The organism is Neptuniibacter sp. QD37_11, assembly GCF_047778105.1.
GTDB lineage: Bacteria > Pseudomonadota > Gammaproteobacteria > Pseudomonadales > Balneatricaceae > Neptuniibacter.
Map to the genome: position 1 here is coordinate 2,882,200 of NZ_CP180552.1, position 115,343 is coordinate 2,997,542.

The 115,343-nt window shown below is 45.1% G+C and carries 109 protein-coding genes and 4 tRNA genes (2 of these 113 only partly in view); 47 read left to right on the forward strand and 66 right to left on the reverse strand.

Annotation, left to right across the window (positions count from 1 at the left end; genetic code table 11):
* On the reverse strand, positions 1–1,902 hold the 5' portion of the coding sequence (locus tag ACMXYT_RS13465) for an EAL domain-containing protein (RefSeq protein WP_415911548.1). It extends 1,389 nt beyond the left edge of the window; the window shows 1,902 of its 3,291 coding nt (coding positions 1–1,902); it begins with the start codon at positions 1,900–1,902; its stop codon lies off the left edge, out of view.
* A gap of 374 nt (positions 1,903–2,276) precedes the next feature.
* On the opposite strand from ACMXYT_RS13465, the gene ACMXYT_RS13470 reads away from it, so the two are divergent.
* The 3 genes from ACMXYT_RS13470 (at position 2,277) to ACMXYT_RS13480 (ending at position 4,179) form a co-directional block, all read left to right on the forward strand.
* Positions 2,277–3,074 (forward strand): tetratricopeptide repeat protein, encoded by a 798-nt coding sequence (locus tag ACMXYT_RS13470; RefSeq protein WP_415896884.1) that lies wholly within the window; start codon positions 2,277–2,279, stop codon positions 3,072–3,074.
* A 187-nt stretch (positions 3,075–3,261) separates the two neighbouring features.
* Complete coding sequence (locus ACMXYT_RS13475) at positions 3,262–3,729, forward strand: RDD family protein (protein ID WP_415896885.1); 468 nt, start codon at positions 3,262–3,264, stop codon at positions 3,727–3,729.
* 114 nt (positions 3,730–3,843) lie between these two features.
* Positions 3,844–4,179 carry a four helix bundle protein gene (locus ACMXYT_RS13480; protein ID WP_415889154.1) on the forward strand — a complete coding sequence of 112 codons (336 nt, stop codon included), beginning with the start codon at positions 3,844–3,846 and terminating at the stop codon, positions 4,177–4,179.
* Between the two features lie 79 nt (positions 4,180–4,258).
* On the opposite strand, the gene lptG is transcribed toward ACMXYT_RS13480, so the two are convergent.
* Positions 4,259–5,347, reverse strand: coding sequence for an LPS export ABC transporter permease LptG (gene lptG, locus ACMXYT_RS13485; protein WP_415911549.1), 1,089 nt, complete (start codon positions 5,345–5,347; stop codon positions 4,259–4,261).
* Positions 5,344–6,465 (reverse strand): LPS export ABC transporter permease LptF, encoded by a 1,122-nt coding sequence (gene lptF / locus ACMXYT_RS13490; protein ID WP_415911550.1) that lies wholly within the window; start codon positions 6,463–6,465, stop codon positions 5,344–5,346. Before lptF ends, lptG begins: the two co-directional genes overlap by 4 nt.
* 171 nt (positions 6,466–6,636) lie before the next feature.
* On the opposite strand from lptF, the gene ACMXYT_RS13495 reads away from it, so the two are divergent.
* Positions 6,637–8,133, forward strand: coding sequence for a leucyl aminopeptidase (locus ACMXYT_RS13495; protein WP_415882268.1), 1,497 nt, complete (start codon positions 6,637–6,639; stop codon positions 8,131–8,133).
* A gap of 19 nt (positions 8,134–8,152) precedes the next feature.
* A complete protein-coding gene (locus ACMXYT_RS13500) occupies positions 8,153–8,593 on the forward strand; it encodes a DNA polymerase III subunit chi (protein WP_415911551.1) in 441 nt (146 codons plus the stop codon).
* Positions 8,594–8,931: 338 nt separating this feature from the next.
* Here the strand turns inward: ACMXYT_RS13500 and ACMXYT_RS13505 are convergent, their stop codons facing one another.
* Positions 8,932–10,038 (reverse strand): hypothetical protein, encoded by a 1,107-nt coding sequence (locus tag ACMXYT_RS13505; RefSeq protein WP_415911552.1) that lies wholly within the window; start codon positions 10,036–10,038, stop codon positions 8,932–8,934.
* Between the two features lie 148 nt (positions 10,039–10,186).
* Positions 10,187–10,345, reverse strand: a complete 159-nt coding sequence (locus ACMXYT_RS13510; protein WP_415911553.1) for a hypothetical protein — start codon at positions 10,343–10,345, stop codon at positions 10,187–10,189.
* A gap of 198 nt (positions 10,346–10,543) precedes the next feature.
* Between ACMXYT_RS13510 and ACMXYT_RS13515 the strand changes: the two genes are divergently transcribed.
* Positions 10,544–13,402, forward strand: a complete 2,859-nt coding sequence (locus ACMXYT_RS13515; RefSeq protein ID WP_415911554.1) for a valine--tRNA ligase — start codon at positions 10,544–10,546, stop codon at positions 13,400–13,402.
* 199 nt (positions 13,403–13,601) lie between these two features.
* On the opposite strand, the gene ACMXYT_RS13520 is transcribed toward ACMXYT_RS13515, so the two are convergent.
* The 4 genes from ACMXYT_RS13520 to ACMXYT_RS13535 all read right to left on the reverse strand — a co-directional run bounded on the left by ACMXYT_RS13520 (position 13,602) and on the right by ACMXYT_RS13535 (position 16,474).
* Positions 13,602–14,336: a hypothetical protein gene (locus ACMXYT_RS13520; RefSeq protein ID WP_415911555.1), complete on the reverse strand. Its 735-nt coding sequence runs from the start codon at positions 14,334–14,336 to the stop codon at positions 13,602–13,604.
* Between the two features lie 191 nt (positions 14,337–14,527).
* Positions 14,528–14,995 (reverse strand): hypothetical protein, encoded by a 468-nt coding sequence (locus ACMXYT_RS13525; RefSeq protein ID WP_415911556.1) that lies wholly within the window; start codon positions 14,993–14,995, stop codon positions 14,528–14,530.
* 38 nt (positions 14,996–15,033) lie between these two features.
* On the reverse strand, positions 15,034–15,768 hold the full coding sequence (locus ACMXYT_RS13530) for a PIN domain-containing protein (RefSeq protein WP_415911557.1): 735 nt from the start codon (positions 15,766–15,768) through the stop codon (positions 15,034–15,036).
* Between the two features lie 49 nt (positions 15,769–15,817).
* Positions 15,818–16,474 (reverse strand): hypothetical protein, encoded by a 657-nt coding sequence (locus ACMXYT_RS13535; protein WP_415911558.1) that lies wholly within the window; start codon positions 16,472–16,474, stop codon positions 15,818–15,820.
* A 284-nt stretch (positions 16,475–16,758) separates the two neighbouring features.
* Between ACMXYT_RS13535 and ACMXYT_RS13540 the strand changes: the two genes are divergently transcribed.
* Both ACMXYT_RS13540 and ACMXYT_RS13545 read left to right on the forward strand, forming a co-directional pair.
* Positions 16,759–17,580 carry a hypothetical protein gene (locus ACMXYT_RS13540; protein WP_415911559.1) on the forward strand — a complete coding sequence of 274 codons (822 nt, stop codon included), beginning with the start codon at positions 16,759–16,761 and terminating at the stop codon, positions 17,578–17,580.
* A 140-nt stretch (positions 17,581–17,720) separates the two neighbouring features.
* Positions 17,721–17,966 carry a type II toxin-antitoxin system ParD family antitoxin gene (locus ACMXYT_RS13545; RefSeq protein ID WP_415911560.1) on the forward strand — a complete coding sequence of 82 codons (246 nt, stop codon included), beginning with the start codon at positions 17,721–17,723 and terminating at the stop codon, positions 17,964–17,966.
* 133 nt (positions 17,967–18,099) lie between these two features.
* Here the strand turns inward: ACMXYT_RS13545 and ACMXYT_RS13550 are convergent, their stop codons facing one another.
* Positions 18,100–20,928 (reverse strand): FAD-binding and (Fe-S)-binding domain-containing protein, encoded by a 2,829-nt coding sequence (locus ACMXYT_RS13550; RefSeq protein ID WP_415911561.1) that lies wholly within the window; start codon positions 20,926–20,928, stop codon positions 18,100–18,102.
* 125 nt (positions 20,929–21,053) lie between these two features.
* On the opposite strand from ACMXYT_RS13550, the gene ACMXYT_RS13555 reads away from it, so the two are divergent.
* The gene (locus ACMXYT_RS13555; protein WP_415911562.1) at positions 21,054–21,977 is read left to right on the forward strand and encodes a LysR family transcriptional regulator; all 924 of its coding nucleotides are present in this window, start codon (positions 21,054–21,056) and stop codon (positions 21,975–21,977) included.
* On the opposite strand, the gene ACMXYT_RS13560 is transcribed toward ACMXYT_RS13555, so the two are convergent.
* The 5 genes from ACMXYT_RS13560 to ACMXYT_RS13580 form a co-directional block, all read right to left on the reverse strand.
* Positions 21,907–22,848, reverse strand: a complete 942-nt coding sequence (locus ACMXYT_RS13560; protein WP_415885666.1) for a DMT family transporter — start codon at positions 22,846–22,848, stop codon at positions 21,907–21,909. The two genes, ACMXYT_RS13555 and ACMXYT_RS13560, sit on opposite strands and share 71 nt — an antisense overlap.
* 104 nt (positions 22,849–22,952) lie before the next feature.
* Positions 22,953–23,522, reverse strand: coding sequence for a TetR/AcrR family transcriptional regulator (locus ACMXYT_RS13565; protein ID WP_415911563.1), 570 nt, complete (start codon positions 23,520–23,522; stop codon positions 22,953–22,955).
* 252 nt (positions 23,523–23,774) lie between these two features.
* Positions 23,775–24,239, reverse strand: coding sequence for a DUF302 domain-containing protein (locus ACMXYT_RS13570; protein WP_415911564.1), 465 nt, complete (start codon positions 24,237–24,239; stop codon positions 23,775–23,777).
* Positions 24,240–24,387: 148 nt separating this feature from the next.
* A complete protein-coding gene (locus ACMXYT_RS13575) occupies positions 24,388–25,176 on the reverse strand; it encodes a substrate-binding periplasmic protein (protein WP_415911565.1) in 789 nt (262 codons plus the stop codon).
* Between the two features lie 79 nt (positions 25,177–25,255).
* Positions 25,256–26,926: a PAS domain S-box protein gene (locus ACMXYT_RS13580; protein ID WP_415911566.1), complete on the reverse strand. Its 1,671-nt coding sequence runs from the start codon at positions 26,924–26,926 to the stop codon at positions 25,256–25,258.
* A gap of 157 nt (positions 26,927–27,083) precedes the next feature.
* Between ACMXYT_RS13580 and cadR the strand changes: the two genes are divergently transcribed.
* The 3 genes from cadR to ACMXYT_RS13595 all read left to right on the forward strand — a co-directional run bounded on the left by cadR (position 27,084) and on the right by ACMXYT_RS13595 (position 29,452).
* Complete coding sequence (gene cadR / locus ACMXYT_RS13585) at positions 27,084–27,530, forward strand: Cd(II)/Pb(II)-responsive transcriptional regulator (protein WP_415911567.1); 447 nt, start codon at positions 27,084–27,086, stop codon at positions 27,528–27,530.
* 96 nt (positions 27,531–27,626) lie between these two features.
* Positions 27,627–28,262, forward strand: coding sequence for a cation transporter (locus ACMXYT_RS13590; RefSeq protein WP_415911568.1), 636 nt, complete (start codon positions 27,627–27,629; stop codon positions 28,260–28,262).
* 128 nt (positions 28,263–28,390) lie between these two features.
* Positions 28,391–29,452 (forward strand): DUF3137 domain-containing protein, encoded by a 1,062-nt coding sequence (locus ACMXYT_RS13595; RefSeq protein ID WP_415911569.1) that lies wholly within the window; start codon positions 28,391–28,393, stop codon positions 29,450–29,452.
* Between the two features lie 95 nt (positions 29,453–29,547).
* Here the strand turns inward: ACMXYT_RS13595 and ACMXYT_RS13600 are convergent, their stop codons facing one another.
* Positions 29,548–30,144 (reverse strand): hypothetical protein, encoded by a 597-nt coding sequence (locus ACMXYT_RS13600; RefSeq protein WP_415899114.1) that lies wholly within the window; start codon positions 30,142–30,144, stop codon positions 29,548–29,550.
* Positions 30,145–30,377: 233 nt separating this feature from the next.
* On the opposite strand from ACMXYT_RS13600, the gene ACMXYT_RS13605 reads away from it, so the two are divergent.
* From ACMXYT_RS13605 to ACMXYT_RS13620, 4 genes are all read left to right on the forward strand, one after another.
* Positions 30,378–31,175 carry a substrate-binding periplasmic protein gene (locus ACMXYT_RS13605; protein WP_415899115.1) on the forward strand — a complete coding sequence of 266 codons (798 nt, stop codon included), beginning with the start codon at positions 30,378–30,380 and terminating at the stop codon, positions 31,173–31,175.
* Positions 31,176–31,556: 381 nt separating this feature from the next.
* Positions 31,557–32,462, forward strand: coding sequence for a DoxX family protein (locus ACMXYT_RS13610; protein ID WP_415899116.1), 906 nt, complete (start codon positions 31,557–31,559; stop codon positions 32,460–32,462).
* Between the two features lie 125 nt (positions 32,463–32,587).
* The gene (locus ACMXYT_RS13615) at positions 32,588–33,085 is read left to right on the forward strand and encodes an RNA polymerase sigma factor (RefSeq protein ID WP_415899117.1); all 498 of its coding nucleotides are present in this window, start codon (positions 32,588–32,590) and stop codon (positions 33,083–33,085) included.
* Positions 33,082–33,726, forward strand: a complete 645-nt coding sequence (locus ACMXYT_RS13620) for a hypothetical protein (RefSeq protein ID WP_415899118.1) — start codon at positions 33,082–33,084, stop codon at positions 33,724–33,726. Before ACMXYT_RS13615 ends, ACMXYT_RS13620 begins: the two co-directional genes overlap by 4 nt.
* A gap of 31 nt (positions 33,727–33,757) precedes the next feature.
* Here ACMXYT_RS13620 and yegD read toward each other — a convergent pair whose 3' ends face one another.
* Positions 33,758–35,125 (reverse strand): molecular chaperone, encoded by a 1,368-nt coding sequence (yegD, locus tag ACMXYT_RS13625; protein ID WP_415899119.1) that lies wholly within the window; start codon positions 35,123–35,125, stop codon positions 33,758–33,760.
* Positions 35,126–35,796: 671 nt separating this feature from the next.
* On the opposite strand from yegD, the gene ACMXYT_RS13630 reads away from it, so the two are divergent.
* Entirely contained in the window at positions 35,797–36,420 is a 624-nt protein-coding gene (locus ACMXYT_RS13630) for a LysE family translocator (RefSeq protein WP_415911570.1), read from the forward strand.
* A gap of 131 nt (positions 36,421–36,551) precedes the next feature.
* On the opposite strand, the gene ACMXYT_RS13635 is transcribed toward ACMXYT_RS13630, so the two are convergent.
* From ACMXYT_RS13635 to ACMXYT_RS13645, 3 genes are all read right to left on the reverse strand, one after another.
* Positions 36,552–38,516, reverse strand: a complete 1,965-nt coding sequence (locus ACMXYT_RS13635) for a TonB-dependent receptor domain-containing protein (RefSeq protein ID WP_415899120.1) — start codon at positions 38,514–38,516, stop codon at positions 36,552–36,554.
* 557 nt (positions 38,517–39,073) lie between these two features.
* Positions 39,074–40,408, reverse strand: coding sequence for a histidine kinase sensor domain-containing protein (locus tag ACMXYT_RS13640; RefSeq protein ID WP_415911571.1), 1,335 nt, complete (start codon positions 40,406–40,408; stop codon positions 39,074–39,076).
* Entirely contained in the window at positions 40,405–41,109 is a 705-nt protein-coding gene (locus ACMXYT_RS13645; protein ID WP_415899122.1) for a response regulator transcription factor, read from the reverse strand. The genes ACMXYT_RS13640 and ACMXYT_RS13645 overlap by 4 nt, the downstream gene beginning before the upstream one ends.
* A gap of 141 nt (positions 41,110–41,250) precedes the next feature.
* Here ACMXYT_RS13645 and ACMXYT_RS13650 point away from each other — a divergent pair, with 141 nt between their 5' ends.
* Positions 41,251–41,748 (forward strand): aminoacyl-tRNA deacylase, encoded by a 498-nt coding sequence (locus ACMXYT_RS13650; protein ID WP_415899123.1) that lies wholly within the window; start codon positions 41,251–41,253, stop codon positions 41,746–41,748.
* Between the two features lie 172 nt (positions 41,749–41,920).
* Entirely contained in the window at positions 41,921–43,354 is a 1,434-nt protein-coding gene (locus ACMXYT_RS13655) for a hypothetical protein (protein ID WP_415911572.1), read from the forward strand.
* A gap of 70 nt (positions 43,355–43,424) precedes the next feature.
* On the opposite strand, the gene ACMXYT_RS13660 is transcribed toward ACMXYT_RS13655, so the two are convergent.
* The 6 genes from ACMXYT_RS13660 to ACMXYT_RS13685 all read right to left on the reverse strand — a co-directional run bounded on the left by ACMXYT_RS13660 (position 43,425) and on the right by ACMXYT_RS13685 (position 48,378).
* On the reverse strand, positions 43,425–45,020 hold the full coding sequence (locus ACMXYT_RS13660; RefSeq protein ID WP_415899125.1) for a S8 family serine peptidase: 1,596 nt from the start codon (positions 45,018–45,020) through the stop codon (positions 43,425–43,427).
* 260 nt (positions 45,021–45,280) lie between these two features.
* The gene (locus tag ACMXYT_RS13665) at positions 45,281–45,829 is read right to left on the reverse strand and encodes a DUF2726 domain-containing protein (protein ID WP_415899126.1); all 549 of its coding nucleotides are present in this window, start codon (positions 45,827–45,829) and stop codon (positions 45,281–45,283) included.
* 304 nt (positions 45,830–46,133) lie between these two features.
* Positions 46,134–46,625 carry a YgjP-like metallopeptidase domain-containing protein gene (locus ACMXYT_RS13670; protein ID WP_415899127.1) on the reverse strand — a complete coding sequence of 164 codons (492 nt, stop codon included), beginning with the start codon at positions 46,623–46,625 and terminating at the stop codon, positions 46,134–46,136.
* A gap of 41 nt (positions 46,626–46,666) precedes the next feature.
* The gene (locus ACMXYT_RS13675; protein ID WP_415899128.1) at positions 46,667–47,116 is read right to left on the reverse strand and encodes an NfeD family protein; all 450 of its coding nucleotides are present in this window, start codon (positions 47,114–47,116) and stop codon (positions 46,667–46,669) included.
* Positions 47,117–48,034 (reverse strand): SPFH domain-containing protein, encoded by a 918-nt coding sequence (locus ACMXYT_RS13680; protein ID WP_415882319.1) that lies wholly within the window; start codon positions 48,032–48,034, stop codon positions 47,117–47,119. It abuts the gene before it with no gap.
* Positions 48,035–48,195: 161 nt separating this feature from the next.
* The gene (locus tag ACMXYT_RS13685; protein ID WP_415884680.1) at positions 48,196–48,378 is read right to left on the reverse strand and encodes a hypothetical protein; all 183 of its coding nucleotides are present in this window, start codon (positions 48,376–48,378) and stop codon (positions 48,196–48,198) included.
* Between the two features lie 260 nt (positions 48,379–48,638).
* On the opposite strand from ACMXYT_RS13685, the gene ACMXYT_RS13690 reads away from it, so the two are divergent.
* The 3 genes from ACMXYT_RS13690 (at position 48,639) to ACMXYT_RS13700 (ending at position 50,983) form a co-directional block, all read left to right on the forward strand.
* The gene (locus ACMXYT_RS13690; RefSeq protein ID WP_415899129.1) at positions 48,639–49,211 is read left to right on the forward strand and encodes a YceI family protein; all 573 of its coding nucleotides are present in this window, start codon (positions 48,639–48,641) and stop codon (positions 49,209–49,211) included.
* Positions 49,212–49,348: 137 nt separating this feature from the next.
* Positions 49,349–50,482 carry a methyltransferase gene (locus ACMXYT_RS13695; RefSeq protein WP_415899130.1) on the forward strand — a complete coding sequence of 378 codons (1,134 nt, stop codon included), beginning with the start codon at positions 49,349–49,351 and terminating at the stop codon, positions 50,480–50,482.
* 45 nt (positions 50,483–50,527) lie between these two features.
* Positions 50,528–50,983 (forward strand): DUF4149 domain-containing protein, encoded by a 456-nt coding sequence (locus tag ACMXYT_RS13700; protein WP_415899131.1) that lies wholly within the window; start codon positions 50,528–50,530, stop codon positions 50,981–50,983.
* Between the two features lie 102 nt (positions 50,984–51,085).
* Here the strand turns inward: ACMXYT_RS13700 and ACMXYT_RS13705 are convergent, their stop codons facing one another.
* Positions 51,086–51,280, reverse strand: coding sequence for a hypothetical protein (locus ACMXYT_RS13705; RefSeq protein ID WP_415882323.1), 195 nt, complete (start codon positions 51,278–51,280; stop codon positions 51,086–51,088).
* Between the two features lie 419 nt (positions 51,281–51,699).
* Positions 51,700–51,825 (reverse strand): hypothetical protein, encoded by a 126-nt coding sequence (locus tag ACMXYT_RS13710; RefSeq protein ID WP_415899132.1) that lies wholly within the window; start codon positions 51,823–51,825, stop codon positions 51,700–51,702.
* 289 nt (positions 51,826–52,114) lie between these two features.
* Here ACMXYT_RS13710 and ACMXYT_RS13715 point away from each other — a divergent pair, with 289 nt between their 5' ends.
* Positions 52,115–52,294, forward strand: coding sequence for a hypothetical protein (locus tag ACMXYT_RS13715; RefSeq protein ID WP_415882325.1), 180 nt, complete (start codon positions 52,115–52,117; stop codon positions 52,292–52,294).
* Between the two features lie 413 nt (positions 52,295–52,707).
* Positions 52,708–52,968, forward strand: a complete 261-nt coding sequence (locus tag ACMXYT_RS13720) for a hypothetical protein (protein ID WP_415882326.1) — start codon at positions 52,708–52,710, stop codon at positions 52,966–52,968.
* A 58-nt stretch (positions 52,969–53,026) separates the two neighbouring features.
* Here the strand turns inward: ACMXYT_RS13720 and ACMXYT_RS13725 are convergent, their stop codons facing one another.
* The 5 genes from ACMXYT_RS13725 to ACMXYT_RS13745 form a co-directional block, all read right to left on the reverse strand.
* Positions 53,027–53,215 carry a YqaE/Pmp3 family membrane protein gene (locus ACMXYT_RS13725; RefSeq protein WP_415882327.1) on the reverse strand — a complete coding sequence of 63 codons (189 nt, stop codon included), beginning with the start codon at positions 53,213–53,215 and terminating at the stop codon, positions 53,027–53,029.
* 80 nt (positions 53,216–53,295) lie between these two features.
* On the reverse strand, positions 53,296–53,763 hold the full coding sequence (locus ACMXYT_RS13730; RefSeq protein WP_415899133.1) for an FKBP-type peptidyl-prolyl cis-trans isomerase: 468 nt from the start codon (positions 53,761–53,763) through the stop codon (positions 53,296–53,298).
* Between the two features lie 12 nt (positions 53,764–53,775).
* Positions 53,776–54,453, reverse strand: a complete 678-nt coding sequence (locus tag ACMXYT_RS13735; protein WP_415899134.1) for an alpha/beta hydrolase — start codon at positions 54,451–54,453, stop codon at positions 53,776–53,778.
* Positions 54,450–55,097, reverse strand: a complete 648-nt coding sequence (gene pdxH / locus ACMXYT_RS13740; RefSeq protein ID WP_415899135.1) for a pyridoxamine 5'-phosphate oxidase — start codon at positions 55,095–55,097, stop codon at positions 54,450–54,452. The genes ACMXYT_RS13735 and pdxH overlap by 4 nt, the downstream gene beginning before the upstream one ends.
* An 83-nt stretch (positions 55,098–55,180) precedes the next feature.
* Complete coding sequence (locus ACMXYT_RS13745; RefSeq protein WP_415899136.1) at positions 55,181–56,023, reverse strand: fructosamine kinase family protein; 843 nt, start codon at positions 56,021–56,023, stop codon at positions 55,181–55,183.
* Between the two features lie 82 nt (positions 56,024–56,105).
* Here ACMXYT_RS13745 and ACMXYT_RS13750 point away from each other — a divergent pair, with 82 nt between their 5' ends.
* Positions 56,106–56,792 carry a hypothetical protein gene (locus ACMXYT_RS13750; RefSeq protein ID WP_415899137.1) on the forward strand — a complete coding sequence of 229 codons (687 nt, stop codon included), beginning with the start codon at positions 56,106–56,108 and terminating at the stop codon, positions 56,790–56,792.
* 38 nt (positions 56,793–56,830) lie between these two features.
* Here the strand turns inward: ACMXYT_RS13750 and ACMXYT_RS13755 are convergent, their stop codons facing one another.
* Genes ACMXYT_RS13755 through ACMXYT_RS13765 form a run of 3 tightly spaced genes read right to left on the reverse strand, consistent with a single transcriptional unit; the run spans position 56,831 to position 59,360 of the window.
* Positions 56,831–57,481, reverse strand: a complete 651-nt coding sequence (locus tag ACMXYT_RS13755) for a DUF2959 domain-containing protein (protein ID WP_415899138.1) — start codon at positions 57,479–57,481, stop codon at positions 56,831–56,833.
* An 8-nt stretch (positions 57,482–57,489) separates the two neighbouring features.
* Positions 57,490–58,494, reverse strand: coding sequence for a hypothetical protein (locus tag ACMXYT_RS13760; RefSeq protein ID WP_415885706.1), 1,005 nt, complete (start codon positions 58,492–58,494; stop codon positions 57,490–57,492).
* 17 nt (positions 58,495–58,511) lie between these two features.
* The gene (locus tag ACMXYT_RS13765) at positions 58,512–59,360 is read right to left on the reverse strand and encodes an alpha/beta fold hydrolase (protein ID WP_415895125.1); all 849 of its coding nucleotides are present in this window, start codon (positions 59,358–59,360) and stop codon (positions 58,512–58,514) included.
* Between the two features lie 141 nt (positions 59,361–59,501).
* Between ACMXYT_RS13765 and ACMXYT_RS13770 the strand changes: the two genes are divergently transcribed.
* On the forward strand, positions 59,502–60,800 hold the full coding sequence (locus tag ACMXYT_RS13770; RefSeq protein ID WP_415904403.1) for an efflux RND transporter periplasmic adaptor subunit: 1,299 nt from the start codon (positions 59,502–59,504) through the stop codon (positions 60,798–60,800).
* Positions 60,793–63,966 carry an efflux RND transporter permease subunit gene (locus ACMXYT_RS13775; RefSeq protein WP_415911573.1) on the forward strand — a complete coding sequence of 1,058 codons (3,174 nt, stop codon included), beginning with the start codon at positions 60,793–60,795 and terminating at the stop codon, positions 63,964–63,966. The genes ACMXYT_RS13770 and ACMXYT_RS13775 overlap by 8 nt, the downstream gene beginning before the upstream one ends.
* Here ACMXYT_RS13775 and ACMXYT_RS13780 read toward each other — a convergent pair.
* Positions 63,959–64,306, reverse strand: coding sequence for a PilZ domain-containing protein (locus ACMXYT_RS13780; RefSeq protein WP_415911574.1), 348 nt, complete (start codon positions 64,304–64,306; stop codon positions 63,959–63,961). The genes ACMXYT_RS13775 and ACMXYT_RS13780 overlap by 8 nt on opposite strands.
* Before the next feature lie 229 nt (positions 64,307–64,535).
* On the opposite strand from ACMXYT_RS13780, the gene dapC reads away from it, so the two are divergent.
* The 7 genes from dapC (at position 64,536) to ACMXYT_RS13815 (ending at position 69,987) form a co-directional block, all read left to right on the forward strand.
* Positions 64,536–65,732 (forward strand): succinyldiaminopimelate transaminase, encoded by a 1,197-nt coding sequence (gene dapC / locus ACMXYT_RS13785; RefSeq protein WP_415911575.1) that lies wholly within the window; start codon positions 64,536–64,538, stop codon positions 65,730–65,732.
* 20 nt (positions 65,733–65,752) lie between these two features.
* The gene (locus ACMXYT_RS13790) at positions 65,753–66,097 is read left to right on the forward strand and encodes an ArsC family reductase (protein ID WP_415911576.1); all 345 of its coding nucleotides are present in this window, start codon (positions 65,753–65,755) and stop codon (positions 66,095–66,097) included.
* 52 nt (positions 66,098–66,149) lie between these two features.
* Positions 66,150–67,181, forward strand: a complete 1,032-nt coding sequence (gene dapD, locus ACMXYT_RS13795; protein WP_415911577.1) for a 2,3,4,5-tetrahydropyridine-2,6-dicarboxylate N-succinyltransferase — start codon at positions 66,150–66,152, stop codon at positions 67,179–67,181.
* 182 nt (positions 67,182–67,363) lie between these two features.
* Positions 67,364–68,509 carry a succinyl-diaminopimelate desuccinylase gene (gene dapE, locus ACMXYT_RS13800; protein WP_415901981.1) on the forward strand — a complete coding sequence of 382 codons (1,146 nt, stop codon included), beginning with the start codon at positions 67,364–67,366 and terminating at the stop codon, positions 68,507–68,509.
* Positions 68,510–68,511: 2 nt separating this feature from the next.
* On the forward strand, positions 68,512–69,342 hold the full coding sequence (locus tag ACMXYT_RS13805) for a putative RNA methyltransferase (RefSeq protein WP_415911578.1): 831 nt from the start codon (positions 68,512–68,514) through the stop codon (positions 69,340–69,342).
* Positions 69,339–69,611, forward strand: coding sequence for a hypothetical protein (locus tag ACMXYT_RS13810; RefSeq protein WP_415882345.1), 273 nt, complete (start codon positions 69,339–69,341; stop codon positions 69,609–69,611). The genes ACMXYT_RS13805 and ACMXYT_RS13810 overlap by 4 nt, the downstream gene beginning before the upstream one ends.
* Positions 69,604–69,987, forward strand: a complete 384-nt coding sequence (locus tag ACMXYT_RS13815) for a hypothetical protein (protein WP_415882346.1) — start codon at positions 69,604–69,606, stop codon at positions 69,985–69,987. Before ACMXYT_RS13810 ends, ACMXYT_RS13815 begins: the two co-directional genes overlap by 8 nt.
* 21 nt (positions 69,988–70,008) lie before the next feature.
* Here the strand turns inward: ACMXYT_RS13815 and ACMXYT_RS13820 are convergent, their stop codons facing one another.
* Positions 70,009–70,440: a hypothetical protein gene (locus ACMXYT_RS13820; protein WP_415904409.1), complete on the reverse strand. Its 432-nt coding sequence runs from the start codon at positions 70,438–70,440 to the stop codon at positions 70,009–70,011.
* Positions 70,441–70,555: 115 nt separating this feature from the next.
* On the opposite strand from ACMXYT_RS13820, the gene greB reads away from it, so the two are divergent.
* Entirely contained in the window at positions 70,556–71,068 is a 513-nt protein-coding gene (gene greB / locus ACMXYT_RS13825; protein WP_415911579.1) for a transcription elongation factor GreB, read from the forward strand.
* A gap of 8 nt (positions 71,069–71,076) precedes the next feature.
* Here greB and ACMXYT_RS13830 read toward each other — a convergent pair whose 3' ends face one another.
* From ACMXYT_RS13830 to ACMXYT_RS13880, 11 genes are all read right to left on the reverse strand, one after another.
* A complete protein-coding gene (locus ACMXYT_RS13830) occupies positions 71,077–71,631 on the reverse strand; it encodes a GNAT family N-acetyltransferase (protein ID WP_415911580.1) in 555 nt (184 codons plus the stop codon).
* A 69-nt stretch (positions 71,632–71,700) separates the two neighbouring features.
* Positions 71,701–72,147: a hypothetical protein gene (locus tag ACMXYT_RS13835; protein WP_415911581.1), complete on the reverse strand. Its 447-nt coding sequence runs from the start codon at positions 72,145–72,147 to the stop codon at positions 71,701–71,703.
* Between the two features lie 69 nt (positions 72,148–72,216).
* Complete coding sequence (locus ACMXYT_RS13840; RefSeq protein WP_415911582.1) at positions 72,217–72,642, reverse strand: hypothetical protein; 426 nt, start codon at positions 72,640–72,642, stop codon at positions 72,217–72,219.
* A 256-nt stretch (positions 72,643–72,898) separates the two neighbouring features.
* Entirely contained in the window at positions 72,899–73,831 is a 933-nt protein-coding gene (locus ACMXYT_RS13845; RefSeq protein WP_415911583.1) for a diguanylate cyclase, read from the reverse strand.
* 518 nt (positions 73,832–74,349) lie between these two features.
* A tRNA-Lys gene (locus ACMXYT_RS13850) sits at positions 74,350–74,425 on the reverse strand.
* A gap of 41 nt (positions 74,426–74,466) precedes the next feature.
* Positions 74,467–74,542, reverse strand: a tRNA-Lys gene (locus ACMXYT_RS13855).
* Positions 74,543–74,553: 11 nt separating this feature from the next.
* A tRNA-Asn gene (locus tag ACMXYT_RS13860) sits at positions 74,554–74,629 on the reverse strand.
* A gap of 17 nt (positions 74,630–74,646) precedes the next feature.
* Positions 74,647–74,734: transfer RNA gene (locus tag ACMXYT_RS13865), tRNA-Ser, on the reverse strand.
* Between the two features lie 177 nt (positions 74,735–74,911).
* Positions 74,912–76,561, reverse strand: a complete 1,650-nt coding sequence (locus ACMXYT_RS13870; RefSeq protein ID WP_415901129.1) for an electron transfer flavoprotein-ubiquinone oxidoreductase — start codon at positions 76,559–76,561, stop codon at positions 74,912–74,914.
* 40 nt (positions 76,562–76,601) lie between these two features.
* Positions 76,602–78,380, reverse strand: a complete 1,779-nt coding sequence (locus ACMXYT_RS13875; protein ID WP_415899148.1) for an acyl-CoA dehydrogenase — start codon at positions 78,378–78,380, stop codon at positions 76,602–76,604.
* 207 nt (positions 78,381–78,587) lie between these two features.
* Entirely contained in the window at positions 78,588–79,646 is a 1,059-nt protein-coding gene (locus ACMXYT_RS13880; RefSeq protein ID WP_415882356.1) for an AraC family transcriptional regulator, read from the reverse strand.
* Between the two features lie 282 nt (positions 79,647–79,928).
* Between ACMXYT_RS13880 and ACMXYT_RS13885 the strand changes: the two genes are divergently transcribed.
* From ACMXYT_RS13885 to ACMXYT_RS13895, 3 genes are all read left to right on the forward strand, one after another.
* On the forward strand, positions 79,929–81,800 hold the full coding sequence (locus ACMXYT_RS13885) for a DUF1302 domain-containing protein (protein WP_415899149.1): 1,872 nt from the start codon (positions 79,929–79,931) through the stop codon (positions 81,798–81,800).
* Between the two features lie 28 nt (positions 81,801–81,828).
* Positions 81,829–83,169, forward strand: a complete 1,341-nt coding sequence (locus ACMXYT_RS13890) for a DUF1329 domain-containing protein (RefSeq protein WP_415899150.1) — start codon at positions 81,829–81,831, stop codon at positions 83,167–83,169.
* A 183-nt stretch (positions 83,170–83,352) separates the two neighbouring features.
* Entirely contained in the window at positions 83,353–84,189 is an 837-nt protein-coding gene (locus ACMXYT_RS13895) for a S1 RNA-binding domain-containing protein (RefSeq protein WP_415899151.1), read from the forward strand.
* Positions 84,190–84,293: 104 nt separating this feature from the next.
* Here the strand turns inward: ACMXYT_RS13895 and ACMXYT_RS13900 are convergent, their stop codons facing one another.
* The 4 genes from ACMXYT_RS13900 to ACMXYT_RS13915 form a co-directional block, all read right to left on the reverse strand.
* Entirely contained in the window at positions 84,294–85,028 is a 735-nt protein-coding gene (locus tag ACMXYT_RS13900) for a glutathione peroxidase (RefSeq protein WP_415899152.1), read from the reverse strand.
* Positions 85,029–85,167: 139 nt separating this feature from the next.
* Positions 85,168–87,273, reverse strand: coding sequence for a putative bifunctional diguanylate cyclase/phosphodiesterase (locus tag ACMXYT_RS13905; protein WP_415911584.1), 2,106 nt, complete (start codon positions 87,271–87,273; stop codon positions 85,168–85,170).
* 272 nt (positions 87,274–87,545) lie between these two features.
* On the reverse strand, positions 87,546–88,574 hold the full coding sequence (locus ACMXYT_RS13910) for a succinylglutamate desuccinylase/aspartoacylase family protein (protein ID WP_415899154.1): 1,029 nt from the start codon (positions 88,572–88,574) through the stop codon (positions 87,546–87,548).
* A gap of 37 nt (positions 88,575–88,611) precedes the next feature.
* Positions 88,612–90,090, reverse strand: a complete 1,479-nt coding sequence (locus ACMXYT_RS13915; RefSeq protein ID WP_415899155.1) for a glutamate-cysteine ligase family protein — start codon at positions 90,088–90,090, stop codon at positions 88,612–88,614.
* Positions 90,091–90,259: 169 nt separating this feature from the next.
* Here ACMXYT_RS13915 and ACMXYT_RS13920 point away from each other — a divergent pair, with 169 nt between their 5' ends.
* The 4 genes from ACMXYT_RS13920 (at position 90,260) to ACMXYT_RS13935 (ending at position 94,488) form a co-directional block, all read left to right on the forward strand.
* Entirely contained in the window at positions 90,260–91,555 is a 1,296-nt protein-coding gene (locus ACMXYT_RS13920) for a PqiA/YebS family transporter subunit (RefSeq protein WP_415911585.1), read from the forward strand.
* A gap of 2 nt (positions 91,556–91,557) precedes the next feature.
* Positions 91,558–93,204, forward strand: coding sequence for an intermembrane transport protein PqiB (gene pqiB, locus ACMXYT_RS13925; protein ID WP_415899157.1), 1,647 nt, complete (start codon positions 91,558–91,560; stop codon positions 93,202–93,204).
* A complete protein-coding gene (locus tag ACMXYT_RS13930; protein ID WP_415911586.1) occupies positions 93,197–93,793 on the forward strand; it encodes a membrane integrity-associated transporter subunit PqiC in 597 nt (198 codons plus the stop codon). The genes pqiB and ACMXYT_RS13930 overlap by 8 nt, the downstream gene beginning before the upstream one ends.
* Positions 93,794–93,942: 149 nt before the next feature.
* A complete protein-coding gene (locus ACMXYT_RS13935) occupies positions 93,943–94,488 on the forward strand; it encodes a hypothetical protein (protein WP_415911587.1) in 546 nt (181 codons plus the stop codon).
* Positions 94,489–94,526: 38 nt separating this feature from the next.
* On the opposite strand, the gene ACMXYT_RS13940 is transcribed toward ACMXYT_RS13935, so the two are convergent.
* The 4 genes from ACMXYT_RS13940 to ACMXYT_RS13955 form a co-directional block, all read right to left on the reverse strand.
* Positions 94,527–94,892, reverse strand: a complete 366-nt coding sequence (locus tag ACMXYT_RS13940) for a hypothetical protein (RefSeq protein ID WP_415899160.1) — start codon at positions 94,890–94,892, stop codon at positions 94,527–94,529.
* 145 nt (positions 94,893–95,037) lie between these two features.
* A complete protein-coding gene (locus tag ACMXYT_RS13945; RefSeq protein ID WP_415911588.1) occupies positions 95,038–96,189 on the reverse strand; it encodes a diguanylate cyclase in 1,152 nt (383 codons plus the stop codon).
* 165 nt (positions 96,190–96,354) lie between these two features.
* Positions 96,355–98,379, reverse strand: a complete 2,025-nt coding sequence (locus tag ACMXYT_RS13950; protein WP_415911589.1) for an FAD-dependent oxidoreductase — start codon at positions 98,377–98,379, stop codon at positions 96,355–96,357.
* A 58-nt stretch (positions 98,380–98,437) separates the two neighbouring features.
* The gene (locus tag ACMXYT_RS13955) at positions 98,438–99,283 is read right to left on the reverse strand and encodes a crotonase/enoyl-CoA hydratase family protein (RefSeq protein ID WP_415899163.1); all 846 of its coding nucleotides are present in this window, start codon (positions 99,281–99,283) and stop codon (positions 98,438–98,440) included.
* A gap of 122 nt (positions 99,284–99,405) precedes the next feature.
* Between ACMXYT_RS13955 and ACMXYT_RS13960 the strand changes: the two genes are divergently transcribed.
* From ACMXYT_RS13960 to ACMXYT_RS13975, 4 genes are all read left to right on the forward strand, one after another.
* Positions 99,406–100,011 carry a TetR/AcrR family transcriptional regulator gene (locus ACMXYT_RS13960; RefSeq protein WP_415895144.1) on the forward strand — a complete coding sequence of 202 codons (606 nt, stop codon included), beginning with the start codon at positions 99,406–99,408 and terminating at the stop codon, positions 100,009–100,011.
* Between the two features lie 14 nt (positions 100,012–100,025).
* A complete protein-coding gene (locus ACMXYT_RS13965; RefSeq protein WP_415899164.1) occupies positions 100,026–100,793 on the forward strand; it encodes an alpha/beta fold hydrolase in 768 nt (255 codons plus the stop codon).
* Between the two features lie 222 nt (positions 100,794–101,015).
* Complete coding sequence (locus tag ACMXYT_RS13970) at positions 101,016–103,121, forward strand: TonB-dependent receptor (protein ID WP_415911590.1); 2,106 nt, start codon at positions 101,016–101,018, stop codon at positions 103,119–103,121.
* Positions 103,122–103,132: 11 nt separating this feature from the next.
* Positions 103,133–104,551, forward strand: coding sequence for a PepSY domain-containing protein (locus tag ACMXYT_RS13975; protein WP_415899166.1), 1,419 nt, complete (start codon positions 103,133–103,135; stop codon positions 104,549–104,551).
* 50 nt (positions 104,552–104,601) lie between these two features.
* On the opposite strand, the gene ACMXYT_RS13980 is transcribed toward ACMXYT_RS13975, so the two are convergent.
* The 4 genes from ACMXYT_RS13980 to ACMXYT_RS13995 all read right to left on the reverse strand — a co-directional run bounded on the left by ACMXYT_RS13980 (position 104,602) and on the right by ACMXYT_RS13995 (position 108,130).
* Entirely contained in the window at positions 104,602–105,372 is a 771-nt protein-coding gene (locus ACMXYT_RS13980; protein WP_415899167.1) for a metal ABC transporter permease, read from the reverse strand.
* Positions 105,372–106,271: a metal ABC transporter substrate-binding protein gene (locus ACMXYT_RS13985; RefSeq protein WP_415899168.1), complete on the reverse strand. Its 900-nt coding sequence runs from the start codon at positions 106,269–106,271 to the stop codon at positions 105,372–105,374. Before ACMXYT_RS13985 ends, ACMXYT_RS13980 begins: the two co-directional genes overlap by 1 nt.
* Positions 106,252–107,361, reverse strand: a complete 1,110-nt coding sequence (locus tag ACMXYT_RS13990) for a hypothetical protein (RefSeq protein ID WP_415889258.1) — start codon at positions 107,359–107,361, stop codon at positions 106,252–106,254. Before ACMXYT_RS13990 ends, ACMXYT_RS13985 begins: the two co-directional genes overlap by 20 nt.
* A 115-nt stretch (positions 107,362–107,476) precedes the next feature.
* Entirely contained in the window at positions 107,477–108,130 is a 654-nt protein-coding gene (locus ACMXYT_RS13995; RefSeq protein WP_415899169.1) for a DUF1826 domain-containing protein, read from the reverse strand.
* Positions 108,131–108,281: 151 nt separating this feature from the next.
* On the opposite strand from ACMXYT_RS13995, the gene ACMXYT_RS14000 reads away from it, so the two are divergent.
* The gene (locus tag ACMXYT_RS14000; RefSeq protein WP_415899170.1) at positions 108,282–109,454 is read left to right on the forward strand and encodes a PilT/PilU family type 4a pilus ATPase; all 1,173 of its coding nucleotides are present in this window, start codon (positions 108,282–108,284) and stop codon (positions 109,452–109,454) included.
* Positions 109,455–109,572: 118 nt separating this feature from the next.
* Here ACMXYT_RS14000 and ACMXYT_RS14005 read toward each other — a convergent pair whose 3' ends face one another.
* From ACMXYT_RS14005 to ACMXYT_RS14025, 5 genes are all read right to left on the reverse strand, one after another.
* Entirely contained in the window at positions 109,573–110,412 is an 840-nt protein-coding gene (locus ACMXYT_RS14005) for an SPFH domain-containing protein (protein ID WP_415899171.1), read from the reverse strand.
* A 186-nt stretch (positions 110,413–110,598) separates the two neighbouring features.
* On the reverse strand, positions 110,599–111,774 hold the full coding sequence (gene fadA, locus ACMXYT_RS14010; protein WP_415895155.1) for an acetyl-CoA C-acyltransferase FadA: 1,176 nt from the start codon (positions 111,772–111,774) through the stop codon (positions 110,599–110,601).
* 12 nt (positions 111,775–111,786) lie between these two features.
* The gene (gene fadB, locus ACMXYT_RS14015) at positions 111,787–113,949 is read right to left on the reverse strand and encodes a fatty acid oxidation complex subunit alpha FadB (protein WP_415911591.1); all 2,163 of its coding nucleotides are present in this window, start codon (positions 113,947–113,949) and stop codon (positions 111,787–111,789) included.
* A 67-nt stretch (positions 113,950–114,016) separates the two neighbouring features.
* Positions 114,017–114,946, reverse strand: coding sequence for an electron transfer flavoprotein subunit alpha/FixB family protein (locus ACMXYT_RS14020; protein WP_415911592.1), 930 nt, complete (start codon positions 114,944–114,946; stop codon positions 114,017–114,019).
* A 12-nt stretch (positions 114,947–114,958) separates the two neighbouring features.
* Positions 114,959–115,343, reverse strand: the 3' portion of a protein-coding gene (locus ACMXYT_RS14025; protein WP_415895160.1) for an electron transfer flavoprotein subunit beta/FixA family protein. It continues 365 nt past the right edge of the window; only the last 385 of its 750 coding nucleotides appear in the window; its start codon lies off the right edge, out of view; its stop codon occupies positions 114,959–114,961.

The window sequence follows — 115,343 nt, forward strand, 5'->3', positions numbered from 1 at the left end:
ACTCAGTAACTCGGGATAAACCGCACCATCCTTGCGACGATTCCATATCTCTCCCTGCCAACTGCCTTTTTCCCTCAAACTCTCCCACATCACTGCGTAAAACTGCTCATCATGTCGGCCCGATTGCAAAATTTTGGCAGGTTGCCCGATCACTTCTTCACTGTCATATCCCGTTAAACGGCAGAAGGCCTCATTTACACGCTGAATAACACCCGCAGCCGAGGTAATCATCACCCCCTCTGTGGTACTGCCAAACACGGCTGCTGCCTGTCGTAACCGATCTTCTTGGCTTTTGCGTTCGGTTACATCTTCCAAGATAGCCAAGAAACCACACTCAGTCGTAATACCCGAGGCGTTAATCAGTTTCTGCTTACCCTCCAAGCAAGTAATCTTATATTCACTTAAGGGAATTTTATGGTCGGTTATGCGCGCTCGCTCAATAGCTCCATACCAACGCTCACGCGCTTCTTTACGGTACTGCAGGTCTGGGTGGGCTAAGGTAAACCATGTATCTAAATCGGGCAGGTGTTTTGCTGTATAGCCCAATGTGGCAGTGAAAGCACGGTTCAGGCTAATTAAGCGCCCATCAAAACCAACATAAGCCATAGGAACAGGTGATTGCTCAAACAACACCCTAAAGCGTTGCTCACTATCGCGAATGGAATCTATCGCCTGGAACCGTTCAGTCAGATCACGCGCTATAGCAACAACATAATCTTTATGCCCAAAGCGAACTAAGCGCGATTTAATTTCTACAGGAAAAATAGTGCCATCTAAACGCCGGTGTTCGGTCGTTATTAACTGTTCCTCTTTTTCCTTGAGTTCGGAAATATGGTGTTCTAACCAATAATTAAGAGAATCATTTGCCGCCGTCAAATCAACGACCCGCAAACTTAGCAAGTCACTATGCGACATAGCTAAGTTTTCAGATGCACGCTCGTTCGCATCTAAAATTCGGCCATCATCCGCGTCGATAATGTAGATAGCATCACTGACCTGCTCAACCAAACTTTGATAAAAATCACGCTGTTCGATATCTCGCAAACGAGCTTCGGTATTTACTAGATCTCGGCTTTTACGCGCCAAAGTTTCTTGCAGGTACTCTATATAGGAACCTTGTAGAGATTTAGCGATATCGTGTCGTGTAAGAATGCCTTTTAGCGAACCATCATGTTCAACGACTACAAGGCGGCGAATATGATTGCTCTCCATCATACGACTAGCGATTTGTAGAGGCAGATCAGGTAGAACCGTCAGCAAAGGCGAAGCCATCACATCTCTAGCTTTTACCTGTTCTATATCAAGATGCTCTGTTGCTAACCGAACCATATCCCGCTCGGTCAAGATACCAACCGGACAACCCTTCTCTACAACGACCACACAACTTATGCGATCGGTATTCATAGTTGAGAGCACCGTCGCCAGAGATTCTTCAGGGTTGACCCCTTTAACCCGGCAACTCATGGAATTGGCAACGGTTTTTAGCTCAACTAAATACTCCATCCCCATGTGATGAAGAAAATCACCTTCACTAACTAGACCTAATAGCTTTCCATCACTATCGACAACAACAAGATGCCTGACGCTATTCTCAGACATCATTTGGTACGCCTTGGCATAACCAAGATTAGAGGAAACAGTGATAACAGGCTGACTCATAACTTCAGCCATGCTTAAAGATGAGATAGCCTGATCATCAAGCATTAAACGAATAGCATCTTTCTCGGTAAAGATACCTACAGGTTTAGCTGAATCGTCTATAGCGACAATGCTACTAATAGAATGCTTCTGCATGAGCGCCAGCACAGTTTTTAAGGGCGCATCCGGTGCGACAGTAATAACACTCGGCGTTAGAATCGCCTTTAACGGTGCTGCCTCTATTTCAATAGCATTCAAATTCATACATCAACCAATTCGAATAAGATCAAGCAATCAAGGGATGCTACCTAGATCAACTGACAAAAACATTGATATCAGTGCTTATATCAGTCAATCCAAATACAACTCAAATAATGTATTTTCAAAATATCTTTTATATAATCATCCTTTCCAATCTAGTGTAGGTACAAAAATTAGTATCTGACTAATAGCAAGCACTTCTTTTTTCAGAAAAAACAATACATTAGAGAGTTCTTAATAAAACTTTGTATACAGACAATTGTCATTTATAAGGTGCTGGTGAGGTAAATACGACTTGGAGCAAACAAATTTTTTCCAATATAGGTATAATCGTCGGCCTCTCTCGAACCCAAACTAATTTATGCGGGCAACACTCGATGAAGAAACAGATTCTTTTAGCTACAAGTCTAATGCTGAGCATTGGTACAACTAACCTGATGGCAGCCGATCTAGGCAAAGGCTCTTTAGCCTTTGACAAGCAAGACTACGCAACAGCACTTGAAGAGCTGAAGCCACTGGCAAAAGAAGGCGACCCAGATGCACTCAACATGCTTGGCCAAATGTATGAGAATGGCTGGGGCGTTGAGGTAGACGAAGCTAAAGCACGCCGATACTACAAGCGCGGTGCTTCTCAAGGCCATATGGCTAACGTAAACAGCCTGCGTGCTCTGAAAGACAAAGAATACAAAGTTGAACTTAAAACCGTTCAACCTGCTGCTGAATCTGGTGATGCTCAAGCACAAAACCGTTTGGGTGAAATGGCAGAGTTCGGTTACGGCATGTCACGTAACGCTGATATGGCGATCGAATGGTACCTAAAATCTGCCGATCAGGGCTATGTAGCTGCACAACACAATATTGGCCGCTGCTACAACTTCGGCACAGGTGTTGAGCAAAACTTCGAAGAAGCAGAACGTTGGTACCGTAAAGCGGCTAACCAAGGTCACACTGACGCGATGTTCTTCTTAGGTACGCTTTACTCTAACAACCACGGTTCTCAGAAAGATCAGGATACAAACATCCTAGCTTACGCTTGGATGCACAATGCTGCTGAATTGGGTAACAAGACTGCACAAGCTATCGAAAAACGTTTGGTGATGAAGCTTAACCCAAGCGAGCTTGAAGAAGCCAAAGCATTAGCTGCTGAATACCGTAAAACGTACATTGCAGAATAAGCGCTCTCAAATTTAAAAAAGGCGATCATCTGATCGCCTTTTTTATTGCCTAATCGCCCGCGGGTGGCGAAGCATAGCTCTTTCCATGTAAAATCCGCATCTAGAAAGATCACTTTTAGCGGGCATTTTTCGCGATCCAGCAAGTTAAGCCCAGTCTTGAACTCGACCCTACACGTGTATTGATAAAATGAGCCGAGCCTTTAAAGAAACTTATGCCGATATCAAAATCGCCAGCCCACTCAAACGCTTAGGCGCTTTTGTTTACGACTTGATGTTAGTCGCTGCCCTATTAATGGTCTCTACCGGCGTACTTATGACCATCAACGGCGGCGAAGCCCTTGATACCAGCCCTTACTTTGCCGTGTATCAGTCCGCTCTATTTATCATCGTTTACCTGTTCCTTTCCTTCTTCTGGATGCGCAACGGTCAAACCCTCGGCATGCTCGCTTGGCGTTTACGCGTACAAACCTCAGAAGGCTACCGCCTTAACTTCACTCAATCCCTAATACGTTACATCGTAGGCATCATCTCCCTATCCGCTTTCGGCGTAGGCTTTCTTTGGATGTTTATCAACAAACAGAAGATGACATGGCATGACCTAGCGTCAGGCACACACGTGGTAGAACTACCGAAGAATGCGAAGATTTTGGAATAAAGGCAGGACGCCAGAGTAAAAGAAGGACGCTGACGCTAGAGGACGGCTTCGCCTAGAGGACGCTGCTTCGCAGCTAGAGAAAAGGCTTAAAACATAAACAACACGGAGGTTGTTATGAGTTATGAAAACTTAGATGTTTGGAAACGCGCTTGTAGATTAAGCACCGATCTATACTTAGTTCTTACCAACTGTAAGGATTATGGCTTCAAAGACCAAATTACGCGCAGCGGTCTATCCATTCCCAGCAATATTGCCGAAGGTTATGAGCGAAGCTCTGTTAAAGAAAAAAGGCAATTTCTTTACTATGCAAAAGGCTCTTCTGCAGAGCTGAGAACTCAAATACTAATTGGTCAAAAAGTAGGCTTTATACCTAAGCTGAAAGCCCAAAGTTGGGCAGAAGAAATTTTGGAGATTAGAAAAATACTCAACACGTTAATAAAACAGTGTTGAGATCTTTTTCTCTAGGCAAAGCCGTCCTCTAGTCACGAAGTGACGTCCTAAAAGCGAAGCGACCTCTAGCGCCAGCGTCCTACTTCGCCCTATTAAGCAACCAGAACCCAAAACCTGCACAAATCAGAATCGGGATAATCACCGCAACAAACGGTGCGAACCCAAATACGGCGCTGGTAGGGCCGAGGATGTCTTGAGTGAGTTTAAAGGCGAGACCGACGATGATGCCGGTGATCAAGCGCTGTCCGAGGGTTACGCTTCGAAGTGGGCCAAAGATAAAAGAAACAGCAACCAACACTAAAGCGAATACAGCTAGCGGTAGGAGCAGCTTACTCCAGAAAGCCACGCGGTATTGTGAGGAAGCCAAGCCCTGCTCTTTGAGGTATTCACTGTAAGAAAGCAAACCGCTCATCGATAGGTTGGTCGGTTGAACCATTACGACTTTTAGTAGCTCAGGTGTTAAGCCACTTTCCCAAACTTCGGATTCTAAGGTGGTCGTAGTCACAGACGATGTCGCTGGTGTCGCTCGATCTTCTGCCGATGGGAAACGTGTCTCACGAACTTCAGTAAGTACCCACTTACCCTCTTCGTAACGCCCCACTTTGGCATAGCTAGAACGGGCAAGTGTCAGATCTTCGTTGAACTCGTAACGGCTTACGCCGCGAACAGAACCATCAGGAATTACCGCATTGATATGTAGGAATGTACGCTCATCTCTGTGCCATACACGACTGGCATCATTTATCGCGCGACTACCGGTTTGCGCCACTTGGCGATGACTCTGCGCCTGCTGCTCTGTATGGGGAACAACGAATTCACCAAGGCCCAATGCAAACGCAATAATCAGCAACACTGGCTTCATGACCGACAGAATAATCCCTAAAGTCGAGATACCTGCTGCGCGCATAACCGTAAGCTCAGAACTTGAAGCAAGGATACCCAAACCTAACAGACAGCCGATCAGACTAGATAGGGGAATAAACTCGTAGATACGACGCGGCAAGGTTAGCAGAGAATACTCAACCGCAGCAGCGAAGGTATAACTACCTTCAACATCTTTAAGTTCTTCCACTAGCGCAAACAACATATCTAGCCCTGCAACCACCAGCAGAACCACTAAGAAGCCACCTAAGACATGACGTGCGATATACAGATCTAATAGCTTCATGATGTTTTCTTACTCCATGGCATACGCAAAGTCGGCATAGGAATTTGGTTAAAGACCCGACTCCAGAAACGGCCAAAAACAATCATATTGAGCGCAAACAAAGCAAAGACAAAATGCACCATCCAGATTGCAATAGGCGCAGCTTCATCATCGCTTACCTTACTGGTTATATTGCTCAGAATCGTGAGGTATAAAAGATAGATAATAATCGACGGAACTAGCCGCGCAAAACGCCCCTGGCGCGGATTGACACGGCTTAAAGGAACCGCCAATAAGGCAACCACAATAGCCAATACCGGTAGAGAGAGACGCCAGTTCAACTGCGCTCGATGCTTAGGTTCATCCGATTCCCAAAGCACAGAGGTTGGAAGCGCCTCTACTTTGTCGTAGCGAATTTCTTGGTTTTTACGCTCAACCTCAGAGCCGTAACGTTTAAACCCAAGTTCTGTGTAATCGGCATTACCCGGTACGCCTTCGTAGCGGAAACCGTCTTCTAGCACTAAGAAACGCTGATCTCGCTCGGTATCCGTCACCATGCTGCCCGATTCAGCTAAGGTAATTTGTAGGCGATTAGTGCTCTTATTTCGATCAGCCATGAAAACCAAACCGAGTTCACCATCCTTACTCACAGAATCGGTATAGGTAACTCGAGCACTGTTCTGATTTTTCTGGAAACGCCCCGGCACAAGACTTTCGAGTTCACTGCGACTTTCTTGTTCATCAAAGATTTTATTTGTTTCAGAAGCACCATAAGGAGAAACAAAAACGGATAAAACGCCGACAACAACAGCCACCAGCAAAGCGGGCCCCATGGAATAAGCCACTAATCGTTTCTGGCTCATACCGCAGGCTTCTAAAACTGTCATCTCACTCTCAAGATAGAGTCGACCATAACCCAGCAAGAAACCTAGAAATAAACCTAAGGGCAGAATCAGTTCAAGAAATCCCGGTAATCGATACCCCATAATGGCAAACAACACACTCGGATCTAATTCACCAGCTGCGGCCTTGGAAAGGTATCTTACAAAACGTCCACTCATGATGATGACGAGTAAAACCGAACTCACCGCCAACATGCTGAGCAGCACTTCTCGAGATAAATAACGAAAAACGATCACTCTATGTCCCTACGAAACTGTTACCGACACAAAAATGGTTTATATTATGGGCCTTTACAGCGGAAATTATCTGTCAAAGCCTAGGTACTGAGTTTTAAGTATCGGCATTATCCTTTAATCCGCACCTAATGTCTTGTTTAGACGGCTGCTGGCCGTGAGTTTGGAGCTAACATGGATTTTGAAATTGTAAATGGTGAGATTCAGTCACTAGAAACAGAATGTCTAGTCATCGCAGTTGAAGCTGATGGCAACCTATCCCCTGCAGCGAAAGCAGTCGACAGCGCCAGCTCTGGATACATCAGCGAAATCATCAACCAAGGTGATATCAGCGGTAAAACAGCACAAACACTTCTACTTCATAAAGTACCGGGCGTAACTGCTAAGCGCGTATTGCTGGTTGGTTTCGGTAAAGAAGAAGACCGTAACAACCGTAATCTACGCAAAGCTGTAACCGCGGTTATGGGCATCGTCAAAGGCACAGGCGTAAGCAGCGTAACATTTGCGCTAGATTGCAAACTAAGCGACGACGCTGATCAATACCGTCAACTTCGCCATGTTGTTGAATGGGCAGGCGCTGAGCTTTACGTTTACGACGAAACTAAGAGCAAAAAAGCAGACCCTCTAAAACTGGAACAGATTGCGCTAGTTGTTAACGACGGTGATGCCGAAGTGGCAGAGACAGCGCTTTTAGACGGTACAGCGATCGTCAACGGTATGAGCATCGCACGTGACCTAGGTAACCTACCGGGCAACATCTGTACGCCGACCTACCTAGCTGAGCAAGCACTAGAACTAGACGACGAATTTGAAAGCCTAACAGCGACCATCGTTGATGAAGACGAGATGGCTGAACTGGGCATGCACTGCCTACTTTCTGTAGGTAATGGTTCTGAGCAACCTTCCAAACTGATCGTTATGGAATACAAAGGCGGCGAAGAAGGCGATAAGCCACACGTACTTGTTGGTAAAGGTATTACGTTTGATACCGGCGGCATCTCATTGAAGCCAGGCGCTGGCATGGACGAGATGAAGTACGATATGTGTGGCGCGGCAAGCGTATTCGGTGCAATGACTGCTCTTTGTGAAATGGAACTACCGATCAACGTTGTTGGTATCGTTGCTGCAGCTGAAAACATGCCAAGCGGCCATGCAACTAAACCAGGCGACATCGTAACGACTATGTCCGGCCAAACTGTTGAGATCCTAAACACTGACGCTGAAGGCCGTTTGGTTCTTTGCGATGCCCTAACTTACGCAGGCAAATTTGAGCCAGCATCGGTTGTAGATATCGCAACGCTAACTGGCGCGTGCATCATCGCACTAGGTCACCACGCTACTGGCGTACTATCTAACAATGACGATCTAGCACAAGAGCTAATGCAAGCAGGTAACCAAGCAGCAGATAAAGCTTGGCAACTACCGCTATGGGATGAGTTCCAAGAGCAGCTAGATTCTAACTTTGCAGATATCGCTAACATCGGTGGTCGCCCAGGCGGCACAATCACTGCTGCGTGCTTCCTATCTCGCTTCACTAAAGAGTACCGTTGGGCTCACTTGGATATCGCAGGTGTTGCTTGGCATAGCGGTGGTAAAAACAAAGGCGCTACAGGCCGCTGTGTTCCGCTACTAACTCAGTACCTGCTAAACCAATCAGCAGACGAGGAATAAGCCTCAGGCTTAGTAACCGATGACCAGTAAAGCTGATTTCTATGTACTACCTTCTAGCGACCCGGATGCCCGTGGTCGCTTCCTTTGCCGTTTAGTCGAAAAGATCCGTGCACTAGGGCACCAACTTTATATCCAAACAGCAAACGAAAGTGAAGCCAAGCATATTGATCAGCTTCTCTGGGAATACCGCCCCGAAGCGTTTATCCCACACCAACTGGTAGACGAAGATCTCCAAGCCGGCGTACAAATCGGCTGGGATCAACAACGCCCACAACATAAAGACGTATTCGTAAATCTGAATTTAGATATTCCAGAAGACGCACTCGGATTCGACCGCATCTTAGAAGTCGTTGTACAAACAGAAGACGTCCTTGCCTCAACTCGTAAGAACTACAAGCTATATCAATCCAATGGCATCCAGATTGATATGCATGATATGCGCCCTAAGCCGAAGGCGTAGAGGACGGCTTCGCCTAGAGGTCGCTTCGCTTGTAGGACGCAACTTCGTTGCTAGAGAAAAAACCTCTATAGGAATTAAGGGATTAGTTTTTAATATTTCTAAGTAATACGATCCTCAATGACCATACCCTCGAATCATTTCGAATCTTCACAATACTTATAATTTTTTTAATCTTTTTCTCTAGCTGCGTAGCAGCGCCCTTCTTTTCCTCTAGTGGCGAAGCCACGTCCTCTAGCCATGAAATGGCGTCCTAAAAGGCGAAGCCGCTCTCTAGCGTAAGCGTCCTTCTTTTCCTATAGGCGAAGCCGTCCTCTAGCAGCTTTGCTGCGTCCTGCCCTTCAAGCCACAACCGTCCCTTTCCCACCAGACTTTTTATGTCCGCGTGTTTCTTCAATCAGGAACTTAAGCCAGCGCATATACGGCGTACCACCTGTGCCTTGTTGATCATTACAGCGGCGTGCGATGTATTTAATCGCCCAGTGATAATGCACTTCGCGGAAGCAGGCCATCAGTTCTAACACAGCATCAAACTTATCGGAGTTTGCCAGGGTTTTAACATCAGGCATGGCGCGTACTTGCTCCAACATGACTCGATGATCGACAGGCATGTACTGACGCATATCGTACAAATGTCGGGTTAAGCGATTATCTTGGTGAGGGATTTTCATAAACTCTGTCAGTAACGGCATGATTGAGCTTTGTGCGCCGGTTTCACCGCGATAGCTTATCGGGTCAATATTCACACCTTCATACACCACCTCTTGGAATTGGCCGATATAAGGGCGGAATTTAGAGAAATACAGCTCATCCGACATACGCTCAGGTATCCGTTGCAACACCTGAATAATCGACGTCATTGCCATAGCGATCTTATCGAGTGCAGCATCAACATCTCTAGGCTGAACCTCACCTTGTAGACTTAAAACCGCATCCAAAACATCAGCAGCCAAAGCCTCTATTTCAATATGAACCAAGATAAACCAATGCTCATCATAGAGATGAACAAAGTTTTGAATCGTATCGATATTGCCAAGCTGAACAGGTTTACGAATATCAAAACGTCGCCAATTGAACAGCGCATAACCGTCGTAACTCAAGATGGGAGGTCGCTGCATCAGGTCAGCAATTTTGCATAAGGGGCGAGCTAGGTTCGCAGGTAAAGAGTGACAACTGGGTTGCCCTATTTGATTGATATAACCCGACGCGATAAAACCCAACCTGACATAATAAAGGCACGCTTGCGGCCAGAGATCTTCAGGGATATTGATATAGGGCCAATCGGGAACAAACACTCGACGCAGATAGTTTCGAGCATCCTTTTCTAGTAACAAACTCGGTAACGCATTACCCACCGTATCCAGTACTGCATAAGGCTCCCCCAAAACCAACTCAGTCGCCGGATCCTGACAAGGTAAAAAACCGCGTGTGGCATAACATTGTTTCATGTTCGTACCTCCGCAATAACTTTGATACTTATAAGTATAGAAGTATCAATACAGGACGCAGCAAAGCTGCTAGAGAACGCTTCGCGCTTAGGACGCTATCGCTAGAGGACGGCTTCGCCTAGAGAAAAACATAACCCTCAATGCACTTTTAACATACAGCTCGTTTTTTGCGTTTTGTCTCTAACTGCGTAGCGGTGTCCTCTAGTGGCGTAGCCACATCCTCTAGCCATGAAATGGCGTCCTCTAGGCGTAAGTCGTCCTTCTTTTTCTCTAGCTGCGTAGCAGCGCCCTCTAGTGGCGTAGCCACGTCCTCTAGCCATGAAATGGCGTCCTCTAGGCGCAGCCGTCCTTCTTTCTTAAGCTATTAGCAAAGTCGCGCCCTATCGTCTTCCTCGCCCTAGCTACTGCTCACTAATATCCTGTATAATGTTGGACTTTATGCGTGCTGCCCACGGCAACTCTCGGGCAGCCTAATTCGACAGATTTTCAGAAGACTCAGAGCGCAATGGATACGACTTACCAGCCGCACGAAATCGAGAAATCCTGGTACAAAACCTGGGAAGACAACAACTACTTCGCACCTCAAGGCGAAGGTGATTCTTACTGCATCATGATTCCGCCACCGAACGTCACCGGTAGCCTGCACATGGGTCACGCTTTCCAGCACACCATCATGGATGCTCTAACTCGTTACAAGCGTATGCAGGGTAAAAACACTCTGTGGCAGGTAGGTACAGACCACGCGGGTATCGCTACGCAGATGGTTGTTGAGCGCAAGCTTGCGGCTGAAGAGCAAAAATCTCGTCACGATCTAGGTCGTGATGCCTTTATCGAAAAGATCTGGGAATGGAAAGAAGAGTCCGGCGGTACCATTACTCGCCAGATGCGTCGCTTAGGTAACTCTGTAGATTGGGCGAACGAGCGCTTCACAATGGACTCTGGTTTCTACCACGCGGTTCAAGAAGTATTTATCCGTCTGTACGACGAAGGCTTAGTTTACCGTGGCAAGCGCCTAGTAAACTGGGACCCTAAACTGCACACGGCGATCTCTGATCTGGAAGTTGAGAACAAAGAAGTCAAAGGCAAGATGTGGTACCTACGTTACCCACTAGCTGATGGCGTAAAAACTGCGGCTGGCGAAGACCACATCGTTGTAGGTACGACTCGTCCAGAAACAATGCTAGGTGATACCGGTGTTGCGGTTAACCCTGAAGATGAGCGCTACAAAGACCTAATCGGTAAAGAGATCGTTCTTCCGCTTGTTGGCCGTCGTATTCCAATTGTTGGCGACGAACACGCTGACATGGAAAAAGGCACAGGTTGCGTAAAAATCACCCCTGCACACGACTTCAACGATAACGAAGTGGGTAAGCGTTGCAACCTACCGATGATCAACGTCCTAACCTACAACGCAGATATTCGCGAAGAAGGTGAAGGCTTTAACACTGACGGTACGCCAAACAACGATATCGACACTAACATCCCGGAGAAATACCGTGGTATGGAGCGCTTTGCAGCGCGTCGTGAAATCGTTGCTGATTTCGAAGCAGCAGGCTTGCTAGTTAAGATCGAAGAAAACGACATGACGGTTCCTTACGGCGACCGTGGTGGCGTAGTTATCGAGCCAATGCTAACTGACCAGTGGTTTGCTGATGCGAAGACGCTAGCAAAACCAGCGGTTGAAGCAGTAGAAAAAGGCGACATCAAATTTGTACCACAGCAGTACGAGAACATGTACAACGCTTGGATGCGCGACATTCAAGACTGGTGTATCTCTCGTCAGCTTTGGTGGGGCCACCGTATTCCAGCCTTCTACGATAACGAAGGCAACGTATACGTAGCGAACGACAAAGAAGCTGCGCGCGAAAAATACGGTCTAGATCCAGAAGTTGAACTACGTCAGGACGATGACGTTCTTGATACATGGTTCAGCTCGGCACTATGGACATTCGGCACACTAGGTTGGCCTGAAAACACTCAGCGCCTACAAACGTTCCACCCGACTGATGTGCTAGTAACAGGTTTCGACATCATCTTCTTCTGGGTGGCACGCATGATCATGATGACCATGCACTTCATGAAAGATGAAGACGGCAACCCACAAGTACCATTCAAAACTGTTTACGTTACCGGCCTTATCCGTGACGAAAACGGCGACAAGATGTCCAAGTCTAAAGGTAACGTACTAGACCCACTGGACATGATCGACGGCATCGAGCTAGATACGCTGCTAGAAAAGCGTTGCGGCAACATGATGCAGCCACAACTAGCTGAGAAGATCGGCAAACGTACGAAGAAAGAGTTCCCAGAAGGTATTCAGGCACACGGTACTGACGCACTTCGCTTCACCCTTGCTGCACTGGCTTCGACTGGCCGTGACATCAACTGGGATATGAAGCGCCTAGAAGGTTACCGTAACTTCTGTAACAAGATCTGGAACGCAGCACGTTACGTGCTAATGAACACTGAAGGTGAAGATTGCGGTCAGGATGCTAATGCTGACGTTGAGCTATCTCTAGCTGATCGCTGGATCGCTAGCCGCCTACAAGCGGTAGAAGCAGAAGTAGTTAAACACTTCGACGAGTACCGTTTTGATATGGCATCTAAGTCACTATACGACTTCATCTGGAACGACTACTGTGCATGGTACCTAGAGCTTTCTAAGCCAGTACTGTGGGACGAAGATGCATCCGAAGCAGCTAAACGTGGCACTCGCCGTACCCTAGTTCGCGTACTGGAATCTATCCTACGCCTTTCTCACCCAATCATGCCGTACATCACCGAAGAGATCTGGCAGCAGGTTAAAGGTCTAGCCGGTGTTGAAGGCGACACCATCATGACTCAGGCTTACCCTGTACCAAGCACTGACAAGATCGATAGCGATGCAGAAGCTGAGATCGAATGGCTACAAGGCGTTATCACTGGTGTACGTAACATCCGTGGTGAAATGGGCATCTCCCCTGCTAAAGAGCTAGACGTACTGTTCCAGAACGGTGGTGATCTAGACAAGCAACGTCTAGAAGCAAACCGTACCTTCCTATCTAAACTAGCGTCCCTAAGCAGCATCACATGGCTAAATGCCGGTGACGAAGCACCAATGGCAGCAACTCAGCTAGTGGGCGATATGGAAGTATTGGTACCAATGGCCGGCCTAATCAACAAAGATGCTGAACTTGCTCGTCTACAGAAAGAACTAGACAAGCTACAGAAAGAGATCAGCCGTGTTGAAGGTAAGCTAGGTAACGAGAAATTCGTATCCAATGCACCAGAAGCAGTTATCGCGAAAGAGCGTGAGAAGCTTGCAGGCTCTCAAGCAGCATTCGATAAACTGAAAGAGCAATACGGTAAGATCGAAGCGCTTTAAGCACAGATCGCTACGCTTCTAGCACGCTTCGCGCTTAGGACGCGGCTGCGCCGCTAGAGTTGCTAGAAAAAGCGCTAAAGACAAAAAAGCCCAAGCAGTTAATTCTGTTTGGGCTTTTTTATTTCGTCATTCCAGCGAAGGCTGGAATCCAAGGTTTTCAGCCGCAAGTATAAGAAAGCGAAACCACGAGCAATTATTTTTACCTTCCTTCGATCAGAATTCTTCGCCTTAGTGTACCTTCAGGGGCCAACTCACCCACCGCATCTAAGAAGCGCTGTCGTTCCTCAGAGGAAAGGTAGTGTTTACCTCCTGCCAACCAAACTTCTTCATTATCCACCACCTTACCGATAATAATTGGCTGTTCAGCATTGAACATACCCAAAAGTGACAGCCCTTCATTGCATGGGGTATACCAAGCAACATTTTTCCTTTTTGATAAAACTCGCTTAACCAAGCGCGGATCATCAAAAGGAATCAAGTTCGCAAAATCCAGCTCTACCAACTTTTGTAGATGAGAAGACCCACGCCAAACCATAATCCCTTCGGCGAGCTTTGCTTCCTCAAAGGAATTCATAGGCCGAGTCGAAGAGATAAAGCAGATCGGCACTTCCCATAGTTTCGCCAACCAGCTAAAGCGCTCTTCCCGCTCGGACGTACGGGTAAATGGGAAAAGAAGATATTTCTTAGATTTTTCCGTTTCTAACACAGCGCGGGACCACGGAACGATGCGGTAATCTATTGTTACTCCAGCTTTGCTCGCGGCTTGAGCAAAGAAATCCGGATAGATCCCCTCTATCACCCCCTCTCTTTTCTCCAAAAGGCCCGACATCAACTCCGTAGAGATGAGCGTCACTCCTGAATGATTATCCGCCCACACAGGGTTATTTACATTCAGTATCAAAAACAAAGAGAGACAGAGAGTTCTTATCTTCACTAGGGTTTCACCAATAGATCTACAAAAAGCTGTATGTAGTCTAGCAATGAAATGGGGGGCTCGCTTAAGGGCAGATCGCTTCGCTTGTAGAACGCTTCGCGCTAGGACGCGGCTTCGCCGCGAGAGTGGTTAGAAAAAGCCTTGAAAGAAAAAAACCAGACAAGGAGTTGTCTGGTTTTTTGTTGAATTGATCAAAGCCTATTTTGAAACGAGGCTAATTCTTTATTTTTTAATTCAATAGAAGCTTCGCAGATATACATCATTTTTTTAATCTGAGCTAACTTTAACCTTAATGCATTGATATTGCTCGATAATCCATCAACATGTATTCCATCAGATTCACCTCGTGACACCATATCAGTCTTCAAGTTACTTAAGTCTGCAATAGAGTTACTAATATAAGCATATTCACGATTAATACTTTCGAGCTTCAACGTTTCTTCTTCAATCTTACTTTTTAAGTTATCTAGATAAGTCCCATGTTCACCAGAATGCTCGGCTTCAATTAAATCATCACTAAATTCATCCCAGCTTTCATAACTTTTATTATGGATCACTGACGGCCTACTAACTTCGCGCACCTCTTCAAGAGACTCTTTACTTACTTCTTCGTTTTGAGCTTCCTTTGCAAGCTTAAGGAAAGTTGTTGGTTTATACATCAAAAAGTATCGATCGGCCTCAACTCTCATTTCTTCAACTAGTTCAGGCCTAGGCCCCACCGTCTTACCATTAACAATTTCCCACCAACTTCTTTGTTATCATCCGTAACAAATACAATATCCGTTTTATTATCTTTGGCATGCTCAAGGATAGATTTCCAAATAAGAAAATCCCCATAGGGCCTCAGGCGATCTGAAAAGCACGCATCTCCTGAGGCTTTACTAGCATCTTTGTAGCCTGGAGGTATTTTCTCTTTATACCTGCCCTCGCCTTCACTAATAATTTCTTCTAAATAATCTCTGCTTGGCTTACCCGATACTTTTCCATCAAAAATATCAAACACCTTTTCTTTAATTTCATCTTCAATAATACGATTAGTATTTATTTCCTGACTTTCTCGAAGTTCTTCTTGAATATCTATAAAAAGTTCGGATAGTGCCATAGATGATTTTTTGCTAATAAACGGATGGCTTCGAGAGCTATTGATTGTATTTATTAACTTTTTAATATCTTTAATAGTTTCATCATATGCTTTCTGTTGGTCTGAAATTACCTTAGTACGATTCTTTAGAAACTCCTCCGCACAGCGATAGGGCAACCATAAACGATCATCTAGTGCCAATATTGATTTAATAAAATCATCTCTTGTTTCATCTGAGTACCGATATAGATTCAGTAATACATTTGTATCGAAGACAAAAGTGCTCTGTCCCCAAATTTCCTTTTTTAGAACATCGTTTAGCTTACAATATCCTGGAAAAGCCTCTCTCATGAATCAAACCCTGCTCAATCGATATACATAGGTATTAAGACAGAAGGAATCAACACCCTTGATCTTCTTTGTTATTCGCATTCTGCTTTTCTTCATACCTTTTAAAAGCATCCCTCACATCGAGAGCACGAGTGAAGGTATTCATTGTACGAACAGGAAAAACGAGAACTGCTAAACCAAATAGAAATACAACTCCGCTTGATAACAACATGCTAGGTGTTACTTGATCGGCAAGCGCAAGGTTAGTAATAAGGGAACCAAGGAGATACAGAATAAATACAAATGTTATTAAATTCCAAATTGCCTCAACCCTATCGATTTTCCTAACTAAAACTCTTACTTCACCACCCTCATGTCTAACATAGGAACTTACCTTTCGCAGACCAAGGACAGTAATATCCCCTTCGGAATTTTTCAGAATTTCAGCTATCTTTTTACGACCCTTATAATCGGTACTAATACCAGTTGTGCGTAAAAATGAGATTTGATCTAAGGACTCTTCAAGTACATATTTTGTTTCATCAGAGATCCTTTCTAGATCTAACAACCCTGAAATTGAGCGTATTTTTCTATCTCTAATATAATCAAACGAGTCTATGATTCTTCTGGCCTGCGCTAAGCAAACAAAAACGATCAAGATGGCAATTGATGTCCAATCACCTGATGTGATTACTTCAAGAACTGTCGAAATGCTAGTTACGTCCACGAAGACCACCAGCTAACATTTGAACCCCTATACCGAACGGTTGAGGCTTTCATATTTTTCTGGCTACTAGCAAGCGGAGCGTCTGGCCACTCGCTACTGATTTTCCCTTCCATCGTCTTTCCTTTTGACGAAGATAATCCACGGCCTACTTGGCCTTAGTAAGGCTAACTAGTCTGCCTGCGCTCCGAAGTTATGACAACTACATGAATTGATAAGAATCAAAACGTTATAGGTTATCTATCAACTTTTTTTGATGTATCGTGCTTAAGTTAGAAATTATTAATATGGAGCTGGAAGCTAAGGACAGTATGAATAAGCCCGTAGAAGAACCTAAAACACTAACCGACGTAATTAAATCTAGTACTAAAATACTCCCGCTTGTCGCTGGAGTTATTGCCATCTTAGCCCCTCTAGGCTACCTCATAGGGCTCGGTTACCATTCAGGCTACCTAAATGAATTCGGAGTTCCTACGTCAGCGTTTCCTCTTTCCATTACAGATGGTTATGTAAATGCCTACTATGTAACTCTATTCTATGTAGTAGATATATTCGGATATATGTTCGCGAGTAATTTCTGGTCTGAATTATTTATTATTGCAGGAGTTATTTTTTTAATTTTCTACAGTTTCGTAAAAGCTATTCGATATGGTCACCCCGACTCCCAGGATCGAATTCAACTCCCTGATCAGATCAACCTTTTTTTCAAATATTTCCACCCATCACAGAATGATTTTACTGCCACATTCATGATTTTCTTTGGAGCCCTGACGTTCATAAGCACTATTGTATATTTAGCTATATTTTTTATGTTCTTATGGGTAATGATTTCATGGTTAAGCCTGGAAAAAGGAGAGGAACACGCCCAAGAATCAAAGAAGAAATTTGTATCGGATGGTTGTATATACCAACCTTCAACGAGTATCTCTTCCTGCATTAAAGTTATTGACGCTAAAGGAACTACTGTTCATGAAGGGTTGCTAATTGCTCTACATGGCAGACGCTTCGCTGTATTCACCAACAACGGACCTATAATCTCTGATCTTCCAGAAGGAGCTCAGTTGGTAAGGGCATTTAGTAAAGGCACATACTCAGATAATCAACAATAAGGTAATAGCTTTTTCTCTAGCCGCGAAGCGGCGTCCTAGCGACTAGAAGGCAAAGCCTGTTCTAACCACTAACTTCTGTATTTAAAATAACAATTTTTGCTAAACTTCGTCATATCTGATCAAAAAGCAGGCAATCAATAATGAATGTATCACTCACTCCAAAACTGGAAGCGTTTGTGAAATCAAAGGTGGAAAGTGGCAGTTATAACTCCTCTAGCGAGGTTGTACGGGAAGCTTTGCGTTTACTCGAACAAAGAGATGCCGAAGAGCAGCTAAAACTAGAAACCCTTAGAGCAGAGATCCAGAAAGGTTTGGATTCCGTCGCTGCAGGCAAGGTAAGAGACGGTAAAGAAGTGTTTGAAGATATTAAAAAAGCTGAAACCTGAGGGCGTCAGGTTTCAGCCAAAAACATCCCTGTAATAACTTGAACTGGCTTTTTCTCTAGCCACGCATTGGCGTCCTCTAGCGTAGCCGTCCTCTAGCCGCGAAGCGGCGTCCTAAAAGCGAAGCGTTCTGCCCCTAAACCTTCCTCTCAGTACACTGATCAACTAAGTAGACAATGGACTGGTAGTCGATGCCTGAATGGTGGCTTAGGCCAATTTCACAGGTACGGCTAGTTGAGTAGCCGCTGCTACAGCCTTCAACTTGATCCGCTAGTGTGCGTAGTGCTGATGCATTCAATTCTGGCGTAGTGAAGCCTTTATCACCGGCAAAACCACAGCAGGTAATCTGATCAGGAACCACGACATTGGTGCTGCAGGCGTTCATCACTTCGACGATTTTTTGGTCCAGACCTAAGCGACGTGCGGAGCAGGTTATGTGAAGGGCAACTTTGTCATCCACAGGGTTGAAGTCCAGTTTGTCCATCATAAAGGTGTGAATAAAGTCGACCGGCTCATACAGCTTGATACGAGAATCTAGATTCTCTTTTAGCTGCATCGTACATGGACTAGTGTCACAGTAGACAGGAATCTCTCCGCCATTACTCGCTTCTAGCAGCATATCGACTGTTTCAGCAGCTTTAGCTTCGGCCTGGTTAAACATGCCTTTACTCTTAAACGGCATACCGCAGCATTGTTCTTTAAGGTTTTGTGGATAGATAACCTCAAAGCCTGCTTTGCGTAGCAGCGCTTCTGTTTTGTCCACTAGCGAGGTTTGTTGTTCTGCTCCACGCGCTGGCCCCATAGTGCGGCTAGCACAGCTTGGCAGGTAAACCACCTTCAGTTTGTTACCTGAGGTATTTGTTGGCTGAGCTGGTTGGCGCTTTTCCGTCTCCAGTTTAGGTGCCGGTGTCGGCATCTCTGGGCTCCAGTAACCAATCTTATTGCCAGAGAGTTTGCGGGCAGTACGCGTTACCGCACCCATCGCTTTACTACCCAGCAAGCCGTGACTCATATCAGCTACACCAAAGGCGGTTTTCGCCGCTTTGGTAACCGTACCAAAGTTATTAGCGATCCATTCGGACATACCTTCACGGCTGGCGTGACGTTCGTGGCGAAGCTGTCGAACCAAATCACCGGTATTAATGCCTACAGGACAAACAGTTGAGCACAAGCCACAGCCCGCACAGGTATCTACTGCCATATAGTCATATTCATCAGCGAAAGCTTGCTGGTTTTCACCCTCTAACAACGCCAGTTCGCGCTTGCCGATAATACGCTGGCGCGGGCTGAGTGTTAGATTTTTCGATGGGCACATACGCTCACAGAAACCACACTCGATACACTGATCAACAATATCGCTAACGGCTTTCATCGGCTTCAGGTTACTGATATGCAGCTTTGGATTTTGCGTGATCATGACATCCGGGTTTAGGATGCCTTGTGGATCAAAGATACGCTTGATCTCCAACATGGCGCTGTAGGCTTCATCACCCCACTCTTTCTGGACGAAAGGAGCCATGTTACGACCGGTGCCATGTTCCGCTTTTAGAGAGCCATCGTATTTGTTAACAACGACATCGCAGACTTCATCGATAAAGCGTTCGTAACGATCGACCTCTTCTTTACTGCTAAAGCCTTGAGAGAAGATAAAGTGCAGGTTGCCATCTAAAGCGTGGCCGTAGATAACACCATCATCGTAACCAAACTTCTGCATCAACTGCTGAAGATCCACCAGCGCATCCGCTAGCGTTTCGATTGGGAAAGCGACGTCTTCGATCAGCGCTGTCGTGCCTTTCGGACGCGTTGCACCTACTGCAGGGAAGATCCCTTTACGCACATTCCAGTACGCCTGATATTCCGATGGCTTATCGGTAAAGCTGGCTGGTACAACCAATTCGAGATCGTCGATCTCAGTAAGAATCGTCGCGATATGGCTTTCTAGAATCTCTTGCTCATCGGCTTCAGCTTGAACCAAGATCGCTGTCGCACCTTCTGGTACGCCTTGGATATAACTTGGTACACCATCCATGTGCTGTACCGCTTTAAGTGCAAAGTAGTCGATCATCTCTGCCGCAGATACTGGCGTTTTATTTAGCTTAAAACGCGTTACCGCAATACTTGCTGTACGGATATCAGGGAAGACCAAAAACGCGGATGCTTTTAGCGGGTACTTACGAATCGTGTTGTGAGTGATCTCAGAGATAAAGCCTAGCGTGCCTTCAGACCCGATCATCAAACGCCCGATGATATCGATTGGATCATCCCATTCGATTAGGGAACGTAAACCATAACCGGTGGTATTTTTAACTTCGTATTTACGCAAGATACGTTTGCTTAACGCGGTGTTACTACGAAGCTTTTTCGATAGCGCTTCTACGTCGGCAATCATGCCTGCATGACTCACGCGAAACGCTTCACGGCTCTCTTCTGAGCCTGTATCCAGCACAGTGCCGTCTAAGAGTACAAAGCGAGCTGAATCCATCACACCGTATGTGTCCATAGAGTTCATGCCCGCCGCATTGTTAATAGCGATACCACCCACAGTAGCCGCATCGATCGACGCTGGCATCGGTGCGAGTTGACGCTCTAATGGCGCGAGATAGCGGTTGGCATCGCCACCTAGCACGCCACACTGCATGCGGATTTTTTTACCCGACTCTAGAATCTCATAGTCTTTCCAATCCGGTGTTAGGGAAAGCATGATCGAGTTGGTAATCGATTGGCCTGACAGGCTGGTGCCGGAAGCACGGAACGTAATCGGCAAGTTAAGTTTTGTCGCTAAAGCCATCAGATGGATCACTTCGGACTCTTCCGCTACTTGCACAATCACCTTAGGCAGCAAGCGGTAAAAGCTTGCATCTGTACCGTAAGCAAGGGTACGAAGGTAATCAGTAATAATCCGCTTTTCCGGAATAAACTTAGCGGCTTCAGCAATAAATTCTTGGTATTTATCCTGTTCCTGCATGATGCGATCCTGTCAGTTGAGCTTTAGTTATTATGATTTTGAGATAGGTTAGCTCAAACGCTATAATTAAATTAGCGTGCACAATCGAATTTAATTGATTCCAAATATTAAATAATAAAACCGATATGAATAATCTGGATGATATGCTGCTGTTCGCCCAAGTGGTGAAACTCAAGTCTTTCCGCGCCGTAGCGGAACAAAGAGGTGTAGCGAGCTCTGTGGTGAGCAAACATATTTCGCGGCTGGAGAAGCATTTAGGCGTGCAATTGCTGATCCGCACCACCCGAAAGCTGAACCTTACAGAAGCGGGTGAAGAGTTCTATCATCACTGTCAGCAGTTAGAAAGTGGTGTAGCGTTAGCCGAGCAAGCAGTGTCTCAACATGCTGAGCAGCCTCAAGGCCTTTTACGTATTGCTGCACCGATGATATCGGGTCAGTTCTTCCTTCCTGCCGTTGTTGATGAGTATCTAAAACGCTATCCAGAGATGAAGGTTGAAATGGTGATTAAGGATAGCTTTCAAGATCTAATCTCAAACGGTTTTGACCTCGCAATTCGTACCGGTACTTTATCCGATTCGACCCTGCGAGCCCGTCTTTTGGTGCAATCCCGTTGGTACGCTTATGCTTCACCAGAGTATTTAAAAGAGCACGGCACGCCTAAAAAGATAGCCGATCTGGACGAGCACAACTGCCTGCAGTTTAAGTATCAAGAAACCGGCCCCCATGACTGGCCAATCACGGTAAAAGGCCAGCCCGATCGTATTAAAGTAAATGGCCGTTTTCAGGCAAGTTCTCTCGTTACCTTAAGGGAATCTGCGATTGCCGGAACTGGGATTGCGTTTATGCCAGTCTTCCTTGTACGTGACGAGGTTGCCCGCGGCGAACTTGTCCCAGTATTACAGGAATGGGTTTACCGCGATGTCGGCATTTACGCGATCTACCCCAATATTCGCTATGTACCCCGTAAGATCAGTGCCTTTATTGAGCTTCTAGCGGAAGCTTATGAGGAGCATTGCTGCGCGTTTCATTCGCAACGTTTTCATGAGTAATCGCCTCTTTCGACCTGATATTGGCGACTAATATACCGATTACTACCACTGCAAATCCGCCCCAGTCTGCCGGGGTTGGTACTTGTTCAAATAGAGGCCAAGCGATTAGCGCAGCAGCGACTGGTATACCATAAAATACGCTGGCAACTTGTGATGCACTGTTTCGATTAATCAAGATATAGAGCAAGCTCACCGCCCCTAAAGATACGCCTACTGCCATCCAGAAGATGGCCAACACAAGATCTAAATGCCACTGCATCTGCATCGTTTCAAATTGAAACGCTAACAACAGCATCACGGGGACCGTACCTAATACCTGCAATGCCCCACCGCTGATCAAGTGCATATCAGCACAGTGCTTTTTCTGAATTAACTGCCCTAGCGATAACCCCAATAACCCAACTAGAGCCCAGACTAGGGTCGTCCAGCTAATCCCTTCAACAGCTAGCCCATCAGCTACAACGACCGCTACACCGCTAATACCTATCAGCAAACCAAGCCAGCGCCAGCCCGTGACCTGCTCTTTCAGGTATGGTCCTGCCAACACTGTGACTAACAATGGCTGCAACGCAATAATCAAAGCACATACGGCAGGCTTCATTCCCAAGTAAAGTGCGTAAAATACGCCTACCGAGAACAGCCCCTGCATTAAGATTCCGGTTACTAAAATCCACCCAGGATTTTTCGGCCAAGGTGCACTGAGTAATACCGCTCCCAGTGCAAGCAAGCCACCCGCAATCGCAAAACGTACAGCTAAAAAGGTAAACGGTTCGCTATAACCTAAGCCAAGCTTCGCCCCAACGAATCCAGAGCCATACACTGCTATAAATAGCAGCATCAGTAAGATGTTCTGATTCAGATAAATTTTCATATTACCTCCTTAACTATACCTCTAAAAAATCCTGTACATACCAGTAGGTACAATTTATATTTCAAAAAAAGCCTGTAATTAAACAGGCTGTTTCTCAACGATTTCTAGTTCGTTTTCAGTGCTGCTAACATATCTAAGAAACTCTCGCAGACATCACCCACCGTATCATCTTGCTGCACCGCTCGCCCTACAACAAAACCGCCCTGTAAGACACTCAAGGTTAACTTTGCTAAAGCTTCCGGTTTATGGATCTTTACTAATGCACCGGATGATTGCGCCTCGCTATAAATCGCTGTGAAGCGTTTATGCATAGTGGAAAAATAACGTTCCAAAGGTGCTAACAGCTGTTCATCTTCGACCGATGGATCTTGAACGATTCGCCCCATACGGCAGCCCTTCAACGCATGTCGTGGCAATCTTAAATAAGCGCTTACCTGAGCTAACCAATCCCCATCCGTTTGCGCAATGATCTGATCAAACTCAGCAATCAGGTCATCCGTTCGGGATTCCATCGCAACAATCGCTAGATCCTTCTTGCCTTTAAAATGGTGATAGAAGCTGCCTTTACCCACACCACTACGCTCTAACACCTGATTAGGACTAGTGGCATCATAGCCCCGCTCCCAAAGCAGTTGCTTCATGGTATCGATCAATAACTCACGCGTAGCAGCCATAACTTAGTGTGCTCAATATTTAATTAACAAACATACTAGTAGGTACAGAAAGTATTTTCAAGCTTACGGATAACTGCAGCTTATTACGAACCATAGATTCCAGCCTTCGCTGGAAAGACAACGACTGTAGATTATTGCTCTAAAACCATGACATGGCGTCCTCTAGGCGTAAGCCGTCCTTCTTTTTCTCTAGCTGCGTAGCAGCGTCCTCTAGGCGAAGCCGTCCTCTAGCCACGTAGTGGCGTCCTATCTTTACTGCGTTGCCGCCTTTGCAAACTTACCCAAAGCACCTGACACTTTGTTTAGTACTTCATCGCACCCTTGAATATTGTGGCGCTTAGCTAAGTGAGCTGGATCGTTATAACTTAACCAAACAGAGCCTTCCGCATCTTCCCAGATCAGTGCTTTTTGCGGCAGGTCGATCGCGACACTTTGTGCGCAAAGCATCAAGGGCGTACCCACTTTTGGATTACCGAAAAGGACCAACTGCGTATCTCGTAGTTCCTTACCAATTTTCTCAGCGCCAGCGCTGTGATCAATTCGGGCAAATACCGTCATGCCTTTAGCGTTTAAAACCGTTTCTAATTTATCGGCCGTTTGAACCGCGCTGTGTTGGCTTTTCACATTGATCATGCCATCTCCAGCCTGAACTGAAGTACTCATTGCAACGCCCAGAGCAACTTTACCCGCTACCGCACCTGTGATTTTTCCCATCATTCATCTCCCTATTTATAATCTCTAATTGCTTAGCTCGGACAAGCAAAATGATGATTAATTCAATTTAAGCGATATATCAGGTTTAGCCATTTAAGATAGAGACAGGCATAAAGGAGAGACAAACCTTTCAGAAGAAGAGTGTTAACTTTTACATTAGGTATTTACTGTAAATTTGTTCGTATTTGTCTGATGCTTTCACTTTGTCTAAAGCCGCCTGCCACCTTTGGATCACACTATCTGGGATCTCTTTAGAGCAAGCAATATAGAGAGGAAACTCCAGTAATTTAACCTGCGTGGGAACCAGAGCATCTGCTGCTTTATCTATCTGCTTTAAATAATACACAACGCCTAGAGGGCTAATATTTACAGCCAATTCGGCTCGATTTGAAAATAATAGGCTGAATTGACGATCTCTGGCAGAAAGCTTTATTACATTGGTAATACCTAGCTCATCTACCTTATTTGCGACCAGCCCTTTATAGGGAACGGTGATGTTATTTGCCTTTTTAACATCATCAATCGTACGGTAAATTTTGGCGTTATCTTTGCGTTTGTAAAAGTAGATCGCTTCTTGGGATATAGGGCCGATCCATTTGAACTTAGCTTCTCTTTCCGGCGTTCGGAACAAAGAGAAGTACATCACATTAGGTAAGGTTTCCAACATCCGATCGCCTCGGACCCCTGGATAGATTGAAATAGGATACTCTTCGCCCAACTCATCCATAATTGCCTGAACAATCTCTATTGAGAACCCTTTCAGCTCGCCATTTTCTTCATAATTGTATGGTGCCCAATCCTCAGTAATAACTTTCAAATCAGGCTGAGCAATGGCTTGATAGCTATAGAAAGAAACAATCCAAATCAGCATTAAGCGCAATAAAGCGACTTTTATCTGCGCGAAATTTATGTTCACAATGATGGAGTTACAGTTACGCATAAGCTCAATTTATTCTTATTGGGTGAGTAACGAATTTAAGTATAGACGCTTTCCTAGACTGCTTATGCCCGCAGAGTTTTCACTCACAGGACAGATCAGGCAAAGTTAGTTTAACGAGCAAACCTGGCTCATTATTGTGCAAACTGATGCTGCCACCTAAGACAACCGAGACGAGGTTATAGACTCTATAGAGGCCAAGCCCAGACGTACCATGTCCCATTTTCGATGAGAAAAATGGGTCAAAGGCGTGCTCTTTAACCTTCTCATCCATGCCTTGACCGTTATCAGAAAAATCGATTTCAACACCGGATTTTCCCTTAAACACGGCAAGCTCAATTAGGCTGCCCTCCTCTAGCTGAGCGTGGTTCAGGCTGTTCTCTATGAGACTTACTAAAATTTGTTCGAGCGCTTCATCATTACTACAAATCCTCAGATCTGGAGGAACGTTATTAGCTAATTCGATATGTCTCTGTTTACAACGATGCAAATAAGCACCAAAAACCCCTTTAGCAATGCCATGAAGAGAGAAACTTCTAGTAACTTTTGTTTTGGTATCACTTGATAGCTCTTTAAAGCGATTAATCAGATTAATGCTTCGATTGAGATTGTGATCCATCAAAGCAATCGATTCCGCTTCTGTTTCCAAATATGCACGGAGTTGAGACTGACTCAGGCTGCTGTTATCAAAAGAGTGTTGTAACTCTTCCAAATTATTTTGTGCTGTCGTTAATCCTAAGAGAATATTCCCTAAAGGAGAGTTCAGTTCATGTGCTACACCAGAAACTAAACGCCCAAGTCCAGCGAGCTTTTTAGCTTCAACTAGCTGCTGCAGTGTTGATTGCAACTCCTCGTGAGCCCGTTTTAATTTGAGGTGATGATCTTTTTCAGCTTGCTCAGCTTTTACACGATCAGTTATATCCTGAAGCGTTTCGATGGCACCTACTGTATTTCCGTCAGTATCTAGCAACGGCGATGCGTTAAAGTGGAGCCAATGTCCAGAAGGGCCGATGTTGGGGAAAAGATCCTCAGCTTCACAGGCGCCGTTTATCAAACTCGATACAGCAAAGTTATATCCGTAGTACCCCTGTATCTTTTCAGCGGGTGCATTATCCACAACAAGATCGGCCATAGTCGGCCTTGATTCAGCATAGAAGCCACGCCAACTATCATCACGTCCAATTGCTTCACTCGCAGACACACCAGTCAGCGCCTCACAAGCTTTATTCCAATGGGTCACCTTGTGCTCTTTATCGATCACAAAGGTTGCAATTGGGCTTCCTTGCAGTATTTGCGATAGTTGTTGTTGGCTAGCTTTCACCGCCTGCTGAGCATTATGTAGAAGCGTTAAGTTACGCCCTACACCGCGATAACCGGTAAAGTTACCTTCACGATCATAAGCAGGCTTACCACTAACCGAATAATGCTGAACAACACCATCATTCCCCGGCACTTCATATTCAAAATCGCGGAAAGGCAAGTGCTGTTCGTATCGCTCGATGTGGGCTTGTATCTCTTGATCAGTTAGACCCTGAATAGGCATCTCCCAACGTCGCTTGCCGATAAAAAGGCTCTGTTTACGTTGGAGCTTCTCGGTCAACATCCCCCAAAAGCGTACAAATCTGAATGATTCATCCTGCTCCCAAAACCAGTCGGAAGATAAGCCGGCAAAGTCGGATAGAAGCTCGTTCTCATCTTCTAACTCTTGGATACGCTTCTGTAATGCTTCTATGGATGGCGTTTTATCAGACATAACCACAGCTAATACAAATGGGGTGACTCAATTCAGAATAGTTAACGAACCGTTTATTCTCAAAAAACCAAAGCGTATTTCCGAGCGTCAACACTGGCGGTTGTTAGGTTGAACCTTTAAAACCCTATAACTACTATAAGGTTAAGAGGACAATAAAATGAAAATCGGCCAATTAGCAAAACGCACAGAATGTCAGGTAGAAACCATTCGCTACTGGGAGAAAGAGGGCTTACTTCCAGCTCCCTATCGTTCTGAAGGTAATTATCGGATCTACAACGAGCGGCATCTAAGTCGCATTCTGTTTATCCGTAACTGCCGTAGTTTAGATATGAGCCTTCATGAGATACGAACATTGCTAGCCCTCAAAGATCAACCGTCTGAAAGCTGCCACGATATTAACGATCTAGTCGATAGCCATATTGAGCACGTTGTTAAACGTATCCAAGCCCTCACATCTTTAGAACAAGATCTACGCAGTTTACGCCAACGTTGTGAGACAGAGAGCGATATCGAACACTGTGGCATACTTGAGGGGCTCTCCTCCGATAAACCCCATACCGAACCAGACACTGACACACATATTAGCGGTCTACACGGCCATTAAAGCTACGATGACGAGACTTTCTTGACCCTGTAGTGGCTATAGGCTTTTTAATTACCTTAAAACTTTTTTACACGATGTCGTTTTGAGGAAAAAACAATGGCCAGCAGTTGCTGCAATGCTAACCACGCTAAAAGAGCATTAGAAGATGGACGCTTTCGAAAAGCCCTATGGATCGCCCTGTTGATCAATGCCAGTATGTTTATTATCGAGATCATCGCTGGCTTGAATGCATCTTCAGCATCTCTACTCGCTGACGCGATCGATTTTCTAGGCGATTCCGCAAACTATGTCATCTCACTGTCCGTTCTTTCTATGGGCATGTTATGGCGATCCAGAGCAGCCCTGATCAAAGGGTCAACCATGCTCCTGTTTGGCATAGCCGTTTTGCTAAAAGTACTATGGGATGCGTTTAATGGCCAAACTCCAGAACCAGTCACTATGGGCATTATTGGCTTACTAGCATTAGTAGCGAATGTAACTGTCGCTATCATGCTTTATACCTTCCGCAGTGGCGATGCTGATATGCGATCTGTATGGCTATGTAGTCGAAATGATGCCATTGGCAATGTTGCAGTGATGATCGCTGCTGCGGGTGTATTAGGTAGTGGGCAAGCATGGCCAGATCTTTTAGTAGCAACCATCATGGGCCTATTAGCCACCAGCTCGGGTATCAGTGTCATAAAACAAGCAAGACTGGAAATAAAGTCTCAAGCGACCAACGCTTGTCCATAATTACCATTTAGGTAGTTCACGTTCAGCTGACTAGGTTATATCCCCACAAACCTAGTCAGTTTAAATCCACAAACAGCGTTGTTATGCTCAAGCCTTAAAAAATTGTTTAACTATCCAGTAGGCTTTGTGTGAACGCACCTTCTTACCAACCCAATGGCCGTCAAAAACGGCTCGATACCGCAACTGACGCATTTCTCGATACGATCGTTGATTTTATCGTCTACCGAATTTTTCGTAAAAAGCCTGCGCAACTGAAGTTTGATGTTGCTCCAGAACAGTTCGATGCGTTAAAGCTGGCCTGCACTACTGAATGGGCTGAGCTGCTTAGAGAGCGAGAAAAAGCCAAAAAAGCCTGTGACCGTCATTTGCTAATAGGTTTTATCGCGTCCCTAGCCTGTGCAGTCATTTCTATTGTGGTATTTATTGGTGGTGGCCTCTTTTTAGCGATCATCCCTCTGTTAATTTCAGGATTCAAAGCAGCTAAATTCAAACAAGACTTTAATCACCATTTTGCTGAAAATTTACTTCCAAAAATCCTCGATCATCTAGACGGATTTCACTATGAGCGTCACGGAATTATCCCGCTGGACTCAGTCCGAGATAGCCGCATACTGCCACCCCATCAAGAAGATTTGACGATTCAAGAGGATTATCTCCGAACAGAGATTGGGGCTGTCACGGTGGAAATGGTGGAGTGCCAGTTAAACCGAATGAAAACTGATGCCAAAGGAAATACAAGGAAGAGTACCGAATTTAAAGGGGTGATCCTGAATATGACGCTGCCACACACCTTCCCTTCTCGTGTGATCTTGCAAGCAAATTGGGGGAAGGTACTCAGCTTTTTCCAACAGAAGCCTATGGATAAAGATCAGCGTATCACTATAGACAACAACCCCTTTGGTAAGGATTTTCATATTTATGCGGAAGATAAAGAGCATGCTAAGCAGATCCTGACACCAGACTTCTTACAAAATTACAAAAGGTTTAGTGATAAGCTGGACGTTGCAGGAACAGAGATGAGCCTGTTTGGTAATCAGTGTGTCATCCTGCTTCATCGCCCCAAAGATCTCTTTATGCCACCTAATCTTCACGGTGAAATCTGTGAAGAAACGGTACTTTATCCAATGTTACAAGAAATCGAGATGATCGAAGAGCTGACGGTTATTGCACTCGAGGCTAGCGGCGCTTAACCTTCCTAAATCCTGCATTCATATCAGCATAAAAAGCCCTTTTTGTTTGCTTCCAAAAGGGCTTTTTTAATCCTTTGCTACAACTTAAAAGACATCTACAAAGACATTACGTGGATAACCGGATAGAAAAAACTGACCGCTAGGGTAGAACGAACAATCAACATCACTTGATTGAAAAAGGCCTGCACGACAAAAGCAAAAACCCCCAATAACCCAAGGTAAGTGACTAACATATGCCCGGGGCTAAAATAGCCAAACCATTCCCTAAGCGTTGCTATCTGGGATAAACCAGATGCCAAACATAGCGTCGCTGACAAAATAATTACCATCTCCAGCTTCACGCCCCAGTTGAGATACTGAATCTCTTGTCGGCACCGATCATAAAGTAGATGCAGTGATGGCGGCTCTAAGGTAAAGGCGTAAACAATAGCAACAAAAATGGGTAATACAGAAAGTAAAAGTAGGTAAAACCCCACAACAACCATCGGTTCAGTAACAACTAATCTGAATAGATCGGCAGACCCCAACGTGACTAATAACGACATCAGCGCGATGTTATTGGCGTGAAAGAATAAGCGGGTGTAAAAGCCTTTGCAGGTCAGATTCAAGAAGCCATCAAAAAAGAGATAGCTCACTAACGCAGTTAAAACGATAACACCGAAGATATCTTGAAAGTGGAGGCTTGTTAGCATTTCAACACGCCTCCCGATAAAACGGCGGCGTGCGCAACCTAGCTACGCAGCAAGATAAACAATCAACAACGGATTGGACAGATCTGGCTTTCATGCTCATTCCTTTGAACACTTAAATTGTTAAATTCCTTTTGCCCTAGTTTGCCGCCAGCTGTTCATAAGATCAACACCTGTCGACAAACAAGCGGTAATTCATTCTCCGCCACCCAATATTTTTTGACTATAGTGAAGAGATGAAAGTGATTTGCCGCTGCCGTTCTGAGGTTACTCTGTTGTTACAACGCCCCTTAATTCACACACTGATGCTTACGGCTCTACTTTGCTTTAATACCGCAAAAGCTGAGGTCGAGACATTAGTTGTTGGCGCTGATTCTTGGCCTCCGTTCCGCTTTGTGACGCCTGAAACCGTGACTGGTATCGACCACGAGTTATGGAAGAAACTCTCTAAGCGAATCGGTTTTAAGGTCCACTACTTACGCTGCCCATGGAAACGCTGCCTGCGGATGATGAAGAATGGTCAGATCGACGCGATGAGTGGTTTAGCATGGCGCGAAGAAAGAGCCGAATACATTACCTACGCTGATCCTCACTACTACAGTTGCAGCACCCAACTCTATCTACCTCATGGTAAATCTCGCCGCATCAGCAAACATAGAGATATGCATGCAATGACCATTGGCATGGTTGGTGGCTCTGCTTATTACACCGAATTCGATCAGGATACGGATATCTATAAAAAAAGTGTGACCCAAGAAGCTGTATTGCCGAACCTATTGCTAGAGGGAAGAATTGATAGTTTTATCGGCACCGACTGCCAAGCAGATTATGAACTTGCGTCGCGCGGGTTAACGCCTCAAATAGATAAAGCAGTTTTTAAACCAGGGAACAAGGTCGATCTATTTGTCGGACTCTCTTCAAATTCACGATGGGCGCTGCGAAAACAAGAGTTTGATCAAGCCCTACAACAGCTACGCGAAGAAGATTTTGAAGGGAATGCTCTTAAATTAATCTCTCCATTCGCAGTTGAATAACATAATCTACTAAAATAAAACTTACCCCAGTTTTCTGTGGATAAGCGTGTATATTAATTTTGGACAACCGCTACAAAGCCTATAAATTCTGGCTTAGAGCGGTTTGTTTGTTTTTTAACCTTGTGAGTTAAGCTTTCAGTTATCGTCCATTAAATCAACACTTTAATTCAGAAAAGCCTCCCTTTTTTTCATCTTTTTCATAATTAATTTTCAAAGTCGTGCAATCAAAATACCTACTGATGCGTCTTTAAAGGCAGCTACACCTTAACGCCCCAAGAGCACCTGTCACTTCAAAGCAAATAACATAATTGCACCCCAGTTTTGTTGCTTAGCTTGGAAATGCTCAACGGGGCATTTTTTATATCTGCAAGGCTTATATAGATGAACAATACCCTTACTCACAATCGACAAAAAGACTACGATGAAGCTGCTCTATATTTACGCTTAGGTCTCGGTATTCTTTTTATTATTGGCGGCGTATCTAAACTCAGCCAGTTACTTTCCAGCACTAAACATGATGCCATCGTTGCTAATTACATGGGATCAACAGGCTATATTAATGAGCTTTTTCAACAATATCTGTTTACGGGTTTCTTGGGCGAGCTATTAACTCCATCTCTCTTTCTTACCTCACTTTCAGCTTTTGAGCTTATCTCTGGTATCGCCTTAGTCGTTGGCTTTTTAGTGAGACCTCTGGCACTTATTTATGCCTTCCTGCTTTGGAGCTTTGTATTCTCATTACCCGTCATGACGGTGCCTGACACTGAGATTGCGGTAAAAACCTATACCTCCCCGGCCATGTTTGTACAGATCAGAGATATCGCGCTTTCCGGCATGATGTTTGTGCTTTTTAATCTAGGTCCAGGCCGTTATAGCCTCGATCTTTTACATAATCAGCATGATTACAGCATGAGCTGGGAAGCTCTAGGCTTACTGCTGCGCCTCTCTATAGGTATCATGTTTTTAGTCAGCGGCAGCTTTGGCGCTTTCGCAAAAGTCCCTACCTTTGCTACGTGGCAACCTCTACTGTTACTTGCAGGCCTTATTATTCTATTTGCACCACCGTTATTGGTTAGAACAGCAGGCGCTGCAACCGTAGCTATTATGCTCTGGTATATGGGCTACAAGCTTAATTTTGATAAAAATCTAATCGCTAACCTAAATAGCTTTAAACGTGAATTTGCTTTCCTTGCTGCCGGTGTTGTTTTGATCCGTTTCGGCGGAGGTGAACGTTTTGCGTTTAACGATCTAATCATGCGCTTTAAAAATCCGTTGAAAATTCACTAGGAGGTTAAAAAAACCGTTACCGAATGAAACTCTTCAGATAATTAGTGTTCCAAATGGCTTAGCCAATAATTATCTGGATAGGCTGCCCATATTTTATGTTTGGGCAGCCACGGTACAACTTATAAATGCTAGACAAAAATAGGCTCAACCAACTTTATCGCTATGCTTTATCCCTCACTCGAAACGAGGATCAGGCATACGACCTACTCCAGCAGTGCGTAGAAAAATTTCTACGCAATAACTCTGCACAAATAAAGGAACCTGAAGCCTATATAAAACGCAGCATTCGTAACGCGTTTATTGATCAATGCCGCGGGGATAACAAACTACTTTCTTTAACCGATCTACCTGATGCAGTAGAAAAGATAAACCAAGCATCATCAGACTCTTTGGAAAACTTATTTATCCAACAACGTGATGTTGAACAGCTATTAAAGCTACTAAGCGCAGAAGAAAGCGAATTACTCTATCTATGGGCAATAGAAGAGTACAGCATGACAGAAATAGCTGAGATACAGGGAGTGCCGCGAGGTACCTTGCTGTCCAAAATGCACCGATTAAAAAAGCGAGTCCAACACGAGTTAACCGAAGAGCGATGGGATCTAAAGGAGGTGATGCAATGAAATCAACCGCGCCTAAAAACTTAAAATCAGCTCTCAAAGCGCACTACCAAGATCAATCATTGAGTGAAGATAAGTTAGCTCAGCTAATCTCTATACAAGAAGAACTTAGCAACCCATCGGATATCAATATTGAAGCACCGATAAATAACATCAGCTGGTTAGATCAATGTAAAACTTGGTTTAAACAACCTCAATTAATGGTTCCGGCATTGGCTTTAGCCTTCATTTTTATGGTTGTCAGTTTGATGCCTATGCCTATATCAGGCCCAAGTATTGTGAATGAAATTGCGGGCCATCATGAACAGCCAAGCGAAATATCTGTGTATACATCTTCTATAGATGAACTTGGACAACAACTAACCCAACTAAGCTTTAAGCTGATTTCATCAAGCAAACTTGGAAAAGATATGTGGCAGTTGATTGGCGGTAGTTACTGTTCAATTAATGGTGAAATTGCTGCTCAGTTGAAAGTGCGAAATATTGAAAATAATCAGATCTACACATTTTACCAAGCAGAATACCCAGAGGGCCTAACCTTAGAACAGGTTGATACTAAGAATATTATTAACAACCAAGGAACGGCTGTTACTCTATGGCAAGAAGGCGGTTTATTACTAGGTATTGCACACACCACAGAATAAACCACACCCATCATGCTTTCATCGCATAGTTTTAGCGGTAGAGCTTCTCCGCCCAGCGTGTTAGCCCAGCTGTCACGCTACCAAAGTGGTCACCGTCGACAACGTCTATATCACCCAATAAAGATGCAATTGCCTGCCGGACAGCAGGCGATTTTGTCGTACCACCAGTAACATATACCAGCTCAGGTGTGCAGCCCGCTTGTTTTATTACTTCACTCATCAGATCCACGATCTTCGCTACCGGGCGCTCTATTGCCGATTCATACACATCACGACTGATTGGCTGCGATAATTCCTTATCAAGGTAGCTTAGATCCGAAATAACTTGCTCCTGATCAGACAAAGAGATCTTTGCCAGCTCAGCGCTACGCACTAACTGATAGCTTTGCTTTTGCTCTTGCAGCTGAATTAAGCGCGCTACTTTTTCAGGCTCCGCTGCATCACGCTGCATTTGCTCCATCATTTCGATCGAAGCTAAGCTATTGAATTCGACCTGCGAGGGTATGTCATTTACAGATACGGCATTCCAATAGGATTGAGAGGGAATAGGTAGCCCATTTTTCAATTTCCCTCCCATGCCTAGAACTGGCGTTAGCCCGTAGTAAGCTAGGTGAATATCAAGGTCATTTCCCCCTACCCTAGCACCACTATGACCAAGAAAGTCAGCTGATCGTTCTGGCTTGTCTCGGTAGCTCGGGCCCATTTTGACAATAGAGCAGTCACTGGTACCACCACCGACATCGACAACTAAAACGACTTTGTCTTCCTCTAACCCCGCTTCAAAATCAATTCCGGCTGCTAAGGGCTCATACAGAAGCTCAACGTCGACAAAACCAGCCCTCTCTGCAGCACATTTCAAGATACGACAAGCTTGCTGATTAGCCTCTTCGCCACCACTGCCTTGGAAGTTAACCGGACGACCGATGACAGTTTGGGTAATCGTATCCCCCAGTGATTTTTCAGCCGCCTGCTTTATCTGGAACATCATAGCTGTGACAACATCTTCAAAAAATGCCAAATGCTGTGTTTGTAAGCCACTCGCTCCTAAAAAGGATTTTGGAGATTTAACAAAATAGCCCTCTTCTGGCAGATCGATATATTGTTCTATTGCTTCCTCACCAATAAACAGTGTCTGTTCATCGGATAAAACGCCAAGAGATAAACGAGACGCTGAAGCCTGTCTCAATTGAAGGCTGCGCTCTTTAAGATAAGTATCGCGAATTTTAGGATTACTAATTTGACGTGCAACCCCTTCGCAGATCAATTCGCGAGAGAGCGCATATAGAGTAGAAGGTACATATTTTTGCTGCTGATAAAGTGACAATAACTGCACACTATTATCTGCTTGAAGAACGCCCATGGCGCAATTTGAACTACCGTAATCAAAACCAGTAATCATGCTTTCGATCTTACATCTTCAGAAAAAAGGCCGCGCAAAGTAACACTTTTTAACGCCCTTGATAAGCACCAAATTCCTCTATAAATAATCCTCAAGTTAAGCATGCCACTTGTTAGAAAAGAACAATCGTTTTTTTGACTTTAAAGCCTTTGGATAACCTTAAGCGACAAAGGGCAAGAAGAGAGTAGGTACTTACATAACACGCCCAATACACTTGTGAACAAACTTCCAAAAATAGAGCGCTTATCGTTGATAAAGCCGCTTCCTAGTTTCTCCCCATAAACTGTGGATAAGCTTGTTAACTAATTATGGACATCCTCCATAAAGCCCATGAATACTGACTTACAGAGAACTGGTTATATTTCAACCTTGTAGAATAAGGATCAAATCGATCGGTAATATCAACATTTTTGTAAAATTTTTTCTTACTCAAAAAGCCTGTACAAAAATTAGCCAGTCAAGCCCTAACAGTAAAAAAATCCATCCACGCAAGCTGTGGATAAGACTGTTAGTTAATTCTGCGTATCCCTCTCAAAGCCCATTGTTACGGGGGTGTAAAAAACTGGTTGTTTTTTACACCATAAAAATTATTTTTCTTACTAATTGATTTTGCACAGCATAAACTCCTAGCTATATTAAATTTTTCCATAACAACGGGTATTGTTTTTCTGATGTCACTCACTCTTTTATCCCTGTTTATTCCTACCTTCTTTTTTGTCTCCATTACACCCGGAATGTGTATGACCTTGGCATTGAGTCTAGGTATCTCTATTGGCGTCAAACGTAGCTTGCATATGATGTGGGGAGAGTTAATTGGAGTTGGTTTGGTGGCCGCGTCCGCAGCTTTAGGTGTCGCGGCAATAATGCTGAACTACCCAGAAGTGTTCACTATTCTAAAGTGGGGCGGTGGCGCTTACCTTTGTTGGCTAGGTTATGAGATGTTTTGCTCTAGAGGCAAGCTAGTCATTACCGAACCTGGTGAACAAAAACAAGCAGTTTCAGGATTACAGTTAGCAACAAATGGTTTTCTTACTGCCGTTGCGAACCCAAAGGGCTGGGCATTTTTTGTCACCCTTTTGCCTCCCTTCATTGATGCCGATCTACCTATGGCGCCGCAATTAGCCATACTGGTTGCTTTGATTCTTTTGCTTGAATTCATTTGCCTGCTTATCTACGCCAGCGGCGGTAAACTACTAAAGCACCTTTTAATGGAACGCAACAACGTTCGCCTTATGAATCGAATCGCCGGAAGCCTAATGATTTTGGTTGGTTTGTGGTTAGCTTTAGGAAAGTAATAAAAAACCCCACCAGCTCAGCTGGCGGGGTCTGATTACGTTTCTTTAGAAGGGATGGACATAAGTCCTAGAAGCGTAAAAAGTTTTCGGCAGGACTCCTACAAGATCAAGCCTGCACTGATATATGATCATCAGAATTTAAACTTGGCACCCAACACAACCGAGCGACCTGGCTCATTCAAAGTAGTATCTGTTCCAAACTCATGTCCATAGGTTGAACGATCAGCATAAGTTTCATCGAACAGATTATTAACAGATAGACGTAGCGTCAGGTTGTTCAATGCTTGCGGAGTGTAAGCAACAAATGAATTAGCTACTGTATAGCTAGGAAAAGCCCCATCGACAGGAGATGTGCCATCATGCCCATCCATCGAGAAGTAGTGCTGCACGTCCGCACCAAAGTTGATATTGGCACTATCAATTGACTGTACAAAATCAGCTTTTAAAGATTTGCCAAGTGGAGTTCCGATATAATAAGCGTTTGTAGAGCCCTCAATTCCATTAATTTTAGTATCAACATCAATATAACTCAGTCTCACAAAGCCAGACTGCCACTCATATCGAGTATTAATCTCGAATCCATCTGACTCAACATCACTGTAAATATCTGGGCCACCGCCATATTCTTCATCTCGGATATCACTGATATCCGTTTTAAAGATTTTCGCGCCTATAGTTAAACCAGCCAGTGATGGGCTTAAACCTTCAGCATTCAATTCCATACCAATAAACCCGTTATCGGCTTTTGACTCCTTTAGACCTGCTGAATAATCCCAAGCCGCATTTGCTATATAAGGCTCGGTAATTTGCACACCACCGAATACATGTGAATATCCAGCGCTCGCAGTTACAAATTCTGTTAGATCATATTCAGCAGAAATGTTGCTGGATAAGCCACTGTTATCATGCTTAGAGCCATCTACACCTTCAAGTTCATGATCATCGTAACGAGCACCGAAGGAGATTCGAGCCCGATCACTGAGCGATAGTCGAGCTTGCGCAAATGCACCAATGTTCTTTGCTTTTTCTACTGGAAATTCATTAAAAGTCGGGAAAATACCCTTAGCTTTATCGTCGTAAAAATCGATACCGGCATCTACAGTACCGTCTTTCAGTACAAATTCATTAGCCAAAACGCCATTTATGCTTTCATACTCACCTGAGGTCGGGTAGCTACTGTTAACCCAGACTAATTCAGTTTCTGAGTGAGCAATTTTTACATAAGGGTTAATCAAACCTTTAGGGGCTTCGTTTTTAATCGCAAATACAAGCGTTTCACGCTTTAGTTCGTTGTTCTCCGACAAGAAGCCTCGATTGAAATTAGCTCTTTCTGGGCGATGCCCATCATCTTCTACTTTTTCGTAGGATAGCTTTGTACGGTAACCACTTTCATGCAGATAACCGACTTTAAATAAGCCTGATTTCATCGCTGTTTCAGAGCCTATGACATCATCACCATTACCGTCTTCGAAATCGTCACCAGACGCGCTCTTTACGTAACCGAGTATTTCAAAACCACCCGAGCGACCAAATAACGAGATATTTCTATCGAATGTATCACCGTTAGTGTTGTACTCAAGGCCGACAGAACCACCGAAATTGTCACCGTCTTCCAATAAGTCGGAGACATCTTTGGTCTCATAAACCAGTGAGCCACCCAACGCTCCAGGGCCTGCATCAGCAGGCGCAACACCGGCATCAACGCTCACAGCTTTTAACAGTTCAGGATCGATGATGTTCGTAGCTGAATGGTGAAATAATTTGTTATTTTGACGGGCACCATCAATGGTTACAGCTAAGTTTGTCTCTTCAACACCGTTGACGTATACCTTTTGTGACGCAGCTATTGAGCTTCCCACTTCAACACTTGGTGTATTTCTAAACACATCTTGAAGGTCGTTCGGATTTAGGCGCTGTAGTTCTTCCAGGCCAATACGAGTTTCACCAACGTCCGACGCCACACCCTCTACTTTAATTTTGTCCAAGCGCTCATAGCTTTTCTCGGAGTCTTCTTGAGCAGCAGCAATTTGGCTGGATACCGCATAACCAATCAGTAAAGACAATGAAGCACGTCTTTTGTTTTTCTGTGAAATCATGTAATTCCTACCTACATTAAACTTATCAAACTAAAGCTGAGAGTGAACATAGCCAAAATTTTGCACTGCCCCCCAGTAAGGGAGTTAGGCTTTCCAGAAGGGAATAAGAAGACCTATCGATCATCTCTAACTTTTTCGGTAGCTATTCTGAGGTTTTGGACGGACTTACAAATAAGTCACATGAAACGCATTAATAGTGCTTCAGTTAAAAACCAGTTCAGGGCAATTACTACTCAATTTAGAGCCTTACAAATGCAACAAATAATAACCATTTACAATTACGATTTATTATCAATAACTGTAAAATAATTGTCACAACGTTTACATTTGTTACGTACTGAAGGGTTTCTCAGGTGAAATATTGCGAGATCAGTAAGCTTATCGCTCCACTAGATAAAGGAATTAACCCCTGGAACTTTAGGTTACCCATAAGCACAGAGAGGGAGGAAAATTAGGTTCTATATGGAGGAATCCTGAGCTCAAAGAAAACTAAGATTCCCTCCACAATAATCAGCTAAAGAAATAACAAAGCGAGTTGAATTTATCTTATCCCCCCCTTATACCGGTAATATTATTCTTATCTGTAAACCACCACGGGCCAAATTTGACGCTTTAATTGAGCCAGAAACCGCCTCAATCTGCCTTTTAGCTAATGCCAACCCAAGCCCAAACCCTCCCGAGTCGGCACCTCGTGATTTTTCAACTCGATAAAATGGCTGAAAGATTTTGTCCAGCGATTCTTCAGGAACACCCGGTCCCTGATCACAAATTGTAAGTAAGTACTCATCATCCTTAATACTCAGTTGAATACTGACCTCTCCACCCTGAGGTGTATACCGTAGAGCATTGCGAATAACATTCTCTATCGACTGCCCAAGAATTCGGTGACTAGAGGAATCAAGTGGCGCGCTCTCAGGCATACAACTAACGAGCTTACGATCGGGATACTCGAAACGAGCATCATCAATGATGCTATCTAGTAGGTCCACCAGATCAAGATATTCACCTTTAATCTGAGGCTTCTCGGTATCCATCCAAGCAAGCGTCAAAGCATCTTCGGTCATTTCACGCATTTGCGCGACTTCACGCTGAATACGCTCGATATTTTCTGGGCAGTTCTTTTCACTGATACTGCTAAGCGCCATTTCGATACGCGTAATGGGTGTACGCAGTTCATGGGAAAGGTCGGCAATTAGCTGCCTTTGGGTAACGATCAACCCGCCCGTGTGTTCCGCCATAGTATCGAAAGTTCGGGCTAACGAAGCCAACTCATCATTACGTGCCCCAAGTGATTGACTCACGCGAGCATCATAATTCCCTTCGTTGAACTGCCGAGTCGCTTTTTCCAGTTTCTGAATGGGCGTTACTAAGTGTCGATATAGCATCAAACACACCAATGCCAAAACCACAAAAGGCAGAGCGATCTGTAACAACAATTGTGCAGGTTTTAAAAAACCACCCGGCCTCATACGTTGTGGCAACCGAACCAAAAAGTGCGTGTGACCATCAACAAATGGGAGTTCCATAATCGGGTTATAGGCATAGTAAAGGTGGATCATGTATTCGACATTTCGGCCAAGCCGCAGACTGCCAGTGTAATAGTCATCCATGTAGTTACCGGCCAGCAAGGTCAAATCAGATCCGGCAATCGCAACCCAAGTATCCTCGCGCTTTTCCAGATCTTCGATCCATTGATCAAGTAACTGCATTTCACCTGCTTTATAGATTGCCTCAGCTTCAGCTGCCCAAGACTTCATCTCTAACTGGTGCTTTTCGGCAATTAGGCTCATACGTTGTTCGGTATGATTCGCAAGCCAATCGATCGCTCCGTATAAAGCAACGGTACCTGCCACTAGAATAGCGAACAGTTTCCAAAACAAACGCCGTTTCATTTAAAGCAGTACCCTTCACCATGTACCGTTTCTAAAGCTGAGACATCAATACTTCGTTGCGAAAGTTTGCGCCTTATTCGACTCACGTGCATATCTAAACTACGGTCGTATCGGCTGTACTCTTTGTTAAGAACGGACTGGTAAAGGTGCGGTTTACTAAGCACTTCACCACTTTGTTTTACTAACGCCCATAACACTTTAAATTCGATAGGGGTGAGGACGACCTCTAGATCATCACGATGAACACGATTCTGTTTCCGGTCTAAGTGAAAGAAAGGTGTTTTAATCACATCTTGCTCGATCTGACTTTCAACCAAATATCGCGTACGACGCAAAATCGCTTCGATACGTAATAAGAGCTCAGTAATATTGAAAGGCTTAGCTAGGTAATCATCCGCACCATTGCTATAACCTGTAATGCGTTCCTCTTCCGCTCCACATGCAGTCAGCATCATCACAGGGGTTTCGCGCTTTTGCCTCAACTTACTGAGTAATGAAAAACCATCTAATCCCGGCAAAAGTACATCCAATAAGATGAGATCATAAGTTTTACTTAATGCGGAGACCAACCCCTGACGTCCTTCAAAACGTTGATCCGTTTCGTAACCCTGCTCTTCCAAGAGCGAGGTGATCTGATTATTCAACGTACGATCATCTTCAATAATTAAGATCTTCGCCATTGAAGCAATACCGTCAGCCATAGTTACTATCCAATTAAATGGTAATCAATTACATTTGCGAATGAAGTTTATTTCAGCACGTTCAAAAATGCAATTTCCTATAGCATTCCCTTAATCGGCTACTAAACTTATACAGCGAAGTCTCTTATGGGAGGAATAAGCATGTCCGTATCAGCCACACTTTGTAGCTTTCTAAAAAATAAGGGCTGCAGTTATGACACAATCAAACACGACTACTCTTTTACTTCTCTCGATAGTGCACATAGGGCTTCAATTCCCGTAACGCAGATGGCCAAAGCGGTTGTCATTCATCAGAAAAACAAGTTCACCCTTGCTGCAGTTCCTGCGATGAATAAGGTGATGTTACCTCAATTAGCGGCCATTACTGGCTCACCCGCAAGATTGGCCAAAGAAGCCGAAATAAAGCGTATTTTTGGAGATTGCGAAGAAGGTGCAATCCCTGCTATCGGCCAAGCCTACGGACTCGACGTAGTTTGGGATGACCGTTTAACAGAGGCTGATGATATCTACATCGAAGCAGGCGATCATCAAAACTTAATCCACCTGAAACGCCAGCAGTTCCAGAATTTAATGAAGAATAAACAACACGGTGAAATTAGCTGTGCACCTGAAGAGCTTTATGATCTAAGCCATTATTAAGCAATGAACATTCCTATATAAAACTTCTTGAATATAAGTATTAGAAGTTCGAATTTGGGTGCAAAAATATCCCATCTATTTTTCAATTCAAAGCTACAGTTATAAGTAGCTAGATGGATATAGAAAAAATTTGGCAAGGAGGATTTTCTTATCTTATTCGGGGGCATAGTTTATGTATCCCACTCAAATAAAATCCCTCGGAAGGCTTATCCTTTGCTGTTTAGTTTCCATTTTGTTGCTAGGTCTATCTACAGACGCACATTCTGGAAAAAACTTAAAAGGTAATGGCTTTCCCGCAGGCTTTCATTTTAATTTAAACCTATTGGGTAAAAAAACTCAGGCACCGGGGGTATTCAACTGTCCTAGTGATGCTGACTATCGCTGCCAAACAGACGATGACGGCTTTATCCCTTGTGATCCCAATACAGAAGAGTGTATCCAAGTAACCGATGATTCTAATGAGCAATTTTTTTGCCATGAAGGCTCATCTCAAAATGTAGTTTTTATTCCTCGCTACGATGAAAATACCAATGCTGATACCAGTGTTGCGATTCAATCAGGCAGTACAAAAGGAGGCAAAAACAAATCCCTTCCTCTCAAAGACTTAGATGGTGATGGAATCCCTGATCTGCAAGTCACAGATTGGTGTACCGAGTCATTCCCAGATAGTGATGGAGCTGATGGGGCTGTTGTAAGCCTTCCACCCTACGATTCTGGCTATGCTGTGTTTGCCCGCGTGACAGGGAAACCTTGTAACAATGTTAATGAAGCTGGCGAATGCGTAACCGGCACAATGTTTACCAACAACTTTGGGTTTATCAACGATGATCAAGGCAATGATCTACTTGCTTTGGGTTTTATCACTAAAGACGGGGAATGGAATAACTTTAATCTAGAACGTGAAAAAGACGGTACTAAAACTAAAGGCCCCGGAGGTAAAGGCGTAAAACCAGCCCAAGATATCAGTAGTGCTTTCACTTTTACGGGCTCAGTCTGTTACATCTCTCCCGGTGACCAAAGATATTTTTGCGGTGAAGAAATTACCGACTCCGAACTTCCTGAAAATAGCATAGATGCAGATAACGATGGAACGACCGACTACTGGTTACCTATAGAGCCTTGGTTCTGGGACGACCCAGATGACAACGGCGACGGCATAACTACTGTCGATGTAGGTGATAATGGTGAAGACGATTGGGCTGACGTTACAGCCAATATATTCTCAACAGTCATGTTATCTGGGACAACCACAGTTCAAGGCTGCGCAATTAACGCTTATTGCTATGACGAAGCTAATAATATCTATGGCCTTCTCACAAACTCTGATCAATTCGATGCATGTACGGCGATGATAGAAGCAGATATAGCCAGCGGAGCCGTTCCCGCGATCGGTTACTTTGAACAGTGGAGCGACCCTAACAAACTCGTAGTCGATGCCCCTACTGTTGGCACCTGTAAAAGTTGGGAAAATGAATGGATATTTAATATTGCGGATTTCGTAGAGTATATCTGGGGAATAGACAATAAAGGCTCATACAATATCCAAGTTAGATTCTATCCTTATGATGAAGTATGCGATCAATTACCAGGAGGTTGCAGTAACTGATTACCAACTCATAAAAAATAAAAAAGCCTGCTAATGCAGGCTTTTTTATTTTTTATGAAATAGATAATTATCATCTACCGCATTTTTTCCAGCCGCCTTTACACTCGCCATCACCACCATCAGAACCTCCATCTGAAGAAGTGACCTCCACGGAATTACTGAGTACCCAAGCTGATACGCCAGCACTGTTTCTAGCAAGAATCCTGTATACGTAAGTGCCGCTATCTAAACCAGAATCTGTATATGAAGTATCAGCCCCAGCAGGAGTTGCTACTGAGTTGAAACCACCCAGTTTACCGCGTCGATTTTGCTTACTACGCTCTATTGAATAACTGGTTACCGTTCCAACAGAAGGAGCACTCCATGTTAGATGTACAGCATTTGCATTGGAATCGAAGTTTGCTGAGAAATTCTCAGGGGAACCAGGTTTTGTTTCTGTCGGCTCAGCATCAATCGGTTCATTATCTCCAGCGTCAATAGCGCCTAATGCGTCATAAACTTGGATAAGACCATGGCCAAAAACACTATCCCAACCTGAGTCACCTAAATCCACTGCACTTGCTTCAAGCGCAGCCTGAACCTGATAGCGATCCAAGTTCCCATCCTTCGATAAAAGGATAGCTGCAGCCGCCGCGGCATGGGGGGCTGCCATTGATGTACCTTGAAATAGATAATATCCCCAAGTTCCCTGCCCTTGAGATAGATAGGTTTCTTGAACAACTCCATCACCATAACTGTCATTTGGAATGTGGAGGTTTTGAGATGTATTACCACCCGGAGCGACTAAATCTAATTTAGGGCCTTGATTTGAGTAGGGAGCAATACCATCAACATCCGTCGCTCCAACAGCTAAAGTTTCTGGGTGACTGGCAGGGTAACTTATCCCGTCTGTAGAACTGTCATTGCCAGATGCTACTACTATCGTCACACGGGTATCGGAATTAGTCAGGGTTGAATAGGATGGATAATTAACAAATTGCTCCAGTGCATACCCTGCAGGATAGCCAAGACTCATATTAATAACTTGAGCGCCGTTATTGATAGCCCAAGTTATACCCTCAGCAATATCTGCATCCGTCCCGGAACCGTTGTCATCCAAGACTTTTACCGGAAGGATACAGGCTCCATGAGCTAACCCTGCTACACCAACCCCGTTATTTGTACTCTGAGCAACCGTGCCGCTAACATGGGTTCCGTGCCCGTCGCCATCTGCCACATTGGAACTACCATCAATCGCATTATACCCAGGTAAAACACAATCTATTCCGTCTGGGCCACCTGACTGTAAGCCGGTATCTAAAACGGCAACATTCACACCAGCACCATCATAAAGTGCCCACGCTTGTTCAGCCTGAACAGCACCAAAATGCCATTGGTAGCCATACAAAGGATCATTAGGAGCGAACTTTCTAGCAATATAGTTTCGACTGGCTTTACGCCCTTTGCTTCTTAACGCTAAGGTTTGTGCTAATTCTTTACCGGGAGACACTTTAAGGATGGTTAAATCTGCATTAGGAAGGTACTTAAGAACTTCATACCCTTCAGATGCAGAAACCTCACCTTTCACAACGACCTCTCCCGGTCGAAACTCAATCCCTGCTACAACAAAATTGGCTGCTAAAGAGCAACCCATAGCCACACAGAGAAGTTTTAATGGCGTTTTCATAACCACCCCACCTTGTCATTATCAAGTGATAAACAGATATCAGGCAGTGCAACTACAATTGGCTAAAAATCCGTGCCACCAAACTGACTACTCAGGAGCAAGCTTCTTTTGCTTAAAGTACAAACACTATAAGTCCCGACGCCTCTGTTAAGTTTAGTAAGCTATGTAGAGACTGCCAGTTAGCAAAATTCAAGAAAACTAAGAGAAAATGAGAGGGATTTATAAACTAGGCTGCGATTATGGAACACACCATCTGCAGATCAGAGAGTATTTAGTGCATCAACCATACGAAGATTTAATCGGCCTTGTTGATTTTTAGCATAGTCAACAGGCGCAATGGTTCTTTCAAACCGTTCAATGATTTCAACTAGGTTATAACCATTCTGGGGCGCAACTCGAAGAAGAGGGAGATTAACATCATGACAGATCTCTTCTAAGAAAAGATCTTGTTTCTTAAACTGCTTCTTATCGTAAGCATGGTCATCCAACTCGACAGCGCACACTACACGGTTGTTCGCGGGATCTGAAACAATGTAATCAAACTGACGATGACGAATCTTTTTCAATGCTTTTCGTTTTGCCCGATCCGATTTTTCAGGCAATGCTTCCAACACTTCATGCATAGGCACTTTACAGTGCACTTGATATTGTCCACCGACAGCTTTTTCCAAAACCGATGCAAACATACGCTCTGTATGTGAAAGAGAGGCATCTGGCGCTTTAGATTTTTTGGCACGAATAATCACGACTAAAAGCAGTATAAAAACAACTACTCCACTAGCAATATAAATCCATAATTTTTCGTCCACAATAACGCCCCACCCCGTTTGAAGGCGCAATATTACCGAGAGTGAAAGCGGAAAGCATCTGAATTTTATGATCTAAAATAATTTCAGTGCCAAAGTATAAAAAGCTACCCAAAGTAAGGTTTATAAGGCCTATCAAGAGAAAGGTTATTGAGAGCTACCCACCTGAGAGATGGTAGCTATTACTCAAGATATACGCCAAAAATCATTTATAGATATGATCAATATTCCTTATTTGAATCCGTCCGTTTACTATAAAGACATACTACTAGACTCAAAAATCTAGTCAGCGGCACACCATAAAGCATCACCTCGAATACTCCTGCCAAGTAAGATAGAGCCTGAGGTCTAACTCTAATCGGTGGTAATCAGCATCCATATGCTGACATAACTGATAGAACGCTTTGTTATGATCCAACTCTTTCAGATGTGCTAATTCGTGGACAACAATCATCCGCAAAAAAGCTTCAGGTAATTGTTTGAATCGCGTATCGATCAGGATCTCTTTTTTAGATTTAAGTTTATTCCCTTGGATACGAGATACGCGGCTATGGGTGCCTAAAGCATTCATTGCTGCAACTTTATCGCTGTATTGAACTTTGCTGACAGGTGCCGCTTTTCGCATATAGCGATTTTTCAGCTCCATAGTATATTCGTACAGCGCTTTATTGCTTTGAATCGAATGGGAATCTGGATATTTTTTCTGTAAAAGAGGCCCTAAAGTTTCATCTTGCAACATGGCTAAAGCTTGCTGCTTTAAAGACTCGGGATAATGATTAATATATTTTAGTACTGTCATAATGAAACGGGACCAGCTTGGCCGATCCCGCTAGAAATCAATTACAATTTACGGATCAGTAGCGTCATGCCTTCGCTGGCATAAACCTCGACTTTAGTTCCCGCTTCCAAATCATCTTCTGCAACAACCTTCCAAAAAGTATCACCGATCTGAATTCGACCTAAGCCATCTTCAACGTCATCAACTAATGTCAGTTTTCGTCCAATCAATTGCGCCGCTCGATCATTGATCATGCCTGCTTCATCATCATTGTTTTGGCAACGAAAGAATTTCCAGAAAATAACCGAAGCAATAACGGAGAAGAGCGCAAACAATAGGAATTGATGTTGCCAATCATTTAGCACACCAATCGCCATCAATGCAGCTACTGCAAAAGCAGATAATGAGACACCGATCATAAATCCCGCGGCACCTAAGGCTTCACCACCTAAAAGCACCAACGCTAGAATAATCCAATGCCAGTAAGTAATTGATTCGAGTAGTTCTAACATTTACGAACCTATCTTAGTTTCTTTTAACAGCTCGCTGATGCCAGCAACGGAGCCAATAACGCTACTTGCTTCTAGAGGCATCATCACGACTTTAGCATTTTCGCCTGCACCAATATTTTGCAGAGCTTCAGTATATTTTTGAGCAACAAAATAGTTCAGAGCTTGCGGGTTACCTTGTGAAATCGCTTCCGAAACCACTTTGGTTGCACGCGCTTCTGCCATTGCCAAACGCTCTCGCGCTTCCGCTTCTCTAAACGCTGCCTCTTTTTCACCTTCTGCAGTCAAAATGGCAGCTTGTTTTTCACCTTCAGCAACTTTGATCGCAGCTTCTCTTTCACCTTCTGCGGTTAAAATCGCAGCACGCTTTTCACGCTCAGCTTTCATCTGGTTTGCCATCGCTTCAACAAGATCAGCCGGAGGTGAGATATCACGAATTTCCACACGGGTAACTTTAACGCCCCATGGATCTGTCGCTTCATCAACTTTGCTTAACAGTTGGCTATTGATGTTATCTCGGTTGGATAACATCTCGTCTAGCTCCATCGAACCCAAAACCGCACGGATATTAGTCATTACCAAATTCTGCATCGCGCGATAAAGATCGTTAACTTCGTAACTCGCTTTAGATGCATCCAACACCTGATAGAAACAAACAGCATCAGTAGTTACTTGCGCGTTGTCAGAACTGATCACTTCTTGAGGGGGTACATCCAGTACTTGCTCCATCATATTTTGCTTAGCGCCAATCTGATCAACAAAAGGAATAATCAGATTCAAACCTGGTGTCAGAGTTTTGGTAAAACGCCCAAAACGTTCTGTTGTCCAGTTATACCCCTGAGGAACCATCTTGACCCCAGAAAAAATAAAAATTAATGCGAGAACAACCACTACCGCAGCGGTAATTTCAAACCCAAACATCACAATCTCCTTTAGTAAAGTTGGGAGGAGGTATTCATATTAATACTGATCGGGAAGAACTGAAATGGCTTAGATAAATTAAGCGTGAGGTAACGGCAAGCAATCAATAAGAAATATTAAACGCTTTTTGGGGGAAGAAAGAACAATCTGTAGAAAAAGGATTATTCCTCTTCTGCCTGTTCATGCTCTGCAAGGAAACCGCGAATAAAACGACGGACTTCACGTGCAGCACTCGTATCTAGCTCTTCACACAACGCAACAAAATCATCGCGCTCGACATCGTTAATGCGAATAACTAGTTGGCTATTTTTCTTTTTAGCCTTAGATTTCTTTTTTGACTTCATCATTTTTCAACTCTAAATCGTCAACTGACTGCAAGAATACAGCAATTATCCCCTTACCCCAACGTACATCTTAAGAATATCTTAGGTATATACAATTTAATTTCTATCAGCCTTAAAAGTTAACAAAAAACGAAAACTATAATCATTGAATATCAAAGGGATAAATGTATTTCTTTGATCCTAAACAACTCCGCTCTAGACAAAAGTAAACGATTGTTTAAAATCCAACCCCATCACTACAAAAATAAGGATATTTACCCATGAAAAAATTAGTAGCCATCGCATCACTTGCTCTTTTCAGCACTGTTGCTTCAGCTGACTGGACGCTAAGCCAACAAGATTCTGACTTCAGTTTCTCATCCATCAAAAAAGCCAAAGTGCTAGAAAACCACAGCTTTAAACAAATTAGCGGCGGCATCGATGCTGCTGGCAAAGCAACGCTAAATCTTGACCTTGCATCTGTAACTACAGGTATCGAGATCCGTGACGAGCGTATGCAAAATATGCTGTTCGAAACAGGCAAATTTGCTCAGGCCAACTTCATGGCTCAAGTGGATGTAAACCAAATTGAGAAACAAGCCGTTGGTTCCATCCAGCCGCAGACTATCACTGGCACATTAAGCCTTCACGGTGTTGAAAAAGAGATTACCGCTCAAGTGAATGTCGTTAAGCTAGCTGACAACAAAGTATTGGTTAGCACAGCTCAACCCATCACAATTAACGCTGCGGATTTTGCGCTAGATACTGGTGTAACTGCACTTAAAGAGATCGCAAAATTACCATCTATCTCTTTCGCAGTACCGGTTAGCTTTAACCTAGCTTTCACTAAGTAAAACACGCTTAAGGTTATTAAACCTAGGTACATTTACCTGGGTTTCTTTCTTTTCCAAGTTCCTTTGCGACGCTACGTTCTAAATCACCCCTTGTGATAAACTGCGGCCTGTAACTTTCGAATCAGTTTTGGGCCCGTATGAATATCTTCGAAACACCTTTCGGTCAATTCTCTCTTTCTCGTTATCCTCGTCGTAGAAATGAACAACTACGTGCGTGGGACGCTGCTGATGAGTACCTGTTAAATCAGATTGATCAGGAAGAGATCCTTGCAAACCCAAAACGCATCTTGATTATTAACGATCAATTTGGCGGTTTATCAATCGCATTAAATGACCAAGCGCCAACAGTGGTCAGCGATTCGTGGTTGGCTCATGCCGGTATAAAAAACAATGCTGCGGATAACGATATTGATGCAAAAGCCATAACCCTATGTAACAGTTTGGATTATCCAGCCGAAACATTTGACCTCGTGCTGATTAAAATTCCAAAAAGCTTAGCGATGCTGGAAGACCAACTAATCCGCTTGCGTCCTTTGTTAGCAGCAGAAACTAAAGTAATCGGCGGCGGGATGGTTAAATCTATTCATACCTCAACGCTAAAACTGTTCGAAAAGTATTTAGGCCCTACAACAACCTCGTTGGCAAAGAAGAAAGCAAGACTGATATTTCCAGAGATCGATCTGAATCGACCGCAATTAGAATCGCCCTACCCATCCGATTATATATTGGAGAACACGCAGCATAAGATCATCAACCATGCTGGCGTATTTTCCCGAGATAGTTTGGATATCGGCACCCGCTTTTTCCTTCAACATCTAACTGATACAGATACATTCGAGGATATAATTGATCTTGGCTGCGGTAATGGCGTTGTAGGCTTAATTGCAGCAGAAAAGAATCCATCTGCGGCTGTTCACTTTGTGGATGAATCATTTATGGCTGTCGCTTCTGCCGAGGCTAATTTCAGAGAAGCCTTCGGCGACAGTCGAAACGCAACTTTCCAAGCAACCGATTGCCTAGCTGGTATTCAGAAGAATAGTTGTGACTTGGTGTTAAACAATCCACCTTTCCACCAGCAAAATGTGGTCGGAGATTTCATTGCTCAACAGATGTTCCGAGAATCTCATAAAGTCTTACGATCTGGTGGTGAGTTATGGGTAATCGGCAACCGTCATCTTGGCTACCATGTAGCACTCAAAAAGATTTTTAAAAATTGTGAGACTATCGCTAACAATAAGAAGTTTGTCATTTTGAAAGCGATTAAACGTTAACCTTATTTAAAACTCAGGGAAGTAATTCCCACAGTGAGGACACCTATGTTTATTGCATTATCCCTCCATATTTTAGCTGCCGTTATTTGGGTAGGCGGTATGTTTTTCGCCTATGTTTGTTTACGACCAGTTGCAGCCGAGCAACTTGAACCGCCTGCTCGGTTAGCACTCTGGCAGCAAGTATTTGCTCGTTTTTTTACCTGGGTATGGGCAGCAATTCTGCTTTTGATTATCAGTGGTCATAGCATGATTGCAATCTATGGTGGGTTTAAGAGCGTTGGTATGCATGTTCACATCATGCTACTGACCGGCTATACCATGATGGCGATATTTGGACATCTGTATTTCAGTCCGTATAAAAAACTGAGTCTGACGGTAAAAGAAAACCGATGGCCAGATGCCGCTGAACAGTTAAATAAGATCAGAAAGATTGTCGCGATTAATCTGACTTTAGGTTTGGCAACAGTAGTTGTTGCTAGTGGCGGAAAGTTTCTTTTCTAAAATAGTTCCTTTTCTAAAATAGGTTCTTCGAGCAAATTCAAGCAGAAGCACAGATAACCGTGCTTCTGCATTGTCTAAGCATTTGCTATTCCCAGAACTAGATTAGGCCTGAAGGCTCATGGGCATAGGTATATATTCACCTATTTCATCAGGTTCTGCATCAAGAACCGCTTCCCAACCTTCTTCGCCCGGTTTCATTTCATCAGGTAAGCCCCAAAGTTCACCGCACCAAAACGCAGCGATCCAGCGCTTGCCATAACGAACTTTATAAAATCCAGGTTCTCTATTCTCATTCACGATCCATCTCCTTTTTATTCTTATCAAGGCAGAATCCATCTTCTTCTAACCACAATGACGATACCCGTTTAATCAATCATCATAAGCAGTTTTATTTGGATCGCCCCAGAGAATTTACGAAGCTAACTCAAGTAAACAAACCTAAGTACAGCCGAAGCTCCTTTCTCTTATTTATTGTTTTTTATCTCTCTAACTTCTTATAAATATTTTGCGCATATAACGTAAAGTTAGAGTGTACACAAAATAACCAGACAATAAACGGGGTTTAGCCGAAGGTGTAATACTGAGAGGTCGGACAAAATGAAACAAACTGAATTTATTTCAGGCATTAAAAAAGACCACCTAAGTGATCTTTTTTAGCAAGATAAAAGCTGACAACTTTGAGGAAGGTGACATCAACCTCAGCAGCTAAATCAAATTTACTTTTTCTGGTCTTCGTTCATCAGGCCGCGAACTTTAATGAAAGCCCAAACCATTGCGACACTCATACCAGCGATCATTGCCAGACTAGGAACCAGAACTTCCATGCTATATACATCAACCATTACGACACCCTCACAAAATTTTTCGTATTGCTCGTAGTTACTGGTGGCTAGATTAACCCTTTAGAGATTAGGGGTTATTGATTTAGCTCAAGAAATGATCATTAGCGAAGATGAAAAATTTTACGTTTGTAATGATTAAGTTTGAAAAAGCTTATGAACTGATCCATAACTTAAATGGCGAGCCCCAGCATTAAGGGAGCTCCGGTAGTGCCGGAATAATAAAAATGCATAAGGCTCCGCCAAGACTCATAAGCTTGAGTCACCGATAACTGTTCAGGAGGTAAGCGTCATGCCTTATAAAACAGTTGCCTGGACCGCCGAGCAACTCAAAAAAATGAATTCAGAACCTTTTATGATCGATTTTCTGGATACATTTAAACTTGCCCCATTAACCTTAGCCAGCGATGAAGCCGTCGCTAATATGAATGCAGTTCTAGACTTAGTAGAAGCTCAAATAAGAAAGCCATAATCCTCTGTCCGCTCCAAAAATAAGGCAGGTCATTGTACCTGCCCTTTTTTTGCCTTTCTCAAATTCCCCCCTTTAAAAACAATAAGTTAAACATCAAAAGCATAATCATTTCGTCATAAAACATAAAACAACCAATCAAAAACAACTTTTGACGCTACAAATATAAATTTCAATCAATAAAATCGCGATTTCCCGTAAAAACTCTCATCTTCCACTCTTGATTTTATTCCTTATAAATCAATAAGTTACAAGACCCTCTTTCACTTAGGGCAAAAATTTAAATTTATTTATTTTTTCCTTTATTTTCAATGGCTTACACAACAAAAAACACCGAAATTTATTTGCGATAAATCCTTATTTAATATAGACTTATCAATATAGATAAAAGAAGTTTCATTAATGAGGAAATGAAGATGCAAGAAAAGGAAGTGAAGTTACTTTTTAAAGCAGGCGTATTTGATTCTTGCCAAGCGATCCCTATCTCTATGGCGCGCGGATGGACTTTAAAATTTGTGACCAAACAGGACGAAATCATCACGCTAGATCTGCAACGATCTAAATCAGAACGTGAGTTTAAGAGTCTTGATGGCGCTGCTGCGGTAGCAAAGCGGATTGGGTTTGAATGGTTAAAAGTTCAGATCGGTGATCTTGAGTGGCAGGAAAAGGTTAAGTAACAGGCATAAAAAAACCGCTTCAAACTGAAACGGCTTTTACTGTGAAATGCATTAAACGTTATTTATCTAATGCATCTTTAATCTTTTTGTCGGTCTGATATTGGCTCAATGCATACACAGACCAGATTGCTGCTGGTATCCAGCCCACTAAGGTAATCTGTAAAATAAGGCAGACAATTCCAGCTATCGGGCGACCGATCGTAAAAAATTGTAGCCAAGGAATTAACAAAGCAAGTAACAAACGCATCTTTTATCTCCTTAGAATGCGGGAGTGGAGTACAGCAAACCATTAAGCATAATGAGTTATGCCTTAATCGAAGCTGACCCTTAAAGCTCTACACGGCCGGCAGATAGCTCGTCTTCTGTCGGCTCCCGCACTTCGATTACTTCAACAGCATAGTTCAATTCAAGCCCAGCAAAAGGATGGTTCGCATCCACTGTCACTTCATCAGCATCAATCTTGGTGATGCCTACTAGCTGCAATTCACCTTTATCATCTTCCATCTGGCACACCATGCCGACTTCCAACTGATCAAAGCCAGCAAAGGATTCACGACTAATTAGCTGCACCTTAGCTTCATCACGCTGACCATAGCCCTGCTCAGGTGATAGGGTAATTTCAAACTTATCCCCAACTTCACGACCTTCTAACGCCGCTTCTAGGCCAGGCACAATGTTTTTATGGCCATGTAGATACGGAAGGGCCTCTCTATCACGAGAGTCGTCCAACACATCACCAGCATTGTTTTTTAACGCGTAGTGAAAAGACACTACCTTGTTGTTTTCTACTTTCATTTATCTCTCCGATTAAACCGCTAGTCTTTGCGACATCCAGCGGCCTAAAGCTTCTATCTCTTCAATCGCTACTTCATGACCGATTGGATACGCATTCCAACTCGGCTGATAATTCATATTTTCTAGGTTGGCATAAGCTTGCTCACCTAATTGAACAGGTACAACCTGATCTACCGTACCGTGAGCAACCCAGATAGGCAGTTCCTTATTGGCATCAGTGCGAGACGCTTCGATCTCTTCTTCTGTTGCCATGTAAGTAGACAGAGCAACTAGCCCCGCCAAAGGTTCAGCGAAGGTTAGCGCTGTTTGGTAAGCAACGGCACCGCCTTGAGAGAAACCTACCAACAGGATTTTATCCGCTGGAATACCCTGAGCAATCTGCTCATTCACCAAGTTAGCAATTCGCTGACTGGATTTAAGCAGTGAAGCTTTATCAACCTTACGGTCAATATTCATCTCTAAAATGTCATACCAAGCACGCATCTCCATGCCACCATTGACGGTAACAGGCATTATCTCAGCATGAGGGAAAAGAAACCTCACATTGAGGTTCTCTGGAAGACGCAGGTAAGGAACAATAGGCTGAAAATCAAAACCATCAGCACCTAGGCCATGCAACCAGATCACACAGGCTGAAGCTTCGCCTTGAGGCTCTACACTAACTAAGGTTTGCTCTGTTTCTTGGCTCACGGCTGCAACCTCTCAATCTGCCACGCTTGATCAACTAAATTGAACTGGAAGCGATCATGTAAACGGCTCTCTCGGCCCTGCCAAAACTCAAAACGTGTAGGTCTGAGAATATAACCGCCCCATTCTGGTGGATGAGGAATATCGCCTTCTGGGTATTGATCAGCAAGGTCCTGCACCGCTTGTTCCAAAGCTTCACGGTTTTCTACAGGGTGACTTTGGCAAGACGCAGCCGCACTCAAACGGCTACCTAACGGGCGCGCATTAAAATACTGTTTACCCTGTTCAGGACTCAATTTTTCTACCTGACCACGAATACGCACCTGACGCTCTAAGCCATACCAATAAAACATGATTTCGGCTTGAGGGTTTTCAGACAGGTCATCCCCTTTCTGACTACGGTAATCGGTATACCAAGCAAAGCCCTGCTCATCGAAATGCTTAAGTAATACGATCCTTGCAGCAGGCATTCCATCTTTAGAAGCTGTGGCCAATGTCATCGACGTCGCATCATCTGGAGACACCTCCAGTGCATCATCCATCCACTTGGCAAACTGTGCGACAGGATCTTTGATCAGATCTTCACGTCGCAGAGGCTGCGCCAGATATTCACGGCGTTCAGCCGTTAGGTCGCCTTTATTCGTCATACAAGTCTCTTGCAAGAAAGGTTAATCAAGAAATGTGCTGCAACTATAGCACTAATCAAGGTCGCAAAAATACGTTTAGGCCACTACCTAAATTTTGCTACAACACCCATCACATCAGCTCTATAGCTTTCCCCAAACAACATCAGGTGGTTTAACAAATGCCATAAGTTGTACAATGGAAATCGCTCTTTCCACCCAGACTGCAGTGGCGCTACTTCCTGATAGGCGCTATACAAGTCCGAGCTAAAACCGCCAAAGAGATCCGTCATCGCAAGGTCGGCCTCAGGCCACCCCCAATAGACCGCAGGGTCCATTAGAACTGGCTTACCTTGACTGTCGGCAATAACATTTCCCACCCATAGATCGCCATGCAATAAAGCGGGACCCTGATCTGGAACTAATTGTTTTAGCCGTTTATTGATCGATTCAATACCCTCAATGATCTCTGTATCAATGAGGCCACGGTCATAACAGAGGCGCGCCAAGTATCCGAAACGGTGCTCAGCATAAAACTCAAAGCCATCGTAGAGCTGCGAATTCGGCTGTTCGGTTGGACCACAGAAGGTGTTTTGAGTGAAACCAAAGGAAGGCACAGACATCTGATGCAAGTGAGCCAACTGCCGCCCTAGGAGCTGGTCAAAGTCTTCTGACCTGGGGGATTGCTCAATAAACTCTAAGATCAATCCATCCCGATCAAACCGGATAACCTTTGGTGTGGATAGCTGTGTACAAGCAGATAAAGCCTTTAGCCCTGCAGCTTCAGCCTTGAACATTCTTTCATTTGCGTGACTAACAGACTTTACGAAGAGCTGCTGACCATCACTCAGCAGCACGCGTTTAGCCGCAGCAATACAGCCACCGGAGAGACTCTCTTCACGAACGATTCTTAGCCCTTGCTGTTCAACCCAGCTCTGCAAACTTTTCACTGTCTCACAGACTCCTCTTGAATCGGCTGTCCCTATACCTTTATAGTTTTAAGAACTTTACTACGCATCAATAAGGGATCCCATGCGTCTGTTGCTACTTTCTATGGTCCTTATCTTTACAGCTGGTTGTATGGATAAAAATGCCAAACCGTTTGACGTTAAAAACCTAGCCAAGTCCGATATCGATATGGTTGCGGATATCAATCTAAAGACATTGCGCAAACTGAGTCGTGAGCTAACCATCAAGCTTTATAAACGTAACCCTAAAGAGCTGCAAAAAGTCCCAGGCATGACTGTCGAGAAGCGTTTAGAACAACTATTCCCAATCACTCGTTTAGCTGATGGATTCCCAGAACTTGGCCAGAAAGATGGTGCCGACGCAGTGCCTTTAGCATTTTCTGAAAACTATCAAGGTGATCGTGTATTTGCCCTGATGGCAGGTGTTACAGGCATGCTAGACAAAGCCTACAACGGCAAGAAAGAGATCTTTATTCTGGATGAATTAGATCAACAGAAACTCTACAACTCTGCTCGTAATTTAGAATCTGTGGCTTGGCACCTGAATAACCGCAAAGACCCCCAAGGAAACTTGTACATTCTAAGTAATGGTATTTCAGAAGAAGGGATTACTAATTACAGCTACGAACGCATTTTGGGCAAGCTGATTGGCACGCAGGATTTGATGGCGGATGTAATTGCAGATAAAACAAACCGCACCATAAACCGTGTTGTTCATGGTGCGGCTTCAATGACGTTCTTCCCTATCTAATCTGAGACTAGATCAAGAAGGGGACTAGGAACAGAAGATTAGCCTTGTTCCATCTGTTTGATAAAGCGATCCGAGTCTGCGATCGCTTTTTCCATATCTCTAACTAACAGATCAATATTGCTTTTGATCCCGCGATATTCCGCTTTCAGGGAGCCTATCGCTTGAGCATTAAGGTTATGTTTTAGGAATAGAACATTGTCCTGTAGCGCGCTTAACACTGGCGGCATACGTTTTTTGGCGCGCTTAAGGGAGCGAAGTAACTCAGCGTAACGGACTTTAGTACTGCGCAGTTTAGCTGCACTTTGATCTCTTAATTTGCGGTTAGAGTACTTTGTCAGCTCCTCTTCCCACTCCTCAAATAGATCTTCAGAAACCTGCTCTACTTTTTTGATACGCGCCGTAACATCCTCTGCCGCTGCAACGCTGTCATCGTACTCAGCTTGTAGGCGGTTATAGACTGCATCCAGCTCACCGCCATCAAAGCTCACGACAGAACGAAACTGTTCCAATGCGTCCTTAAACTGCGCTTGCGCATCTTCTTGAGACTCACGTGCGTCTTCCACACGATCAACTAAGATATCGCGCTTATGGATACCCACCTGCTCCATCGCAGAGTAATACGCGCTCTGACAGCCAACTAACGCAACCATCAGGATCGATAAAAAGCCTAACTTAACTTTGGAAATCATTTCTGTCCTTAACCACAACTCTGTAGAGGGTTATTAATCATAATCTCAGCGATCTTATGATTGTTATTGAGGCATAGAGTGACGTCTGCCCTTTGTGGCATCTCTTCTAACATGTGACGAGTCAGTCGCTCATAATGCTGTATAAAGCTCTTAATCTGCTCTTCATCCATGATGCGCAGATGCTCTGTTGGCTGCTGCGTGTCGTAGATGTATTTCACTCGCTCGGCGAGCTTTTTCTCTTGCAGAGAACGCCATTCAAATACTGCATCCATGCTCGGTACTTTCAACATCACCAAGACATCCAGCATGGAGTACAGAGCCTGATAAGGGCCACCCAACTGAGTATTCACGTAATCACGCCACTCTCCGTTAGGGTCCTTTTCCTGCTCTAATTCGTTGATCGCTTCCACCAGCTCGTCTGGCTTTTGCGGGTCTGCACCTACACACCACCCCTCCAGCACGATGACATCCGCAGGCCCAACCCACTCCTGCCATACCGACGCCTGACAGCGATCATCCGTCGATTTATCGAACACAGGGATTTTGGTTACACTCTCATCGGTACTGTTCTTAAGAGAGTTTAGGATTTCGATACCTAGATCTACATCATGCGTACCTGGCACGCCACGGGTACGAAGCAGAGGATGGATTGTTTCAGAAAGCTCAACACGCTCATTGTAGGTTTTGTAGAGATCGTCGATAGAGAAACCAACAACCTTTAAACCAAACCCTTCGGTCAGAATGACTTCTAACAGATTGAATAGTGTCGATTTACCAGCACCTTGAGCACCATTGATACCGATAACTAAAGGGCCATCTTTTTGGCGTTTGCGACAAGTAATCCACGCACCTAGAGGTACATAGATTGCCTCAAACATGTCCACCAGACCGATATCTACTTTCAACGATTCCAATGTCGAAGCAAAAGCCTTCTCTACCGCAGCAACAGCATCCTCACGCTCACGGTAACTCAAACACAACTGATCTTGGGGCCAGCGAGTTATTACGCCCATAGATAGTTCCTCTACGATTAATCTTTACGGTGTTCACGTAACCAGTTTTGTACTTGATGAATCTGCTCAGATTCCATCAAGGATGGCACGTGAGGGATACCCGGAATGGAGATTAGCTCTAGTTTATCGTTTGCCTGCATCTTACGCACGGTTTCTTCCTGCAAGACATCCGATTCTTCGCCCCAAATTAGTAACTGCGGGATATTAATCGCCGACCATACCGGCCATAAATCCACACTCTCTGATGAAGCATCCGCAGTAGCTTGCGCAATGGCGGGGTCGTAATGAAGATGATAAACCTCATTTTCATCCAAACGCGAACCATGCTTAGCAAGGTGGTGCCACTGTCGGTCAGTCAGATGCTTAAAGGATTCATAGGTATCGCGCATATAGGCTTCAACCTCAGAGAGAGACTGAAACTGCTTATCGCCAAGATACTCAGAGATACGTTTAAGGGAGCTTGCAGGCACAAACGCCCCTATATCATTGAGCACTAGATGCTTGATTGGCGAGTTAGGCAGAGCGGCTAAGCACATGCCGATAATCCCGCCCATAGAGGTACCGACCCAGTCCACTTTATCTACATTTAAACGCGCTAAAAGCGCTGTAATATCATTAAGATACTGAGGTATTCCATACACCTGCCCGGCAGGAAGCCATTCACTTTCACCACGCCCAACAATATCAGGACAGATCACACGATAATCGCGAGACAAAGCCAAGGCTAGCTCATCAAAGTCGCGGCTATTACGTGCTAAACCATGCACACAGACGATCACCCGATCGTTCTCTGCACTTCCCCATTCGTGATACACCATCTGATGAAATCCAACAGGGTTTAAACAACGTATGCTATCCGTATGCATAGGGCCTCCTGATTTAAGCAATTTCAATAAGTTAGCATGCACACTAAAATTGTAAAGAAACGCAACAATTACTGAACCTGTAGATCATATTCAGCTACTATGTTCCTAAGTCACATTTCCACCTGAGCAATGGAAAATAATATGAGCAGCACTACCTCATCTAGTTCATCTATTTGGATTAGGCGATTGATCCCTCTGATTATCTTTGCCTTCGCCTGCGGGGTCTTCTATTTCCTTAAAAGTACCAAACCTCAGGCTCCTTCGAAAAAGATCGAAGAGAAAGTATGGAGCGTAAAAACCATCTCGGCAGAACCCAGTATCCACCAGCCTAACCTCGTTCTATACGGCAAAGTCGAATCTCCACGCATGACCCATATCACCGCGGCTGTCACAGCTTTTGTCGAGGCGGTAGATACCGATGAAGGTAAAAACATCGCCTTGAATGAAGCACTCATTCAGCTCGACAGCAGTGATGCTCAACTGCTAGTCGCGCAACGCCAAGCTGATGTCGATAGTTTTAAAGCACAGATTGATGCCGAAAAAATACGTTATCAAACTGATCAGAAATCATTAGCGATTGAACAAAAGCTACAGCAATTAAGCCTTAAAGCAGTTACTCGCTACCAAAACCTGATCAAACGTAAAGTAAGCAGTCAGGATCAACTTGATAGTGCACGTAGTGCATACCACCAGCAGACCCTAGCAGTCACTCAACGGGAACAAGCCATTGCTGATCACCCCAACCGTTTAGCTCAGCTAGAGTCACAATTAAAACGCGCCACAAGCCTTTTAGATGCGGCAATATTGGACCTTGATCGCACCGCCATTAAGGCACCGTTTATAGGCCGGGTTGCACGCTTACATGTAGCGCCTGGGAATCGCGTTCGTGCCGGTGATCCACTGCTAGATCTATATAGTACCGATCGTTTAGAAGTGCGTGCTCAAATCCCTAATAGAGTATTAGCTAACCTTCGCAATCGAGAAATAAACTCCGTCATTCAAGCTACCGCTCAGTTGGATGGAGAGACGCTAAAGCTAGAACTTGATCGCATCGCTGCCGAAGTTGATGGTGGTCGTGCCGGTGTTGACGCCCTCTTCAAAATCACCGACAAGCAAAATGTGCCTGAACCTGGCCGCTCCTTAGCGATCGCCGTAGATCTACCTGCTGTAGAACAGACAATCGCGCTTCCACCTATGGCGCTTTATGGTTTAAACCGTATCTATCTGCTCAAAGATGGTCGTATGCAAGGACTCGACGTTGAACGTATTGGTGACAGTAGTGATCAACAAGGTAACCCTGTTGTGCTTATTCGCAGCCCTCAGCTTTTGAGTGGTGACCAGATCATTACAACTCAACTGCCGAATGCTATTTCTGGACTCAGAGTTAAAGACGTAAACGCGCCCGAGGTAGTCGCTGCAACTGGTGCGAAAGATGAATAACTACCAAGGCCCACTGCAGAACCTCACTGCTGTTTTCGCAAGTCATCGCGTTGCTGCCAATCTATTCATGCTGCTGATGATTTTGGCCGGTATTTGGGGCCTAAATAAACTCAACACACAGTTCTTCCCATCGTTCGAACGCGATGTGATTACAGTTTCCGTACCTTGGAGTGGCGCGGCTGCAGAGGATATTGAGAGTTCAATCGTATTGCCTGTTGAGGAATCGCTAAAATCCCTCACAGGCATCGAAACCTTATATTCAACTGCAATCCAAGGCTCAGCCTCGATTCGTATAGAGGTGGATGAAGACAGTGACGTTGATTACCTCTTAGATGAGGTAAAGCAGAAGATAGACAATGTCCGTAGCGAGCTACCCTCTGATATCAACGAGCCACTGGTACAACGTATCCTGCGCTATGAGCAGATCGCCAGCCTTATCCTTAGCTCTTCAAATGGCTCCATAGAAGAGCTTCGCCCTTTTGCACAGCGTTTTGAACAAGAGCTATTAGATCGAGGTATCAACAAAGTCGACTTTACCGGCTTACCGGAAAAACAGATTCAAATAGAACTACCGGCGGCCCAACTCAATGAGTTGGATATGACAATGATGCAGGTAGCCAATAGCATCCGCCTACGCAGTTTAGACCTGCCAGCAGGTACCGCCGCCAAGGGTGATGGTTCACGTCAGATCCGCAGTCTAAATCAGCAAAGAGATGTAGAAGGCTTCCGCCAACTGCCGATTATTACCGACAGTAATGGCCGATTAGTCAGACTTGGTGATATCGCTGATGTATCTCTAGGCACTAAAGACAATCAGGTTCTTTTAAAATACAAAGGCGAACCTGCGGTCATGATTCGCCTTCGTCGAACCGAAAATCAAGACACCCTAAAATCGGCGGATATTCTCAATAAATGGCTAGAGGAAACGCGTCCGACACTGCCATCAAACATCACTATGGTTACCTATGATGAGCGTTGGCAACCGGTTCAACAGCGTATCAATTTACTACTGAAAAACGGCTTAGGTGGCTTGATCCTAGTTATCGCCATTCTGTTTCTATTCCTAAATGCTCGCGTAGCGTTTTGGGTCACCATTGGTATCCCTGTCTCCTTTATGGCTACGCTAGCCATCCTTTATGGTATTGGCGGCACCATCAATATGATCAGCCTGTTTGGCTTGATCATGGCACTGGGGATAATCGTAGATGATGCTATTGTGGTCGGGGAAGACACGCTGACCCACGTGCAACGTGGCGAACCGGGTTTACAGGCCGCCATAGGCGGTGCGCATCGCATGCTGGCTCCGGTTATGGCCTCTTCCATGACGACCATCGCTGCCTTCTTGCCGCTACTTTTGATCGGTGGGCATATCGGCAGTATTCTTATCGATATCCCTACCGTGGTGATCTGTGTAATTCTGGCATCACTCGTTGAATGCTTCCTGATCTTGCCAGGGCACCTGCACCACAGCATCAAGAAAGCAGAGGACCTTCATCCGTCGAAGTTACGCATTCGTTTAGATGAAGGTTTTAACCGTTTTAAAGAGATCCACTTCCGTAAGCTAGTTAAATTCGCGATAAAATACCGCGGAGCAACCATTGCCAGCGCTTTTGCAGTTTTTATTATCGCCATAGGTTTGGTCTCTGGGGGACGAGTCAAGTTCACCTTTTTCCCAGCTGTTGAACGCGATGTAATGACCGCCAATGTTCAATTTGTTTCGGGTACTGACTTTGCAGAAGTTGAGCGCTTTGTTCAGCATCTGGACGAGACCTTAGCCGATGCCGATGAGGCCTTAGGCGGGGATAATATTAAAGTCGCTTTCCAGCGTTTGCGAAAAGCTTCTTTTTCCCGCACCACCTCATCAGGTAGCCGTGGTGATGAATTTGCATCGCTATTAGTAGAATTTAATCCGGGTGATTATCGTAAATATTCCACCTCTCAATTTAATAAAGAGTGGCGTAGCCGAATCCAAGTACCCGCAGGGGTAGAAAAATTTTCTATTGATGTCAGCACCAGCGGCCCACCTGGAAAGCCGATCGAGATAAAGCTATCTGGCACCGATATTCATGTACTTAAGCAAGCCTCTTTAGATCTTCAAGAGGTGCTAAAAGGCTATGTTGGCTTAAACAATATTGATGACGATCTCCCCTTCGGCAAATCGCAGCTGATCTACGCGCTAACACCTGCGGGGAAATCAGCAGGGATGACATTAGACAGCGTCGGCCGACAACTACGTACCGCCTTTGATGGTATGGAAGTGCAAAACTTCTATGATAATCGGGATGAAATTGAGGTCCGTATCCAACTGCCCAAAGAGGAACGCGATCGCCTTAGCAGCATAGAACAACTTCCAATCGTACTTCCTAACGGCGGTACAACACCGTTAAGCAATATTGTGACCTTTAGAGCACAACAAGGCTTAGATACTTTAACACGCGTGGATGGCAAACTTTCCATCAAAGTCACAGCTGATCTGGATGAAAGCGCAGCCAATGCTGATGAAATAATCGAAGACCTTAAAGCAGGCAAACTCGATAGCGTGTTAAGCCAATACGGCATCGAAGCCAGCTTTGAAGGTAAGAATAAGAGCCAACGTGAAACACTGGATGATATGAAGCTCGGGCTTCTCCTCGCCCTTGTTCTGATCTTTATAATTCTGGCTTGGGTTTTTGCTTCTTATAGTTGGCCAATTGCAGTGATGCTAGCTATCCCTCTAGGGCTGACCGGTGCGATCTTAGGCCATGGCATTATGGGCTTAAGTTTGACCATTCTGTCCCTATTCGGCTTCTTCGGCTTATCCGGTATCGTCATCAATGACTCTATCGTTTTGGTGACGTTCTATAAGCAATTAAGAAAACAGGGGCTGGCGATTGAAGAAGCAATAGAGGAAGCAGCCTGCCAACGTTTGCGTGCGGTACTGTTAACCTCGCTCACAACGATTGCAGGCCTAACACCGATTCTGTTTGAGACCTCCCTGCAAGCACAGTTCCTCATCCCAATGGCGGTATCCATCGTCTTTGGCTTGGCTTACGGCACATTGCTGATTCTTCTATTTGTGCCTGCAACATTGACCTATATCGAAAATATCCGTCAGTTTTTCGGTCTCAAAAGTCTAGATCTACCTGAAGAGCCTCGCAAAGAAACTAGCTCTCAAGTTACTAGTTAAGTTTGGATTTAATAAAGCTCTGCAAACTTTCCGCGGCTTGGTCATCAATACTCAAGATGGCTAAGCCGTAGCGCATACAATGCTGAGATTGGCGCTGGTTATAGACCACTCGGCATAAGCAATGTATCGGCTGATCATTTAGACCAAAATGGACATAAATCTCTAGGGGAGCTCCGACAATAGGCGGTTTCAACTGGTTCATATCAGGCCCACCTTCAACCAACATGCCCCCCAAACTGATGTTAATCAGAGCAACGTCGACCGAAACCCCATCTTGCGTGGAAAGCTCTGCAGGAATATTCGTATTGATACGCGGATATATTCGTCTTTCGGTAGTCATAAAACCCTACCTTTTTTGTGATATCCATCAGCATAGTTCGGTTTGATCATATCTTCATACCTATTCAGAGCCATAAACTGCCAAATACCGCCTAAAATCTACAAAAGGTTATATTTTAAGGCAAAAAATTAGGTCTTAATCCTAGTGCTGTTCTCAGGTATAATTTTGCGCCTAATTTTGCTTCATCTTTTCATTAGTGAGCCCCGACTTGGGCACTTAAAGGACCCGTATGAATCGCGATCTGAGTCTGTTACAGCCATACCCATTTGAAAAATTGACTGCGCTGAAAGCGGAAGTAACACCGCCTTCGGATAAAGAGCACATCGCACTTTCTATCGGCGAACCTAAACACCCGTCACCTCCATTCGTGGCGGAGTGCCTAATTAAAAACATGGACAAGCTGGCAAACTACCCTACAACTAAAGGTTTGCCAGAGCTACGCCAAGCAATTGCCGACTGGTGTACTCGTCGCTTTAGCCTGAATGAAAACACGCTAACGGCTGACGATCACGTGCTGCCTGTTAACGGTACACGTGAAGCGATCTTCGCTTTCACACAAGCAGCAGTTAACCGCGCGCCTGACGCATTAGTGGTATCTCCAAACCCGTTTTATCAGATCTATGAAGGTGCGGCGTACCTATCTGGCGCAGAGCCATATTACCTAAACTGCCTGCCAGAAAACGGTTTTATTCCTGATTACGACGCAGTACCAGAAGATGTGTGGCAGCGCTGCCAGCTATTATTCCTATGCTCCCCAAGCAACCCAACAGGTGCAGTAACTGATCTGGAAACATTGAAGAAGCTAATCGCGCTTTCTGACAAATACGATTTCATCGTTGCATCTGATGAATGTTACTCCGAGATCTACCTAGACGAAGAGAACGCGCCAGTAGGTCTTCTACAAGCATGCGCAGAGCTTGGCCGTGACGATTACAAAAACTGTATCGTTATGCACAGTCTGTCCAAGCGCTCTAACCTACCGGGTCTACGCTCAGGCTTTGTTGCAGGCGATGCAAAACTGCTACAACCGTTCCTGTCTTACCGTACATACCACGGTTGCTCTATGCCGATTCAGCATCAGCTAGCGTCTATTGCAGCATGGAACGATGAAGATCACGTACTCGATAACCGTGACCAGTACCGTCACAAGTTCGACAGCGTTATCCGTATCCTAGAGCCTGTAATGGAAGTTCAGCGCCCAGATGCGAGCTTCTACCTGTGGGTTAAAACACCGATTGCTGATGATAAGTTCGCACAAGGTTTGTTCGCCTCTCAAAACGTAACTGTACTTCCGGGTAGCTACCTATCTCGCGAAACCGATGGCACCCTTCCGGGTGCGGGTTTTGTACGCATGGCACTAGTTGCAACCGTTGAAGAGTGCGTAGAAGCAGCAAATCGTATCCGCGAATACGTCGAATCACTTTAAGGCCGGAGATTAATCCCCATATGATTACTATGTATGGCATTCCTAACTGCGACACAATCAAGAAAGCTAAAAAATGGCTGGAAGCGAACGGTGTAGATTACCAGTTCCACGATTACCGCAAAAACGGCCTAGAAGAAGCACAGTTGAAAGCTTGGATCGATGAGCTAGGTTGGGAACTACTGCTAAATAAGCGCGGTACTACATGGCGTCAGCAGCCAGACGAAGTAAAGAACAATATTAATGAAGCCTCTGCCATTGCGCTAATGCTGGAGCACCCAGCAATGATCAAGCGCCCCCTTCTGGATACCGGAAGTGAACGCAAAGTAGGTTTTAAAGATACAGAATACGCAGCGCTTTTCAGCTAAGCGCGCTGCAACAACGTAACGAATTTTAAATTTTATATTTCTGGAGAATATCATGGCGAATTTTGCATTCGGTTTGGGTGTAGGCACTAAGTCCTCTGCTGGCGAACTGCTAGAAGTTTATTACAACGCACCACTGCTGAACGCAGACGATGCGATGGTTAACGCTGTTGCTGAAAAAGTTGACTACACAGGTGGCAACGCTGCAATCGAAATCAAAGAAGCTCAGCTAAAAGATCTAGAAGCTGCATTCCTATCTGTAGGCGCTGAAGACCAAGCTGAGATCGTAGAGATCCTAGAAGGCACTCAACAGCCACTAGTACTGTGCATCCTTGAGTCTGACGAGAATCCAACAAGCACTGCAGAAGCTTACCTAAAGCTTTCTCTTCTTTCTCACCGTCTAGTTCAGCCACACGGTATCAACCTAACTGGTATCTTCGGTCTTCTACCAAACGTTGCTTGGACTAACGAAGGCGCTGTATCTCTAGACGACCTACCAAAGCGTCAGCTAGCTGCACGTGCTCAAGGCCGCATTCTAACAGTTAACTCTGTTGATAAGTTCCCGAAAATGACTGATTACGTTGTACCTGCTGGTATCCGTATCGGTGATGCTTCTCGTGTACGTCTAGGTGCTCACGTAGGTGAAGGCACTACTGTAATGCACGAAGGCTTCGTAAACTTCAACGCTGGTACACTTGGCGTAAGCATGATCGAAGGCCGTATCTCTGCAGGTGTTGTTGTAGGTAACGGTTCTGACCTAGGTGGTGGTTGCTCTACTATGGGTACACTATCTGGCGGTAACAACGTTGTGATCTCTGTTGGCGAAAACTGCCTACTAGGCGCAAACGCAGGTCTAGGTCTACCACTAGGCGATCGTTGTACGCTAGAAGCGGGTCTATACGTAACAGCTGGCTCTAAAGTAACGATCCTTGACGATCAGAACAACGAAGTTAGCACGGTTAAAGCTGCTGACCTTGCTGGCAAGCCAGACCTATTGTTCCGTCGTAACTCTCAGAACGGTCGCATCGAAGTTAAGACTAACAAGTCTGCGATTGAGTTGAACGAAGAGCTACACAAGCACAACTAAAAGCTGGCTCTAAGCTATTGCGCTTGCTTATTCAGCGTTGGAGCTTAGTTCGGAATGCTCATTTACTACATGTAAACTCTGCTTCCTCACTAAGCTCCGCCTCGACTAAGCAGCACTCATAACGCTTAGCTTCCAGCTTTAGCCTTTCTCCATATCACGCGTCATCCTAACGGAACCTCACTATGACTCAGCACCTCTCTCCAACAATTGAATTGGCCAAAGACCTAATCAGCCGCCGCTCTGTAACACCTGAAGACGCAGGCTGTCAGGATCTCATGATTGAACGCTTAGAGGCCCTAGGCTTCAAAATTGAGCGCCTTCAATTTGAAGAGGTATCTAACTTCTGGGCTCGCCGTGGCGATTCTGGTCCAGTTTTCTGCTTTGCAGGTCATACTGACGTTGTTCCTTCTGGCCCTGAAGAGCGCTGGGAGTTCCCACCATTCGAAGCGCATATCGAACAAGGTATGCTTTGCGGTCGTGGCGCAGCGGATATGAAAGGCAGCCTAGCGGCATTCATTACAGCACTAGAGCGTTTTGTAGAACACCACCCAGATCACGATGGCTCTATCGCGCTACTGATCACCAGTGACGAAGAAGGCCCATGGGTGAATGGTACGACTCGTGTAGTTGATCATCTTGAAGCACGTAACGAAAAGATCACTTGGTGTATCGTTGGCGAACCATCAAGTACTGAACACGTAGGCGATGTTATTAAAAACGGTCGTCGCGGCTCCCTTGGCGGTGCACTGACTATTCGCGGTGTTCAAGGTCACGTTGCCTACCCACACCTAGTAAAAAATCCAATTCACATGGCTGCACCTGCATTGGCAGAACTAGCGGCTGAAGTTTGGGATGAAGGTAACGATTTCTTCCCACCAACAAGCTTCCAGATCTCTAATATCAATGGGGGTACAGGCGTAACTAACGTTGTACCAGGTCATGTGGATATTATGTTCAACTTCCGCTTCTCTACCGAAGTAACGGCGGATGAACTAAAAACCCGTGTTCGCGATATCCTAGACAAGCACAATCTAGAGTGGGATATCGACTGGACGCTTTCTGGCAACCCATTCCTAACCGCTGAAGGCGATCTAGTTGAAGCATGCCAGCAATCGATCAAAGCTATTACAGGTCAGGACACTGAACTATCCACGTCTGGTGGTACTTCTGATGGCCGCTTTATCGCACCAACAGGCGCACAGGTGGTTGAGCTTGGCCCAATCAATGCGACTATCCACAAAGTGAACGAGCGCATCAGCTGCAAAGATCTAGATACCCTATCTGATCTTTACGAGAACGTTATGGCTCGCCTGCTGGTTAAGGACTAGTAATGCAACTCACTTGCCCTGTTTGTAAATCCTTGCTGGTACAGCAGGGCAAAAATATGCGCTGCGATAACAACCACAGTTTTGATGCAGCGCGGCAGGGCTATTGGAATCTATTATTGGCCCACAAAAAGCGCTCTAAAGATCCGGGTGACAATACAGAGATGGTACAAGCCCGCCGTCAGTTTTTAGATGGCGGCCACTACCAAGCACTCTCCGACCAGATCAATCAGCTTGCTTTAGACGAAATAAAAGGCACAGAGAACGCTCGCATTCTAGATATGGGCTGCGGTGAAGGTTACTACACAGACCGCCTCCACCAGCATCTGCTAGCCAACGGCCAATCTGTGGAGCTCACTGGCTTAGATATCTCCAAGCATGCGGTAAAAGCTGCTTGTGCTCGAACCAAAGAGATTCAATGGTTAGTCGCTTCTGGTGCTGATACACCAGTACCGAATCAGTCGCTCGACCTACAACTGGTGCTCTTCAGCCGCTTAATGCCTGAAGCACTGGCTAAGCCCATGAAAGTCGGCAGCAGTTTAATTGTTGCTTGGCCCGGTGCCGATCATCTGATCGAACTACGCAAACTGATCTACAGCGAGATTAGAGAGAGCCACTTCAATCCGGTTGATACGCTAAAAGAGCAGTTTGAGCTATCTAAACAAGTAACAGTGAACTACCAATTTTCACTCAATAGCTCAGAGCAGATCAGCACTTTATTGGCGATGACCCCGCACGGCCAGCGTCTCAAAGCTGAAGCCCAACAAAAAATCATCGACCAAGAACAGCTAGATCTCACCCTAGATGTGAATTTGGGCGTATTTACCCGCTTATGAAGCAAACCCTGAAACGCTGGCTAAAACATAGAGCCGACAACCCTCGCCAAAATTTAGTGATCTTTGGCATCGGCTTTGTTGCCTTCTTTGTCGGCGTACTTATCCTAGGCGCTGCCGAATTTGCATTGAAAAGCTCAGTAGCTCAAGAGATTCTTGCCCTGATTGGCTTGATCATCATAGTGGCAGGGATCATACTGGCGGCCATAGGTTATCTTAGCCTCAGCGTACTACGTATCATCCGTTTTATTAGCGACGACAAAAATGACTGACACCCGACACCCTGATATCGAAATCTACGTAAAGAATCGCTCTTTTGATTCAATCACTAATTGGCTTCAGTCACATGCAGACCAAATGGATATCATCTCCTCTAAAGGCAATATCCACGAGCTGAACCTTCGCTTCGGTGATCACTCCGTACCCGTCATGATCCACGAAAAAGTGGCCGGCAAAGCATGGGCTAGCGTATGGCTGAAATCAGATAAGAGCCCTTGGGCGCAAGACCTAGACTGCGCACATGCGGCATCCTCTGAGATGGACACACAAGTTCGAAGCATTGCTGGCGGCTGGAACGACGGCGATGATCCAGATGAATATTGGAAAGTAGAAGCGGGCGAAGCAGAAAAGATTCAGTGGCGTACTTAAACACCTGAATTAGTGACTAAATTAAGCTGCCGTACGGATCTGTGAACGGGAGCTTTCAATCTCATCGATCATCAACTGACCGGTCGACATCAACGCAACCTTAGCGTACTCATCTGACGATAATTGCTGCTGACGTGGCGTATTGCTATGGCTATGTAGATAGCCATTCACATAGGCAAAATCACCCACTAAACCGTCATGCACGGCCATATTCAATCGCTCTACAACCTGACTATCATGTAACTCATTTGGATCAGGGTATTTGGACTGGGTTTCCGGTAAACGAAACTCTGCATCCGACGCAGCAGGCACAGCATCTGGCTTCATCAACTGCTGGTTAGAATGAATCAAACTCAGCAGCATAGAGAACTGCGCACCACTACCACTCTGAACCGCTTGGCTCAGATTGGAGGTATAGCCCTCTATTCGAGTTTGAATCTGTTCTGTACGCATAAAGCCTATCTACAACCGGAATTAACAATCTAGTGTTGAAACTAGTGACGACTGTATCGGCAAAACGCTAAACTTCTTTACTGAAAATCACAGAAAAAATTAGAGAAAAACCACCATGGGAAGATGGCGCCCACCACAACCTCGCAGTTCTAAATACATTACAGCCGAAGGCTATAAAGAGCTGAACGACGAGCTGAAATATCTTTGGAAGGTAAAACGTCCTGAAATTACCCAATCGGTAAAGGAAGCTGCCGCTCAAGGGGACCGCTCCGAGAACGCAGAATATATCTACGGCAAAAAGCAGCTGCGCGAAATTGACCGCCGCGTTCGTTACCTTTCCAAACGCTTAGAAGATATGGTGGTAGTAGACCGCGCTCCAGCACCAGATAAACGCGATACCGTATTTTTCGGTGCTTGGGTTACGCTGTTAGATGAAGACGATGAAGAAAAACGCCACCGTATCGTCGGCCCTGATGAGATAGGCGCAGGCTCTGATTACATCTCTATGGATTCCCCCCTTGCAAAGTTATTGCTGAAAAAGCAGCTTGGCGAAGAAGTCTGTTTACAGAAACCTGATGGCAGCGAAGTTTGGTACGAGATAACTAAGATCGAGTACGCTTCATCTTGATCTAAAGCCTAAAGCGGCTCAGCCCACTCATCGCGCGTGATTTTAAACAATACGTGTTCGTACAGTGGGCTTTCCGATGGCACAGCAGGATGGTTGAAGTTTTCCCCTGTGTCCCGCAGACCCAAACGTGTCATTACCGCCTGAGAACGTAAGTTAGACACCGACGTAAACGACACCACCTCAGCAAGCTCCAACTCGACAAACGCAAACTCCAGCGCCTTCTTAGCCGCCTCAGTCGCGTAGCCCTTACTCCAAAACGCTTTACTCAACCGCCAGCCCACCTCAACACAAGGCGTAAAAGGCAGCTCTGTCAAAGGGCTATTCAAACCAACAAAGCCAATAAACTGGCCAGAAGCCTTCTCCTCAACAGCCCATAAACCCCAACCATTTACATCAATACGACGCTGCAGTTCAGTCGCCAATGCATCACTCTCCTCACGAGAAAGCGTACTTGGGAAATACCCCATCACATCAAAGTCGGAATTGATTTGCTCGAAGAATGGTTGGGCATCAGTATCTCGCCAAGAGCGCAGAAGAAGTCGTTCGGTAGATAGGATTTTCATGGTTACTTATGGTTTAAGAAAGCTAAGAAAATTTAGGATATCAGCTTACGGCACTTAGCGGTCATCAGATCAATTTAGGCTCTTGTAGTAGTAAAACTCTAACTTGCCATCTTCACTAAACCCACTTCTCAATATGCCCGAATACTCAATAGTTTTTGAGTTATAAACTCTTTTCCTGATTTCGCTTTCAATGGGATAATCGCTAAAAGAGACTGTTGAATTGGGGCCACATTTAATGAGATAAGTATCTATTCCCAACTGCACATTCTTAGCATCAGGATTTACTTTTACTTCTAAAATACCACCCCAGTTACTTTGAGCTCTTAAGTGGTCGGTTACAGTGATGATACGTGTTAATGAATCAGAGCTTATATCTTTAAGAAAGCGATCCAGCCATTTAGCATCGTCTTCGCAACTGCTCGTATAAGGAAGGTAGTGAGCTTCATAAGCTTGCTCATCGCTACATCCAATGGCAAGTAAGCTAAAAATAATGATTAATACCTTCTTAAAATACATAAAACCTTTTCCTCTATGAAAGGCTAATACAAAGTCACCTACCGACACTATTCAGACATTTTCATGTCATCATTCTGCATAATCAAATACTACCGAGTGAAGATCTTTGCTATTCGTATATAGAAATACATAGTTTTCATCATCACGTAGGACTGTAATAAAAACCTCTTCACCAAATGGCTCAGCTTTATATCTATCGATACGGTAGCGCGCACACTGAGTTTCACTTATTACTTCAAGCGTTTTAGATAGTTCAATGAACTCTTTAAAGAAGTAATCCGTAATGAGGCCATACTCTATTGAGTCTTTATGATTCCCATGTGCTCGGATGATAGATTCTGTTTTTCCCGTCTTGGAGATTTTAAACCCTGCTGGGAGATTAAATGCAAGACTTCCAGTTTGAACTCGAACGTAATCATGACCACCAGAGTATGGCAGAAAAGGTAAACAAGAAGCTTGAAGATGGGTGGTTAACAAGGAAAAGATTATCAGCAAACCATATTTCATTATCTCAGAAGCTCTACCTTGCTCTTATGCTGATTGATAATTCATGTGTCCAACTATGTATCAAGCAAACCATCTTGGCAATATTTGAGATGTCCGCTAATGGCACAAAGCAGAAGCTACAACCACACCAACGCTTTTTTCTAGGCGCAGCCGTCCTCTATCCACGCAGTGGCGTCCTTTCCTAGCAACTAGCAACTAGCAACTAGCAACTAGCAACTAGCAACTAGCAACTAGCAACTAAAACCTAGCCACTCTTATCCTGATACATCCGACTATCAGCCTGCTCCAGCCAATATTCAATCGCCTGATTACCCTGCAGCATCACACTACCAATACTGACACTTAGCTGATTTTCCTTAAGCCCCTGGCTAATTCGCTCAGCGATTTTATCTAAGTCGGCCTGCGTCTCAGCAGCAGCGAGCACGACGAACTCATCACCAGACATACGCGCAGAGATATCATTTTCTCTGATAGCGCCTCGGATAGCTTCTGCAAGGCGTTTAAGCGCCTGATCGCCCGAACTATGACCCTGTTGATCATTTATCCCTTTAAGATCATCTAGATCCAAATAGAGCAAACCTAGAGCCATTCCAGTGCGTTTAGCAAGTACCGAATAATGCGTAGCGACAGACATAAATCCACGACGGTTATAGAGCCCTGTTAGCTCATCTGTCATTGCCAGGTTGGAAATCTCTTCATACTGAGAAAGGAGACGCAGATCAGCCTCGATCAGATCTCTAAACTCACTCACCAAATCGATGTATTCAGCGCGGTAATCGGTGGATTCAAAATCCATAACACAGATGGTTCCAAACGGCTCACCCGATGGCCACTGCACCGGCAAACCTAGGTAGGAGCTAAAACCATCATTAGCAACTTCGGGGTTGGTATCCCAGGCAGAATCCTCTTGAGCATTTTTGACATATAGCTCATGCCCTTCTTGAACTACTTTTTTACAAAATATATTGGTGTCCGGCGTAATCTCTACCCCTGCAGGGTATGGATTCGATTCCTGATCGCTGGCAATCACTACCTGATAGCCTTTTGGGCGATACTGAACAATAAAGCCCGCAGGAGCCTGAAAGATACGCGCCATCACATCCACTGTTTTCTGCCACTTATCCAATGGCACCAGATCATCCTTTTCCTCGATTACCCACTGGTCGGGATGCAACATAAAACCCTCTAAAGAAACAGCTGTATAAAAACCACTCACTAACTTTAGCAGTTATTCAAGAAATAGAGTCAGAGCTGGATCAATAGTTCAGTAAATTTAGGATCAGAGGCTAGTGGCTAGTGGCTAGTGGCTAGTGACTATACAAGATTTTACGTTTGCGCAGGAATAGCTAATAAAGGTTTTTCAACAACTAGCGAGCAAAGCGATCTCTAGGCACAACCGTCCTCTAGCAGCGCAGCTGCGTCCTCTAGCCACGAAGTGGCGTCCTAAACGGCGAAGCCGTGCTGAATCTAAGGCATAAAAAAACCAGCTCAAGGCTGGATTCTTAAAGTGGTGGGTCGTATAGGATTACTAATGCCCTTCAGGCCAGCGTCGCAAGCTCCCTTTTATTTAAGGGAATAGTTCTCTACAGGCTTCGCCTTCCGAATCGAACCTTTAACGGTTCTCATCCTATACGACAGAAAGGCGAAACTATCTTGCTTATAGCAAGTGAAAAACTAAGTACAAATTAAGGAAAGTGGTGGGTCGTATAGGATTCGAACCTATGACCAATTGGTTAAAAGCCAACTGCTCTACCGACTGAGCTAACGACCCACATAAAATTGCGAAAGAATTTCGCTAAAGAAGTTTAAGAGTGGTGGGTCGTATAGGATTCGAACCTATGACCAATTGGTTAAAAGCCAACTGCTCTACCGACTGAGCTAACGACCCAACTCTTAAGATGGCTCCCTGAGCTGGACTCGAACCAGCGACCAATAGATTAACAGTCTACTGCTCTACCAACTGAGCTATCAGGGAACTGCTGTTCCAGTAAATGGCGGAGGGATAGGGATTCGAACCCTAGGGCCCTCTCGGACCGCTGGTTTTCAAGACCAGTGCTTTCGACCACTCAGCCATCCCTCCGCAGGAACGGCGCGTATATTATCGCAATGAGTTTTTGTGTCAACTAATTACGTACTGTTTTTGCAAAAAAACTGATTATTTTTCAAAGTTTTTTCAGTTTCTGGAAATTCGACTAAAGATTAACCAGAAACGATTAAAAAACAACCGGATAAACACGCCTCACCGGATTTCTACAAACTACATATTTGGATAATTTGGTCCGCCCATACCTTCTGGGACCACCCACTTAATATTTTGGGCCGGATCTTTAATATCGCAGGTCTTACAGTGTAGACAATTTTGCGAGTTTATTTGGAATCTTTGTCCCTGTTCATCCTCAACCACTTCATACACTCCCGCAGGACAATATCGCTGCGCAGGTTCAGCATAAGTCGATAGGTTTGAACCTAAAGGAATACTTTCATCCCTTAACTGAAGATGGCACGGCTGATCCTCTTCATGGTTGGTATTTGAGAGGAACACTGAACTGAGCTTATCAAAGCTGATTTCACCATCCGGTTTTGGATAGCTAATTTCTTTACACTCAGAGGCAGGTTTTAATTGCGCATAGTCAGCATGAGTATCATGCAGCGTCAATGGAATTTTGCCGCCAAAGATATTCTGGTCGATGTAGTTAAAGGCACCACCTAACAACGGACCAAACTTATGCATGGCAGGGCCAAAGTTACGTGAGCGGAATAATTCGTCATACAACCAAGAGGATTCAAACTTCTGTGCATAACAGCTCAGCTCTTTACCACCCTCGCCCGACTGAGTGAGCTCATCGAAAATTGCTTCTGCAGCCAGCATGCCCGACTTCATTGCAGTATGCGTACCCTTAATCTTCGAGAAGTTAAGCGTACCGGCATTACAACCTGCAATGATGCCACCCGGGAAGGTCATTTTAGGCAGGGCATTAAAGCCGCCTTTCGTGATCGCCCTAGCACCATAGGAGACGCGCTTACCGCCCTCTAGGTACTGTTTCAAAACTGGATGATGTTTCATGCGCTGAAACTCATCAAACGGGCTTAAATATGGATTGGAGTAGTTCAGATCGATAATCAAGCCAACAACCACTTGATTACCCTCGGTGTGATAGAGGAAGAAACCGCCACTCGCGCCATCACTCAATGGCCAGCCTGAACCATGCACAACTAAACCAGGCTTATGCTTATCAGGATCAATATCCCACAGTTCTTTTATACCCAAGCCATAATGTTGAGCATCGGCGTCTGCTGCCAGATCAAAGCGCTCGATAAGCTCTTTACCTAAATGCCCACGACAGCCTTCTGAGAACACCGTGTATTTAGCATGCAGCTCCATACCCGGCATATAACTATCTTTCTGCTCACCAGACTCAGTTAGACCCATATCCCCCGTCGCTACACCCTTAACGCTACCATCTTCATGGTAAAGAACTTCAGCTGCAGCAAAACCAGGGAAGATTTCCACACCAAGCTGCTCAGCCTGCTCTGCCAACCAACGACATAAGTTACCCAAGCTAACAATATAGTTACCATTATTATGCATCGTTTTAGGAACCAGCATGTTCGGCACTTGGGTGGCTTTTTCCTCATCTTTGAGCATATAGATCTGATCTTCGGTCACCGGCGTATTTAACGGCGCCCCCTGCTCTTTCCAATCAGGAAACAGCTCATCTAGAGCGCGAGATTCAATGACTGCGCCCGATAATATATGCGCCCCAACTTCAGAGCCTTTTTCTACCACACAAACCGTTAGTTCTTTTTCCGCTTCTTGAGCTTGCTGCATCAAACGGCAGGCTGTGGATAATCCAGCAGGACCTGCTCCAACAATGACTACATCAAACTCCATTGATTCACGCGCCATATCACTCATAACTCACCTCTCTCACCTATATGGCGTCTACTTAAAACTGCTCTTCAGAAAGCTGCATCACCGCATCACCACCCGCCATGACTGCGCTCAACAGACCTGACGTACGTGGTAGCAACTGCTCTACATAAAAGCGCGTCGATACAATTTTGCTTTCTAAAAATGGTTGATCGCTTTCAGGATCATTTAGCTTAGCTTGGGCAATACTGGCTGATTTAACCGATAACCAACCACCACATAGATAACCAAGCAACATCATAAAGCTGACGCTGGCTGAACCCGCTGCGGCTTGATCTTTACTCGCGGTTTCCAATACCCACTTTTTAGCGTCTTCTGCGTGGGCAAGGGCATCTCGGGTAGCGCTAACCATATCTTGCAGTTCAGGTTCGGATATCTGATCAAGATCGCTAGCAATTTCGCTCAGTAGATCAGTGAGTGCAGCACCACTATCTACCAAGGTTTTTCGACCGATCAGGTCTAAAGCCTGAATACCGGTAGTACCTTCATAAATCGTCAGAATACGCGCATCGCGATAATGCTGCGCAGCGCCTGTTTCTTCGATAAAGCCCATACCACCGTGCACTTGTACTGCAAGATAGGTCATCTCTTGGGCTAACTCTGTCACCCAACCTTTAACAATCGGCGTGAGAAGATCCGTTCGTGCCTGATGTTTAGCTCGCTGTTCACTGTCCTGAGCATTCTGACAAAGGTCACTTTCGGCGCGAGCAACGTAAGTTAATGCACGCATTGCTTGAATACCTGATTTCATCTGCAACAACATGCGACGTACATCAGGGTGCTTCATAATGGTGACACGAGAGCCATCTCTTAATGTGCCTTGCACTCGCTCTTTGGCATATTCCAACGCCTGTTGATAAGCACGTTCAGAAATTGCTAAACCTTGCAGGCCCACACCTTGGCGTGCATCGTTCATCATAGTGAACATGCATGCGAGGCCATTATTTTCCTCACCTACCAAGTAACCAATTGCACCATCGTTATCACCAAAACTCATCACACAGGTAGGACTGCCGTGGATACCGAGCTTGTGCTCAAGAGCAACTGCCGATGCATCGTTGCGCTGATCAGTCATTTGGCCATTTTCATCCAACAGGAATTTTGGCACGACAAATAGAGAGATCCCTTTTACACCGGCCGGAGCATCAGGCAAACGCGCTAATACCAGATGAACGATATTCTCAGTCATCTGATGATCACCCCAGGTGATAAAGATCTTTTGGCCAGTAATTCGGTAGTGATCACCTTCTGGTACAGCACGCGCTTTCAGCGCGGCCAAGTCGGTACCTGCATCAGGTTCTGTCAGGTTCATGGTGCCCGTCCACTCACCGCTGATCAGCCTAGGAAGGTAGTGCTGCTGTAGCTGTTCACTGCCATGTGTTTCCAACGCTTCGATAGCGCCCTGAGTCAGCAGAGGACATAAAGCCCAAGCCAAGTTGGAGGACTGCCACACTTCGTTAACCGCAACAGAGAGTGCGTTAGGCAGGCCCTGACCACCGAATTCAGGATTAGCCGCAAGCGATGGCCAGCCACCCTCACAAAACTGTTGGTAAGCATCAGAAAAACCCGGTGTTTCCTGTACTTGGTTATCAACTAATTTTGCACCTTGCTGATCACCAACAACATTTAGAGGAGCAAGCTGTTCCGTGCCTAGTTTAGAAGCCTCATCTAAAACCGCTTCAGCCAAGCCTTCAGCAAATTCTTCTAGACCTGCTGAATGACAAATCTGTTCTAACCCCACCAGCTCATTCAAGACAAAAACACCATCTTGATACGGGTATCGATAATCGCTCATTGTATAACTTGCTCCGTCTTAACCTGCTTACCGCTTAGGTCGGCTCAGGCTTTTTATTGTAATAACTCGACGTTAATTCACATTGGGAAATGCTATTAACATAATCGTTCCAGCGCCCAGATCCAGCAATAACAATTCACACCTCAATGACTAACAAAAACGTTCTAGAAACAAAAAAGGCCCTATAATTAGGGCCAATTTATAGCATTAAGAATCAGCTAATTGCTGGCAATAGCTATCACTACGCCGATATTCCCCTGGAGTCATACCTGTCCATTTTTTGAATGACCTAAAGAACGCGGAGGGCTCTTCAAATCCCATCAGACCCGCAACATCATTGATCGATAACTGCGGGGAATTCATATAGTTAAGCGCAGCTAGCTTGCGACACTCGTCCTTTATCTTTTGATAGGAAGTATCTTCTTCCAGCAATCTACGCCGCAGTGTCGATACTGACATATGCAGTCGATACGCTACTTCTTCAGCACTTGGCAGATCCTGACTAAAGTCCTTACCAATCAAAGCCACCACTTGGGACTTCAAACTGGTGTCATCATCCACCATTACGATCAGCTGATAAGGAGCAGTTTTTAAGAAACTACGCAAAGTCTCAGGGGTTTGAACAATCGGAAAATCCAAATAACGCGCAGGAAAAACGATGGCATTATCATGCTGATCAAATTTAACTTCTGACTGAAAAAGGGTTTTGTATTGCGCCACATCGTCTGGCTCAGCAAAGGAAAAATAGGCTGCTTTCAGCTCTAATCTTTTGCCAATTAGCCAACATAAAAAATGCTGCCACATCGATAGCGAAGTTCGAATACGCCCTGGTATTTCGTCTTTTAAAATCTCTTCCATAGAGACTTCAGCCGCGTCCGTTGTGGTAAACGAAACCTTGGCAAAACGGCCTTTGCGCACCAGATAAGGTTTAACTTTTGTGCCGCGACAGATCTCATGAAAATCACTGGCACGATAGATCGCTTTCTCTAGCGTTGTACAGTGGATTAAGCAATGACACATCATGCGGAAGGTTCCATTTGGCACCTTACCGCCACTCAACATTCCGAAATATTCGTCTTGAGCGATGTAATAAATGCGCTGATAGAGCAAACCAAACTTATCCGCTGGAAATTCAGTCTGATTACCAATTTCGGCCGGATCGATACCGACATGGGTCAACAGCTGTTCAACGCTGAAGCCTTGCTCTTCAACTAATTGCAATAAGTGACGGACGTACCCAGCGGGTACGGTAATTTTACGCTCCATGACTCTCTAACCTATTTTGTTCTTATTTTTTGATGAAACGCACTTCCCTTTCTTATTCATGAACTATTATGTTAATAATTTCAAGCTAACGAACTATTTTGTTAATAACTTTGCCCTCAATTGTTATTGAGAGATTTTCTTAACCCAGTGAACATGGATAGCGTTAAAGACTCTGTAACTACTCTGTAGAGCCCGTTTTATGAACCTACCGAGTAGCCGCAATGGATTTAGATAGAAAACACAATTTGCGCCTTAAAAAAATAACAACGCTAGGTGAACGAAATGGCAACAAAAAACCGGATTTTGCGTCGCAGCAAAAAACCATCCTCGGTGTTTACACGCCAACTACTGCCGTTACTAATTGGTAGTGCAGTAGGCATAAATCAGGCTCAAGCAATTGAATTTAATCTGGGTGATATTGAAGGTCGCTTTGACTCTCAGATCTCAATGGGTGCGAGCTGGCGTATGGATGACGCATCTTCAAAGCTAATTTCGCAAGGAAATGGTGGTACTAGCCTTGGCTCAGGTAGTTACGATGACGGTAACCAGAACTTTGATAAAGGTGAAACCTTCTCTCAAATCGTGAAAGGTGTACACGACCTTGAACTACGCTATGAAAATATGGGCGTTTTTACCCGGGCTAAATACTGGTACGACGCTGAACTGGAATCCGGTTCCAGAAACCATGGCCACTCGCCTAACCTTTATGATCCCGGCGAAGAATTAGACGATTCTGGATTTAATGATTATGCCAAATTTGGAGGTTTCGAAGTATTAGATGCCTACTGGTACGGCGCATTTGATTTAGGTGAAAAACCACTCGATGTACGTATTGGTCGACAAGTTGTTAACTGGGGTGAAAGTACATTTATTCAGGGCGGTTTAAACGCTATCAACCCATTTGATGTCAACGCCTTCCGTCGCCCTGGCGCAGAAGTTAAAGAAGGCCTACTTCCGGTAAATATGGCCTTTGCTTCACTAGGACTTACCGACAATTTAAGCATTGAAGGTTTCTATCAACTTAAATGGGAACCAACAGCGATCGACGGTTGTGGTACCTATTTCTCCAACAATGACTTCGTTGGAGAGGGTTGCGACGGCATCCGAGTACAAGGCGATAGCTTAGCTGCGTTAGGTGTTAACGTTTCTGACCAAGCATATTTCAATACCCTGAATGCCGCAGGCGCTTGGGCAGCAACAGGTATAGACCCGGTCGTTTACCGAAATGCAAATGGCAGAAGAGAAGCTGATGACGATGGTCAGTTTGGTTTCTCGCTAAGGTACTTTGCTGAAGAACTAAACAATACTGAATTTGGTTTCTATGCAGCTAAATATCATAGCCGCCTTCCTGTAACTAGTGGTGTAAATACTACGGTTGCCCCTGCCGATATCGCTTTCATTGGCGCAGCAGCTGCTGTTGTATCTGCATTTGACTCCGAATATTTCATTGAATATCCAGAAGATATAGAAATGCTCGGTTTAAGTTTTAATACAAATATTGGTGATATTGCTTGGTCTGGTGAAATCAGCCATAAAAGGGATGTCCCGATGCAGATTAACGGCCCCCTATTGGTAGGTGCGATTCTTGCGCAAAATATTGGTGGTGTTGGTAATACCGCAGCCGACAACCTTATAAGCTCTGCCGGTCTTGGGGGGGAAATTTCAGGTTATAGTGAATTTGATGTAACCCAAGTTCAAACTAGCTTTGTAAAATTCTACGATCAAGTGCTTGGTGCAAGCCGTTTAACCATGGTAGGTGAATTAGCTTGGACTCACGTTCATGACCTTGATGAAGGTGCTAATGCCTTGAAGTATGGCCGTAATGGCGCATATGGTTATGCTGCTGGTGATACTGAAGGCTTCGTAACCCAAGACTCTTACGGCTACGTATTGCGAGCTAACCTAAACTATCCAAACGCTTTTGCCGGTGTAAACCTAACCCCACAAATCAGCTTCAAACACGGTTTAGAAGGTTATGGTCCACAACCAGGTGCAGGGTTTAATGAAGATGAGAAAACCTTAGGTCTAAGCCTGACCGCTGATTACCTAAATAAGTATCAGGTTCAGCTTTCTTATACTGACTTCTTCGGTGGAGATTTTAACTCTATAGAAGATCGTGATTTCCTATCAATTAGCGCATCCGTTTCTTTCTAAGATCAGCAGATAAATGGAGATATACACTATGTTTAATACCAAGAAACTTCTGCTGAGTTCGGCGATTCTTTTTGCCTCGGCAAGCGTTTATGCCGCAACACCTGAGCAGGTAGCTCAATTGGGCAATCAACTAACCCCGATCGGTGCGGAAAAAGCGGGTAATGCAGCAGGTACGATTCCGGCATGGACCGGCGGTTTAGAAAGTGGTTCTGATCGATACAGCAATCCGTTTGCAAGCGAAAAGCCACTATTCACTATCACTGCAGCCAATGCTGATCAGTACAAGGATAACCTTACACCCGGCCAGATGGCGATGTTGCAGAAGTATTCTGATAGTTACTCTATCCCTGTGTACCCAACCCATCGTACAGCCGCATTACCAGCAGATGTTTATGCTGCAGCAAAACAGAATGCTTCCAGCGCAGAACTAACCGATGGCGGCAACGGCCTATCAGGCTTTGAAACAGCAATCCCTTTCCCAATCCCTGAAAACGGTTTAGAAGTTATCTGGAACCACATGACTCGCTACCGTGGCGGTGCATTGGAAAGGACTTTTGTGCAGGTACCTGTGCAAGCTAACGGTAATTTTACTGCGGTAAAAATTAACGAAAAGATGTCTTGGCCGAGCGCTTTAGAAGGCGGTTCTGACGCTAAAAAAGATAACAATATCCTGTTTTACTTTGTCCAGCGCGTTAAAGCACCTTCTCGCCTAACCGGCAACGTGTTACTCGTTCATGAGACGATGAACCAGATTGCACAACCTCGTCAGGCTTGGACTTATAATGCAGGTCAGCGCCGTGTTCGTCGTGCGCCTCAAATTGCATATGACGCACCGGGCACAGCCAGTGATGGTCAACGTACAACTGATAACCTCGATCTATTCAACGGCGCTCCTGATCGCTACGAGTGGAATCTTGTTGGCAAACAGGAGCTTTACATTCCATACAACAGCTTCAAACTAGCCGATCGTGGATTAAAGTATGAAGATATCCTTCAACCTGGCCATATGAATCCAGAACTAACGCGTTATGAGCTACATCGCGTGTGGAAAGTAGAGGCAACGCTTAAAGATGGTGAACGTCATATCTACGCGAAACGTACATTCTACATTGATGAAGATAGCTGGCAGATTGCTGTAGTCGATCACTACGACGGTCGAGGCGAGCTATGGCGTGTAGGTGAATCCCACCAGTTCCAATACCGTGATGTAAATGTGCCTTGGCTGACTGCTGAAGCGCTTTATGATCTTCAATCTGGTAGATACCTAGTGGGTAGTTTGACGAACGAAGAAGGCAATGGATTCGACTTTAGCCAACGCTTTAAACATAAAGATTTTACCCCACAGGCGATCCGTCGCATGGGTAAATAAACCAGATCCATGCAAGCAAGTAGCGTAAACGAATAATCCTATCTTATTCTGATACGCAGAAAGCCTCCTTATTTTTAAGGAGGCTTTTTTCGTTTTAGAGCTTTTATATTGAGCGATGGACTAGGATAATACTGTGCTTAGCAGCGATGCTGCTCCATCTACTCATTATCGAAAGGTTTTCCCATGGCCGCTATCGGCAAATACAACACTCTGGAAGTAATCAAAGAGAAAGATTTTGGCGTTTATCTGGATGCAGGTGAACTAGGCGAAATACTTTTACCTAAACGTTACTGCCCAGAAGATTTAGAAGTCGGCGACAGTATCCGCGTATTTATCTATCTTGATACCGATGATTATCTGATTGCGACCACGGAAACACCTAAGGCGATCGTTGACGAATTTGCCATGCTGAAAGTCTCAGAAGTAAACGATGTAGGTGCTTTCTTAGACTGGGGTCTTTCCAAAGATGTGCTTCTACCTTACAGCGAGCAAAAGAACCGCCCTGTTGAGGTTGGTAAGCGCTACCTTGTGCGTTTGTATCTAGATAAGAACACTAACCGTATTGTGGCATCCACTAAGATCGATAAATTCTTGGATAAAACACCACCTCGTTACAAAGCAGGCGAGGAGGTTCAGTTGGTCATTGCCAACCGTACCGACCTAGGCCAAAAAGCGATTGTTAACCACGAGCACTGGGGCCTGATCTTCCGTAGCGATGTATTGAAAACGGTTTACCCTGGCCAAAAATTTAAAGGCTACATCAAAGAAGTACGCGCGGACGGCAAGATCAACCTTTCCATGCAAAAGCCGGGATACAGCAAGGTTGTAGATACCGTACAGCAGATCCTAGATATGATGGATGAGCAGGAAGGATTTATCACGATCAATGATAAATCCTCACCAGAAGTGATCTACAAGCACTTTGGCATTAGTAAAAAGGCATTCAAAATGGCTGTCGGTGCTCTACTAAAACAAGGCAAGATCACCATTGAGCCGGGCGGATTGCGCTTAAAAGATTAAGATCCCTCTTGATAAAAATGAGAATAAAATGAAAAAGCCGTAGCAGATCTGCTACGGCTTTTTTGTTTCTCCTATTCATCCTTAACCTTTCTAAAAACGTCGGTTTATCCCTTCAACCACGCTTCAAGATCATCAGCACCGCCAATCAATTCACCATCGATAAAGATCTGCGGCGTTGTGCCGTGCCCTGAAACCGCTTGCAACGTGCTGAAACTTACTCCGTGGCTACCTAGCTCAATCGCTTCGTACTTGTAACCGTTGTCAGTCAGCGCTTTCTTAGCACGTGTACAGTGCGGGCAACCTGGCTTACTCAATACTGTTACGCGTTTTGGCTGTTCCGCTTGCGGATTGATGTAATCCAGCATGGTATCAGCATCAGATACTTCAAACGGGTCGCCTGGAAGGTCAGCCTCGATAAACATCTTATCGATCACGCCATCTTTCACCAGCATGGAGTAACGCCAAGAACGCTTGCCAAAACCTAGGTTGTCTTTATCGACCAACATATCCATCGCTGCGCTGAACTCACCATTACCGTCTGGGATAAAAGTGATGTTGTCTGCATGCTGATCTTCAGCCCAAGCGTTCATTACAAATGTATCGTTTACAGAAAGGCAGATAATGTCATCAATACCATTTGCTGCGAATACTGGCGCAAGCTCATTGTAGCGAGGCAAATGCGTGCTAGAACATGTTGGTGTAAATGCACCCGGCAGTGCGAATACAATTACGTTCTTACCTGTGAAAAGCTCTGCAGTCGTTACATCAACCCACTCATTACCCTGACGAGTGTGAAAAATTACTGCTGGGATATTCTTACCTTCGCTATTCTGTAGCATGACTTATTCCTCTAAATGTCGCGTCTGGATGACTTGCGTTTCGTTAGAGTTAATATAGGCGAAAACGTTGAATAAAAATAATTAAACAAAACTAATCGACTGATAGCCTAGAGCTATATGGAGATTTTCTATACTAAAATTAAGAGTGAATCTCTTTCGGAAGGAATTCTAAGAATTGATCGAAGGGTACCGGACGCCCAAGGAAATATCCCTGAACATAATCACAACCAAACTCGCGAAGCATATCTAGCTGTTGCTGGTTTTCAACACCCTCAGCTACGACTTTGATGCCCAAGGTTTGACCCATTTTGATGATTACCTCGACCAGCGTTCTGTCCTGCTCATCATCCAAGAGATCAATCACAAAGCTACGATCAATCTTCAAGTAATCCGCAGGATAGTGACGTAGGTAGTTAATTGCCGAATACCCTGTACCAAAATCATCAATAGAGAAAGCGATACCTTGCTCACGCAAGCGTTTGATCTTATCTAACTGACTATCGCCACCTTCCATCAACAGCGACTCGGTAATCTCAAACACCAGATTGCTGTGATCCACATCGTGACCATCAATAATCTGCAACCAACGGGCGTCAGCATCTTTCGGGAAAAATTCTGCCACAGAACGGTTAATCGAAATCTGCATTTCGATACCTGCCTGCTTGAACTTATCAGACAGATGGCAAGCCTCATCTAAGATCCATTCACCTAGGCTGCGAATAGCGCCTGTCTGTTCTGCAACTGGGATAAAATCTCCAGGGGAGACTATACCTCTAATAGGATGAATCCAGCGTACAAGTGCCTCACATTTGGCAATTTCTTGGGTACCCAAAGCAACGATAGGTTGAAGGTAGAGCTCAAACTGCCCTTCACGCAAGCCTGCCAGTATGTCGTTATGCAACTGGACATGATGCTTCACTTCCTGACTCAGTGCTTCATTGAAGAAGAAAATTCTATTTTTACCGGCACGTTTAGCTGCGTACATCGCACGGTCAGCATTCTGCAATAGCTGCTGCATGCTATGTCCATCTTCAGGGTACATAGCAATACCTAAACTGTGTGTAACCGAGAGGTACTGACCATCAATAAGATAAGGCTCACCCAACTCCATCTGAAGTTTTTCGGCAAGCAATTCAGCCTGAGTCGCCGATTCAATATCACGCAGAATAATAACAAACTCATCACCCGCTAGACGTGCGAGCAGATCATCACTGCGTACAATGCTGCGCATGCGCCCTGCAAACAAACGTAAAAGTTCGTCTCCGGTGTGATGCCCCCAGTTATCATTAACCTCTTTAAAGTAATCGAGATCGATAAAGAACAGCGCAAACATATGATTATGACGTTGATGATCATAGATCATTGCCTGCAACTGCTGGCCGAAATGGTAACGATTTGATAAGCCGGTCAACGCATCATAGTTTGCACGGTAAGTTGCCGTTTCGATCGCTTGAAGCTTTTCACGGTAATTCAGAGCAATCAGGTAAGTAGCCATAGCCAAAACAAAGCTAACCAACAAGCTAATAAGCCAATAGCCCAGAACTTGTCTGTTTTTAACCTGCCATCCACCTTGCGGATAAGCAGCTAACTGCCAACGCCCCAATGGTAGAATAACATCAACGGTTACCGCATCTGGGTGGAAGGTTTCTTTATTACCAAAGAACACATCACCATCGACACCTAAGCCATCACTACCTCTCAAGGCTATCTCATTGCCCCAAAGACGAATATCTATCCCAGCTTTGTGCAACAGGTCTTCATCATCGATCACAGCTGAGACAATACCCCAAAGCATATTTCGATCTTCACCCACAAATACTGGGACTCTAGCGATAAGAGCTGTACCTCCTTGGACGAGGTTTACTGGACCGGAAAGGATAATTTCATTGCGCTTGATCGATTCCATAACCGCTGGTAGTTGATCAGGAAGCTCTCTGTAATCTAAGCCTAACGCGGCTTCATTACCTTTAAAGGGATGGATATTGGTGACCACTAAACCGGGCGCTAAGGCTATATGCCGAATGCTTAGTTTTGTTTGTAGGTACTCTTCCACAAGGCGAGAAAATTCACCTTGGTTGATATCAGAATTGATTGCCACCTCAGCTCGTAGCCCCCTCAATACAACAAGGTGAGCATTTACTTCGCCCTCTAATCGGGCGCCTAAGGTCAAAAGATTTACAAATGCCTGCTGTTTAATGTTTTCGCGAATACGCTCAAATTCATGACTCACAAAGAAAGCTGACACCAGCATCACCACCCCAAAGACAATCGCAGAAAATGCGAAAGGGTTTTGGGTAAGCGACTTTAAAATGCGCGGCATCATGAGTAATACAAGCTCTCTATACAATCAATTAATCACGTTTTAGTGCTTAGTGACTATCCAGCAGATGTTATAAGACCTTAGTTATACAGCTTTACCGCTGCATAATAAATAGATCAGAATGCCCGTTTATAAATCGATTTTCTCATTTTCCCGCGCAATTTTAGATTGCAATCAAGCTTAATCTTTTCAATTAGTTAAGTATCGACGACCTCATGTTCAGTTTCCGCTGCGGCATATAATAAGCAATCACTGAGGGCGATATCTGGTCGAGTGGTAATCATAAAGAGCTTCAGTGGCTGTGCAGTGACGAGTAGATTGCCCTTAATATCAAAGAAACGAGAAAAAACATCAGCCCCTTCAGCGTCATGAACTTTTAAGTTTTGCTGGCAAGTACCGCCCCCCAACCAAGCGATTAAAGTACCCCGTTCTACTGATCCAAAGTTAAATTGATCTAATTGCGTAGGTACGGTCAGGTCGGTCCCGATCACATAACTATCAGCAAAGGCGATCGTCGTTTCCGGCTGAAGCTCTAAACGAACTGGCTGGCGGTACAGATCTAGATGGTGACCGTGCTCTAACTGCATTACCTCCTCTTGATAGAGAAATTTTTGTAAACCTTGCCACGCGATCTGATTGGCCGTTTGATCTTTAGCTCCCCCACACTCGATGGTCGCTACCGGACAGCGACGCGTACTTCGCTCCATCAACGCGCCTAAGCGCAGATCGGTTACCACTAAACGCTCACTAAAAATGGAGACGAGTGCTTCATGTGCTTCGCTCACATAAGTCACTACGCCAAAATCTGGGCTATGCCCTGAGGTGTTATGAATATCGAGGATGCACTCAGGTTGATAATCCTCAAAAAGCTCTAAGATCTCTTCAGCAAGTTGCCCCGGTGCATCCGTAAAAGGAGGGAAGAAACAACGGTTCATATCCCGCTGCCCAGGATATACGCGGTTTTTATACATGGGTTCCAAAATAGCAGCAGGAACAGAGGGTATAAAACAGAGCAGATTAAACAGCGGCTTTTGCTCCTGCTTTAACCATTTGTGTAGCGCATTAAGGCCAGAGGGTTCATTTCCATGCAATAGGGTCACTAAACCACGGGTACGCTCGCTCCGCTCCCCTTCGACATAGATCATCACCGCTTCGCCCATCTCTTTTAAGAACGCTTCTGGGCTTTCCAATAGTTGCTCAGAAGTAGGATTTATCAGCGTTCTCATACCCTATGCCCTTCCATATAAAGCGCCTCCACAATAGCTACCATCTCACTACTGGCTCATTCGTGGCCGACAACGTCATATAACGTTGCACCATCTGAGTAAGCGCTTGATTGTGATTTAATTTTTTATATAACCGCTGGTATTCACGCAGTTGCCAATAGGCTCCTGTGATCCCTGTATCGACACGATCTTTGATCACAGCTAGATAGTGATCCCGTTCTTGTGGATCAATTTCTAAGGCATTTAATCCAGCATAAGCAACGGGCAGCAACTCCTGAACAATCTCAGCAACACTTAACTTTTTAAGTCCACCAGCCTGACTTAAGACTGGCCACATTAGCTCCGCCTGCAGACCTTTTTCAGCTGCCAAATAAAAGTTTTTAACCAGCACGCTAAATGGCATTGCAGGGATAATTTCATCCATCTGTTCCTGCAGCCCTTTGGCAACTCCTAATGCAAAAGCTGCATTCGCGGCCATATCACAAGGCGTCGGCCCAGCGGGCAAAGCCCTAAGCTCAATCCGCAAATGTCCACCCTGTTTGTGATCATAAACTGGCCTATTCCAAGGCCAAACCGTACCGGCATGAAGGCACAACTCTTGTAGCGAAGCGACATCCCCTTTATTAATAATATCTAAGGTATTTTCGTCACCAATTACCGGCAGTATCGGCTCATGTAGATGCACCATCTCTGCAAATAGCTCATACGCCCCCTCACGAACCCAACCATTACCAAAATCGACACGGGAAGGAATGCCTCGATCACACTCTTCATGGGAACGCCCATCAATTGCTTGTCTGAACAAGGGTATACGTGTCTCATGCCATAGTTTATGCCCTAACATAAACGGTGAGTTCGCCGCTAAAGCAACTACTACCGGCGTCACTAATTGCAGGGCATTAAAGGTGCAAGCAAAACGCTCGGGGCTCACTCGGAAATGAACCTGCATGGAACTATTGGCTCCCTCTAATGAAACATCCCGAGAGCGGAGTGAAATAGGAGGGTCACCTTCTATCTTGATGCAGAACATTCTGCCCCGCAACTTCTGTAGCGCTTGAGTTAGTGCGTAAAAACGTGATTCATCTGTGAGCGCTTTTAAACCAAAATCACTGCGCTTTAACGTCGGTAGAATGCCTATAGGCAATGCTTGCCCTTGTTCAGCAGATAAATGGTGGTTCACCAATTCAATGGCAACAACCATCTCCTGTTCCATCTGACTGAACGGCGTGCCTGCAGCCGCAACCGGCTTTAAGTTGTATTCAAGATTAAAGCGGTTCAATTCCAGCGCTAGCTGCTTATGACCACTTCGATCAATCACTTCGCGATTTAAACTGAGAGGCCTCCCATGCTTATCTACTAGATACAGCTCCAGCTCAGCACCTATGGATGAAGGCCCACGACCAAAACCGGGCCGATTCAACATCGATTTCAGCCCGTCTAGATTCTCCATTAAGCGCGTTCTGAATTGGCTATATGCCTGCTCACTAAATTTATGAGAACTGATCTCTTGTCCCATAAGCCCCTTCAGGAAAAGTTCATTCAATCCCTTTAAGATTAGCTAGCTCTGCTCATTCCTACCAATTTGAACCGATTAGCGCCAAATTTATGTAGATATTAGGAAATTCGCAGATGAAAGCGTTTAGGGTAAAATCAAAGAAACCATCAGATTGAGCTGATATTTTTCAATGTCCGTAGAAAAAGTTGCCTGTCACTGCTGTGACCTGATTCAGGAGATTCCTGATCTAGCACCAGGATTAAAAGCACACTGCCGACGTTGCGGGCATCAACTGACGGCAAAAGTACCCAACAGCATTGATCGTGCTATAGCGTTTGCCATTAGCGCACTGATCTTTCTATTTCTTTCCCTGCCATTTCCGTTTTTAGCCTTTCAATCCCAAGGGCGTGAACAGGAAGTCTCTCTAGCACAGAGCGGGTTCGACCTACTTCAACTCGGTTTTCCTATACTCGCCTTATTACTACTCTGCTTTATTATCTTGATTCCAGCTCTACTGCTAAGTGCATATTTGGCTATTCTGATTCCGTTAAAACTGGACCACAGTCGGCGATGGATGTATCAAGTCACGCGACTCCTGTTTACCCTGCACCCTTGGGGCATGGCGGAAGTTTTTCTTATCGGCGTATTGGTAAGTCTGGTTAAAATCGCGGGGATGGCTGACATAGTCATAGGGATGTCGTTCTGGGCTTATGTGCTCTTTGCGATCTGCCTTATCGCAACAATCACCTCCGTCGACAAATTGCAGTTGTGGCATCAACTAGATCATTGCGCCGGGATTGAACGCGCAAAAGTCCAAGTCTCAGAAGGCAGTGCATTGAAGCAAGAGATGATCAGTTGCCATCATTGTGATCTGCTCCACCCAGCGAACGAAAAAAATTGCCGACGCTGTGAAAGTAAACTGCATCCGCGCATCCCCTACAGCATGCAGAAAACCTGGGCATACCTGATTACTGCTGTAATTCTTTATCTACCGGCAAATATCTATCCGATCATGAATACCACCCTATTAGGCTCGGAAGATCCCAGCACCATAATGGGCGGTGTGGTTTTGCTCTGGCAGCATGGTTCTTACCCGATCGCACTGGTGGTCTTTATCGCCAGTGTTTTGGTTCCGATTGCTAAAATGCTAATGATCTTTTGGTTGGCTTATAGTGTCCAAGCGGGACATCAGCACAAATTAACTGAACGGATGTGGATGTATCGTATCACTGAACTGATTGGTCGCTGGTCGATGATCGATGTCTTTGTCGTTGCGGTATTAGTGGCTCTGGTACAGTTGGGCGGACTAGTCAGTATCCAGCCCGGAATCGCTACCATCGCCTTTGCCAGCGTGGTGATTTTAACTATGTTATCGGCGATCAGCTTTGACCCCCGCTTAATATGGGATAACCTGAGCGACACAGAAATACGCGCCATCAATCATGGACAAGAACCTCTGACCGACTTAATGGACGACGCAACTTAATTATGTCTACTTCGAAAACAGACCCTACCCCGGTTATCACCGCTAAACGCTCAATTTCCAGCATCTGGATATTGCCCCTGATCGCTCTGCTTCTGGGCGGTTGGATGATCTACCAGGACTGGGCTAACCGTGGTCAATTGGTCAGTATTACCTTCATTACTGCTGATGGCATAGAAGCTGGTAAAACCAAGATTAAAGTTAGAAGCGTTGAAGTCGGCAAGGTCGAATCAGTCCAACTCAATTACGCCGATGGCAACGTTTTAGTTAAAGCACGGATCGAGCCCGAAGCTGAATCACTCCTTCTAAACAACACCCGTTTTTGGGTGGTACGACCCCGCGTAGGCACTGGTGGCGTGAGTGGCCTTGGTACATTGCTATCGGGTGCGTATATAGAGATGAGTCCCGGTGAAGGGAAACAGAAATCAACGAAGTACACAGGCTTAGAAGAGCCGCCTGTCACCTCAGCATCAGAGCCAGGTTTAAGACTTCAACTGATCAGCGATAATGCTCACTCGCTCAGTGTGGGTGATACGGTGATCTACCGTGGTTTCCCTGTCGGCCGTATCGAACAATTAACCTTCGATACTCAAGCAAAACAAGCGGTATACGATCTATTTATCCAAGCGCCTTATGATCAACTCGTAACTACAGATAGTCGTTTCTGGAATATGAGCGGTATCAACCTCAATCTCTCGGCTGATGGCGTAAATGTACAAACCGGTACACTAGATACCCTTCTAGCAGGTGGAGTGACATTTGATGTAATTGATGGCGATAGCAAAGGCCAAGCGGCAGCGGATGGTGATCGCTATCAACTTTACCCAGATTTTGAGAGCGTCAAAGAACAGCCTTATGCCTTTTACAATGAATATTTACTGCTATTCGATCAAACGGTCCGCGGGCTCGTTCCCGGAGCACCTGTCGAGTTTCGCGGAGTGCGTATAGGTACGGTTGAGCGTATTCCTTTCCAAATTGCTGAAATTACCGGTGAATCAGACCCGCGTATTCCGGTAATTATTCGTCTAGAACCGGGGCGTTTAGGTTATGACGATGAAGAAGCTGTACTGCATAACGCTCATGAAAAACTGCGCTTTTGGATACAACAAGGTATGCGCGCTAGCCTCAAATCAGGCAATCTGATTACGGGCAGTCTATTTGTCGATTTCGACCTCTACCCCGAAGAGCAAACAGCCAACCTTATCGAGTTTGATGGTTACCCTGTGATTCCAACCGTGTCAGGTGGCTTTGCACAGCTAGAGAACAAGCTCAGCGCGGTACTCAGCAAAATAGAACAACTACAAGTTGAACCACTCATTTCTCAGTTGGATTCAACACTGAATACCTCTGAAAAAGCTATTAAACAACTAAATAGCACATTGAAAGAGATCGAGGCGTTGGTGCGTAATAACAACACCCAAGCCCTACCAGAAGAGTTAAAAGCAACCTTAAAAGAAGTTCGATTGGCAGCAAAAGGCATCGCCCCACAAAGTGAACTGTACCAAGAGATGAACCGTTCATTAGATACGCTGCAACAAACACTGAAACAGCTTCAACCGGTACTGAAAACACTAGATGAAAAACCTAATGCGCTGATTTTTGATGCTCCGAAAAGCGCGGACCCAATCCCAGGAGGCCGACCTAATGAATAAAACTATCCACCTTTTTGGCTGCCTGATTCTATTGGGTGTTTTAGGCGGTTGTGCATCACAAAGTAGCAATCCACAGAGTCAGTACTATCTTCTTAGCAGCGATAGTCAAAGCTATGTAAAAGAGACCTATCAGCGAGTCATCGGAATCCAGCCGGTTAAAGTAGCACCATATATCAATACACCGGGGATTGCTTTGCTCACTCGCGAAAACCATATTCGCATTGCCAATCAACACCTTTGGGCGGAACAACCCGATCAAGCGATTACCCGCGTATTGCACAACGAACTTGATCAACGTTTAAGTAACAGCCGTGTGGACGATGGTTCCCTCGGCCGCAACAGTGATTGGAACTACAGCATTGCCACCCAAATAGATCAGTTTCATGGCACAGAAACCGGTGAAGCAGTCTTAAGCGGGCACTGGCAAATAAAACAAGATGAACAGGTAATCAGCACTTACCGCTTTAATCTCAAGCAGTCACTGGAAAAACCCGGCTATAGCGCGTTGGTCAAAGAGTTACAGAATTTATTGTCGAACCTTAGTGAACAACAAGCCTCTTATTTACAGCAGCATCTCGCAAAGCGTTAGTCGATAAAGTGACAGGTTTACATAATCTCGACATAAATTATGAATAAGCTTCACAACACGGGAACCAATTCTCAGCTATAATGACTAACTCAGTACGTAGTTTGCTATAAGAACATCTGTTTTAAGAACACAGAAATTTGGTCAGCATTATGGAAAACAACATTTCAGCCTTAAGCACTGCACAATCGCTTATCTCCCCAAGAGGAGCGGGGCCAGAATCCACAGCTCAATCAGCGGGTAACGGTTTAGCCGTGAATGCTCCGCTAGGTACTGAGCAGGGTGGTCAGGTGCAACTTAATCAAGACTTGCCGCAAACAAGCCAAGTCCAAAATGTTGATAACGGCTTAGAAACACGAACGAATCGTGCGAATAATGCCGAACCTGCTATTGACCAAGCAGCGCAACAGCAACAGATCGAAAATTTCTTAGCAGAACAAACCGGTGAAGATGTTGAGAGTTTCCGAGGCATCGATATTCAGTCTGCGCTAGACCTGCAAGAAGGCCTACGTAATCGTCCAGCTGACAACACAGAACCTGAATTTTCAGCAGCGCCAGCTGCAAATTCACCAGAACCTCAAGATGCTAATGAGCAGCAAGATCAGGAACTACAACAGCGACTACAAGCTCGACTAGCCGATCAGATTCCAAACGACCCTGGCACTGAATTCCCACAGCTGATTGAGACCGTGGCTTAAAGTCGCAACGATTCTCAGATTTTAAAAAAGCAGCCTAATTAGGCTGCTTTTTTATTGAAGTCACTGAGTACAAACTTAGATTTCTCTGTCACCTGTTCTTCCAACATTTCAATAGATCGGTGATGTAATTCACATAACTCAATATTATTTTTACGGTAACAAAATTTGAACATCCCCTGTTCAAATGACAACTCTGCTGTATAACGATCAACACTATCACTTCCCGAGAATACAGGCCCCGCCGATAACGTTCCTTGCTTCAGCTGCTCAGTGAGCTCTAGGTATAAATTGTTCTTTTCCCTACTTTTCAAATACGTTTCTTGGGAGTAAGCATCAATTAAGATCATGCCAACAAAAAAAAGACCTGCAACAATCAAAGCAGCTATTGTTAAATACATTCCCATAGTTCAGTACTAATACCTGTCATCATTGATAACGATTTATTCCCTTTCTTTGAATCAATAAGCGGCGACTAATATGTAATCGAATTAACCATAAGGCAAGTAATAATAGGGCTGTTTACTCGAATTACTCCCTGAACGTTCAAGCTTAAACAGACTCTGAAACCACACAATCACGACCAGACTCTTTCGCTTCATAAAGGTATTGGTCTGCGCGATTTAATACCGAGATCATCGACTCTTCACAGCCCCGCATAGCAATGCCTACGCTAACTGTGAGATCAATATTTTCTGTTAGCTCCAGAGCATTAATATGAGCCCTCAACCGTTCAGCAAGGCGATGCACTGATCCAAATTGATGAGCCAATGTCAGAATCACAAACTCCTCACCACCGTAACGAACACACAGATCTTCTGGGCGAGTATGCTCTAGTAAAACATTGCCAACTTCATGTAAAACTTCGTCGCCAAAACGATGACCAAAGCTGTCATTAATCTGTTTAAAGTGGTCTATATCCAAAAACAAAACATAGAGGTGGTTATTTTCATTGCGTCGATCCTGACTAATAAAACTACCGCCAGATTCGTTAAGATAACGGCGACTGTAGAGACCTGTTAATGGGTCTTTAATCGCCAGATCACGAATAAGGATAGTGCTCCTTTTCGCCCACATGACGGATACTATTGCCATCAACAAGAAGACCACTACAATCAGTTCGATTGATTGGATAAATAAGCGATTGTTCTTAGCCTCAACCTCGTCCAGATAAACGCCTGTACCAATAACCCAATCCCAAGGTTCAAACAGGGCAACATAGGAGACCTTGTGAAAAACTTCACGCTCCACACCCGGTTTTGTCCAGTAATAATCGACCCAGCCACCACCTTTATGCGCTTCACGTACAAACTCTGAAAACAGATGGAGGCCATTGATATCTTCAACCTGAGCGAGGTTAATACCCATTAAATCTGGCCGTTCAGGGTGCATCACCATATTGGCATAACTGTCATTCACCCAGTAATAACCATCGTGGAAACTACGAGAGGATTTCAATGCGTGGAGTGCAAGCTGTTGAGCTTCCAGTTCTGTCATTTCAGAGGACTGACTCAACTTATAGAATCCCTCTATCATAGAGACTGCAGACGTCGTTAAATCCCGACTTTCCTGCTTTTTCTCTTCATAGAAGGTATCGCTAAAGGCGCTATAGAAAAGATAAAAGAGCAACAACATGCTGATTAAGCTAAGCACACTCATCAAACCAAATTGTTGCCCTATATGGGAACTTCGATAACCTTTCACTGCTTTACGTCCAATACAGTCAAAGTCCTTTTACTGTGATCCTAACTCCAGCATAAACTAACCAATAGTTATGTGATTGATCCCTATCAACTGATTGCTGGTTACACCGACTAGAAAGTTGGTTTGATCTATTCCCAGATTATCGATTTGTAATAGGCATATTAATTAGATCTCTGACGCCAGCGTTGTACCTTGGTTAATGGCACGTTTTGCATCGAGCTCAGCGGCTACATCAGCACCACCAATCAGGTGAACAGGTTTGTTGCTGATCTGATCTGCCAGTTCGCGACAAGGCTCCTGGCCTGCACAAATAATAACGTTATCGACTTCTAACAGCTGCGCTTCACCGTTCACCAATACGTGCAAACCAGCATCATCAATTTTCTGGTATTCGCACTTATTCAACATGCGCACACCTTTTTTAGCCAGATCCGCTCGATGAATCCAGCCCGTGGTTTTACCCAGGCCAGCACCCACCTTAGATTTTTTACGCTGCAGCAGGTACACCTCTCGGGCCGCAGGTTCAAAACTTGGCTTCATCCCCTTAATACCACCACGGGCATTAAGGTCCATATCCACACCCCACTCCTGCATAAATGCAGAGATATTCTGGCTGGTTGATTCACCCTGATGGATCAGATATTCCGAAATATCAAAGCCAATGCCACCGGCACCGATCACAGCTACCTTTTGGCCAACTTCAGCACCGCTCATCACATCGAGATAAGAGAGTACTTTAGCGTGCTCGACACCTTCTAATTCCGGTGTACGCGGCGAGATACCTGTCGCCAATACGACTTCATCGAAATCACCTTCTGACAGCATCGCCGAATCAACACGTGTATTAAGTTTGAGTTCAACGCCAGTAATCTCGACCTGCTTAGCAAAGTATCGAAGCGTCTCATAAAACTCCTCTTTACCCGGAATACGCTTGGCGATATTAAATTGCCCACCGACTTCAGAACTGGCATCAAACAACGTTACTTGGTGTCCACGCTTAGCAGCTGTTGTTGCAAAAGCTAAGCCTGCTGGGCCTGCACCTACCACAGCCAGTTTTTTAGGCTTTTCTGTAGGGATAATCACGAGTTCGGTTTCATGACAGGCACGCGGGTTAACTAAACAGCTGGTCAACTTGCCAACAAAAACATGATCTAAGCACGCTTGGTTACAACCAATGCAGGTATTAATCTCATCTGCGCGATCCTGCTCGGCCTTAACAACAAACTCTGGATCAGCTAAAAATGGACGTGCCATAGAGACCATATCAGCGTCGCCTCGTGCCAGCACTTCCTCAGCAACATCCGGCATATTGATTCGGTTTGAAGTGATCACCGGCACGCTTAACGCCTCACGAACTTTCGCTGTTACCCAAGTAAACGCAGCACGCGGCACCTTGGTTGCGATGGTTGGGATACGCGCTTCATGCCAGCCAATACCGGTGTTGATGATAGTCGCACCAGCTTCTTCGATCGCTTTACCTAAAGCAATGATCTCTTCATAGCTACTACCATCTTCAACTAAATCCAGCATCGATAAGCGATAGATAATAATAAAATCAGTGCCTACGGCTTCACGAACACGGCGAACAACTTCCAGAGGAAAACGGATACGTTGCTCGTACTCACCGCCCCACTCATCATCACGTTTATTAGTTCTGCTGGCGATAAACTGATTCAGTAGATACCCTTCTGAACCCATAATCTCTACGCCGTCATAACCGGCTTCTTTGGCAAGCGATGCACAGCGCACAAAATCCTGAATCTGGTTTTCGATATCAGATTCACTTAACTCTTTAGGCGGGAAAGGATTGATCGGTGCTTGAATAGCCGAAGGCGCAACCGGTTGCGGATTATAAGCATAACGGCCTGTATGTAAGATCTGCATACAGATTTTACCGTCTTCTTTATGTACCGCGTCAGTTACCAACCAATGGTTATCCACATCCTCTGCCGTAGCCAACTGCGCAGCATGACCATGAACTGCCCCCTCTTTGTTCGGACCAATACCACCGGTCACGATCAAAGCGACACCACCGCGCGCACGCTCTGCATAAAAAGCAGCCATACGCTCAAAACCATTTGGTGCTTCTTCTAAACCTAGGTGCATAGATCCCATTAGCACGCGGTTTTTTAAAGTGGTAAAGCCTAAATCCAGTGGCTGTAATAGATGTGGATAAGGAGTTGTACTCATGGTCTTTTCTCTTGTCGTAAGGGCAAACTAAAATGCCCATCTATTATTCTTATCTATATTATTTGCCGCTAAACGGCGCCGCTATTTTTCGTAGCGATTTATATTCCGGTGCCTTTCCAGACATCTTGGCACTGAAGGTTTGCATCATATCTTCTGGTTGAAACATACCTGCTTGCCAAGTCGCCATATAACTCAGGCTGTCTTGAACGCTATGGTCCCGGGCATAGTTGATCATCTGCTTACACCCAGTTACCGCTAAAGGCGACTGCGACGCGATCTGAGCGGCAATATCCATCACATCATCAAGCATAGTCTCTTGAGTCGGGTAAACACGGTTCACAAACCCTACTTTTAACGCCTCATCAGCTCTCAATTTACGAGCGGTATAAGCCAACTCTCGCGCTAGGCCTGAAGGGATTAATTGAGGCAGACGCTGCAATGTACCCAGGTCTGCCGTCATGCCTAATTCGGTTTCTTTAACAGTAAAATAAGCCTCGGCGGTGCAGTAACGCATATCTGTGGCGCAAACCAGATCTAAAGCGCCGCCAATACAACCACCCTGTACAGCACTGATCACCGGTATACGAATCTCTTCCAGCAGGTTAAAACAAGTTTGTAGCTGCATCACCAAGCGGCGAACCGCTTCGGCACGTCGACCAGCTTCACCGTTAAACATCTGCGGATCAGGTTGAGTAAAGATCTCTAGATCCATACCTGCAGAGAAGTGCTTTCCCTGGGAAGAGATAACTAAGGCTCTCGCCTCGGCTTCTGTATCTAGTGCTCTTAATGCTTCTGGAAACTCCTGCCAAAAGGCTTTATTCATGGCATTACAAGCGTCAGGACGATTTAGCTGGAGGTGCGCAATCTGCTGATCAACCTGTAATAAGAAGGTTTGGTAACTCATACATCGCTCTTATTTTTATGAATGAAAAATGATCTATTAATCAAACTAGACACCGTCAAGATAAAGACAAGATAGCGCACCAATTTTGACACTGTCAAGATTGATTGCTAAATTCCTCAGCTATGACGAATTCAAAGAAGAACTATCACCACGGTGATTTAAGAGATTCACTGCTTAAAGCTGCGACCGATCTGATCGCTGAAGGCGGTGTGGATAACCTATCAATACGCAAACTGGCGGATAAAGTCGGTGTGTCTCGCACAGCCCCTTATCACCATTTCAAAGACAAAAATGAGCTACTTTGTGCCATTGCTGCACAAGGATTCCACCAGCAAGATCAGTTAGTTAAATCGGTTACTGAGTGTAAAAAGGATTTATCAACAGTGGAGCTGTTTGAGCATTACGTTCTCACCTATATCCGCTTTGCCGATGAAGAACGAGAAACCTACGATCTTATGTACGGTCGTGAAATTTGGAAAACGGGTGAGCCTACACCTGAGTTACAAACCATTTCCAAAAACAGTTTTCATATTTGGCTGGATTGGGTGAAAGAGCTGCAACAACAAAACCTGTTTGATCCTGAACAACCGAGTTTACGCATTGCTCAATCAAGCTGGGCCGCACTCCATGGTCTATGTCGGCTGTTCAACGATGGCATCTATATCAATCGTGAAGATATCAACGATATCGCTAAAAACACGGTCCGCATGATGATCAATCAACCCTAAGTAGGCATAGAATTATGACCACTATCCAATTTAGTCACGCCAATGGTTTCCCAGGTAGTAGCTATCAATATCTGTTTAACCAGTTGCCAGAGTACTCTGTGACCTATATCGAAAAAATGGGCCATGGTGACTACCCATTAGATGGTGATCTAACCAACTATGCCAAAGAGCTGATTGAAGATATTGAGCAAAACAAAGCTACACCTGTAATCGGTATGGGGCATTCTGCTGGCGCTGTGGTCACCTTAATTGCCGCAGGACTCAGGCCTGAGCTGTTTAAACAGGTGATATTGTTTGATCCCGTGCTTTTTAACGGCCGCAAACGTTACCTGATAAAGCTGATCAAAAAGATGGGCTTGATAGACAAAGTATCTCCGGCACAGCGAGCTGCTAAACGTCGATCAAAATTTGATAGTCGTGAACAAGCACGAGAGTATTTCAGCCAGAAAAAGCTTTTCAAAACATTCCACCCTGCCTGCTTTAATGACTACATCACTCATGGTCTAACTGAAACAAACAATGGTGTAGAACTAAGTATCTCTCCGGAGATTGAAGCCGATATATTCCGCAATGTTCTTCTCAATGCGCCCAAGTGGCTAAAACAGGTTTCGGGGACTGTAATCTATGGAGAGCATAGTGATCTGTTTGGTGCAGGTGACATTAAATGGTGGCAACGCAACTTCCCAAATATGGGGTTAGTCGGTTTTAACGGTGGCCATCTTTTTCCATTTGAGCATCCAGATGAAACAGTAGAGCTACTCAAGTCATTACTTGCCAAATAAACCTCACGAGATAAGTCACTCAAGCTCTGAGGGGCAACTATCGTTACCCCTTCATTTCGAGCCTATCTACTCTGATAGTTAACGAGAACTAGGCAAACTTCGAGCGAGCGTTAACTCTGGGAAAAGCCCTGCGACAGATTGCCTCAGCGACAATTGGTCACATTCTCAAGCCGCTCAGCCATCGTTACCATGCGCCAAAATTTTTAGCGTTTGGACAGGGTTATGAAGTCACAATCACTCTCTATCAAGTTCCCCCTTAATACTCTAGCGGCTGCAGTCATTACTGCTAGCATTCCGCAGACGGTGTTTGCTGCAGATGAAGTCGCTTCAACTATGGTTGTGACTGCAAGCCGTGTAGATGAAGAGAGTAACTCACTACCTGTCAGCGTCAGCGCAGTTGATGACAAACAATTGCAACTGGATCAGGGTGCACATATACAAGACAGTACCCGAATGATGGCAGGTGTGACGATTAACCAGCTATCTGGCAGTTCATCTCATAACACCGGTATCCGCATGCCATTAAATTACGATGGCTATTACCTGTTCCTGCAAGACAGCATCCCTCTGCAATCCAGCGCATTCTTCAACCATAACGGCCTACGTTGGTCGAGCTTCAATACCAGTGCAGATCAGATCGAAGTACTTAAAGGTGCCGGTACCACTCTGTACGGCTCGGGTGCAGTCGCAGCAACGATCAACGTATTAAGTGCAGAACCAACCTTCGCACCTAAAGGCCATGTAAGCGTACTGGCAGGTGAAGATGATTACGCACAGATAAAAGTACAACACAGCGACAAAATAGCTGAAGACCAAGCCTTCCTGATCTCAGCATCAGCTTTCCAAGATAACGGCTGGCGCGACCATACTGCCCGTGACCGCCAAGAGATTTTGGCAAAGCACATTTGGGAAATAGATGAAGATACGGAGCTAAAAACACAGTTCCAAGTCTCAACGATGACCGATGAGATGGCCTCCTCCTTAGATGCAGAAGAACTTGCAAAAGACCGCACCCAATCAGGTTTAAGCGACGCGGTTAAAGCAATTAATCCTGAACGAGACAGCGATTTTGCTCGCCTAAGCTTCGAGCTAACTCACGCCCTAAATGATCAATTAACGCTGAGCTTTATCCCTTATGCTCGCTATAACTCTAATGATTACATTGCGACTTGGCGTTCATATACGCCTAAAACTGACAGCAACGTTACTAGTTTTGGCCTGTTAGCTAAAGGTAACTGGGCACACGACAATGGCAACGAAACGATCTTTGGTGTGGATCTGGAACACTCTGAATCGGAAACATTCAGCTACCAGCCAATTGATATTACCGTCTCAGGCGGTTGGGGGCCTCCAGTAAGCTACACTGCTGGATTTGAATACCGCGATCAGGATATTACTTACAAAAACGTCTCCCCTTACATCCAACATAACTTAATGCTGGGTGATGCTCTGACGGTACAAGCGGGTTTACGTTACGACTATAACCAGTACGAATTAGACAACCATCTAGCTGAAACCGATGATGATGGCTTCGGCAACCGTCAACTGGCTGATCGTAAGGATAAATTTACTAGCCTGAACCCTAAACTTGGCTTCCACTACGCGCTGAATGATAACAGTGGTTTCTTTGGCCGTGTTGCCCAAGCTAACCGTCTGCCAACCGCTTCTACAATGTATAACCTTAAGAGTGGTGATAGTGCTTCACTCGTTGGTGGTGTTAAAGAGGAAACATCAACAACGGTTGAACTGGGTTACCGCTTACAACGTGAGAATCTATCCCTTTCAGCTTCGATCTATCGTATGACGATCGACGATGCCATCGTATCAGCGGATGACAACAACGGAGACTCCTACCGCACTAATGCCGGCGAAACTCGCCATCAAGGTATCGAGCTTGAGCTTGGCTATGTTTTCTCGTCTTCTTGGTCTACTAAGCTAGCACTTAGCCACTCTAAGCATGAGTTTATCGACTACGTAAATGATGGTACTGACTACTCTGGCAACGAAATCATGCGCGCTCCACGCAACAAAGTCGGCGTAACAGTCAACTGGTCGCCAGTATCGGTTCCGGGTTTAGTGACTCAGCTTCAAGCCGACCATATTGGGTCCTACTGGAAAGACGATGCTAACTCCCTAAAAGCGCCTAGCTACACCCTGTTCAACCTGAAAGGTCAGTACGAACTAACACCAGAGCTGATGCTGTTTGGGCGTGTGGATAACCTGTTTGATCGTCAATACAACTACCAAACCGAATACAGCTGGGGCAGCGAGAGCTTCTACCCTGGCACAGGCCGCACCCTTAAAGCTGGCCTGAAATATAACTGGTAGAGTTCACTGATATGAAAGCAAAGCTTTACCTTTGGCACCGGAGGCTTGCGCTGCTGGTGCTCGTGCCCTTACTACTATTTGGGCTAAGCGGTCTTCTTCATCCGGTAATGCGTTTAACCGCACCGGAGATGGCGCAGCATTTTTATGCACAGCCACAATGGCCAGCAAATCTGCCCAGCATTGAAACTTTAATCGAAGAGTCTCAGCTGACGAGAGTAGCAGGACTGCGCCCCGTTAAGGTTGATCAAAACTGGTATATCCAAAGCTGGGCAAATCGCTCTGAGCCATCACATTTCTTAACCCTGAATGCAAAACCGGCACCAGCGGTAGAGTTAGCCTATGCAGAACAGCTAGCACGCCATTACAGTGGAGAAGAAACAGCAGGGATAAAGCAGATCAAACTGATCTCGGAATTTAGTCAGCAATACCCATCAATCAACAGATTGTTACCCGTGTGGGAAGTAAAGTTCGAGCGCGATGACAACTTAAGTGTATTTGTGGATATCCGTCAGGACCGCCTTGCGACAATTACGGATGATTCTCGTCGCTTGTTTATGACCTTGTTCCACTTCTTACATGTATGGGCCTTTATCGATCAGGAAAACCCACTTAGAACCGCTCTGTTCATCAGCATGATGTTGATCTCAACCTTTATCGGTATCAGTGGCCTTTACCTGTTTGCGGTATTGCCATTAAAACAGCGTAAAAATGCTCAACTTAAGAAGATCCATGCTTGGACAGGTGTGGGAGTTTCGGCCGCACTGCTAATGTTCGTATTCAGCGGTATGGTCAGAACTATAGAAAAGCTAGAGCCCGAAATTCGAGGCGTACCGCTCGATCAATCACTCGCGCTTTCAGATATTAGTTTTGGCTTAGCTAAAGTACAGGCTCAATTCCCTAACAGCAGTAATGCTCAACTTCATGAACTTGATAGGCGCGCTGTATGGCAACTTCAGCAACCAAGACAGCCCAGTATATGGTTAGATGCTCAATCAGGCGAACAACTACCAGAAGGACCGTTCGACTTCGCCAAACAGCTAGTATCTAGCACCCAAGGCCAGCAGCCAGAAGTGATAGATCAGCGTCTTATTAATAGCTTCAAAGAGGACCATAGCTATGGGTTTATTGATAAACGCCTGCCAGTAGTCGCTATAGATTATGCCGATAAGACTTATTACGTCGATACTCGAGATGCTGTGCTTTCTGTCAAAGTAGATAACGCAGATAAGGTGTACAGCTGGATCTTTAGCTATCTACATAAATGGCATTTTGCAGATGGTCTAGGCCGGGATGGCAGAGATGGAGTTATAAGCCTGTTTATCTTGGCAATTTCTGGCACATCACTGTTAGGCTTTTACACGTGGCTAAAAGCTCGCCGTAAACGTAAGCAAGCTAATAAGCAGCGCAGTCGTTGCACGGAAGTGGCTTAACTAGAGTTCCATCAGAAAATAAAAACGGGCCTTTAAGGCCCGTTTTTTTATTACGCTGATACTTTCTGTTTTTGAAACTGAACCTGTATGACCAAAGCCAAAGTCAGGGTGAGGATTAGCGATAAAACGATGGTAGCAGCCGCGGGCAGATCAAACGACCAAGCCAACAACAAACCAACCACAAAGCCAATTACACCGACAAGATAAGCCCAGCCGACAGATTTACCTCTTACTTGCGCTGCAAGCGCCGGAGCAATTAAGCAAGCAAATACCAGATAGATGCCCGCTTTCATAACCGACAATGTAATCGTCACAGCAAAAGCGATGTAGAAAAATCGCTCTAAACTCTGAGGCCTAAATAAAGCCAGCAGTTGAATAACGATAGCCATCACGCCGAGAGGCACCAGATCAGCCCAAGTAAGCCAGAGAACATCACCGCTTAACGTACGCGTTAATGCCTGACCTCCTTGGGGCTGGCCTGCTACCACCAACACCAACAATGATGCGGAAGCCACATAGATCAAACCGATAAAAGCCTCACGCCAGTCTGGCAGATTTCGGTTGATCCAAGCCACCAATGCAACACCCAGAAGGGAAAAAAGTACTGCCATCAATGTTGATATTAGAGCTCCATGATCATGCTCGGCATCATGAAAGTGCCACTGCGTGGCTAAGATAGTGCCAAGTGCGGCTAACTGCGCAATGGCAAGGTCGATAAAAACAATCCCTCGCTTTAAAACCTGTCGCCCCAAAGGGACATGGCTTGCCAAAATCAGCAAGCCAGCCACCAACGCGGGCAAACCTATACTCAGTGCTTGCATTACTTCTGTACCGTTAATTGCTTCAGCAGATGATCAAACAGTTTCGTTAGATCAGACACTTCGCCTTTAAGATCAACCGTCGCTGGCAAATTCGCATGCGCCATACCTGTTTGCTCAGATAACCAACGCGCACCTTTATCATTCTGGTACCAGTTGCTGATCACAAACTGCGGACGCTGCTGCTCAACAGTAGATACCAACGATTGCAGATGTGACATCGTTGGCGGCACACCCGGATTAGGCTCTAGGTCTGCCACAACCTTGATCTCGGCCCAATTTAACAAGTAGCTAAAGCTCGTATGCTGAACAACAACAGGCATACCTTTTAGTGGCTCAGCCATTGCTTTCCAACGAACGAGGTTTTCCTGCCAACGCACCTGCCAAGCTTCCAACGCCTGTTGGTACGATTCTTTGTTATCAGGATCAATCTGCTGTAAGCGATTGCTGATAACCGGTGCTAGCTGTTGAACTCGTTCAGGGTCCAGATGAAAGTGGGGATTACCTTCGGGATGAACATGCTCGGTACTGAAAAACTCTTTTTCGTGTTTTTCAATCGTCTCAACATGTTCAGACAGGTAAAGCATACCTACGGCACCGTCTGCCACTTTGCGGTTAGACGCACGCTTTTGTAGCGCCGGCATCCAGCCCTCTTCCAAGCTCGCACCACTGCAGATTGCAAGATCAGCTCTAGCCAACTTAGCAATCAGGCTAGGTCTCGCCTCGATATAATGCGGGTCTTGATAGACGTGAGTCGCGCTAAAGACTTTAGCCTCCGGCGCAAGTTGACGGCTTAACGCCGCCCACTCAGGCTCGCAGGCAAAAATCGTAAGCGCTTGCGCAGGTGTAACAACAGCTAACAGCGCAACCGCTGCAATTAGCTTAGAAGCTGTGTGCAGCATGCGCGCCAAATCCTACTTGGTATTGAAGTGTGATCGCGTTGTCTTCACCTTCCATGTTGTCAGCATCTTGGTGACGGTATTCAAGGCGTACTTTCTGAGTGTGCGTTGGCGACCAGCTAACCATCACAGCAGTTTCTTTAAGCTCAGAATCTTCCCACTCATGTTCGCCATCGTGTTCATGCTCATGTGCAAGATCCACTTGGCCGTGACGGATACCAGCAGCCCAGTTCTCATCAAACTGATAAACACCAGATAGGTACCAACCACTGAAGTCGTTTACTTCTGCACCATATAGATCATCTACATAGGCGTATTCAGCTGCAATTTTTAGCTGCTCTTGACGGTTGTTACCGTTAGGCGACCATTTCCAAACTAGGTCAGCAATGTAAAGGTGCTCACCTTGGTACTCAGCACCATGTGAATGTGCATGACCTTCTTCATGATCATGATCCTCTTCCTCTTCATGATGGCCTGCCTCCTGCGTGCGGTTACGCATGTAACTTACACCTGCCTGCCAGCTGGAGTTGTTACCGAAGTCATCACCAAACTCAGTAGAAAGCGTCCATGTACCGATAGTGTTAACTGATTTTTCTTCACCCAGTTCATCACCGCCAAATGCAGCTGCGCTTACACGCCAGTAACGATCTGTTGGGACAATCCAGCTCGCAGATACACCGTCATCGTAGTAGTGACCGCCAAGGAACGCTTTGTACATTAGAGGACGTTCGCTGAAGCTATCAGAATGGCTATGGTTAGCATTCAGATAACCAATATCTGCCAAGAAACGACCCGCTGTCAGGCTGATACCTGGTAGCGAAGTGCTTTGGATGTATAGCTCTTCAAGCTCAAGATCAGACTCTTCTTCATTCCACTCAGCAATCCAAGTCATTTGCGCTTTAGCAACATCACCAATATCTTGGCTCAAGCTAAGTTCACTATGACTCAAGCCAAAACCTTCTGTACGACCATTCAACGCCGTATCATCGGATTTGTGATACACATCCAGAATGACACCAACTTCCAGCGCATGACCTACAGAAGCCTGCATAGATAGCGCCGCCACAGCAAAAGCGAGTGCTTGTTTTTTCATTTTATACCTCAAATAATTATGATATATCATAACAAACAGACTTAACTGCTCGTTATGTTTCAAATTGAATTAGAAGATTGATCGACCAGCTCAGAACCCGACTTCAGGCTGTGAACTATGCAAAATCCAAAGTAGCGACTAATCGACTTTGCCCAGAAGGGACCATTGGGGAGCGATGTACAACACCCTTTCCATCCAAGCCATACCACCCATCACCCTTGAGCAGCAATACATCACCTTCTTGCGCTTGATGTATCAGTTCTTCACTACCGTATAGGCCTGACTTGTCGTCAGACAAACCACCATTACCCGCACCTAATTTCGACCGATCTAACAAAGGGTCTTCCAACCACTCAGTCCCTTGACCAGCGTAAGTACTTACCAAACGACAACCTAACTTATCTGTATGGAAGCGAGGGCACATCGCACGGTCCAAAACCTGTAAGCGCAGACCCACTTCATCCAACTCAAACAAGCACGCATACATGTCGATGATCAAAGCTAGATCTTCGATAAATTCAGACTTGCCTGAGTGCTCGGGTAATAGATTATTTAAAACTGCTGAAGGATCATCGGCTTGAATAACCGCTCTGATATTTAGATGTTCGTTTTGCAGCAAAGCCTCGCAATAGCCCGTCACATCAAGCGCCAAGTCCCTTTGAAAATTACAGAGGTGTACATCTTGATCATAAATCTGAGTTAAAACCTCGGGACTAACCCCTTGGACAAATCTCATCTCAGATTCAATTTCTAGAGCTTCCTGCGCCACAGCCCATACCTTCAATCAACAGCAAAGCGCGAAATGTTACCATATAACATAACCCAGAAAAAATATTTCAGGATGACGCCCCGTTTTTCTTCCACTAGACTTTGTCCTATATCCACATAAATCCTCTGTAAATTATAAGGATCAGACACCTATGGAATTTAAGGATTACCTTACAATTTTGGCGAAACGTGACGGCTCCGACCTTTACCTAACTACCGGCGCTCCACCCTGTGCAAAGTTCGAAGGTAAGTTAACGCCATTAAGTAAAGAGCCTTATAAACCCGGAGAGATCGAAGCAATCGCAAACTCCTTAATGGATGAGCAGCAACGCGCCACCTTCGAAGAAGAACTAGAGATGAACCTCGCTTACTCTATTCCCAAAGTAGCGCGTTACCGTATCAACATCTTTAAGCAACGAAACCAATACTCTCTGGTCGCGCGTAATATCAAAGCCGATATTCCTAAGATGGAAGACTTAGGCCTACCGCCCGTCCTTAAAGATGTGATTATGGAGAAACGCGGCTTAGTACTGTTTGTTGGCGCGACAGGTTCGGGTAAATCAACATCGCTTGCTGCACTGATTGATCACCGTAACCGTAATAGCGGCGGTCATATCATCACCATTGAAGATCCTATCGAGTTTGTCCACAACCACCGGAAATCGTTAATCAATCAGCGTGAAGTTGGAGTTGATACTCGTAACTTCCACAGTGCACTTAAAAACGCTCTACGCCAAGCACCTGATGTCATTTTGATCGGTGAGATTCGTGATCAGGAAACTATGGAACAGTGCCTAACCTACGCAGAAACTGGTCACTTAGCAATCTCAACACTGCATGCTAATAACGCTAACCAAGCAATTGATCGTATTATTAACTTCTTCCCTCAGGCACGGCATAAACAGATCTTCCATGACCTCGCCCTCAACCTCAAAGCAATTATCTCTCAGCGTCTGATTCCAACCATTGAAGGTAAACGTTGCGCAGCAATTGAGATACTTCTGGGAACCTCCAGTGTTCAAGAGCTAATCATGAAAGGTGACGTCAAAGAGATCAAAGAGGTTATGTCTAAAGGCTCTGATACCACCGGCATGCAAACCTTTGATGACTCGTTATTCAAACTCTTTGATGAAGGCAAAATCACACAAGACCAAGCGATCATCAATGCTGACTCAGCAAACGATATGCGCCTTCGCATGAACCTAGCAGTCGTTGATGACAAAGCGGAAAAAACCGATACAGCACCGGAACCCGAGCAACAGCCATTCGATGAAGATAATCCACTAGCTGGGATTAAGCTATTGGATGAAGACGAAGAGGTTTAATACCTCAGACTCATGGCTCTTTTATAGATCGTTTTTATAAAAGAGCCATTAACGTTATAACTAGCAGCTAAGAAGACCGAAATAACTCCATAAATAAGCTCCCCTTAGATGGAAATTGCTACTTAGTTCCTTTAACTAGGGGAATCCCGTTTGTCCCTACAGGAATATATACCGTTGTATGATTTGGTGATTCAGCCATTTTAAGTTGAGCATTTATAGCTTCATGCTGAAGGTAGTTCGCGGTCAACGTCGCGTTAATAATCCTTTGTGCTTCAGCGATACCTTTAGCTTCTTCGATACGAATTTCCGCATCTTTTTGCGCAATCTGCTTTTGGGTTTCTTTCTCTGATAGAAGCTGCTGCGCGGCAAGCTTCTGCTCGACAGCTTTGGAGACGATTGCCGGATAATTGATATTTCCAACAACGATTTTATGTACATTAAAAGGGGTTTTTGCCAGATAGATCCTCAGCTTCTGTACTACTTCTACAGCAATGCGCTCACGGTTAGCTTTTAGCTCTCGACTACCATATTGCTGAACAGCATCACGTACGTATGTTCTAAAGGTTTCTTTGATAAACCGTGAATACCAATCTTCTCCGCCGTAATTTTCCACTACATCCTTGACCGTGTCTGAGTTAATCGAAATAACAGCATGGAAGTTAAAAGAGATATTTAGATCATCATTCGCCAGAATCTTAAATTTCTCAGTATAAGTATTAGTGCGCATATCGATGTTAATCACCTGATGACGCCAAAGCGATACGCCATAGTTAGCAGGCCCTTGCAGTGTCGACTTATAGCCACCCACACCAAAGATTCGCGGCTTTTCATAAACATAGCCTTCATGACCTGCCGGCGTATTGGGGTTGGTGCATGCCGTTAAAGAAAACGCTGCAGCCAGCACTAAACCAACCAAACCAAGAGATTTACTAGGAAAAAATGGGGATCTTTGAAACATACTTTCATCCTTGATCAATAACTTAATATATATGCTAATAAAGCCTATTTATCCTACTTGAACATAAGAGAAAGAGTAAATGGTGTTGCACTACTACCTCACGCTCTTTAAATACAAAAAAGCCCCGCTAAAAAGCGGGGCAAGATATAGCTTAGAGTGAAGTCGTGAAGAAGAAATGCGGGTGGATCACACCCTTTCAATCACGGTAGAGATCCCCTGCCCCATGCCGATACACATGGTTGCCAGACCTAAGGTTCCGTCCTGTTGTTCTAGCACGTTCATTAGAGTGTTAGTGATACGTGAGCCTGAGCAGCCAAGTGGATGACCAAGGGCAATAGCACCACCTTTTAGGTTTACTTTATCTTCCATCTTATCGAGCAATTTTAGCCCTTTAAGTACAGATAGACCTTGCGCAGCGAAGGCTTCGTTAAGCTCTACGTAGTCAATATCCTCGATGCTAAGACCTGCGCGTTTCAGTGCCTTCTGAGTAGCTGGTACTGGACCGTAACCCATGATCGATGGATCACAGCCCGCTACTGCCATGCTGACAATACGTGCACGTGGCGTAAGGCCTAGCTCTTCTGCTTTAGCCGCTGACATCACCAATAATGCAGATGCACCGTCAGAGAATGCAGAAGAGGAACCTGCAGTTACTGTACCAACTTTAGGTACGAACACTGGCTTAAGTGCGCCTAGTGTTTCAACTGTAGTTTCTGGACGGATAACTTCATCCGCTTCTACTAGCGACTTAAAGCCGTTTTCGTCGTGACCTTCGACCGCAATAATTTCGCTATCCCATAGGCCATCCAGATGTGCTTGATGCGCTAGACGGTGAGAGCGCGCTGCGAACTCATCCTGCATTTGACGGTTGATACCGTTCATCTTGCCTAGCATCTCTGCTGTTACGCCCATCATCATCGCTGCTTTAGCCACTTTTTTGGACATCTCAGCGTTGATATCAACACCGTGCATAATGGATACATGGCCCATATGCTCCACACCACCCGCAATAAAGATATCGCCATTGCCGGTCATGATGCCTTGGGCTGCTGCATGCAGTGCTGCCATAGACGAACCACATAGGCGGTTGATCGTTTGTGCCGCCACCGTATGAGGAAGGCCTGCTAGCAGTGCAGCATTTCGACCGATGTTGAAGCCCTGCTCTTTCGTCTGGTTTACACAGCCCCACATCACATCTTCGATGTCTGCTGGGTTTAGCGCTGAGTTACGCTCTAACAGTGCTTTGATAACCGCAGCTGATAGCGCTTCGGCACGAACATTTCGGAACGAGCCATTTTTTGATTTACCCATCGGGGTACGAACACCGTCAACGATGACTACATCATTTGGTTTCAAGTTCATGATCTTTACCCCTTAACCCTGAGCATTTTGTGGAAAGTATGTTTCGCCAGCAGCGGCCATCTGTTTCATCTTGTCGGTTGGCTGATATAACGGCCCTAGACCCTCGTATTTCTGCGCCATAGCACAGAACTCAGCTAAACCAATCTGATCCAGATAGTGCAGCGCACCACCACGGAATGGAGGGAAACCAATACCGTAGATCAAGCCCATATCTGCTTCTGCCGGGCTGGCAACAATGCCATCTTCCAAGCAGCGAACGGTTTCGATACATAGAGGAATCATCATGCGCTCGATAATCTCTTCATCGCTGAACCCACGCGTTTCTTTGGCAATGCCATCAAGCATTGCTGGTACTTCCTCATCCACAATTTTCTTCGGCTTACCTTTGCGATCGAGTTCGTAACGGTAGAAGCCTTTGCTGTTTTTCTGACCGAAGCGCTCTAGGGAGAACATACGATCGATAACGTTTTCACCTTCGTGGCTCATACGATCAGGGAAACCTGCCGCCATCACGCTATCTGCATGGTGTGCAGTATCGATACCGACTACATCTAGAAGGTAGGCAGGACCCATTGGCCAGCCAAAGCGCTCCATCACTTTATCGACTTGTTTAAAGTCCGCACCATCTTCAAGTAGTGCAGTAAAACCACCAAAGTAAGGGAACAAAATACGGTTAACTAAGAAGCCTGGGCAGTCATTTACAACGATTGGGGTTTTACCCATCGCTTTTGCGTAAGCAACTGTACGAGCTACCGCATCTTCAGAGGTTTTCTCACCGCGGATAACTTCCACTAGCGGCATTTGATGCACAGGGTTGAAGAAGTGCATACCACAAAAGTTTTCTGGATTTTTAAGCGCTGTTGCCAACTCAGTGATAGAGATAGTAGAAGTGTTAGACGTCAGTACCGCGCCTTCTGGCAGCGTTCCTTCAACTTCAGCAAGCACTGCTTTCTTAACATTTGGATTTTCAACAACCGCTTCGACTACAAGATCAACACTACCGAAATCACCGTAGTTGAGCGTTGGCGTAATGTTGTTTAGCACCGATGCCATTTTCATCGCATCCATACGGCCACGAGATACGCGTTTGTTCAGCAGTTTAGTCGCTTCATCTAGACCTAACTGTAGCGCGGCATCGTTGATATCCTTCATCAAGATAGGCGTACCTTTAGAGGCCGATTGGTAAGCAACACCACCACCCATAATACCGGCACCCAGTACAGCCGCCTTTTTAACAGGCTCGGCTTTGCTCTCAAAACCTTTGCTGACTTTCTTGATGTATTGGTCTTTCATAAACAGACCAACAAGGGATGCGCATACATCCGTTTTCGCAACTTTCACAAAGCCTTTAGCTTCGATCTCGTTGGCTTTTTCGCGAGGAAGATTTGCGTGCTTTTGAATCGTTTTCAGCGCAGCCATTGGTGCAGGATAGTGAGGACCCGCTTTACCACCAATCACACCTTTTGCAGATTCAAACGCCATCATCTGTTCAACCTGATTTAGTTTGATCGGCGTTTTCTTCTCTTCACGGCGCGCGTGGTAATCAAACTTGCCCGCAATACAACCTTTCAGTAGATCTAGAGCCGCAGCTTTAACTTGATCGCCGGTTACAACCGCATCTACACCGCCATCTTTAAGTGCAGCATCAGGGCGTTTCTCAGCACCCGCGCAGATCCACTCATTGGCGTTATCCACACCAATTAAGCGTGGTAGACGAACTGTGCCGCCCCAACCTGGGTAGATACCTAGCTTAACCTCAGGCAGACCTACTTTGGCTTGGTCGCTCATTACACGGTAATCTGTGGAGAGTGCCAATTCAAAACCGCCACCTAGGCATAGGCCATTAATCGCAGTGACCGTTGGGCAGCCTATATCTTCAATCTGATTCAATAGGTTGTGGATATCCATCAAGCCTGCAATCAGGTCTTCATCTTCTGCAGAGAAAAAGCCCATAAATTCGGTGATATCCGCGCCAACAATAAAGCAATCTTTGGCACTGGAGAAAATCACACCACGAATATCATCTAGGTTACACAGGGCATTTACCGCTTCGCGCAGTTCAGCCAAAGTCGCCTGATCGAGTTTATTAACAGCATCGCCTTTGCGGTCAAACACCACATCGTAGATCCCGTCTTCGATCGACTGTACGTAAATCGATTGTCCTTCGAAAAGCATCTAAGTTGCTCCGTCTATTTTTATTTTTGGCTTGGCGAAGTGCCTAAGCGCTTTTTAGTTATGCTGTTTACAGCTTACTCTCTAGCTCAGGCACGGCATCGAACAAGTCGGCCACCAGCCCGTAATCAGCCACCTGAAAAATTGGGGCTTCTTCATCTTTGTTGATCGCAACAATGATTTTGGAATCTTTCATACCCGCTAAGTGCTGGATCGCACCGGAGATACCCACGGCGATATACAGCTCTGGCGCGACCATCTTGCCGGTCTGACCAACCTGCATGTCGTTTGGTACAAAGCCGGCATCAACCGCTGCACGAGACGCACCAACCGCCGCACCAAGCTTGTCCGCGACTTTGTTGAGTAGCTCGAAGTTGTCACCGTTGCCCATACCACGGCCACCGGAGATTACTACTGAAGCAGCGGTTAGTTCTGGACGATCACTTTTCGCCAGCTCTTCTGAAACAAAACTAGAAAGGCCGCTATCGCATGCTTCAGCAAGACTAACGACCTCTGCAGAGCCACCACTGTTAGCGACAGGATCAAAGGCTGTCCCACGAACGGTGATAACTTTAGTGCTATCACTAGACTGTACTGTCGCAATCGCATTACCGGCATAGATCGGGCGCTTGAAGGTATCCGCAGCTTCTACGGCAATAATGTCCGAGATCTGATTTACATCTAGCAGTGCTGCAACGCGCGGTAGGAAGTTCTTACCTGTTGTGGTTGCTGAGGCTAGGATGTGGCTATAGTCAGCCGCGACGGTTTGCACCAACTTACTGATATTTTCTGCAAGCTGATGTTCATACGCAGTGTTATCAGCCAATAGAACTTTACTCACACCCGACACTTGAGCCGCTGCATCAGCAACTGCCTGACAGTTAGCACCCGCAACAAGCAGGTGAACATCACCACCAATTGCATTTGCTGCAGCTAAGGTATTAAGGGTTACGGGTTTAAGCTCGTTATTATCGTGTTCGGCAATTACAAGAATAGTCATCTGATCACCCCCTTAAATTACTTTAGCGTCATTACGTAGTTTTTCGACTAGCTCATCTACAGAGCTAACTTTAATGCCTGCTTGACGCTCAGATGGCGGATCGACACGTAGTAGTTGCAGATTACTCGCTACAGACACGCCCAGTTCGTCAGTCGTTAGGACATCAAGCGGTTTACGCTTCGCTTTCATAATGTTTGGTAGGGATGCATAACGTGGTTCATTAAGACGTAGATCGGTTGTTACAACTGCTGGCATAGCCAGGTTGACCGTTTGCAAACCACCGTCGATTTCACGGGTGACGTTGATGCTATCGCCAGTTACCTCAACTTCTGATGCAAAGGTACCTTGTGGGCGATCCAACAACGCTGCCAACATTTGACCGGTTTGGTTGTTATCA

What these genes read in the sequence shown, in the direction of transcription:
- ACMXYT_RS13470 (WP_415896884.1), top strand. Translation starts at nt 2,277, where the DNA reads ATGAAGAAACAGATTCTTTTAGCTACAAGTCTAATGCTGAGCATTGGT.
- ACMXYT_RS13475 (WP_415896885.1), top strand. Translation starts at nt 3,262, where the DNA reads ATGAGCCGAGCCTTTAAAGAAACTTATGCCGATATCAAAATCGCCAGC.
- ACMXYT_RS13480 (WP_415889154.1), top strand. Translation starts at nt 3,844, where the DNA reads ATGAGTTATGAAAACTTAGATGTTTGGAAACGCGCTTGTAGATTAAGC.
- lptG (WP_415911549.1), bottom strand. Translation starts at nt 5,347, where the DNA reads ATGAAGCTATTAGATCTGTATATCGCACGTCATGTCTTAGGTGGCTTC.
- ACMXYT_RS13495 (WP_415882268.1), top strand. Translation starts at nt 6,637, where the DNA reads ATGGATTTTGAAATTGTAAATGGTGAGATTCAGTCACTAGAAACAGAA.
- ACMXYT_RS13500 (WP_415911551.1), top strand. Translation starts at nt 8,153, where the DNA reads ATGACCAGTAAAGCTGATTTCTATGTACTACCTTCTAGCGACCCGGAT.
- ACMXYT_RS13505 (WP_415911552.1), bottom strand. Translation starts at nt 10,038, where the DNA reads ATGAAACAATGTTATGCCACACGCGGTTTTTTACCTTGTCAGGATCCG.
- ACMXYT_RS13515 (WP_415911554.1), top strand. Translation starts at nt 10,544, where the DNA reads ATGGATACGACTTACCAGCCGCACGAAATCGAGAAATCCTGGTACAAA.
- ACMXYT_RS13525 (WP_415911556.1), bottom strand. Translation starts at nt 14,995, where the DNA reads ATGTATAAACCAACAACTTTCCTTAAGCTTGCAAAGGAAGCTCAAAAC.
- ACMXYT_RS13530 (WP_415911557.1), bottom strand. Translation starts at nt 15,768, where the DNA reads ATGAGAGAGGCTTTTCCAGGATATTGTAAGCTAAACGATGTTCTAAAA.
- ACMXYT_RS13540 (WP_415911559.1), top strand. Translation starts at nt 16,759, where the DNA reads ATGGAGCTGGAAGCTAAGGACAGTATGAATAAGCCCGTAGAAGAACCT.
- ACMXYT_RS13545 (WP_415911560.1), top strand. Translation starts at nt 17,721, where the DNA reads ATGAATGTATCACTCACTCCAAAACTGGAAGCGTTTGTGAAATCAAAG.
- ACMXYT_RS13550 (WP_415911561.1), bottom strand. Translation starts at nt 20,928, where the DNA reads ATGCAGGAACAGGATAAATACCAAGAATTTATTGCTGAAGCCGCTAAG.
- ACMXYT_RS13555 (WP_415911562.1), top strand. Translation starts at nt 21,054, where the DNA reads ATGAATAATCTGGATGATATGCTGCTGTTCGCCCAAGTGGTGAAACTC.
- ACMXYT_RS13560 (WP_415885666.1), bottom strand. Translation starts at nt 22,848, where the DNA reads ATGAAAATTTATCTGAATCAGAACATCTTACTGATGCTGCTATTTATA.
- ACMXYT_RS13565 (WP_415911563.1), bottom strand. Translation starts at nt 23,522, where the DNA reads ATGGCTGCTACGCGTGAGTTATTGATCGATACCATGAAGCAACTGCTT.
- ACMXYT_RS13570 (WP_415911564.1), bottom strand. Translation starts at nt 24,239, where the DNA reads ATGATGGGAAAAATCACAGGTGCGGTAGCGGGTAAAGTTGCTCTGGGC.
- ACMXYT_RS13575 (WP_415911565.1), bottom strand. Translation starts at nt 25,176, where the DNA reads ATGCGTAACTGTAACTCCATCATTGTGAACATAAATTTCGCGCAGATA.
- ACMXYT_RS13580 (WP_415911566.1), bottom strand. Translation starts at nt 26,926, where the DNA reads ATGTCTGATAAAACGCCATCCATAGAAGCATTACAGAAGCGTATCCAA.
- cadR (WP_415911567.1), top strand. Translation starts at nt 27,084, where the DNA reads ATGAAAATCGGCCAATTAGCAAAACGCACAGAATGTCAGGTAGAAACC.
- ACMXYT_RS13590 (WP_415911568.1), top strand. Translation starts at nt 27,627, where the DNA reads ATGGCCAGCAGTTGCTGCAATGCTAACCACGCTAAAAGAGCATTAGAA.
- ACMXYT_RS13600 (WP_415899114.1), bottom strand. Translation starts at nt 30,144, where the DNA reads ATGCTAACAAGCCTCCACTTTCAAGATATCTTCGGTGTTATCGTTTTA.
- ACMXYT_RS13605 (WP_415899115.1), top strand. Translation starts at nt 30,378, where the DNA reads ATGAAAGTGATTTGCCGCTGCCGTTCTGAGGTTACTCTGTTGTTACAA.
- ACMXYT_RS13610 (WP_415899116.1), top strand. Translation starts at nt 31,557, where the DNA reads ATGAACAATACCCTTACTCACAATCGACAAAAAGACTACGATGAAGCT.
- ACMXYT_RS13615 (WP_415899117.1), top strand. Translation starts at nt 32,588, where the DNA reads ATGCTAGACAAAAATAGGCTCAACCAACTTTATCGCTATGCTTTATCC.
- ACMXYT_RS13620 (WP_415899118.1), top strand. Translation starts at nt 33,082, where the DNA reads ATGAAATCAACCGCGCCTAAAAACTTAAAATCAGCTCTCAAAGCGCAC.
- yegD (WP_415899119.1), bottom strand. Translation starts at nt 35,125, where the DNA reads ATGATTACTGGTTTTGATTACGGTAGTTCAAATTGCGCCATGGGCGTT.
- ACMXYT_RS13630 (WP_415911570.1), top strand. Translation starts at nt 35,797, where the DNA reads ATGTCACTCACTCTTTTATCCCTGTTTATTCCTACCTTCTTTTTTGTC.
- ACMXYT_RS13635 (WP_415899120.1), bottom strand. Translation starts at nt 38,516, where the DNA reads ATGATTTCACAGAAAAACAAAAGACGTGCTTCATTGTCTTTACTGATT.
- ACMXYT_RS13640 (WP_415911571.1), bottom strand. Translation starts at nt 40,408, where the DNA reads ATGAAACGGCGTTTGTTTTGGAAACTGTTCGCTATTCTAGTGGCAGGT.
- ACMXYT_RS13645 (WP_415899122.1), bottom strand. Translation starts at nt 41,109, where the DNA reads ATGGCTGACGGTATTGCTTCAATGGCGAAGATCTTAATTATTGAAGAT.
- ACMXYT_RS13650 (WP_415899123.1), top strand. Translation starts at nt 41,251, where the DNA reads ATGTCCGTATCAGCCACACTTTGTAGCTTTCTAAAAAATAAGGGCTGC.
- ACMXYT_RS13655 (WP_415911572.1), top strand. Translation starts at nt 41,921, where the DNA reads ATGTATCCCACTCAAATAAAATCCCTCGGAAGGCTTATCCTTTGCTGT.
- ACMXYT_RS13660 (WP_415899125.1), bottom strand. Translation starts at nt 45,020, where the DNA reads ATGAAAACGCCATTAAAACTTCTCTGTGTGGCTATGGGTTGCTCTTTA.
- ACMXYT_RS13670 (WP_415899127.1), bottom strand. Translation starts at nt 46,625, where the DNA reads ATGACAGTACTAAAATATATTAATCATTATCCCGAGTCTTTAAAGCAG.
- ACMXYT_RS13675 (WP_415899128.1), bottom strand. Translation starts at nt 47,116, where the DNA reads ATGTTAGAACTACTCGAATCAATTACTTACTGGCATTGGATTATTCTA.
- ACMXYT_RS13680 (WP_415882319.1), bottom strand. Translation starts at nt 48,034, where the DNA reads ATGTTTGGGTTTGAAATTACCGCTGCGGTAGTGGTTGTTCTCGCATTA.
- ACMXYT_RS13685 (WP_415884680.1), bottom strand. Translation starts at nt 48,378, where the DNA reads ATGAAGTCAAAAAAGAAATCTAAGGCTAAAAAGAAAAATAGCCAACTA.
- ACMXYT_RS13690 (WP_415899129.1), top strand. Translation starts at nt 48,639, where the DNA reads ATGAAAAAATTAGTAGCCATCGCATCACTTGCTCTTTTCAGCACTGTT.
- ACMXYT_RS13695 (WP_415899130.1), top strand. Translation starts at nt 49,349, where the DNA reads ATGAATATCTTCGAAACACCTTTCGGTCAATTCTCTCTTTCTCGTTAT.
- ACMXYT_RS13700 (WP_415899131.1), top strand. Translation starts at nt 50,528, where the DNA reads ATGTTTATTGCATTATCCCTCCATATTTTAGCTGCCGTTATTTGGGTA.
- ACMXYT_RS13710 (WP_415899132.1), bottom strand. Translation starts at nt 51,825, where the DNA reads ATGGTTGATGTATATAGCATGGAAGTTCTGGTTCCTAGTCTGGCAATG.
- ACMXYT_RS13715 (WP_415882325.1), top strand. Translation starts at nt 52,115, where the DNA reads ATGCCTTATAAAACAGTTGCCTGGACCGCCGAGCAACTCAAAAAAATG.
- ACMXYT_RS13720 (WP_415882326.1), top strand. Translation starts at nt 52,708, where the DNA reads ATGCAAGAAAAGGAAGTGAAGTTACTTTTTAAAGCAGGCGTATTTGAT.
- ACMXYT_RS13725 (WP_415882327.1), bottom strand. Translation starts at nt 53,215, where the DNA reads ATGCGTTTGTTACTTGCTTTGTTAATTCCTTGGCTACAATTTTTTACG.
- ACMXYT_RS13730 (WP_415899133.1), bottom strand. Translation starts at nt 53,763, where the DNA reads ATGAAAGTAGAAAACAACAAGGTAGTGTCTTTTCACTACGCGTTAAAA.
- pdxH (WP_415899135.1), bottom strand. Translation starts at nt 55,097, where the DNA reads ATGACGAATAAAGGCGACCTAACGGCTGAACGCCGTGAATATCTGGCG.
- ACMXYT_RS13750 (WP_415899137.1), top strand. Translation starts at nt 56,106, where the DNA reads ATGCGTCTGTTGCTACTTTCTATGGTCCTTATCTTTACAGCTGGTTGT.
- ACMXYT_RS13755 (WP_415899138.1), bottom strand. Translation starts at nt 57,481, where the DNA reads ATGATTTCCAAAGTTAAGTTAGGCTTTTTATCGATCCTGATGGTTGCG.
- ACMXYT_RS13760 (WP_415885706.1), bottom strand. Translation starts at nt 58,494, where the DNA reads ATGGGCGTAATAACTCGCTGGCCCCAAGATCAGTTGTGTTTGAGTTAC.
- ACMXYT_RS13765 (WP_415895125.1), bottom strand. Translation starts at nt 59,360, where the DNA reads ATGCATACGGATAGCATACGTTGTTTAAACCCTGTTGGATTTCATCAG.
- ACMXYT_RS13770 (WP_415904403.1), top strand. Translation starts at nt 59,502, where the DNA reads ATGAGCAGCACTACCTCATCTAGTTCATCTATTTGGATTAGGCGATTG.
- ACMXYT_RS13775 (WP_415911573.1), top strand. Translation starts at nt 60,793, where the DNA reads ATGAATAACTACCAAGGCCCACTGCAGAACCTCACTGCTGTTTTCGCA.
- ACMXYT_RS13780 (WP_415911574.1), bottom strand. Translation starts at nt 64,306, where the DNA reads ATGACTACCGAAAGACGAATATATCCGCGTATCAATACGAATATTCCT.
- dapC (WP_415911575.1), top strand. Translation starts at nt 64,536, where the DNA reads ATGAATCGCGATCTGAGTCTGTTACAGCCATACCCATTTGAAAAATTG.
- ACMXYT_RS13790 (WP_415911576.1), top strand. Translation starts at nt 65,753, where the DNA reads ATGATTACTATGTATGGCATTCCTAACTGCGACACAATCAAGAAAGCT.
- dapD (WP_415911577.1), top strand. Translation starts at nt 66,150, where the DNA reads ATGGCGAATTTTGCATTCGGTTTGGGTGTAGGCACTAAGTCCTCTGCT.
- dapE (WP_415901981.1), top strand. Translation starts at nt 67,364, where the DNA reads ATGACTCAGCACCTCTCTCCAACAATTGAATTGGCCAAAGACCTAATC.
- ACMXYT_RS13805 (WP_415911578.1), top strand. Translation starts at nt 68,512, where the DNA reads ATGCAACTCACTTGCCCTGTTTGTAAATCCTTGCTGGTACAGCAGGGC.
- ACMXYT_RS13810 (WP_415882345.1), top strand. Translation starts at nt 69,339, where the DNA reads ATGAAGCAAACCCTGAAACGCTGGCTAAAACATAGAGCCGACAACCCT.
- ACMXYT_RS13815 (WP_415882346.1), top strand. Translation starts at nt 69,604, where the DNA reads ATGACTGACACCCGACACCCTGATATCGAAATCTACGTAAAGAATCGC.
- ACMXYT_RS13820 (WP_415904409.1), bottom strand. Translation starts at nt 70,440, where the DNA reads ATGCGTACAGAACAGATTCAAACTCGAATAGAGGGCTATACCTCCAAT.
- greB (WP_415911579.1), top strand. Translation starts at nt 70,556, where the DNA reads ATGGGAAGATGGCGCCCACCACAACCTCGCAGTTCTAAATACATTACA.
- ACMXYT_RS13830 (WP_415911580.1), bottom strand. Translation starts at nt 71,631, where the DNA reads ATGAAAATCCTATCTACCGAACGACTTCTTCTGCGCTCTTGGCGAGAT.
- ACMXYT_RS13835 (WP_415911581.1), bottom strand. Translation starts at nt 72,147, where the DNA reads ATGTATTTTAAGAAGGTATTAATCATTATTTTTAGCTTACTTGCCATT.
- ACMXYT_RS13845 (WP_415911583.1), bottom strand. Translation starts at nt 73,831, where the DNA reads ATGTTGCATCCCGACCAGTGGGTAATCGAGGAAAAGGATGATCTGGTG.
- ACMXYT_RS13870 (WP_415901129.1), bottom strand. Translation starts at nt 76,561, where the DNA reads ATGGCGCGTGAATCAATGGAGTTTGATGTAGTCATTGTTGGAGCAGGT.
- ACMXYT_RS13875 (WP_415899148.1), bottom strand. Translation starts at nt 78,380, where the DNA reads ATGAGCGATTATCGATACCCGTATCAAGATGGTGTTTTTGTCTTGAAT.
- ACMXYT_RS13880 (WP_415882356.1), bottom strand. Translation starts at nt 79,646, where the DNA reads ATGGAGCGTAAAATTACCGTACCCGCTGGGTACGTCCGTCACTTATTG.
- ACMXYT_RS13885 (WP_415899149.1), top strand. Translation starts at nt 79,929, where the DNA reads ATGGCAACAAAAAACCGGATTTTGCGTCGCAGCAAAAAACCATCCTCG.
- ACMXYT_RS13890 (WP_415899150.1), top strand. Translation starts at nt 81,829, where the DNA reads ATGTTTAATACCAAGAAACTTCTGCTGAGTTCGGCGATTCTTTTTGCC.
- ACMXYT_RS13895 (WP_415899151.1), top strand. Translation starts at nt 83,353, where the DNA reads ATGGCCGCTATCGGCAAATACAACACTCTGGAAGTAATCAAAGAGAAA.
- ACMXYT_RS13900 (WP_415899152.1), bottom strand. Translation starts at nt 85,028, where the DNA reads ATGCTACAGAATAGCGAAGGTAAGAATATCCCAGCAGTAATTTTTCAC.
- ACMXYT_RS13910 (WP_415899154.1), bottom strand. Translation starts at nt 88,574, where the DNA reads ATGAGAACGCTGATAAATCCTACTTCTGAGCAACTATTGGAAAGCCCA.
- ACMXYT_RS13915 (WP_415899155.1), bottom strand. Translation starts at nt 90,090, where the DNA reads ATGGGACAAGAGATCAGTTCTCATAAATTTAGTGAGCAGGCATATAGC.
- ACMXYT_RS13920 (WP_415911585.1), top strand. Translation starts at nt 90,260, where the DNA reads ATGTCCGTAGAAAAAGTTGCCTGTCACTGCTGTGACCTGATTCAGGAG.
- pqiB (WP_415899157.1), top strand. Translation starts at nt 91,558, where the DNA reads ATGTCTACTTCGAAAACAGACCCTACCCCGGTTATCACCGCTAAACGC.
- ACMXYT_RS13930 (WP_415911586.1), top strand. Translation starts at nt 93,197, where the DNA reads ATGAATAAAACTATCCACCTTTTTGGCTGCCTGATTCTATTGGGTGTT.
- ACMXYT_RS13935 (WP_415911587.1), top strand. Translation starts at nt 93,943, where the DNA reads ATGGAAAACAACATTTCAGCCTTAAGCACTGCACAATCGCTTATCTCC.
- ACMXYT_RS13940 (WP_415899160.1), bottom strand. Translation starts at nt 94,892, where the DNA reads ATGGGAATGTATTTAACAATAGCTGCTTTGATTGTTGCAGGTCTTTTT.
- ACMXYT_RS13950 (WP_415911589.1), bottom strand. Translation starts at nt 98,379, where the DNA reads ATGAGTACAACTCCTTATCCACATCTATTACAGCCACTGGATTTAGGC.
- ACMXYT_RS13955 (WP_415899163.1), bottom strand. Translation starts at nt 99,283, where the DNA reads ATGAGTTACCAAACCTTCTTATTACAGGTTGATCAGCAGATTGCGCAC.
- ACMXYT_RS13960 (WP_415895144.1), top strand. Translation starts at nt 99,406, where the DNA reads ATGACGAATTCAAAGAAGAACTATCACCACGGTGATTTAAGAGATTCA.
- ACMXYT_RS13965 (WP_415899164.1), top strand. Translation starts at nt 100,026, where the DNA reads ATGACCACTATCCAATTTAGTCACGCCAATGGTTTCCCAGGTAGTAGC.
- ACMXYT_RS13970 (WP_415911590.1), top strand. Translation starts at nt 101,016, where the DNA reads ATGAAGTCACAATCACTCTCTATCAAGTTCCCCCTTAATACTCTAGCG.
- ACMXYT_RS13975 (WP_415899166.1), top strand. Translation starts at nt 103,133, where the DNA reads ATGAAAGCAAAGCTTTACCTTTGGCACCGGAGGCTTGCGCTGCTGGTG.
- ACMXYT_RS13980 (WP_415899167.1), bottom strand. Translation starts at nt 105,372, where the DNA reads ATGCAAGCACTGAGTATAGGTTTGCCCGCGTTGGTGGCTGGCTTGCTG.
- ACMXYT_RS13985 (WP_415899168.1), bottom strand. Translation starts at nt 106,271, where the DNA reads ATGCTGCACACAGCTTCTAAGCTAATTGCAGCGGTTGCGCTGTTAGCT.
- ACMXYT_RS13990 (WP_415889258.1), bottom strand. Translation starts at nt 107,361, where the DNA reads ATGAAAAAACAAGCACTCGCTTTTGCTGTGGCGGCGCTATCTATGCAG.
- ACMXYT_RS14000 (WP_415899170.1), top strand. Translation starts at nt 108,282, where the DNA reads ATGGAATTTAAGGATTACCTTACAATTTTGGCGAAACGTGACGGCTCC.
- ACMXYT_RS14005 (WP_415899171.1), bottom strand. Translation starts at nt 110,412, where the DNA reads ATGTTTCAAAGATCCCCATTTTTTCCTAGTAAATCTCTTGGTTTGGTT.
- fadA (WP_415895155.1), bottom strand. Translation starts at nt 111,774, where the DNA reads ATGAACTTGAAACCAAATGATGTAGTCATCGTTGACGGTGTTCGTACC.
- fadB (WP_415911591.1), bottom strand. Translation starts at nt 113,949, where the DNA reads ATGCTTTTCGAAGGACAATCGATTTACGTACAGTCGATCGAAGACGGG.
- ACMXYT_RS14020 (WP_415911592.1), bottom strand. Translation starts at nt 114,946, where the DNA reads ATGACTATTCTTGTAATTGCCGAACACGATAATAACGAGCTTAAACCC.